At 41.4% G+C, this 115,343-nt stretch carries 116 protein-coding genes and 1 CRISPR repeat array (2 of these 117 only partly in view); of the genes, 78 read left to right on the top strand and 38 right to left on the bottom strand.

What is annotated here, in order from left to right; all coding sequences use genetic code 11:
- The 5 genes from ACW6PM_RS04045 to ACW6PM_RS04025 all read left to right on the top strand — a co-directional run.
- Positions 1-859, top strand: the 3' portion of a protein-coding gene (locus tag ACW6PM_RS04045; RefSeq protein ID WP_456056287.1) for an NAD(P)/FAD-dependent oxidoreductase. 425 nt of this gene lie to the left of the window's left edge; the window shows 859 of its 1,284 coding nt (coding positions 426-1,284); its start codon lies off the left edge, out of view; the stop codon is at positions 857-859.
- A 33-nt stretch (positions 860-892) separates the two neighbouring features.
- Positions 893-1,555: a (d)CMP kinase gene (gene cmk / locus ACW6PM_RS04040; protein ID WP_443598587.1), complete on the top strand. Its 663-nt coding sequence runs from the start codon at positions 893-895 to the stop codon at positions 1,553-1,555.
- Between the two features lie 3 nt (positions 1,556-1,558).
- A complete protein-coding gene (ispH, locus tag ACW6PM_RS04035; RefSeq protein WP_330022547.1) occupies positions 1,559-2,419 on the top strand; it encodes a 4-hydroxy-3-methylbut-2-enyl diphosphate reductase in 861 nt (286 codons plus the stop codon).
- Positions 2,400-3,515 carry a 30S ribosomal protein S1 gene (gene rpsA / locus ACW6PM_RS04030; protein WP_448753935.1) on the top strand — a complete coding sequence of 372 codons (1,116 nt, stop codon included), beginning with the start codon at positions 2,400-2,402 and terminating at the stop codon, positions 3,513-3,515. Before ispH ends, rpsA begins: the two co-directional genes overlap by 20 nt.
- A 77-nt stretch (positions 3,516-3,592) precedes the next feature.
- Entirely contained in the window at positions 3,593-4,369 is a 777-nt protein-coding gene (locus ACW6PM_RS04025) for a CheR family methyltransferase (RefSeq protein WP_443594510.1), read from the top strand.
- Between the two features lie 7 nt (positions 4,370-4,376).
- Here the strand turns inward: ACW6PM_RS04025 and ACW6PM_RS04020 are convergent, their stop codons facing one another.
- The gene (locus ACW6PM_RS04020; RefSeq protein WP_456056286.1) at positions 4,377-5,474 is read right to left on the bottom strand and encodes a ribonuclease H-like domain-containing protein; all 1,098 of its coding nucleotides are present in this window, start codon (positions 5,472-5,474) and stop codon (positions 4,377-4,379) included.
- 166 nt (positions 5,475-5,640) lie between these two features.
- Between ACW6PM_RS04020 and rsxC the strand changes: the two genes are divergently transcribed.
- Genes rsxC through ACW6PM_RS03990 form a run of 6 tightly spaced genes read left to right on the top strand, consistent with a single transcriptional unit; the run spans position 5,641 to position 10,682 of the window.
- A complete protein-coding gene (gene rsxC / locus ACW6PM_RS04015; protein WP_308649895.1) occupies positions 5,641-6,972 on the top strand; it encodes an electron transport complex subunit RsxC in 1,332 nt (443 codons plus the stop codon).
- A gap of 18 nt (positions 6,973-6,990) precedes the next feature.
- The gene (locus ACW6PM_RS04010; RefSeq protein WP_456056285.1) at positions 6,991-7,953 is read left to right on the top strand and encodes an RnfABCDGE type electron transport complex subunit D; all 963 of its coding nucleotides are present in this window, start codon (positions 6,991-6,993) and stop codon (positions 7,951-7,953) included.
- Positions 7,946-8,554 (top strand): RnfABCDGE type electron transport complex subunit G, encoded by a 609-nt coding sequence (locus ACW6PM_RS04005; protein ID WP_456056284.1) that lies wholly within the window; start codon positions 7,946-7,948, stop codon positions 8,552-8,554. The genes ACW6PM_RS04010 and ACW6PM_RS04005 overlap by 8 nt, the downstream gene beginning before the upstream one ends.
- Positions 8,554-9,282 (top strand): electron transport complex subunit RsxE, encoded by a 729-nt coding sequence (gene rsxE, locus ACW6PM_RS04000; RefSeq protein ID WP_012742486.1) that lies wholly within the window; start codon positions 8,554-8,556, stop codon positions 9,280-9,282. The genes ACW6PM_RS04005 and rsxE overlap by 1 nt, the downstream gene beginning before the upstream one ends.
- Positions 9,282-9,872 (top strand): electron transport complex subunit RsxA, encoded by a 591-nt coding sequence (rsxA, locus tag ACW6PM_RS03995; protein ID WP_012742487.1) that lies wholly within the window; start codon positions 9,282-9,284, stop codon positions 9,870-9,872. The genes rsxE and rsxA overlap by 1 nt, the downstream gene beginning before the upstream one ends.
- An 18-nt stretch (positions 9,873-9,890) precedes the next feature.
- Positions 9,891-10,682, top strand: coding sequence for an RnfABCDGE type electron transport complex subunit B (locus tag ACW6PM_RS03990; protein WP_117717940.1), 792 nt, complete (start codon positions 9,891-9,893; stop codon positions 10,680-10,682).
- A gap of 117 nt (positions 10,683-10,799) precedes the next feature.
- On the opposite strand, the gene ACW6PM_RS03985 is transcribed toward ACW6PM_RS03990, so the two are convergent.
- Positions 10,800-11,849: an FAD:protein FMN transferase gene (locus ACW6PM_RS03985; protein WP_456056283.1), complete on the bottom strand. Its 1,050-nt coding sequence runs from the start codon at positions 11,847-11,849 to the stop codon at positions 10,800-10,802.
- Positions 11,850-12,052: 203 nt separating this feature from the next.
- Here ACW6PM_RS03985 and proB point away from each other — a divergent pair, with 203 nt between their 5' ends.
- The 17 genes from proB to ACW6PM_RS03900 all read left to right on the top strand — a co-directional run bounded on the left by proB (position 12,053) and on the right by ACW6PM_RS03900 (position 27,017).
- Positions 12,053-12,967 carry a glutamate 5-kinase gene (gene proB, locus ACW6PM_RS03980; protein ID WP_308656352.1) on the top strand — a complete coding sequence of 305 codons (915 nt, stop codon included), beginning with the start codon at positions 12,053-12,055 and terminating at the stop codon, positions 12,965-12,967.
- Between the two features lie 31 nt (positions 12,968-12,998).
- On the top strand, positions 12,999-13,223 hold the full coding sequence (locus tag ACW6PM_RS03975; RefSeq protein ID WP_308668625.1) for a DUF896 domain-containing protein: 225 nt from the start codon (positions 12,999-13,001) through the stop codon (positions 13,221-13,223).
- Positions 13,198-13,773 (top strand): 5-formyltetrahydrofolate cyclo-ligase, encoded by a 576-nt coding sequence (locus ACW6PM_RS03970; RefSeq protein WP_456056282.1) that lies wholly within the window; start codon positions 13,198-13,200, stop codon positions 13,771-13,773. Before ACW6PM_RS03975 ends, ACW6PM_RS03970 begins: the two co-directional genes overlap by 26 nt.
- Positions 13,766-15,022, top strand: coding sequence for a glutamate-5-semialdehyde dehydrogenase (locus tag ACW6PM_RS03965; protein ID WP_308668623.1), 1,257 nt, complete (start codon positions 13,766-13,768; stop codon positions 15,020-15,022). The genes ACW6PM_RS03970 and ACW6PM_RS03965 overlap by 8 nt, the downstream gene beginning before the upstream one ends.
- A 47-nt stretch (positions 15,023-15,069) precedes the next feature.
- Positions 15,070-16,509, top strand: a complete 1,440-nt coding sequence (miaB, locus tag ACW6PM_RS03960; protein ID WP_330022536.1) for a tRNA (N6-isopentenyl adenosine(37)-C2)-methylthiotransferase MiaB — start codon at positions 15,070-15,072, stop codon at positions 16,507-16,509.
- Entirely contained in the window at positions 16,502-16,900 is a 399-nt protein-coding gene (locus tag ACW6PM_RS03955) for a NusG domain II-containing protein (RefSeq protein ID WP_456056281.1), read from the top strand. The genes miaB and ACW6PM_RS03955 overlap by 8 nt, the downstream gene beginning before the upstream one ends.
- Positions 16,901-16,933: 33 nt before the next feature.
- Positions 16,934-17,431, top strand: coding sequence for a Gx transporter family protein (locus ACW6PM_RS03950; protein WP_456056280.1), 498 nt, complete (start codon positions 16,934-16,936; stop codon positions 17,429-17,431).
- Between the two features lie 69 nt (positions 17,432-17,500).
- A complete protein-coding gene (gene ruvA, locus ACW6PM_RS03945; RefSeq protein WP_448753945.1) occupies positions 17,501-18,109 on the top strand; it encodes a Holliday junction branch migration protein RuvA in 609 nt (202 codons plus the stop codon).
- Positions 18,110-18,153: 44 nt separating this feature from the next.
- A complete protein-coding gene (gene ruvB / locus ACW6PM_RS03940; RefSeq protein WP_308656360.1) occupies positions 18,154-19,146 on the top strand; it encodes a Holliday junction branch migration DNA helicase RuvB in 993 nt (330 codons plus the stop codon).
- Positions 19,147-19,262: 116 nt separating this feature from the next.
- Positions 19,263-19,736 carry a cell division protein ZapA gene (locus tag ACW6PM_RS03935; RefSeq protein WP_012742500.1) on the top strand — a complete coding sequence of 158 codons (474 nt, stop codon included), beginning with the start codon at positions 19,263-19,265 and terminating at the stop codon, positions 19,734-19,736.
- An 87-nt stretch (positions 19,737-19,823) separates the two neighbouring features.
- Positions 19,824-21,950, top strand: coding sequence for a DUF3656 domain-containing U32 family peptidase (locus ACW6PM_RS03930; RefSeq protein WP_456056279.1), 2,127 nt, complete (start codon positions 19,824-19,826; stop codon positions 21,948-21,950).
- A 1-nt stretch (position 21,951) separates the two neighbouring features.
- Positions 21,952-23,358, top strand: coding sequence for an FtsW/RodA/SpoVE family cell cycle protein (locus ACW6PM_RS03925; RefSeq protein ID WP_456056278.1), 1,407 nt, complete (start codon positions 21,952-21,954; stop codon positions 23,356-23,358).
- Positions 23,273-24,751 carry a peptidoglycan D,D-transpeptidase FtsI family protein gene (locus ACW6PM_RS03920; protein ID WP_456056277.1) on the top strand — a complete coding sequence of 493 codons (1,479 nt, stop codon included), beginning with the start codon at positions 23,273-23,275 and terminating at the stop codon, positions 24,749-24,751. The genes ACW6PM_RS03925 and ACW6PM_RS03920 overlap by 86 nt, the downstream gene beginning before the upstream one ends.
- A gap of 114 nt (positions 24,752-24,865) precedes the next feature.
- Positions 24,866-25,318: an NUDIX hydrolase gene (locus ACW6PM_RS03915; protein ID WP_015516318.1), complete on the top strand. Its 453-nt coding sequence runs from the start codon at positions 24,866-24,868 to the stop codon at positions 25,316-25,318.
- Between the two features lie 45 nt (positions 25,319-25,363).
- On the top strand, positions 25,364-25,684 hold the full coding sequence (locus tag ACW6PM_RS03910; protein ID WP_022293203.1) for a hypothetical protein: 321 nt from the start codon (positions 25,364-25,366) through the stop codon (positions 25,682-25,684).
- A gap of 4 nt (positions 25,685-25,688) precedes the next feature.
- Complete coding sequence (locus ACW6PM_RS03905) at positions 25,689-26,609, top strand: hypothetical protein (protein ID WP_456056276.1); 921 nt, start codon at positions 25,689-25,691, stop codon at positions 26,607-26,609.
- Positions 26,610-26,621: 12 nt separating this feature from the next.
- The gene (locus ACW6PM_RS03900) at positions 26,622-27,017 is read left to right on the top strand and encodes a GerW family sporulation protein (RefSeq protein ID WP_012742508.1); all 396 of its coding nucleotides are present in this window, start codon (positions 26,622-26,624) and stop codon (positions 27,015-27,017) included.
- A gap of 79 nt (positions 27,018-27,096) precedes the next feature.
- Here the strand turns inward: ACW6PM_RS03900 and rpmB are convergent, their stop codons facing one another.
- Positions 27,097-27,282, bottom strand: coding sequence for a 50S ribosomal protein L28 (gene rpmB / locus ACW6PM_RS03895; RefSeq protein ID WP_015516322.1), 186 nt, complete (start codon positions 27,280-27,282; stop codon positions 27,097-27,099).
- 174 nt (positions 27,283-27,456) lie between these two features.
- On the opposite strand from rpmB, the gene ACW6PM_RS03890 reads away from it, so the two are divergent.
- From ACW6PM_RS03890 to recG, 3 genes are read left to right on the top strand one after another with little or no spacing between them, the layout of a single operon-like run.
- Positions 27,457-27,816 (top strand): Asp23/Gls24 family envelope stress response protein, encoded by a 360-nt coding sequence (locus tag ACW6PM_RS03890; RefSeq protein ID WP_015516323.1) that lies wholly within the window; start codon positions 27,457-27,459, stop codon positions 27,814-27,816.
- Between the two features lie 15 nt (positions 27,817-27,831).
- Positions 27,832-29,529, top strand: a complete 1,698-nt coding sequence (locus ACW6PM_RS03885) for a DAK2 domain-containing protein (protein WP_456056275.1) — start codon at positions 27,832-27,834, stop codon at positions 29,527-29,529.
- A gap of 44 nt (positions 29,530-29,573) precedes the next feature.
- The gene (recG, locus tag ACW6PM_RS03880) at positions 29,574-31,640 is read left to right on the top strand and encodes an ATP-dependent DNA helicase RecG (RefSeq protein WP_456056274.1); all 2,067 of its coding nucleotides are present in this window, start codon (positions 29,574-29,576) and stop codon (positions 31,638-31,640) included.
- Positions 31,641-31,732: 92 nt separating this feature from the next.
- Here recG and ACW6PM_RS03875 read toward each other — a convergent pair whose 3' ends face one another.
- The gene (locus tag ACW6PM_RS03875) at positions 31,733-33,475 is read right to left on the bottom strand and encodes an Rqc2 family fibronectin-binding protein (protein ID WP_456056273.1); all 1,743 of its coding nucleotides are present in this window, start codon (positions 33,473-33,475) and stop codon (positions 31,733-31,735) included.
- A gap of 173 nt (positions 33,476-33,648) precedes the next feature.
- On the opposite strand from ACW6PM_RS03875, the gene ACW6PM_RS03870 reads away from it, so the two are divergent.
- From ACW6PM_RS03870 to ACW6PM_RS03835, 8 genes are all read left to right on the top strand, one after another.
- Positions 33,649-34,527 carry a YicC/YloC family endoribonuclease gene (locus ACW6PM_RS03870; RefSeq protein ID WP_456056272.1) on the top strand — a complete coding sequence of 293 codons (879 nt, stop codon included), beginning with the start codon at positions 33,649-33,651 and terminating at the stop codon, positions 34,525-34,527.
- Between the two features lie 15 nt (positions 34,528-34,542).
- Complete coding sequence (gene gmk / locus ACW6PM_RS03865; protein ID WP_308649878.1) at positions 34,543-35,202, top strand: guanylate kinase; 660 nt, start codon at positions 34,543-34,545, stop codon at positions 35,200-35,202.
- 1 nt (position 35,203) lies between these two features.
- Entirely contained in the window at positions 35,204-35,464 is a 261-nt protein-coding gene (rpoZ, locus tag ACW6PM_RS03860) for a DNA-directed RNA polymerase subunit omega (RefSeq protein ID WP_015516327.1), read from the top strand.
- A gap of 66 nt (positions 35,465-35,530) precedes the next feature.
- On the top strand, positions 35,531-36,856 hold the full coding sequence (gene rimO / locus ACW6PM_RS03855) for a 30S ribosomal protein S12 methylthiotransferase RimO (protein WP_456056271.1): 1,326 nt from the start codon (positions 35,531-35,533) through the stop codon (positions 36,854-36,856).
- Positions 36,853-37,401, top strand: coding sequence for a CDP-diacylglycerol--glycerol-3-phosphate 3-phosphatidyltransferase (gene pgsA / locus ACW6PM_RS03850; protein ID WP_118191034.1), 549 nt, complete (start codon positions 36,853-36,855; stop codon positions 37,399-37,401). Before rimO ends, pgsA begins: the two co-directional genes overlap by 4 nt.
- 20 nt (positions 37,402-37,421) lie before the next feature.
- Complete coding sequence (gene rsmD / locus ACW6PM_RS03845; RefSeq protein WP_308668606.1) at positions 37,422-37,973, top strand: 16S rRNA (guanine(966)-N(2))-methyltransferase RsmD; 552 nt, start codon at positions 37,422-37,424, stop codon at positions 37,971-37,973.
- Positions 37,974-37,983: 10 nt separating this feature from the next.
- Complete coding sequence (gene coaD, locus ACW6PM_RS03840) at positions 37,984-38,469, top strand: pantetheine-phosphate adenylyltransferase (RefSeq protein WP_308499106.1); 486 nt, start codon at positions 37,984-37,986, stop codon at positions 38,467-38,469.
- A 12-nt stretch (positions 38,470-38,481) separates the two neighbouring features.
- On the top strand, positions 38,482-39,144 hold the full coding sequence (locus ACW6PM_RS03835) for an ATPase (RefSeq protein ID WP_456056270.1): 663 nt from the start codon (positions 38,482-38,484) through the stop codon (positions 39,142-39,144).
- Here the strand turns inward: ACW6PM_RS03835 and ACW6PM_RS03830 are convergent.
- Complete coding sequence (locus tag ACW6PM_RS03830; RefSeq protein ID WP_456056269.1) at positions 39,124-39,927, bottom strand: hypothetical protein; 804 nt, start codon at positions 39,925-39,927, stop codon at positions 39,124-39,126. The two genes, ACW6PM_RS03835 and ACW6PM_RS03830, sit on opposite strands and share 21 nt — an antisense overlap.
- Before the next feature lie 141 nt (positions 39,928-40,068).
- Between ACW6PM_RS03830 and ACW6PM_RS03825 the strand changes: the two genes are divergently transcribed.
- The 20 genes from ACW6PM_RS03825 (at position 40,069) to rsfS (ending at position 57,656) form a co-directional block, all read left to right on the top strand.
- A complete protein-coding gene (locus ACW6PM_RS03825; protein ID WP_456056268.1) occupies positions 40,069-40,791 on the top strand; it encodes a pseudouridine synthase in 723 nt (240 codons plus the stop codon).
- A gap of 21 nt (positions 40,792-40,812) precedes the next feature.
- On the top strand, positions 40,813-42,798 hold the full coding sequence (locus ACW6PM_RS03820) for a YgiQ family radical SAM protein (protein WP_456056267.1): 1,986 nt from the start codon (positions 40,813-40,815) through the stop codon (positions 42,796-42,798).
- Between the two features lie 31 nt (positions 42,799-42,829).
- Complete coding sequence (locus ACW6PM_RS03815) at positions 42,830-43,804, top strand: pseudouridine synthase (protein WP_456056266.1); 975 nt, start codon at positions 42,830-42,832, stop codon at positions 43,802-43,804.
- Positions 43,805-43,863: 59 nt separating this feature from the next.
- The gene (locus ACW6PM_RS03810) at positions 43,864-44,397 is read left to right on the top strand and encodes a Holliday junction resolvase RecU (protein WP_015516333.1); all 534 of its coding nucleotides are present in this window, start codon (positions 43,864-43,866) and stop codon (positions 44,395-44,397) included.
- A 72-nt stretch (positions 44,398-44,469) separates the two neighbouring features.
- Positions 44,470-45,660 carry an ATP phosphoribosyltransferase regulatory subunit gene (gene hisZ / locus ACW6PM_RS03805; RefSeq protein ID WP_456056265.1) on the top strand — a complete coding sequence of 397 codons (1,191 nt, stop codon included), beginning with the start codon at positions 44,470-44,472 and terminating at the stop codon, positions 45,658-45,660.
- Positions 45,661-45,663: 3 nt separating this feature from the next.
- Positions 45,664-46,311 (top strand): ATP phosphoribosyltransferase, encoded by a 648-nt coding sequence (gene hisG / locus ACW6PM_RS03800; protein ID WP_012742528.1) that lies wholly within the window; start codon positions 45,664-45,666, stop codon positions 46,309-46,311.
- Between the two features lie 42 nt (positions 46,312-46,353).
- Entirely contained in the window at positions 46,354-47,643 is a 1,290-nt protein-coding gene (gene hisD, locus ACW6PM_RS03795) for a histidinol dehydrogenase (protein WP_456056264.1), read from the top strand.
- Between the two features lie 22 nt (positions 47,644-47,665).
- The gene (gene hisB, locus ACW6PM_RS03790; protein ID WP_456056263.1) at positions 47,666-48,256 is read left to right on the top strand and encodes an imidazoleglycerol-phosphate dehydratase HisB; all 591 of its coding nucleotides are present in this window, start codon (positions 47,666-47,668) and stop codon (positions 48,254-48,256) included.
- A gap of 1 nt (position 48,257) precedes the next feature.
- Complete coding sequence (hisIE, locus tag ACW6PM_RS03785) at positions 48,258-49,541, top strand: bifunctional phosphoribosyl-AMP cyclohydrolase/phosphoribosyl-ATP diphosphatase HisIE (RefSeq protein ID WP_308649867.1); 1,284 nt, start codon at positions 48,258-48,260, stop codon at positions 49,539-49,541.
- A 34-nt stretch (positions 49,542-49,575) separates the two neighbouring features.
- Positions 49,576-51,438 carry a TIGR03960 family B12-binding radical SAM protein gene (locus tag ACW6PM_RS03780; protein ID WP_456056262.1) on the top strand — a complete coding sequence of 621 codons (1,863 nt, stop codon included), beginning with the start codon at positions 49,576-49,578 and terminating at the stop codon, positions 51,436-51,438.
- The gene (locus tag ACW6PM_RS03775; protein ID WP_456056261.1) at positions 51,428-52,147 is read left to right on the top strand and encodes a TIGR03936 family radical SAM-associated protein; all 720 of its coding nucleotides are present in this window, start codon (positions 51,428-51,430) and stop codon (positions 52,145-52,147) included. The genes ACW6PM_RS03780 and ACW6PM_RS03775 overlap by 11 nt, the downstream gene beginning before the upstream one ends.
- The gene (locus ACW6PM_RS03770; RefSeq protein ID WP_456056260.1) at positions 52,147-53,355 is read left to right on the top strand and encodes a ribonuclease E/G; all 1,209 of its coding nucleotides are present in this window, start codon (positions 52,147-52,149) and stop codon (positions 53,353-53,355) included. Before ACW6PM_RS03775 ends, ACW6PM_RS03770 begins: the two co-directional genes overlap by 1 nt.
- A 103-nt stretch (positions 53,356-53,458) precedes the next feature.
- On the top strand, positions 53,459-53,767 hold the full coding sequence (gene rplU / locus ACW6PM_RS03765; RefSeq protein WP_012742535.1) for a 50S ribosomal protein L21: 309 nt from the start codon (positions 53,459-53,461) through the stop codon (positions 53,765-53,767).
- Complete coding sequence (locus ACW6PM_RS03760; RefSeq protein WP_055061619.1) at positions 53,767-54,096, top strand: ribosomal-processing cysteine protease Prp; 330 nt, start codon at positions 53,767-53,769, stop codon at positions 54,094-54,096. Before rplU ends, ACW6PM_RS03760 begins: the two co-directional genes overlap by 1 nt.
- Before the next feature lie 3 nt (positions 54,097-54,099).
- The gene (gene rpmA, locus ACW6PM_RS03755; RefSeq protein WP_012742537.1) at positions 54,100-54,387 is read left to right on the top strand and encodes a 50S ribosomal protein L27; all 288 of its coding nucleotides are present in this window, start codon (positions 54,100-54,102) and stop codon (positions 54,385-54,387) included.
- 102 nt (positions 54,388-54,489) lie between these two features.
- A complete protein-coding gene (gene obgE, locus ACW6PM_RS03750) occupies positions 54,490-55,773 on the top strand; it encodes a GTPase ObgE (RefSeq protein WP_015569230.1) in 1,284 nt (427 codons plus the stop codon).
- A gap of 15 nt (positions 55,774-55,788) precedes the next feature.
- A complete protein-coding gene (yhbY, locus tag ACW6PM_RS03745; RefSeq protein WP_012742539.1) occupies positions 55,789-56,085 on the top strand; it encodes a ribosome assembly RNA-binding protein YhbY in 297 nt (98 codons plus the stop codon).
- 3 nt (positions 56,086-56,088) lie between these two features.
- On the top strand, positions 56,089-56,715 hold the full coding sequence (gene nadD, locus ACW6PM_RS03740; protein WP_308668595.1) for a nicotinate-nucleotide adenylyltransferase: 627 nt from the start codon (positions 56,089-56,091) through the stop codon (positions 56,713-56,715).
- Positions 56,716-56,721: 6 nt separating this feature from the next.
- Entirely contained in the window at positions 56,722-57,303 is a 582-nt protein-coding gene (gene yqeK, locus ACW6PM_RS03735) for a bis(5'-nucleosyl)-tetraphosphatase (symmetrical) YqeK (RefSeq protein WP_308649861.1), read from the top strand.
- 5 nt (positions 57,304-57,308) lie between these two features.
- Entirely contained in the window at positions 57,309-57,656 is a 348-nt protein-coding gene (rsfS, locus tag ACW6PM_RS03730; protein WP_012742542.1) for a ribosome silencing factor, read from the top strand.
- A gap of 76 nt (positions 57,657-57,732) precedes the next feature.
- On the opposite strand, the gene lexA is transcribed toward rsfS, so the two are convergent.
- Positions 57,733-58,347 carry a transcriptional repressor LexA gene (gene lexA / locus ACW6PM_RS03725; protein ID WP_154268516.1) on the bottom strand — a complete coding sequence of 205 codons (615 nt, stop codon included), beginning with the start codon at positions 58,345-58,347 and terminating at the stop codon, positions 57,733-57,735.
- A gap of 251 nt (positions 58,348-58,598) precedes the next feature.
- Between lexA and ACW6PM_RS03720 the strand changes: the two genes are divergently transcribed.
- The 4 genes from ACW6PM_RS03720 to ACW6PM_RS03705 all read left to right on the top strand — a co-directional run bounded on the left by ACW6PM_RS03720 (position 58,599) and on the right by ACW6PM_RS03705 (position 61,647).
- Complete coding sequence (locus tag ACW6PM_RS03720) at positions 58,599-58,922, top strand: LysM peptidoglycan-binding domain-containing protein (RefSeq protein ID WP_308649860.1); 324 nt, start codon at positions 58,599-58,601, stop codon at positions 58,920-58,922.
- Between the two features lie 108 nt (positions 58,923-59,030).
- Positions 59,031-59,747, top strand: coding sequence for a lysophospholipid acyltransferase family protein (locus tag ACW6PM_RS03715; RefSeq protein ID WP_448753967.1), 717 nt, complete (start codon positions 59,031-59,033; stop codon positions 59,745-59,747).
- A gap of 30 nt (positions 59,748-59,777) precedes the next feature.
- Positions 59,778-60,827 (top strand): tyrosine-type recombinase/integrase, encoded by a 1,050-nt coding sequence (locus tag ACW6PM_RS03710; protein WP_308649858.1) that lies wholly within the window; start codon positions 59,778-59,780, stop codon positions 60,825-60,827.
- A gap of 4 nt (positions 60,828-60,831) precedes the next feature.
- Entirely contained in the window at positions 60,832-61,647 is an 816-nt protein-coding gene (locus ACW6PM_RS03705; protein WP_448753968.1) for a TrmH family RNA methyltransferase, read from the top strand.
- Here ACW6PM_RS03705 and ACW6PM_RS03700 read toward each other — a convergent pair.
- Positions 61,640-61,852: a hypothetical protein gene (locus ACW6PM_RS03700; protein ID WP_308649856.1), complete on the bottom strand. Its 213-nt coding sequence runs from the start codon at positions 61,850-61,852 to the stop codon at positions 61,640-61,642. The two genes, ACW6PM_RS03705 and ACW6PM_RS03700, sit on opposite strands and share 8 nt — an antisense overlap.
- Positions 61,853-62,125: 273 nt before the next feature.
- On the opposite strand from ACW6PM_RS03700, the gene ACW6PM_RS03695 reads away from it, so the two are divergent.
- A complete protein-coding gene (locus ACW6PM_RS03695; RefSeq protein WP_308649855.1) occupies positions 62,126-62,584 on the top strand; it encodes a ferritin-like domain-containing protein in 459 nt (152 codons plus the stop codon).
- Positions 62,585-62,678: 94 nt separating this feature from the next.
- Here the strand turns inward: ACW6PM_RS03695 and ACW6PM_RS03690 are convergent, their stop codons facing one another.
- Positions 62,679-63,359, bottom strand: coding sequence for a TIGR00266 family protein (locus ACW6PM_RS03690; RefSeq protein WP_308649854.1), 681 nt, complete (start codon positions 63,357-63,359; stop codon positions 62,679-62,681).
- A 381-nt stretch (positions 63,360-63,740) separates the two neighbouring features.
- On the opposite strand from ACW6PM_RS03690, the gene dtd reads away from it, so the two are divergent.
- Together dtd and ACW6PM_RS03680 are read left to right on the top strand one after the other, a co-directional pair.
- A complete protein-coding gene (gene dtd / locus ACW6PM_RS03685) occupies positions 63,741-64,187 on the top strand; it encodes a D-aminoacyl-tRNA deacylase (RefSeq protein ID WP_308668591.1) in 447 nt (148 codons plus the stop codon).
- A gap of 26 nt (positions 64,188-64,213) precedes the next feature.
- A complete protein-coding gene (locus tag ACW6PM_RS03680; protein WP_456056259.1) occupies positions 64,214-65,872 on the top strand; it encodes a GGDEF domain-containing protein in 1,659 nt (552 codons plus the stop codon).
- Here the strand turns inward: ACW6PM_RS03680 and ACW6PM_RS03675 are convergent.
- Positions 65,850-66,593 (bottom strand): tRNA lysidine(34) synthetase, encoded by a 744-nt coding sequence (locus ACW6PM_RS03675; RefSeq protein WP_456056258.1) that lies wholly within the window; start codon positions 66,591-66,593, stop codon positions 65,850-65,852. The genes ACW6PM_RS03680 and ACW6PM_RS03675 overlap by 23 nt on opposite strands.
- 274 nt (positions 66,594-66,867) lie before the next feature.
- On the opposite strand from ACW6PM_RS03675, the gene cas9 reads away from it, so the two are divergent.
- The 10 genes from cas9 to ACW6PM_RS03625 all read left to right on the top strand — a co-directional run bounded on the left by cas9 (position 66,868) and on the right by ACW6PM_RS03625 (position 82,140).
- Positions 66,868-70,182, top strand: coding sequence for a type II CRISPR RNA-guided endonuclease Cas9 (gene cas9, locus ACW6PM_RS03670; RefSeq protein ID WP_456056257.1), 3,315 nt, complete (start codon positions 66,868-66,870; stop codon positions 70,180-70,182).
- A 153-nt stretch (positions 70,183-70,335) separates the two neighbouring features.
- Positions 70,336-71,250, top strand: a complete 915-nt coding sequence (gene cas1 / locus ACW6PM_RS03665) for a type II CRISPR-associated endonuclease Cas1 (RefSeq protein ID WP_456056256.1) — start codon at positions 70,336-70,338, stop codon at positions 71,248-71,250.
- Positions 71,237-71,563, top strand: coding sequence for a CRISPR-associated endonuclease Cas2 (gene cas2, locus ACW6PM_RS03660; protein WP_456056255.1), 327 nt, complete (start codon positions 71,237-71,239; stop codon positions 71,561-71,563). The genes cas1 and cas2 overlap by 14 nt, the downstream gene beginning before the upstream one ends.
- The gene (gene csn2-St, locus ACW6PM_RS03655; RefSeq protein WP_456056254.1) at positions 71,560-72,543 is read left to right on the top strand and encodes a CRISPR-associated protein Csn2-St; all 984 of its coding nucleotides are present in this window, start codon (positions 71,560-71,562) and stop codon (positions 72,541-72,543) included. The genes cas2 and csn2-St overlap by 4 nt, the downstream gene beginning before the upstream one ends.
- Before the next feature lie 81 nt (positions 72,544-72,624).
- Positions 72,625-77,066: a CRISPR direct-repeat array (repeat unit 36 nt; unit sequence ATTTTAGTAACTGAAAAATTTACGTGACTGTAAAAG).
- A gap of 222 nt (positions 77,067-77,288) precedes the next feature.
- Positions 77,289-77,498, top strand: a complete 210-nt coding sequence (locus tag ACW6PM_RS03650) for a YdbC family protein (RefSeq protein WP_456056253.1) — start codon at positions 77,289-77,291, stop codon at positions 77,496-77,498.
- A gap of 129 nt (positions 77,499-77,627) precedes the next feature.
- Positions 77,628-78,263 (top strand): GDSL-type esterase/lipase family protein, encoded by a 636-nt coding sequence (locus ACW6PM_RS03645; protein WP_456056252.1) that lies wholly within the window; start codon positions 77,628-77,630, stop codon positions 78,261-78,263.
- A gap of 190 nt (positions 78,264-78,453) precedes the next feature.
- Entirely contained in the window at positions 78,454-78,972 is a 519-nt protein-coding gene (locus tag ACW6PM_RS03640) for a nitroreductase (RefSeq protein WP_117714170.1), read from the top strand.
- A gap of 13 nt (positions 78,973-78,985) precedes the next feature.
- Complete coding sequence (gene crcB / locus ACW6PM_RS03635; RefSeq protein ID WP_456056251.1) at positions 78,986-79,351, top strand: fluoride efflux transporter CrcB; 366 nt, start codon at positions 78,986-78,988, stop codon at positions 79,349-79,351.
- A 78-nt stretch (positions 79,352-79,429) separates the two neighbouring features.
- Positions 79,430-80,479 (top strand): helix-turn-helix transcriptional regulator, encoded by a 1,050-nt coding sequence (locus ACW6PM_RS03630; RefSeq protein WP_456056250.1) that lies wholly within the window; start codon positions 79,430-79,432, stop codon positions 80,477-80,479.
- 107 nt (positions 80,480-80,586) lie between these two features.
- Complete coding sequence (locus ACW6PM_RS03625; RefSeq protein WP_456056249.1) at positions 80,587-82,140, top strand: ABC-F family ATP-binding cassette domain-containing protein; 1,554 nt, start codon at positions 80,587-80,589, stop codon at positions 82,138-82,140.
- On the opposite strand, the gene ACW6PM_RS03620 is transcribed toward ACW6PM_RS03625, so the two are convergent.
- Positions 82,135-83,151, bottom strand: coding sequence for an alpha-hydroxy-acid oxidizing protein (locus ACW6PM_RS03620; protein ID WP_456056248.1), 1,017 nt, complete (start codon positions 83,149-83,151; stop codon positions 82,135-82,137). The two genes, ACW6PM_RS03625 and ACW6PM_RS03620, sit on opposite strands and share 6 nt — an antisense overlap.
- Before the next feature lie 174 nt (positions 83,152-83,325).
- On the opposite strand from ACW6PM_RS03620, the gene ACW6PM_RS03615 reads away from it, so the two are divergent.
- Together ACW6PM_RS03615 and ACW6PM_RS03610 are read left to right on the top strand one after the other, a co-directional pair.
- Positions 83,326-83,718 carry a MerR family transcriptional regulator gene (locus ACW6PM_RS03615; RefSeq protein WP_330021324.1) on the top strand — a complete coding sequence of 131 codons (393 nt, stop codon included), beginning with the start codon at positions 83,326-83,328 and terminating at the stop codon, positions 83,716-83,718.
- A 1-nt stretch (position 83,719) separates the two neighbouring features.
- Positions 83,720-85,477 (top strand): 1-deoxy-D-xylulose-5-phosphate synthase, encoded by a 1,758-nt coding sequence (locus tag ACW6PM_RS03610; protein ID WP_456056247.1) that lies wholly within the window; start codon positions 83,720-83,722, stop codon positions 85,475-85,477.
- Between the two features lie 167 nt (positions 85,478-85,644).
- On the opposite strand, the gene ACW6PM_RS03605 is transcribed toward ACW6PM_RS03610, so the two are convergent.
- From ACW6PM_RS03605 to ACW6PM_RS03470, 28 genes are all read right to left on the bottom strand, one after another.
- On the bottom strand, positions 85,645-86,280 hold the full coding sequence (locus tag ACW6PM_RS03605) for a cytidylate kinase-like family protein (RefSeq protein ID WP_448753986.1): 636 nt from the start codon (positions 86,278-86,280) through the stop codon (positions 85,645-85,647).
- Positions 86,281-86,336: 56 nt separating this feature from the next.
- The gene (locus ACW6PM_RS03600) at positions 86,337-87,275 is read right to left on the bottom strand and encodes an RluA family pseudouridine synthase (protein WP_308649830.1); all 939 of its coding nucleotides are present in this window, start codon (positions 87,273-87,275) and stop codon (positions 86,337-86,339) included.
- Between the two features lie 17 nt (positions 87,276-87,292).
- The gene (locus ACW6PM_RS03595; RefSeq protein ID WP_456056246.1) at positions 87,293-87,889 is read right to left on the bottom strand and encodes a signal peptidase II; all 597 of its coding nucleotides are present in this window, start codon (positions 87,887-87,889) and stop codon (positions 87,293-87,295) included.
- 19 nt (positions 87,890-87,908) lie between these two features.
- Positions 87,909-88,451: a cell division protein SepF gene (locus ACW6PM_RS03590; RefSeq protein WP_456056245.1), complete on the bottom strand. Its 543-nt coding sequence runs from the start codon at positions 88,449-88,451 to the stop codon at positions 87,909-87,911.
- A 50-nt stretch (positions 88,452-88,501) separates the two neighbouring features.
- The gene (locus ACW6PM_RS03585) at positions 88,502-89,200 is read right to left on the bottom strand and encodes a YggS family pyridoxal phosphate-dependent enzyme (protein ID WP_456056244.1); all 699 of its coding nucleotides are present in this window, start codon (positions 89,198-89,200) and stop codon (positions 88,502-88,504) included.
- Positions 89,201-89,248: 48 nt separating this feature from the next.
- Positions 89,249-90,637 (bottom strand): HlyD family efflux transporter periplasmic adaptor subunit, encoded by a 1,389-nt coding sequence (locus ACW6PM_RS03580; protein ID WP_456056243.1) that lies wholly within the window; start codon positions 90,635-90,637, stop codon positions 89,249-89,251.
- Positions 90,638-90,690: 53 nt separating this feature from the next.
- Entirely contained in the window at positions 90,691-91,113 is a 423-nt protein-coding gene (locus ACW6PM_RS03575; RefSeq protein ID WP_308649825.1) for a twitching motility protein PilT, read from the bottom strand.
- 95 nt (positions 91,114-91,208) lie between these two features.
- Positions 91,209-92,180: a D-alanyl-D-alanine carboxypeptidase family protein gene (locus ACW6PM_RS03570; RefSeq protein WP_448753992.1), complete on the bottom strand. Its 972-nt coding sequence runs from the start codon at positions 92,178-92,180 to the stop codon at positions 91,209-91,211.
- On the bottom strand, positions 92,164-92,559 hold the full coding sequence (locus ACW6PM_RS03565; protein ID WP_012742580.1) for a methylglyoxal synthase: 396 nt from the start codon (positions 92,557-92,559) through the stop codon (positions 92,164-92,166). The genes ACW6PM_RS03570 and ACW6PM_RS03565 overlap by 17 nt, the downstream gene beginning before the upstream one ends.
- An 11-nt stretch (positions 92,560-92,570) precedes the next feature.
- The gene (locus ACW6PM_RS03560; protein WP_448753993.1) at positions 92,571-93,683 is read right to left on the bottom strand and encodes an FtsW/RodA/SpoVE family cell cycle protein; all 1,113 of its coding nucleotides are present in this window, start codon (positions 93,681-93,683) and stop codon (positions 92,571-92,573) included.
- A 52-nt stretch (positions 93,684-93,735) separates the two neighbouring features.
- On the bottom strand, positions 93,736-93,948 hold the full coding sequence (locus ACW6PM_RS03555) for a cell division topological specificity factor MinE (protein WP_118256972.1): 213 nt from the start codon (positions 93,946-93,948) through the stop codon (positions 93,736-93,738).
- Positions 93,945-94,691: a septum site-determining protein MinD gene (minD, locus tag ACW6PM_RS03550; protein ID WP_448753994.1), complete on the bottom strand. Its 747-nt coding sequence runs from the start codon at positions 94,689-94,691 to the stop codon at positions 93,945-93,947. The genes ACW6PM_RS03555 and minD overlap by 4 nt, the downstream gene beginning before the upstream one ends.
- A 13-nt stretch (positions 94,692-94,704) precedes the next feature.
- The gene (locus ACW6PM_RS03545; RefSeq protein ID WP_456056242.1) at positions 94,705-97,527 is read right to left on the bottom strand and encodes a penicillin-binding transpeptidase domain-containing protein; all 2,823 of its coding nucleotides are present in this window, start codon (positions 97,525-97,527) and stop codon (positions 94,705-94,707) included.
- On the bottom strand, positions 97,517-98,038 hold the full coding sequence (gene mreD, locus ACW6PM_RS03540) for a rod shape-determining protein MreD (protein WP_456056241.1): 522 nt from the start codon (positions 98,036-98,038) through the stop codon (positions 97,517-97,519). The genes ACW6PM_RS03545 and mreD overlap by 11 nt, the downstream gene beginning before the upstream one ends.
- An 8-nt stretch (positions 98,039-98,046) precedes the next feature.
- Entirely contained in the window at positions 98,047-98,997 is a 951-nt protein-coding gene (gene mreC, locus ACW6PM_RS03535; RefSeq protein ID WP_308649818.1) for a rod shape-determining protein MreC, read from the bottom strand.
- A gap of 14 nt (positions 98,998-99,011) precedes the next feature.
- Positions 99,012-100,016, bottom strand: a complete 1,005-nt coding sequence (locus ACW6PM_RS03530; RefSeq protein ID WP_456056240.1) for a rod shape-determining protein — start codon at positions 100,014-100,016, stop codon at positions 99,012-99,014.
- A gap of 23 nt (positions 100,017-100,039) precedes the next feature.
- Positions 100,040-100,729, bottom strand: a complete 690-nt coding sequence (gene radC, locus ACW6PM_RS03525) for a RadC family protein (protein WP_456056239.1) — start codon at positions 100,727-100,729, stop codon at positions 100,040-100,042.
- A gap of 70 nt (positions 100,730-100,799) precedes the next feature.
- Positions 100,800-102,098: a methionine gamma-lyase family protein gene (locus ACW6PM_RS03520; RefSeq protein WP_308649815.1), complete on the bottom strand. Its 1,299-nt coding sequence runs from the start codon at positions 102,096-102,098 to the stop codon at positions 100,800-100,802.
- A complete protein-coding gene (gene miaA / locus ACW6PM_RS03515) occupies positions 102,092-103,045 on the bottom strand; it encodes a tRNA (adenosine(37)-N6)-dimethylallyltransferase MiaA (RefSeq protein ID WP_456056238.1) in 954 nt (317 codons plus the stop codon). The genes ACW6PM_RS03520 and miaA overlap by 7 nt, the downstream gene beginning before the upstream one ends.
- A 30-nt stretch (positions 103,046-103,075) precedes the next feature.
- Entirely contained in the window at positions 103,076-105,040 is a 1,965-nt protein-coding gene (mutL, locus tag ACW6PM_RS03510; protein WP_456056237.1) for a DNA mismatch repair endonuclease MutL, read from the bottom strand.
- Positions 105,041-105,051: 11 nt separating this feature from the next.
- Entirely contained in the window at positions 105,052-107,676 is a 2,625-nt protein-coding gene (mutS, locus tag ACW6PM_RS03505; protein WP_456056305.1) for a DNA mismatch repair protein MutS, read from the bottom strand.
- 67 nt (positions 107,677-107,743) lie between these two features.
- Positions 107,744-109,360, bottom strand: a complete 1,617-nt coding sequence (locus ACW6PM_RS03500; protein WP_456056236.1) for an NAD(P)/FAD-dependent oxidoreductase — start codon at positions 109,358-109,360, stop codon at positions 107,744-107,746.
- Positions 109,361-110,635 carry an aminoacetone oxidase family FAD-binding enzyme gene (locus ACW6PM_RS03495; RefSeq protein WP_456056235.1) on the bottom strand — a complete coding sequence of 425 codons (1,275 nt, stop codon included), beginning with the start codon at positions 110,633-110,635 and terminating at the stop codon, positions 109,361-109,363.
- A gap of 30 nt (positions 110,636-110,665) precedes the next feature.
- Positions 110,666-111,040: a hypothetical protein gene (locus tag ACW6PM_RS03490; RefSeq protein WP_308668551.1), complete on the bottom strand. Its 375-nt coding sequence runs from the start codon at positions 111,038-111,040 to the stop codon at positions 110,666-110,668.
- 49 nt (positions 111,041-111,089) lie between these two features.
- Complete coding sequence (locus ACW6PM_RS03485; protein ID WP_456056234.1) at positions 111,090-112,754, bottom strand: putative polysaccharide biosynthesis protein; 1,665 nt, start codon at positions 112,752-112,754, stop codon at positions 111,090-111,092.
- A gap of 39 nt (positions 112,755-112,793) precedes the next feature.
- On the bottom strand, positions 112,794-113,291 hold the full coding sequence (ybeY, locus tag ACW6PM_RS03480; RefSeq protein WP_308668549.1) for an rRNA maturation RNase YbeY: 498 nt from the start codon (positions 113,289-113,291) through the stop codon (positions 112,794-112,796).
- On the bottom strand, positions 113,288-114,448 hold the full coding sequence (locus ACW6PM_RS03475) for a hypothetical protein (protein ID WP_456056233.1): 1,161 nt from the start codon (positions 114,446-114,448) through the stop codon (positions 113,288-113,290). The genes ybeY and ACW6PM_RS03475 overlap by 4 nt, the downstream gene beginning before the upstream one ends.
- Positions 114,445-115,343 carry the 3' portion of a PhoH family protein gene (locus ACW6PM_RS03470; RefSeq protein ID WP_456056232.1) on the bottom strand. The gene runs 97 nt beyond the window's last position, so 899 of the gene's 996 nt are visible here — the last part of the coding sequence; its start codon lies beyond the right edge, outside the window; its stop codon occupies positions 114,445-114,447. Before ACW6PM_RS03470 ends, ACW6PM_RS03475 begins: the two co-directional genes overlap by 4 nt.

Raw genomic sequence — 115,343 nt, 5'->3', positions numbered from 1 at the left:
TGATACAAAGGCAGTTGAAGAAGCTGCTGATAAAAAAACTGAATTAAAAATAACAGGTGTCATATTGAAGGACGGTACCAAAATGGACGCTGATGCAGTCATTGTTGCCACAGGAGGGCTTTCATATCCTTCTACGGGCTCTACGGGAGACGGCTACAAAATGGCAGAAAGCGCAGGTCATACTGTGACAGAGTGCACACCATCGCTCGTGCCTTTTAATGTAAAGGAAGAGTGGGTAAAGAGCCTTCAGGGGCTTTCACTTAAAAATACGGCTATTTCCATATATAGCGGCAAAAAGAAGCTGTATGAGGATTTCGGAGAGATGCTTTTTACGCATTTCGGGGTCAGCGGCCCTATGATTTTGTCTGCGAGTGCATCAATTAAGCAAAGCCTTATAAAGCAGCCTCTTGATATGTATATCGATTTGAAGCCGGCTCTCACACAGGAGGCTTTGGACAAGAGGCTGCTCAGGGAGTTTGAGGAGGCAAAAAACAAGCAGTTTAAGAATTCGATAAACAAGCTTTTGCCTGCAAAAATGATTCCGGTGATAATTGAGCTTTCAGGCATTGACCCGGATAAGAAGGTCAATGAGATATCAAAAGAGGAAAGAAACAGGCTTCTTATGCTCTTTAAGAAGCTGCCTGTCACTCTTAATGGGCCAAGAGGCTATAATGAAGCAATCATCACAAAGGGCGGCGTAAAGGTGAAGGAGATCAACCCATCCACTATGGAGTCGAAGCTTGTGAATGGCCTCTACTTTGCCGGTGAGGTGCTGGATCTGGATGCATACACGGGAGGCTTCAATCTGCAGATAGCATGGTCCACAGGATATCTGGCAGGAACCAGTGCAGCGGTTTGATGATAATGAACAATAATATATTAAGGAGAAATTATGAGATACAATATAGCAATTGACGGACCGGCAGGAGCCGGAAAAAGCACTATAGCAAAAAGGCTTGCGAAGGAGCTTGGCGCAATTTATGTGGATACAGGCGCCATGTACCGCGCCATGGCATACTATTTTATCCAAAAGGGTGTGGACAAGGAGGATGTTGACACTATCACGAGGCTGTGTAAGGATGTAGAGGTTTCTATCAGCTATGAAAACGGCGAACAGCAGGTCATCCTAAATGGTGAGAATATCACAGGCTTTATAAGACAGGAGGCAGTCGGCAATATGGCATCGGCTACCAGCGTCTATCCGGTGGTAAGAGAAAAGCTTGTTGAGCTTCAAAGACAGCTCGCTGCCAGAGAAAATGTGGTGATGGATGGAAGAGATATAGGAACTGTTGTGCTTCCTGATGCAAATGTCAAGATATTCTTAACAGCAAGCTCTAAGGTACGTGCGAAGAGGCGCTTTGATGAGCTTACCGCAAAGGGTGAGAGCTGCGATATTGATGCAATCGAGAAGGATATCATAGAGAGAGACCACAGAGATATGACAAGAGAAACATCACCTTTAAAGCAGGCGGACGATGCCGTGCTGCTTGACTCATCTGATATGACAATAGATGAGGTAGTAGATAAAATGAAGCAGCTTGTGAAAGAGGCATAGCGTATGGGTGAGCTTACTATCGCAAAGAGTGCAGGCTTTTGCTTCGGAGTGACAAGAGCCGTAAATATGGTCTATGAAGCAATCGAAAAGGAAAATGTGCCTATATACACCTACGGCCCGATTATTCACAATGATGAGGTCGTAAAGGATATGGAAAAAAATGGCGTAACCGTCATAAACGATCTCGATGAGCTTTCGTCACACGAAAAGGGTGTGATGATTATCCGTTCGCACGGTATAAGCAAGGCAGAGTATGACAGGATAAAAAACTGTGGCTTTGAGGTGCTTAACGCAACCTGTCCTTTCGTATCAAAAATTCACAGATATGTGGAGGATTACAGCTCAAAGGGCTATGATATTATAATTGTCGGCAGTCCAAAGCACCCTGAGGTGTGCGGGATAAAGGGCTGGGCAGACGAAAAATGCCATGTAACCATCATAAATTCGCCTGAGGATGCCGAAAATTACACGAAAAATAGTACAAAAAAACTATGCATAGTGTCACAAACGACATTTAACTACAATAAATTTCAAGATATAGTTGAAATTATTGCAAAAAAAGGTTATGATATAACTGTTTTAAATACAATCTGTAATGCTACAGAGGTCAGACAGACCGAAGCAAGGAAGGTGGCGCAGTGCTCAGATGTCATGATTGTCATAGGCGACAGGCACAGCTCCAATACACAGAAGCTATTTGAAATATGTAAAAACGAATGCAAAAATACTTACTATATACAGACAAGTGACGAAATGGATTATACACAAATCAGGTCCAACAATAACGTAGGTATTACAGCAGGGGCTTCAACCCCAAATAATATCATTGAGGAGGTTTCAAAGAATGTCAGAAATGAGCTTTGAACAAATGCTGGAAGAATCTTTTAAAACTATAAGAAATGGAGAAGTGGTAGAAGGTACCGTTATTGATGTTAAACCTGACGAGATTTTCTTAAATATTGGATACAAATCAGACGGAATTATTACTAGAAACGAGTACACAAACGAGCCAAACGTAGACCTTACTACAGTTGTAAAGGTTGGCGACAAGATGGAAGCCAAGGTAGTTAAGCTTAACGATGGCGAGGGTCAGGTTATCCTTTCTTACAAGCGCCTTCAGGCAGAGAAGGGCAGCAAGCGTCTTGAGGAGGCTTTTGAGAATCAGGAAGTATTAAAGGCAAAGGTTACACAGGTATTAGCCGGTGGTGTATGTGTCAGTGTTGATGAGACAAGAGTATTCATCCCTGCAAGCCTTGTATCAGATACTTATGAGAAGGATCTTAACAAGTTCAAGGATCAGGAGATCGAGTTTATCATCACAGAGTTCGATCCAAGAAAGAGACGTATTATCGGAAACAGAAAGGTATTACTCGTTGAGCAGAAGGCTAAGCAGCAGGAAGAGCTTCTTGCAAACCTTCACGTAGGCGATGTAATCGAAGGAATAGTTAAGAACGTTACAGATTTCGGTGCATTCATCGATCTTGGCGGAGTAGACGGATTACTTCATATCTCAGAGATGTCTTGGGGCAGAGTAGAGAACCCTAAGAAGGTATTCACAGTCGGACAGGCTGTAAGAGTATTCGTTAAGAACATCAATGGTTCTAAGATTGCTCTTTCAATGAAGTTTGATGACGAGAATCCATGGAATGGTGCAACAGAAAAATTTGCTCCTGGCAATATCGTAAAGGGTAAAGTAGCCAGAATGACAGATTTCGGTGCATTCATCGAGCTTGCACCTGGTGTTGATGCTCTTCTTCATGTTTCACAGATTTCAAAGGATCATGTTGAGAAGCCATCAGATGTACTCAAGATTGGTCAGGAGGTTGAGGCTAAGGTTGTTGAGTTCAATGAGGACGATAAGAAAATCAGCTTAAGCATGAAGGCTCTCCTTGATTCAGAGGATGATGGAGCAGATGTTGCAGATGTAAATATCGACGAGGTTGCTTCTGATAACGAGTAGTTTTTGATTTTAAAGCTGTCATATATAATATATGGCAGCTTTTATTTGTATCAGGTGGCACATATTGGAGGATTATGATGTTTGATCATTATGAATGGTTTAAAAAGGAAGTGTACAGGCTGACACAGATAGATCTCAATTATTATAAAGAGAAGCAGATGCGCAGACGTATTGATACACTTGCGAGAAAAAACGGGGCTGATTCTTATGAGACATACATTGATATGATTTCTACAGATAAAGCGAAGTTTAAACAGTTTATCAATTTTATCACTATCAATGTATCTGAGTTCTACAGGAATCCTGATCAGTGGGCTTTTTTGGACAGAGAGGTTATTCCTGAGATATTAAAGAACAATACAGGGACGATTAAGATATGGAGCGCGGCATGCTCTACCGGTGACGAGCCGTATTCACTCGCCATGGCTTTTTCAAAGCATGTTCCGCTGTCTCGTATAAAGATACTGGCTACAGATATTGATGATCTGGTGATTGCGAGTGCAAAGGCAGGGCTTTACAGTGCAAAGTCTGTAGAGAATGTGCCGGCTGACCTGAAAAAGAAGTACTTCACCCAGGTGGAGGGCTCATACAAGATATCTGATGATATCAAGCGTTGTGTGACCTTTAAGGAGCATAATCTGCTGAAGGATTCATATCCAAAGGATTATGACCTTATCCTGTGCAGGAATGTGGTGATTTATTTTACCGATGATGCTAAGGATATGATATACAAGAATTTCTTCAATACTTTAAAATCCAAGGGCATACTGTTTATAGGCAGTACTGAGCAGATAACTACATATCGTGAGCTTGGCTTTGAGAGATTAAGCAGCTTCTATTTCAGAAAGCCTTGATATTTTATCAGAGATTAAACAGATGGTCTGTTATGTGTTTTACATATGACAGTGCCATCTGTTTTGAGTTTATGAAATCGTCAGTCAGCAGGAAATAGCTGCACTTATCCTTTATCTCGAATCGAAATTCAGGCTTCATGAAGTCAGAGTACTGTCTGATGAAGGTGCCTGTTTTGCGCACATAGCAGTTGTATGCCTTGCATTTTTCGCGGTATTCGTGGTCAACATATGCTGCGACACTCTTGTGTATGGCCATGTCCTCCTTTGGCAGATAGTAGTAGTTTTTGTAATCACTGTAAAAGTGGCGCATTTCACCCTCGAATATCGCTACACGCACATAGCTTTTTGCAGTGCCGATAGTCAGATAGATGTCATTGTCATGGAAGCTTACAGATTTTGGAACGGAAAATTTATTTTCAAATGATATAATAAGCTCGTTCATCCGGCTGCCGTCGTAAGCTGTATATGGGTTTACGGATACACCGGTGATTTCTGTTATGTCCTGTATGCATTCCTTATACGAAAGTATGCTAAGGAGCTTTGTCATGCCAAGGACATCCTCGTAGTTGTGTGTCAGAAGCAGGGATAGCCTTTCATCGTCCTTTTGGGCCAGATATTCATAATAAACGTTTATGAGCTCACCTCCGGAATATTTATCCTCCCTCTCTATGCCGAGAAATGCTTCGATGCTTTTCTGTTTGTAGTTCTCGAGGCACAAAAGAGGCTTTATCGGTGAAAGCTCCTTAAAGATATCGAGTATCTGCGTATTACAGAAGGGGTCATCCAGCTTATATTTCTTGTATTTATTCTTTAAAAACGGGATATCAAAGCCGACACCGTTGAACGATATGATGGTGCTGCAGTTGGACAAGGTCTGCGCAAAGGCCTCGATTACAGCAGCTTCGTCATCAGGCGATTCTGCAAAATACTGGTCTATTACTATGCGGTTTTTGATGCGTCTTGCACAGCCTATCATGTATACAATCGCTTTCACCGGTGAAAAGCCTGTTGTCTCAATATCAAAGAACATAGTGTTTTCTTTAAATATGCTGTCTGAAAAATTATCGCTTTTTATGTAAATTTCTTCGTTATGAAATATTTTCATTTTTCAATTCCCACCCTGAAAATTATTTGTATAAACATTATAACATAAAGTATTAAAAAAAGTACATAATATACTATTTAACTAAAAATCATAAGTGGTATAATAGCATTAGTAATGTGCAATAGCATTGCCACGTTATTAATCTAAAAGAAAGAGGGGCACAAAAATGGGTCATAAAACGTTTATTGGCGGTGTTCATCCGTATGATGGCAAAGAGCTGTCTAAGGATTCACCAATTAAAGAAGTTTTGCCCAAAGGCGACATGGTATATCCGGTTTCGCAGCATATCGGCGCACCGGCTAAGCCTGTTGTTGCCGTAGGTGACACTGTGTTGAAGGGACAGATGATAGCAGAGGCCGGTGGCTTTGTTTCATCACCTATCTATTCATCGGTGTCAGGAAAAGTTAAGGCTATTGAGAAGCGACGTGTGGCAGTCGGCGATATGGTTGACAGTATTGTTATCGAAAATGATGGCATGTTTACTGAGACAACATATAATATCGTCGAGGATGTCACAGCACTTTCAAAGGAAGAAATCATCGAGAAGGTTAAGAATGCAGGAGTTGTCGGCATGGGCGGTGCCGGTTTCCCTACACATGTAAAGCTTTCTCCAAAGGAGCCGGACAAGATTGAGTATATTATCGCAAACTGCGCGGAGTGTGAGCCTTACCTCACATCTGACTATAGACGTATGCTTGAGAATCCTGAGGAATTAATCGGCGGCATGAAGATCATACTTCAGCTTTTTGACAATGCAAAGGGTATCCTTGGCATAGAGGATAATAAGCCTGACTGTATCGAAAAGCTTACAGAGCTCACAAAGGATGAGCCACGTATTGAGGTTTGTCCTCTCATGACAAAGTACCCACAGGGTGGTGAGAGACAGCTCATTTATGCTACAACAGGCAGAGCAATAAATTCTAAGATGCTCCCTGCTGATGCAGGCTGTATAGTTGACAATGTAGAGACAATCATTGCTGTCTACAATGCCGTAAAGAATGGACAGCCGGTCCTTAAGCGTATTTCAACAGTTACAGGAGATGCGGTGAAGAATCCTTCAAATATTTTATACAGCATCGGTACCTCATATCAGGAGCTGGTTGATGCTGCGGGAGGCTTTAAGAGTCAGCCGGAGAAGATCATATCAGGCGGTCCTATGATGGGCTTTGCCATGTTTAGTCTTGATATCCCTACTACAAAGACCTCTTCATCAATACTTTGCTTTACACATGATGAGGTGGCAGCATTTGAGCCACAGGCCTGCATCAACTGCGGCCGCTGTGTGGAGGCATGTCCTGAGCAGCTCATTCCAAGCCGTCTTGCGAAGTTTGGCACACGCGGTCAGATGGATGAGTTTGAGAAGTGGCACGGACTTGAGTGTATTGAGTGCGGAAGCTGTTCATTTGCATGTCCGTCAAGGAGACAGGTGGCACAGCCTATCAAGACAATGAAGAAGCTTGTTCTCGCTGAAAAGAGAAAACAGGCCAGCAAAAAATAAAGAAAGAGGTGGATTAAAGTGAGTGATTTATATCATGTTTCATCATCACCACATGTACGTGCCAAGGATTCCACTAACAGAATAATGCTTTATGTCATTATAGCATTACTTCCGGCAAGTCTTTTTGGTATATACAATTTTGGTTTCAGAGCACTTTTTATCATTCTGCTTACCATCGCATCGTGTGTGGCATCAGAATGGGTGTTTGACTACATAATTAAGAAAAAGAGCACAATTACAGACCTTAGTGCGGTAGTCACAGGACTGCTTTTAGCACTTAACCTTCCGGTTTCACTTCCATGGTGGGAGGCTGTACTCGGTGGAGTATTCGCAATCATCATTGTTAAGTGTATGTTCGGAGGACTCGGACAGAACTTTATGAACCCGGCACTTGGCGGAAGATGCTTCCTTCTCATCGCATTTGCGGCTGACATGACCAATTTCAATGTCACAAAAAACGGTGTGGATGTATATTCGGGAGCAACACCGCTTGCACTCATCAAAAATGAAGGGCTTTCAAGTGTCAATGTAAGGGATATGCTTATAGGAAATACTGCAGGAACAATCGGTGAGACATCGGTTATAGCTATTTTGCTTGGTGCCATCATAATGATTTTACTTGGAGTCATTGATTTAAAGATTCCTGCATCCTACATTATTACATTTGCCGTATTCATGTTCCTTTTCGGAGCACAGCATTTTGATATCAACTATGTTGTTGCAGAGCTCTGCGGTGGCGGACTGATGCTCGGTGCATTTTTCATGGCGACCGATTATGTCACAAGCCCGATTACTCCGATGGGCAAGATAATATTCGGTATCTGCTGTGGTATATTGACAGGAGTATTCCGTTGCTTCGGTGCCAATGCAGAGGGCGTTTCCTTTGCAATCATTTTAAGCAACTGCCTTGTTCCTATTATTGAGAAGGTTTCTATCCCAAGAGCCTTTGGTATGGTAAAGGAGGCAAAGAAGAATGAATAAACGTATTGTACATGACGCTTTGATTTTAACTGCCTTTACTCTGGTGCTTGGTTTTATTCTTGCCCTGGTTCAGGGAATCACGGCAGAGCCTATCGACAAGGCTAATAAAGCAGCAGCGCAGAAAGCATATCAGGCAGTATTTGCGGACGCAAAATCATTTGAGAAATATGATTATGACGCCGAGGAAGCTGATAAGCTTGTATCTGATGCAGGATATAAGGATACAATCGATGATATTGAGACTGCCCTTGATGCAAACAAGGAGACATTAGGCTATGTCATCACAGTCACAGCCAAGGACGGAAGCCAGGGAAGCATCACATTCTCTGTAGGTATCAAGAATGATGGTACCGTAAACGGCTACTCAATCACAAGCATCAGCGAGACTCCGGGACTTGGAATGAAGGCCGAGGAGGCTGATTTCTACAAGCAGTTTGAGAACAAGAAAGTAGACAAGTTCGACGTTGTAAAGACCACACCTTCAAAGGATGAGGAGATTGAGGCCATCACAGGCTCAACCATCACATCAAAGGCTATGGCCAACGGCTGCAACGCAGCTATTACTTACTTCCAGAATAAATTACAGGGAGGTGCCAACTAATGAACAAATATGTAGAGCGTTTATATAATGGTATCATTAAGGAAAATCCTACCTTTGTACTTATGCTTGGTATGTGTCCTACACTGGCTGTTACATCCAGTGCGGTAAACGGACTTGGAATGGGACTTTCCACCACGGTGGTACTTATATGTTCAAACCTTTTGATTTCACTTTTCAGAAAAGTGATTCCTAACGGAGTGCGTATGCCGGCGTATATCGTCATAGTTGCATCTCTTGTTACAGTAGTACAGTTTTTGATGCAGGCTTATCTGCCTAGCCTTTCAGCAGCACTTGGTGTATACATCCCGCTTATCGTGGTTAACTGTATCATCCTTGGTCGTGCCGAGAGCTATGCTTCAAAGAATCCGCCTGTAGAGTCTATCTTTGATGGAATGGGAATGGGACTTGGATTTACCATGGGTCTTACAATCATCGGACTTATCCGTGAAATCTTAGGTGCAGGAACATTCTTCAACATCAAGATTTTCGGTGACTGGTTCACACCAATCACAATCTTTATCATGGCACCGGGAGCCTTCCTTGTACTTGGCTTCCTCGTTGCAGGTATGAATATCATCCGTAAAAAGATGGAAGCAAAGGGTACACCTCTTGCAGAGCCGGCAGGCTGCCTTTCAGGAGATTGTGCACATTGTGGAGCATCATGTCCATCAGCAAAAGCAGCACAGGCCGCTGTTGCTCCTAATACTACAGAAGGAGGGGATAAATAATGGGTACATTAGGTCATTTACTGCTCATTGCAGTAGCATACGCAATAGTTAACAACGTAGTACTTAGCCAGTTCCTTGGTATCTGTCCTTTCCTCGGCGTATCAAAGAACACAAAAACTGCTGCAGGAATGGGTGGTGCGGTAATTTTCGTTATCACAATCGCCACATTCGTTACACAGCTTATTTACAATTTTATACTGTATCCGCTTAATCTGTCATATTTACAGACTATCGTGTTCATTCTTGTAATTGCAGCACTTGTTCAGTTTGTAGAGATGTTCTTAAAGAAACAGATGCCTCCTCTTTACAAGGCACTCGGTGTGTATCTGCCACTTATCACAACAAACTGTGCCGTACTCGGTGTAGCACTTAACAGTGTAACAAAGGGCTACAATATCCTAGAGAGTGTAGTTTACGGCTTTGCCACAGCCTTTGGTTTCTTTATCGCCATCGTGCTCATGGCAGGTGTACGTGAGAAGATTGAGTATAATGATATTCCAAAGCCTTTCCAGGGAACAGCCATCGTGCTTCTTACAGCGTGTCTTATGGCTATTGCCTTTATGGGATTCTCAGGAATGGTTTCTGTATAGGATTGGAGGAAAAGTGATATGAATGTTACTGCGATTATTATTGCAGCTTTAGTTGTTGGAGCTGTCGGTATAATTCTTGGATTTTTCCTCGGTATTTCAGGAGAAAAATTCAAAGTAGAGGTTGACCCGAGAGAGGAAGCAATACTTGAGGTACTTCCGGGCAACAACTGTGGTGGCTGTGGATATGCCGGATGCTCCGGACTTGCTGCTGCCATTGCAAAGGGAGAGGCACCGGTAGGACAGTGTCCTGTAGGTGGAGACCCTGTTGCAGCAAAGGTCAGTGAGATTATGGGTGTAAAGGTCGAGGCCGGAGTGAAAAAGGTTGCATTTGTAAAGTGCGCCGGCACCTGTGACAAAGCAAATACAGACTACGATTATACAGGAGTAGAGGACTGTGTTGCCATGTCATTTGTACCGGGCGGCGGACCTAAGTCATGTAATTATGGCTGTCTCGGCTTTGGAAGCTGTGTGAAGGCATGTCCTTTTGATTCAATCCATGTGGTTGATGGAGTGGCATGTGTCAATCCGCTCACCTGTAAGGCCTGCGGTAAGTGTGTAGAGGCATGTCCTAAGCACCTTATCGAGCTTATCCCTTATGACACAAAGCACGTTGTAAAGTGCAGCTCTAAGGACAAGGGCAAGGATGTCATGAAGGCATGCTCAGTGGGCTGTATCGGCTGTCATCTGTGCGAGAAGAACTGTCCGTCAGATGCTGTCCATGTAGTAGACAATGTAGCCTATATTGATCAGGAGAAATGTACAGGCTGTGGAATCTGCGCAGAGAAATGTCCAAAGAAGATTATTCTGTAATGCATAAAAGCTGTCACATATCATTATGATGTGTGGCAGCTTTTTAATTAATGTTAAAAGTTACTTAGTTAATAGTAAATTATAAGGTTGGAATCATATTGGATAAGTTTTAGGCAGCTAATTTGTGCTTACGTCATATTCATCAGAGGTTGTGACGATACTATAATCATCTGTCACGAATATTGCTTCAACACCGGAAAGGGAATTTATAAGCTCCTTTGCCTTATCGATGCCAAGAGCAAAGCATGTGGTGCTTAAGGCATCCCCATCGCAGGAGGAGTCGCTTATGATGGTGACAGAGTACAGATTGTTTTTGACAGGATAGCCGGTTGTGGTGTCCAGTATATGGTGATATAGCTTACCGTCTACTCTGTAGTAGCGCTCGTAGATGCCGGAGGTGACGACGGATTTGTCCTTGATTTTGACAGTGCATATCGGCTCGCCGCTCTCGTCGAAGGGCTTCTGGATGCCGACTGTATAATCACTTCTGTCCGATTTTTCCCCGATTGTGAGGACGTTACCGCCCAGGTTTATGATGCCCGAGGTGATTTTTTTTGACTGTAAATAAGCCTTCATTTTATCGGCGATAAAGCCCTTTGCGATTCCGCCAAGGTCAAGCTTTGCTTCGGAATCGGTGAGCATCACAGAGTTTCCGTTAATTTGTATATTGCGGTAATTTACATGTGACAGCTCGCCTTGTATCTGCGTATCCGACGGAACGACAGATGCATCCACCTCGTTGTCTTTAGAGTCTGTATTTTCAGCTATTTCTGAAAAATTCCACAAATCAGAGAGCTTTCCTATAGTGATGTCAAACCTGCCGTCACTTGTGTCACCGTACTCAATGCCCTTTTTGATAAGCTCAAGCGTATCATCGCTTACTGTGACATATTCTTTGCCAGCAGCGGCATTTATCCTGCTAACCTCTGAGTCACTAACCGTGTTTGACAGCATATCCTCATATTTCTTTGCCATATCAAAGCAGCCGTCTATGTATTTTTCATCAGTGGTGCCATAAAGCGTAATCTGTATTATAGTGTCAAAGTAGAAGCCCTGTTTGGAAACCTTCTGCTGATCATTGGGCTTTGATTCACAAGCCGACAGGCTGCCTGTTATTGCAGCAAGCACCAAAAGGACAGGGATAAGGTGTTTTAATTTATTTTTCATAGCGCATCCTTTATAAATTTCCTGGTTGTAAATTATTTATAGTAAAAGCTTAAATAGTAAAAGCATAAATATAACTTTGCGTCAGGGCTTTATGAAATATAAAGCCGAAAGCAACAGAAATATAATAACACAAAATAAAAAAATGAGACAGTAGTAAAAATGATTTTGTATTTTGCATGAATATATGGTAAAGTAGTAAATGTATGCGTAATATGATTATGTATGCATTTAGACTTACAATAGGAAAGATGATAGAAATGAGTTTTTTAGACAATTATAAAAGAGTAGTAATAAAGATAGGCTCTTCGACGCTGACACATGCGGAGACAGGAAGCCTCAATTTTTCAAAGATGGAGCGTCTGGTGCGCTCGATATGTGATTACAGAAACAGCGGAATGGATGTGTGCCTCGTAAGCTCCGGTGCCATAGCGGTTGGCCGTGATGTGATAGGCATAAAGGAGCGCCCGAGTGATATTTCGATAAAGCAGGCGTGCGCCGCAGTTGGACAGGGAAGGCTTATGATGACATATCAGAAGCTTTTTTCCGAGTACAATCAGAATTCCGGACAGGTGCTCATGACAAAGAACACCATAGTCAATCCTGTTTCCAGACGCAATGTTATGAATACGTTTGAGGAGCTTTTTGATCTGAATGTGGTGCCGATTGTCAATGAAAATGACACGGTAAGTACATACGAGATGCAGTTTGGTGACAATGATACACTGTCTGCCATTGTTACATCAATCACGAAGGCAGATCTGCTCATATTGCTTTCCGATATAGACGGACTGTATTCCGATGATCCTCATGACAATCCGGATGCAAAGCTTATCAGAGAGGTTGATACGCTTGACAGGAAAATACTTGGCATGGCAAAGTCATCAACCGGCAGCGATGTCGGAACAGGCGGCATGGCGACAAAGCTTACAGCGGCAAAGATTGCCACATATTCCGGCGCAGATATGATTATCGCAAACGGCGGCAACATGGGAATCTTATATGACATTATGAATGACAGATATACAGGAACACTTTTCCACAGGGCAAAGGATGCAGAATTTGTGCTTGCGGATTATATACAAAGAGAGATGGCGCCTACATCTACAGGCGGCCAGTAATCAGCTATAAATTTGAAATCAGGAGAGTGCTATGACACAGGAGAAAATACAAAGAATCAATGAGCTTTACAGGAAGTCACAGGCAGAGGGGCTTTCAGAGGCAGAGAAAAAGGAGCAGGATCTTTTGCGCAAGGAGTATATAGCCAGTGTGAAGAAGAATTTAAGAAACCAGCTCAACAATATCGATATGGTAAATGATGATGGTTCGGTTGAGAACCTCGGCGAGAAATATGGAAACAAAAAAAGAAATTCGTAGCAGGCTAAAAAAGCAAAGAAGCCTTCTGGGTGCTGATGAGTGCCGCAGTATGAGCCATGAAATTTATAAAAGGCTCATAGCTTTGGAGCTTGATAGAGACTATGACAACATACTTTTGTATTCGGCTATCAGAAATGAAGTGAATACAGATGAGTATTTTACCTATTTAATCAACAAAGCAAAAAGAATATATTATCCGAGGGTTTGTGGCGATGAAATGTCCTTTTACAGGGTAAGAAGCCTTGATGAGCTTAATTGTGGCTCATTTAATATTAATGAGCCTGATATGACGCATGAGTATACGCAAGCGGATGGCAGGGCGCTTATGATAGTGCCGGGGCTTGGTTTTTCTTATACCGGTTACAGAATCGGTTATGGAAAGGGCTTTTATGACAGATATTTATCGTCTTTTACAAAAAGAGACACTGTTATGGCAGTTGGAGTGGGCTACGATTTCCAGTTACTTGGTAACGTGACGTTTGAAGATGAATATGACGTACCCTTAGATGGGGTAATAACAGATAAGAGAGAGGTGTTTATTGATGACTGATTTAGAAAAAATTTGTGCGGATGCATATGAGGCCAGAGTAAAGATAGGAACTCTTGATACTGATATCAAGAATAAGGTGTTAAACGATGCGGCGGACAATCTGCTTAAGGCAGAGGCAGAAATCCTTGAGGCAAACAAAAGGGATGTGGCAACAGCAGAGGAAAATATGAAGGCAAAGAGCATGATTGACAGGCTCTCGCTCGATCATGACAGGCTCCTTGGCATGGCTGACGGACTCAGACAGATAGCAAAGCTTGCAGACCCAATAGGGGAAGTGATGTCTATGGCAAAGCGTCCTAATGGTCTTATTATCGGAAAAAGAAGAGTTGCAATCGGTGTTGTGGGCATCATCTTTGAGGCGCGCCCAAATGTCACATCAGATGCCTTTGGTCTGTGCTTTAAGACAGGTAACTGTGTCATATTAAAGGGTGGAAGTGATGCGATAAATACCAATATCGCAATAGTAAAGGCTTTAAAAAAGGCTTTGACGGACAATTTGGTTTCTGATGCTGCACTTGCACTTATTGAGTCAACAGACAGAGAAACCACGAATGCATTTATGAAGATGGATCAGTATGTGGATGTGCTCATACCAAGAGGCGGGGCGGGACTCATCCAGAATGTTGTCAAAAATGCAACAATTCCTGTCATCCAGACCGGTACAGGCAACTGCCATGTATATGTAGACAAGGATGCTGACTTTGATATGGCTGTCAATATTATAAACAATGCCAAGACACAGAGAATCAGTGTCTGCAATGCATGCGAGTCGATTGTGGTACACAGTGCCATAGCAGAGGAGTTTCTGCCAAAGCTGTACGATAAGCTGAGAGAGCATCATGTACAGCTTCGCTGTGATGAAAGAGCACAGGCAATTCTTGCTGGAAGAGACGATGTGACAGAGGCTTCTTCCGATGACTGGGGCATGGAGTATCTTGATTACATCATGTCTGTAAAGATTGTTGACAGTATTGATGAGGCAATCGAGCATATAAACAGATACAATACATCACATTCAGAGGCAATCGTCACAAATGATTATGACAACGCACAGAAGTTTTTAAATGAGATAGATGCTGCCTGCGTTTATGTAAATGCCTCAACCAGATTTTCCGATGGAAATGAATTCGGCTTTGGAGCTGAGATTGGAATCAGCACACAGAAGCTTCACGCAAGGGGACCTATGGGGCTTGAAGCACTGACAAGCTATAAGTATATCATTTACGGCAGTGGTCAGATAAGGGAATAGTCAGCTAAAGTATAATAGATTTAATTTGAGAGGAAATATAATATAACATGAGCTATGATATAGATATAACAAAGACACCACCGGGTCATGAGCCGGAGAGACAGTATTACTACATGGCAAAGGCAAAGGATTTTGTCGAAAAGAAATCTAAAGAAATCGGCCGTCCAATGACTTATTTCGTAAAGACCTTCGGGTGTCAGATGAACGCCCGCGACTCAGAAAAGCTTGTCGGAATACTCGAGCAGATCGGCTATGTGGAAGGAACTGATGAGCATTCGGATTTCATTGTATACAACACCTGTACCGTACGTGAGAATGCCAACAACAAGGTGTACGGCAGACTGGGCTATCTGCAAAACTACAAGAAAAAGAATCCTCTGATGAAGATTGCTCTCTGCGGCTGCATGATGCAGGAGCCTGAGGTTGTTGAAAATATTAAAAAGCACTATAAGTTTGTAGATATCGTATTCGGAACCCACAATATATTCAAGTTTGCAGAGATTTTATGCAACAATATCGAGTCAGGCTCACAGGTGATTGACATATGGAAGGATACCAACCAGATTGTCGAGGATCTGCCGGTGAAGAGAAAGTTTTCTTTCAAATCAGGTGTCAATATCATGTTTGGCTGCAACAATTTCTGCAGCTATTGTATCGTGCCATATGTAAGAGGCCGGGAGAGAAGCAGGGAGCCTAAGGATATCATAAGAGAGATAGAAAAGCTTGTCTCAGACGGAGTGTGTGAGATAATGCTTCTTGGACAGAATGTCAACTCATATGGTAAAACACTTGACAATCCTATAACCTTTGCGGAGCTTCTTCGCGAGGTTAATAAGATTGAAGGGCTTAAGAGAATACGTTTTATGACATCTCATCCAAAGGATTTGTCGGATGACCTGATTATGGCAATAAAGGAGTGCGACAAGGTGTGCAAGCATATGCATCTGCCGCTTCAGTCAGGAAGCTCAAGGGTGCTTAAGGAGATGAACAGGCACTATGACAAGGAGAAGTATCTCGACGAGGTAAAGAGACTTCGTGAGCAGATTCCTGATATTGCAATCACAACTGACATCATTGTGGGCTTCCCGGGTGAGACTGAGGAAGATTTCCTTGAGACAATGGATGTTGTCAAGCAGGTCAGATACGACAGTGCTTTTACATTTATTTATTCAAAGAGAACAGGCACACGTGCTGCCACTATGGAGAATCAGGTGCCTGATGATGTGGTCAAGGACAGGTTTGACAGACTCTTAAAGGAGGTTCAGACAATCTCATCAGAAAAGGCAAAATGCTATGAGGGCAAAGTGGTGCCGGTGCTTGCTGAGGAGATGGATGACCAGAAGGAGGGCTATGTGACCGGTCGTATGGACAACAATTCGATAGTACATTTTCCGGGTACAAAGGATATGATTGGAAATATCTACAATGTGAAGCTCGATGAGTGCAGAGGCTTTTACTATATGGGAGAGATAGAAGAGGATGCGTAAGCGTTTTGGCAGAAATGATATAATCCTGATATCGGTTATTGTAATTATCTCTGTCGCCCTGCTTCTTGTATGGAAGCTTGTATATTTAAATGGGCAGGATACGAACGGCGATGCATGCGTCAAGGTAACTGTTGATGGAAAGGTCTATGGCACATATCCGCTTTCAAAGGATGATACAATTGAGATAAAAAACGTTGATGGTGATGTCACAAACACCCTTGTCATAAAGGATGGTGTGGCTGATGTGACTGCTGCCGACTGTCCGGATCATCTGTGTGTAAAGCAGAAGGCGATATCAAATGAGGGCGAGTCGATTATCTGTCTGCCGAACAAGGTTGTTGTGACGGTAAAAAGCGACACGAAATCCGATATAGATTCCATATCAAAGTGATATCCGGATATTTTATAGAAAGAAATGAGATAAATGAAAACCAGAAAAATTGCATACCTTGGTATGCTTATGGCACTGGCACTGGTGCTAAGCTATGTTGAGTCGCTTATACCGTTTGCGGTAGGCATACCGGGAGTAAAGCTTGGTCTTACAAATATAGTGACCGTAATCATGCTTTATATAGCATCGCCCACAGAGACCTTGTTGCTATGTGTATTCCGGGCGGTGCTTTCGGGCTTTATGTTTGGAAATGCGTTCAGTATCATATATTCACTGGCAGGCTGTATACTGAGCTTCATTGTGATGTATCTGCTAAAAAAATTAGATAAATTCAGTTCTGTCTCAATAAGTCTGGTCGGTGGAGTGTGCCACAATATAGGACAGATAATAGTTGCGGCTATAGTTTTGTCAACCTACAGCGTGGTGTATTATATTCCGGTGCTTCTTGTGGCGGGATGCATCACGGGACTTGTGATCGGAATAGTAGCATCACAGGTGCTTTTGAGGATTTCTGACAGCTTTCATGTGTAGTTTTAATGGGCTGTAATAGTTACGATATTTAATAAATAAAGGAGCTGCTGTTTGTAGCAGAAGGATTCAATGTACGCATATATAAAAGGTGAGCTTGCAGAAAAAAATATAGACAGCATTGTGGTGGAGGCAGCTGGTGTAGGCTATCTCGTATACATACCTACACAGTATTTTGACATGCTGCCTGACGAGGGAGAGGATGTAAAAATATACACCTATCTGTGTGTCAGGGAGGATGCCATGATACTTTATGGCTTTTTGAGTAAGGATGATCTTGAGATTTTTAAGCTATTAATTACAGTCAGCGGAATCGGACCGAAGGGAGGTCTTGCGATTCTGTCAACTCTGTCAGCCGATGATTTGCGTTTTGCTATTTTATCGGGAGACTCAAAGGCTATATCAAAGGCGCCGGGAATAGGTGCAAAGACAGCTCAGAGAGTAATCCTTGATTTAAAGGATAAGCTGTCGCTTGAGGATGCATTTGAAAAGAAGCTTGAGAATCAGGCTTCAGGTGTCGCTGCATCCATGAACAGCACTGTAAAAAATGATGCAGTAATGGCACTTAATGCGCTTGGATACTCATCTACGGAGAGCCTTAAGGCAGTGTCCAAGGTTGATATCACAGAGGATATGGATGTAGAGGACGTATTAAAGCTTGCGCTCAAAAATATGGGCTGATTGATAAAAGCTGTAGGGCTTAAAACAGAAACGGGGAACAAAACGTGAAAAGAGTAATTTCCACACAATTGCAGGAAGAGGACATAAAGATAGAAAAATCCCTGCGTCCTATGTATTTTGATGACTATATCGGTCAGCAGAAGATAAAGGACAATTTAAAAATATATATAGAAGCTGCAAAATCAAGGGGCGAGGCGCTCGATCATGTGCTGTTTTACGGACCTCCGGGGCTTGGAAAGACAACACTTGCGGGAATCATTGCAAATGAGATGGGCACAAAGATAAAGGTGACCTCAGGCCCTGCAATAGGTAAGCCGGGAGAGATGGCAGCCATACTCAACGGACTTTCTGAGGGAGACATACTGTTTGTCGATGAGATCCACAGACTAAACCGTCAGGTGGAGGAGGTGCTCTATCCTGCCATGGAGGACTATGCCATAGATATCATGATAGGTAAGGGCGAGTCTGCAAAGTCAATCAGATTCAACCTGCCAAAATTCACACTCGTAGGAGCAACAACGAGGGCAGGCATGCTGTCGGCACCTCTTAGAGACAGATTTGGTGTGGTAAATCACATGGAATTTTACACTGTCGATGAGTTAAAGCAGATTATCATCAATTCAGCAAGGGTGCTTGGAGTTGAGATAGATGACAAGGGAGCCTACGAGATGGCAAGACGCTCAAGAGGCACGCCAAGACTTGCAAACAGACTATTAAAGCGTGTCAGGGATTTTGCACAGGTCAAATATGACGGCAAAATCACCTATGATGTGGCAAGCTTTGCACTGGATCTTTTGGAGGTGGACAAGTACGGACTGGATTTGAATGACAGAAATATACTTCTCACTATCATTGACAAGTTTGCGGGAGGTCCGGTAGGACTTGATACGCTTGCGGCGGCAATAGGTGAGGATGCCGGAACCATTGAGGATGTTTACGAGCCGTATCTGGTGAAGAATGGTTTCATTAACCGCACGCCAAAGGGACGTGTGGCGACAGACCTTGCCTTTGAGCATTTTGAGAGAAAAAGGGCTTAAAGTTGCAATTTATATCTATAAGGCATATAATAATTAAGTATTTTATATTGAAATTGATAGTAACGTTAATATTAATATTGCTGGTTTGAATAAATGTGAAAACGGAGGATGATTAAATGTCTGCAAAAACAAATGCCGAGGTGGTAATAGACGGAAAGGTTTACACACTGTCAGGATATGAGAATGAGGAATATTTACAGAAGGTTGCGGCATACATCAACAACAAGATTGCAGAGTTTGATGATATGGATGAGTATAAGCATCTTCCGGGCAATATGAAGAGCACACTTATCGAGCTCAATATTGCAGATGATTATTTCAAGGCAAAGGCACTTGTCGAAAAGCTCGAGGGTGATATTGAGAATAAGGATAAGGAAATATACGATTTAAAACATGATTTAATTTCCAATCAGGTGAAGACCGAGAATGCCGAGGCGAGCATGAAGGAGCTTGAGGCACAAAACAAGGAGCTTTTACTCAACAAGGCGAGACTTGAGGCAACTCTTGAGGAGTCACTTCTTGATGGAAAAAAGCCTGTTAAAAAATCTGCACATGCTTCTAAAGGGGCAAATGACAGTAGCGATAAATAGCAATAAAAGGGAACAGTTATCGTACACTGTTCCCTATTTTATTGCGGGTTTATATGATATCAAATAATCATCTATATGAGGAAATATATGAGAAATAAAGATTTTGAACTGCTTGCACCGGCAGGAAGCCTTGAGATATTTAAGGGTGTGATAGAAAGCGGCGCCGATGCTGTGTATGTGGGCGGAAGCATGTTTGGAGCCAGGGCATATGCCAATAACTTCACAGAGGAGGAGCTTTTAGAGGCAATTGATTTTGCACATTTACGGGGAGTAAAGGTGTATCTGACCGTCAATACGCTTATTAAAAATAGTGAGTTTTCAAAGCTCTACGACTACCTGCTTCCATACTACAAAAGAGGTCTTGACGCAGTGATAGTGCAGGACCTTGGCGTGGTGAAGGCTATCCATGAGTATTTTCCGTCAATGGAGATACATACGAGTACACAGATGACGGTGACGGGAGCAGACGGAGTGCGATTTCTTTCACAGTTTGGAGTGACGCGCGTGGTCATGGCGAGGGAGGTTTCTCTAGCCGAGATGAAGCGCATACATGAGGAAACAGGCATGGAGCTTGAAGCCTTTGTTCACGGAGCACTGTGCTATTCATATTCAGGACAGTGCCTTTTCAGCAGTATTTTAGGCGGTAGAAGCGGTAACAGAGGCCGCTGTGCACAGCCCTGCAGACTGCCGTATACAGTGGAGGGCAAAAAGGATGAATACATTTTAAGCCTTAAGGATATGTGTGGTATAAAGTCACTTGACAAGCTGCATGAGGCGGGTGTTTATTCGCTAAAGATTGAGGGCCGCATGAAGCAGCTTGAGTATGCATGCGGAGTGGTAAAATACTACAGAAGCTATATTGACAGCATGAAGCCTGTTACCGATGCAGATTATGACAGAATAAAGGCGCTTGGAAACCGCTGTGGCTTTACAGACAGGTATTATTTTGACCATAATGGCTCTGATATGGTGACTTATGTGAAGCCGAATTTTGTTTCAAAGGCAGCAGAGCCTTTGCCGGAAAAAAGAAAGCTTTCGATAGAGGGAGCGCTTGTTTTAAGAGAGGGCGAGCCGGGAAGTCTCACTGTAAAAAGAGGTGATGTGGCATACCAAGCCTCAATAGAACCTGTCAGCGCCGCACTTAAGGCACCGCTTGATAAAAAGGCGGCAATCGACAGGATACGCAAAACCGGTGATACAGAGTTTGAGTTCTCACATATTGATGCTCAAATCGGAGAAAACGTATTTGTGCCAAACGGAGCACTAAATAAGCTGCGACGTGATGCAATTTTGGGGTTAAGTGATAAACTGTTGGAAAAGTATTACAGGGATGACGCGCGATATGCCGATATGTCAAGTCTGTGTGAGCTTCCTGAACATGTCGTAAAAAGCGACGCAGCACATGGAGATGAAGCTGTAAATGTAAAGGATTACACCACCATATGCTCGTGTATGACACGCAAGCAGCTTGAAACACTCATGAGCTATGACTGCTTTGATGTATTTTATCTGGATTTTGACATGTACGACAGGAAGACTCTGATACAGCAGTTTGCAGATGATGTGCTAAGCCTTACAAAGCAAAATAAAAAAGTGTATCTAATGCTTCCTACGATATTCAGGGCGGATTCATCCGATTATTTTGTCTCTATCGCAAAAGAGCTTGATAAGGTTAGTTTCGAGGGCTTTGTGGTGAAAAACTACGAGGAGCTTTATCTGGCAGAAAATCTGTTTACAGGTAAAAAGATTATTATAGACCACAATATGTATACCTTTAATGATGCCGCAAAGAGTGTGTTTTTTGAGCACGGGGTAAGTGGCGATACAGTGCCGCTTGAGCTCAATTCAAGGGAGATTATGCACAGAAACAATATAGGCTCGCAGATGATAGTCTACGGATATTATCCGCTTATGACCACCGCTAACTGTGTGCACAAAAATACAAAGGGCTGTGACAAAAAGCAAGAGCTTATATACTTAAAGGATAGGTACAATAAATCCTTTGCGGTTTGTAACAACTGCAGGGAGTGCTATAATACAATATATAATTCGCTGCCAACCATGCTCACAAAGAACATAGGTAAGCTTAAGGACGCCGGTATCAGGAGCTTTAGATACAGCTTTACAATCGAGACTCCAAAGCAGATTAAGGCGGTTATGGAGGATAAGGCAGCTGAATATACAAACGGACATTACAAAAGAGGAGTAGAATAACATGGTACATCTGATAGTACAGCTTTCTAAGTATATTATGATAATACTTTTTCTCATATATACTTTTTTATGCTTTCATTTATTCAAGTATCCTGACAAGCCGAAAAAGCAGAGGCATATATATAATCTGCAGAGATTTTATATGTTTCTGATTCATTTGGATGGTTTTTTGGTGCTCTTTGTCACGACAATGGATACAAAGATAATAGGCTTTTATATAGCACAGCTTGTGCTTTTTGAATCAATTTATTTGATTTATCATAAGTTTTATAAGAATGCCTCAGAGCTTGTGCTCAACAACATGGTGATGATGCTTTGCATAAGCATGATTATTTTAACGAGAATTTCGTTCGACAAGGCATTAAGACAGTTCGTCTTTGTGCTTGCCGGAGCGATATTTGCGTTTTTTATACCGCTTATCATGCAAAAGGGCACGATGTTTAGAAAACTGACATGGACATATGCTGGTGTGGGAATAGTCGGACTCTTGTCAGTGCTTGTGGTAGGTGTGGCGAGCAGGGGTGCAAAGCTTTCTTTGACCTTTGGTCCTGTTTCGATTCAGCCGTCTGAGTTTGTGAAGATACTTTTTGTATTTTTTATAGCATCCATGCTGTATAAATCAACAGATTTAAAGCAGCTTGCCATAACAAGCGGCGTATCGGCAGTGTTTGTATTGATTCTTGTTGCATCAAACGATCTCGGTGGAGCGCTTTTATATTTCTTTACATACCTGGTCATGATTTATGTTGCGACAAAAAAGCTTTATATTTTTGCCGGAGGACTTGCGTTTGTGGGGCTTGGAATGTACGGCGGCTATCATCTGTTTTCTCATGTGAAGAACAGAATTGTTGCATGGCTTGATCCACTTTCTGTCATAGACAAGGCCGGCTATCAGGTGTGCCAGTCGCTCTTTGCCATAGGTACAGGCGGTCTGTTTGGCTTTGGACTGGGACAGGGACTGCCGAATAAGATACCTATTGTGTCAAAGGACTTTATCATAGCGGCTATCTCAGAGGAGATGGGCGGTATATTTGCCATCTGCCTCATCATGGTTTGTGTGAGCTGCTTTCTTATGATATTTAATCTTTCCATGCAGATGAAGGATACGTTTTACAAGTATGTAGCGCTGGGACTTGGCAGCGTGTATGCGCTGCAGGTGCTTTTAACTGTCGGCGGCTCTACCAAGTTTATACCGATGACCGGTGTGACGTTACCGCTTGTGAGCTACGGCGGCAGCTCGCTTCTATCTACGATGATTATTTTTGGAATGATACAGGGTATGTATATTATGCAGGCAGCCCCTGAAAAAAGGAGAAATATAGATGACAAGAGACGAAAGAGTCACGAAACAAAAAACAGACAAAAGCAGACAGCAGGCGGCAAAAACAGCACGAAGACACAGAAATAGAGAGTATGCGGTTGTTACATATTTTTTCCTTATAGTTTTTGTTGGATTGATAGGTTATTTCTTATATTTCCAGTTTGTAAAAAGCGACGAATTCATCAACAGCCCTTACAATTCGCTGCAGGATCTTTTCTCCAAGAACGTGGTGAGAGGCGAGATACAGACTAAGGATGGGCATGTCATTGCACAGACAAAGGTAGCTTCAGATGCGTCTGAGACCAGGGAATACCCTGACGGCAGAATGTTTGCGCATGTGGCAGGCTTTGCCGTAAACGGTAAGGCAGGGCTTGAAAAGCAGGAAAATTTCTCATTGCTTCGCTCGCATGAGTTTTTTCTTGACCAGATAGTAAATGATATAAGCGGCAAGAAAAATACCGGTGACAATGTCATAACCACACTGGATTATGAGGCACAGGCAGCAGCCTATAAGGCGCTTGGAGATTACGATGGTGCTGTTATTGCAATTGAGCCGAAAACAGGAAAGATTGCAGTTATGGTGTCAAAGCCTGATTATGACCCAAATACTATAGCAAGTGACTGGGAGAGTGTAAACGGTGAGGGCAGCACAGCTCTTTACAACAGGGCAACACAGGGACAGTATGCCCCGGGCTCGGTGTTTAAGATTTTTACAGCACTTGAGTATTATAACGAAAATCCGTCCACATACAACGACTACAGCTTTGACTGTGACGGCAGTATCACTGAGGATGGCTTTACAATTCACTGCGCCGGAAATAAATCACACGGACAGGAGGACTTAACAAAGTCGTTTGCAAAGTCATGCAACTCGTCCTTTTCCAATATAGGTCTTTTGGTGGACAACAATAAGCTTAATACCTTGTGTGACGATATGCTTTTCAACAAGGATCTGCCTATAGCCTTTGATTCAAAAAAGAGTAAGTTTGCGCTTGATAACAATGCTACATCAGCACTGACCATGCAGACTGCGATAGGTCAGGGAAATACGCTTGTTTCACCGCTTCACATGTGCATGATCGCCGGTGCAATCTGCAATGACGGCAATCTGATGAGACCATATCTGGTAGACCATACGGAAAATGCAAGCGGTGCGCTTGTGGAGCAGAATAAACCGGCTTCGTACAAGCAGCTTATGTCAAAGGATCAGGCGGCATTTCTTCAGAATCTTATGGCGGCAGTTGTATCCGATGGAACAGGCACAAAGCTAAGCAACCAAAGCTATGAGGCCTTTGGAAAGACCGGAACTGCCCAGGTCTCAGACTCTACAGACCAGACCAATGCCTGGTTTGTGGGCTATGGAAAAAAGGACGGCTACAATGATCTGGCAATCGCAGTGGTTGTGGAGGATTCGGGTGCCGGAAGCACATATGCGGTGCCGGTAGCAAAAAAGGTATTTGATAAATATTTCAATGAATAGGCTTGTTGCACTTTTTTCAGAAGTAGGTTATACTTAAGTGTAATGACAAGCGTTATCGTTCAAATTTTAGTGAAAATGACAGATAGCGTTTAAACCACACTTGGAGGAATGGCAATGATAGAAGCAACGAGCTGTGGCGGTGTGGTAATCTTTCGTGGCAAAATATTACTCTTATACAAGAACTACAGGAACCGGTACGAGGGGTGGGTACTGCCCAAGGGGACAGTGGAGTCTGACGAAGAGTACAAGGACACTGCAATCCGTGAAGTGAAAGAGGAGACCGGTGCCAGTGCAACGATAATCCAATACGTGGGTAAAAGCCACTATTCTTTTACCGTGCCGCATGATACAGTGGAAAAGGATGTACACTGGTATCTTATGATGGGCGAAAGTTATTATAGTAAACCGCAAAGAGAAGAGTATTTCATGGATTCAGGGTTTTACAAGTATCATGAGGCGTATCATCTGCTTAAGTTTGCAAATGAGAAGCAGATACTTGAGAAGGCTTACAATGAGTATCTGGATTTAAAGAAAAGCAACTTATGGGGGACACACAAGTATTATTAGTATTATTAAAAAGCAGTTTAAAAAACTGCTTTTTGAGGTTTTAGAATGAAATGGTATGAGGATTTATTTGTAGGAGAGTCTGTTACCGGAAAGATAAAAAAAATCAAGTGGAAGATAGAGCATAATGCCGGCATGCTTCACACATACATCATCACGTTTCCGTCTAATGAGGAAAACCTTTTGGATATTATTCCGACAAGAGAATTACTGCAAAAGGGATATCCGAAGAAGAATCTGCACATAATCGCAGTAGCGGGCAATTATGATGAGGCACTTTTGCTGGCCTGCGATATCGTTAAGGAGACGTACGAAAATACAGGTAAAACTGATGTAAAGAGCTATTTAAAGAGCAGACGGAGGAATTAGATACATGATATTTACGATTTTAAAGGTCATAGGCATCATACTCCTTGTAGTGCTTGCTCTTATACTTGCAGTGGTGCTTTGCGTACTGTTTGTGCCGGTTAAGTACAGGGCTGTCGGGAGCTTTGACAATACAGACATAAGAGTAAAGGCACATGTGTCATGGCTTCTTCATTTGTTTGCGCTGCATATAGAGTATGCACGGGAGACTGACGGATATATAAGGCTTGCTTTTGTGAAGAAGAAGCTGTTTGAGGATTCTGACTCTGATTATGAAGATTATGACTCTGATTATGAAGATTATGAATCTGATTATGAAAATGATGAATATGATGAAAAGCCCGCTGAGGCTGATTCAGGGGCTGATAATTATGAAGCCCTGGAAGATGACACTATGGATGCTGCAGCTAAAAATAAAGCAGAAGATAAAGTAAGTGAAAACACCGGAGATGAGCCTAAAATATCGGCAGATGAGTCAGAACATATCACAGATGGAAAAACATATAAAAAGCGAAGCGAAAAATCACACAAAAAGCAATTTAAAGATAAGTCAGATAAAATAAAAAACGGTATAGAAAAGCTTAAAAGAGAATGCGGCGATGAGAGAAACAAAGAAGCTTTTTCACATCTTAAAAAAGAGCTTTTTATCATTCTTAAAAGAATATGTCCAAGGAGGCTTAGGCTTACAATGGTTTATTCAACCGGCTCGCCTGATACAACCGGCATTTCATTGGGTGTTTTAGCATGCTTTCCTGTCGGCTATACAAACAGATGGCGGATCACACCTGATTTCGAGAGTGAAAAGCCGTATGCAAAGGGCAGCTTTGACATAAAGGGACATGTGATAGTAATAAGTATTTTAGCGGCAACACTTAGAATTTTATTTGATAAAAACTGCCGCAGATTATATAATAGGATAAGCAGATAGGAGGAAGATATTATGGCAGATAATAGTTTCAACAACACAGTGGAGTCACTTTTCAAGGGGATGGACAGCTTTATCACTACAAAGACAGTAGTCGGTGATGCGATTCATATAGGGGATACAATCATACTTCCGCTTGTGGATGTGTCGTTTGGAGTGGCAGCAGGAGCATTTTCGGCAGAAAAGAAAAATAACGGAGCCGGCGGTATGGGCGGAAAGATTCAGCCTAGCGCAGTGCTCGTTATCCAGAATGGACAGACAAAGCTTGTCAATGTAAAGAATCAGGACGGCATGACAAAGATACTTGATATGGTGCCGGATATTGTAAGCCGTTTTTCAAAAGGAAAAAATGATGACCTTAATCTCGACGATATAAAGGCAGACGAGGAAGAGGACGATAAGCAGGATTAATTTCATATATGTATGAGAGCAAATAAAAAGGACATCCAAACGGATGTCCTTTAAAATTCAAAAGATTCAAAAATAAAGACTAAGCTCTCTCAACTTTGCCAGATCTTAAACATGAAGTACATACATATAACTTCTGTGGAACTCCATTGACCTTGCAAGAAACCTTCTTAATGTTTGACTTCCAAACATGATTTGATCTTCTATGAGAATGGCTGACATTATTTCCATAATGAACACCTTTTTCACAAATTGCACATTTTGCCATGATATTGCACCTCCTTGCATTTCACTAAGCTTACCATACTCTTAAGCTCACAACAAATGTATTCTATCAGATTAAAATAAAGAATGCAAGGATAAAATATAAAAATATTTGCTTTTTGTGAAAAAAAAGGTATAATAACATTAGCTACGTCACAATATGATGGAGGTATATATTATGAAGGGACAGATGGATACCCAATATGGACAAATTTTAATTGATACAGATGTTATTGCAACCTATGCAGGCTCTGTAGCTGTAGAGTGCTTTGGAATAGTAGGCATGGCAGCGGTCAACATGAAGGATGGTCTTGTAAAGCTTTTAAAGAGAGATTACCTGAACCATGGAATAAATGTAAAGGTAGATGAGAACAACGAAATTACCATTGATTTTCATGTAATAGTAGCGTATGGTATTTCAATCGGCACTGTTTCGGACAATCTTATCGAGACGGTCAAGTACAAGGTTGAGTCATTTACAGGAATGAAAATTGCAAAAATCAATATTTACGTTGAGGGCGTAAGGGTAATTGATTAAGGAGGACTACAAAAAGTGGAGATCACAAGCATTAATTCAAAGCTCCTTGCAAGGATGTTTCTTGCGGGAGCCAAGAATCTTGATTCAAAAAAGGACTGGATAAATGAGCTGAATGTATTCCCGGTACCGGATGGTGATACCGGAACAAATATGACAATGACAATCATGTCTGCGGCCAAGGAGGTCAGCTCGCTTACAGATCCTACCATGGCAGAGCTTGCAAAGGCTATTTCATCAGGCTCTTTAAGAGGTGCCAGAGGAAACTCGGGTGTTATCTTATCACAGCTTTTCAGAGGCTTTTGCAAGGTTATAAAGGAATACGATGAGATAGATGTCACTATTCTTTGCGAGGCATGCCAGAAGGCAGTTGAGACAGCTTACAAGGCAGTTATGAAGCCAAAGGAGGGAACTATCCTCACAGTGGCAAAGGGCGCAGCAGAAAAGGCTCTTGAGCTGTCAGACGATACAGAGGATGTTGTCACATTTGTCGAAGAGGTTATTAAGCAGGCTGAGTATGTGCTTGACCAGACACCGGAGATGCTTCCTGTATTAAAGCAGGCAGGCGTTGTGGATTCGGGCGGACAGGGACTTGTTCAGGTATTAAAGGGAGCATATGATGCCCTTATCGGCAAGGAGATTGACTATACAATAGAGGGCGCACCTGCAGGAGCAGCACCTGCAAAGATTTCAGCAGAGACTGAGGCAGAGATTAAGTTTGGTTACTGCACAGAGTTTATTATTGTGCTCAATGCGCCAATGTCAGACAATGAGGAGCACGCATACAAGGCATTCCTCGAGTCAATCGGTGACTCTATAGTCGTTGTAGCTGACGATGAGATCGTAAAGACTCACGTACATACAAACGACCCTGGACTTGCACTGCAGAAGGCACTTACCTTCGGTTCACTCAGCAAGATAAAGATTGACAATATGCGTGAGGAGCATCAGGAAAAGCTTATAAAGGATTCACAGAAGCTTGCAGCACAGCAGAAGGCTGAGGAAGAGGCTTATGAAGCTGCTCAGGCTGAAGAAAAGACAAATAACATGCCTGCAAAGGAAATGGGCTTTGTATCTGTTTCAATCGGAGAGGGTATGAATGAGGTGTTTAGAGGCCTTGGAGTGGACTATCTCATAGAGGGTGGTCAGACCATGAACCCTAGCACGGAGGATATGCTCAATGCTATCGAGCATGTAAATGCAAAGACAGTATTTATCCTGCCAAACAATAAGAACATCATCATGGCTGCAAACCAGGCAGTAGACCTTGTTGAGGATAAGCAGATTATTGTTATCCCTACAAAGACCATACCACAGGGTATCACAGCTCTTGTAAATTATATCCCTGACCACAGTGCCGAGGAGAATAAAGAGCAGATGATGGCTGAGATAGAAAATGTCAAGACTGGACAGGTGACATATGCAGTCCGTGATACTGAGATTGACGGAAAGACTATCAAGCAGAACGACTTCATGGGAATCGGAGACAAGAGCATCCTTTCTGTTGGAACAGATTTAAGGGCTACCACACTTGAGATGGTAGATGCCATGGTGGATGAGGATTCTGCAATTGTCAGCATCTATTTCGGAAGTGATTCCGATGAGGACTCAGCTAATGAGCTTGCAACAGCAATCGAAGAGAAATATCCTGATGTAGAGGTTGAGGTCAACGATGGCGGACAGCCGATCTACTATTATGTTATTTCTGTAGAGTAAAGCCTTTTTATTTAAAGATAAATGACATTTATTTAGGAGCAAATATGGATATAGCTTCACCGATTACCGCAGTTAAGGGTATCGGGGAAAAAACACAAAAAGCATTTGCTAAAATGGGAGTATACACCGTTGGTGATATACTCCTTCATTTTCCCCGGGATTATGTAAAGTTTCCGGAAATAACGGATATTGATGAACTGAATAATGTAAACGAAAGCAGCACCTATGCCATCCATGCTGTGATTAAAAAGGCGCCTGTAGTGAAAAATACAGCGAGAATGCAGATTACATTGCAGGATATCGGCTCGCCCGGGCATATGATACAGCTTGTATGGTACCGCATGCCATACCTTAAGGCACAGCTTGTGCAGGGAAGGCATCTTATATTTTATGGACATATTAAGCCAAAGGGCGGCAGATATGTGATGGAGCAGCCTGTGGTGTATGAGGTGCAAAAGTACGAGGCTATACGCGATACGCTCCAGCCTGTGTATTCCGTGACAAGCGGTGTGACAAACAATCTGATGGTGAAGACAATAAAGGATACTCTGTCACATGATACACTGCTGTCAGATTACCTGCCCGCGGATATAAGGCACAGATACGGCTTTTGCGAGTATAACTATGCCATGAAGCAGATACATTTTCCTGATGACTTTGATGCGCTTGTAGAGGCAAGAAGACGGCTTGTTTTTGATGAGTTTTTTCTCTTTATTATGGGCATGCGGTATCAGAATAAAAAGCAGCAGAAGGACAAAAATGAGTTTGAGTTTACGGATGATGGTTTTGTGGACGGACTGATTGAGAGGCTTTCGTATGAGCTGACAGGCGCGCAGAAGAAGACCATAGAAGAGATAAAGCAGGATATGCAAAGTCCTTATGTGATGCAGAGGCTTATTCAGGGCGATGTGGGCTCTGGAAAGACGATTGTTGCTTTTCTTCTTATGGCATGGGCGTCAAAATGTGGCTATCAGTCTGCCATAATGGCTCCGACGGAGGTGCTTGCAAACCAGCATTATGAGACGTTTTGCTCACTTGTCAGTCAGTTTGGGCTTGACAGTCCTGTTGTGCTTTTGACAGGCTCTATGACGGCAAAGCAGAAAAGAGAAGCGTATGCACGCCTTGAAAACGAGAAAAATGCGCTTATTATAGGCACTCATGCACTCATACAGGAGAAAGCGGATTTTTCCAATCTGTCGCTTGTTATCACAGATGAGCAGCACAGATTTGGTGTGAAGCAGAGAGAGAGCTTTTCCGATAAGGGGAAGAAGCCGCATATTCTTGTGATGAGTGCCACTCCGATACCACGTACGCTTGCTATAATCATATACGGTGATATGGATATCTCTGTCATAAATGAGGTGCCTGCAAAGAGGCTTCCCATCAAGAACTGTGTGGTTGGCACTGCATTCAGGCCAAAGGCCTACAGCTTTATTGCTAAGCAGGTGAGAGCCGGCCATCAGGCGTATGTTATATGTCCACTTGTGGAGGAAACTGAAAACTCGGAAGGGGAAAATGTCACAGATTATGCAAATGTGCTTAAAGCGGCACTGCCAAAGGATATCACGGTAGATGTGCTTAACGGCAGGATGAAGAGCAAGGCGAAGGATGAGGTGATGCAGCGCTTTGCAAATAACGAGTCGCAGGTGCTGGTGTCCACAACTGTTGTGGAGGTTGGCGTGAATGTGCCCAATGCAACCGTCATGATGATAGAAAACGCGGACAGGTTTGGACTGGCGCAGCTTCATCAGCTAAGAGGCCGTGTGGGCAGGGGAGATGCACAGTCGTATTGTATTTTCATCAATTCGTCAAATTCAAAGAAATCCAAAAAGCGTCTTGAGATACTGAATAAATCAAATGATGGCTTTTATATTGCAAGCGAGGACTTAAAGCTCAGAGGTCCCGGGGATTTCTTTGGAATCAGGCAGAGTGGAGACCTTGCGTTTGCTCTTGCGGATGTGTATCAGGACAGCGATGTGCTAAAGGAAGCATCTGAGATGGTAGATGAAGTGCTTGAAGCAGACCCTGCGCTTTGTACACCGGAAAACAGAATACTTAAAAAGAAAATGGATGAGTTTGCAAAAGAACAATTGAAGCGGATGAATCTATGATAAGCTTAAATGGAAAAAATAAAAGCTGATATAGCATGCAGGATTATGCATGCGTATATCAGCTTTTTATTCTAAGCGGATTTGCGATAAGCCTACTCAATCTGCCTGATATCGGATATATCCGGATGAATCGTGAGAGAGTAGTTTGTGTAATACACGACAAAGCCGGCTGCGGCCCCGTTTGGCTTTTTGACATTTTTCTTTTGCAGGTAGTCAATTTCGACCTTGTCGGCATTTTTGCCCTTTGAGTAGTAGCCTGCGAGCTTGCCGGCCTCCTCGAAGGTTCTATCGGGCAGCTCTTTATTTTCGGCCTTAACGATGACATGTGAGCCCGGCATGCCCTTGGCATGGAACCACCAGTCGTTTCCTGTTGCAAGCTTGAAGGTGAGCTCGTCATTCTGGTAGTTGTTTTTGCCAACGTACATATCAAAACCGTCGGATGAGACATAGTGGAAGGGTTTGCTCTTTACCTTCTGTTTCTTTGCACTCTTTCCCTTTTTGATAAAACCGTATTCTATCAGCTCATCCTTTATCTGGACGAGATCGTCAGCGTTTAAAGCTATGTCCAGCGAATTCTGGATGGACTCCAAGTGGTCTATCTGCCCCTTTGTCTCAACAATAAGCTCGTTTAATGCTTCGGCGGTACGCTTCATCTTTCCGTATTTGTCAAAGTATTTCTGTGCGTTTTCGGCAGGTGTTTTTGTGTTGTCGATAGGGATTTTGATGATTTTGTTGTCATCATAATAGTTTGCAGCCTCAAGAAATTTATCATCCGGCGTAAGTCCGTAGCCGAATGCGTTGATAAGCTCACCGTATACCTTATACTTTTCACGTTTTTCGGAGTCCTTAAGCTGCTTCATCTGCAGGGAGTATTTTTTCTGGTTTCGCTCCAAGAGTGTATTTACGTGTTTTCTCAGGTCGGCTGACTTCTGGCGTATACGGGTGTAGGTGTTTCTTTCCGAGTAGTAAAGCTCTAAAACCTCTGATATAGAGTCATATTTTGTGACCGATAAATCGCCATACTGGGTCAGCTCTATTGAAGCAAATTCCTTTGGCTCGTTGCCGTCGCGCACGATATTAGGAGTAAAACGATTATTTTTTATGTCATCCATCATCCAGGTGAAGTTACTTCCCAGGTGTAAAAGCTCATCGTGTGAGTAGGCTGCTACAGGGGAGTCTGCGTCAAGGCCTGCCCTGTGAGCCAGCTCATTTGCCACAAGGGGGCTGATGCCGGAAAAGGATGAGTAGATAGCCTTTGAAATACTAAGCGGCTTTGCAGATATAATATCCACAAACTGCTTCGAATCTACAGTCAGAGGATTATATTTATCCTCCTGTGTAGCGGGAATGGTGTAGGCTCTGCCCGGAAGCACCTCACGCACCGAGCTTACGGATGCGGGAATACGCTTGGCACTGTCTATTATCGTACCATCGGAATCGGTAAAGATGATGTTTGAATATTTGCCCATCAGCTCTATAATAAGCACCTTGTGGCATAAATCTCCCATCTCGTTTAAGTGTTCGATTTCAAAGTTTATGATACGCTCCATGCCAGGCTGGTAAATTTTTGTGATACGTCCGTTTGCTATATGCTTTCTTAAAACCATGCAAAAGGTTGGGGCGGTGAGAGGGCTTACCTTATTTGTGGGTGTCAGGTAGATGAATGGAAGCGAAGCGCTTGCAGACATCGAAAGCCTGAACGAACCGTTTGAGCCCTTCAGGGTAAGAAGCAGCTCATCAGCCTCAGGTTCTGCAATTTTACTGATTTTTGAGTTTAGTATCGTGCTGTTTAGCTCAGCAACTATATTTGAAATGACTATTCCGTCTAAAGCCATGATGGTCCTCCTTATTTCCGGTAAATATTCTAAATCTTCAAAAACAAAAACTATCAAAAGCTATTGTACATATGAATATTTATAATCATGAATATTTATATTATAATATATTTGACGAAAATCTCAAGGAGTTATATAATAAACTCATCTATGCATATGCGAAAGGAAAAATTATGATTAAAAGTATGACCGGCTTTGGCAGATACGAGTACGCAGATGCAAGCCGTAAGATTACAGTCGAGGTAAAATCTGTAAATCACAGATATCTGGATGTAAATATCAAGATGCCTAAAAAGCTCAATTTCTTTGAGAGTGCGATAAGGACACTGCTCAAGGAGTACATAGAGCGTGGCAAGGTCGATATTTATATCACATATGAGGATTTTACGGAGAATAATTTCTCTTTGCAGTACAATAAGATACTTGCGGGAGAATATCTGAAGTATCTGAATCAGATGTCAGAGGAATTCGGACTGGAGAATGATATAAGGGTAAGCACACTGTCAAGATATCCGGAGGTATTTGTGATGGAGGAGCAGCCTGTAGACGAGGATGAGCTGTGGAGCAGTCTTGAGAAGGCTCTTCGCGGTGCGTTTGAGCCATTTGTCGAAAGCCGTGTGCGCGAGGGAGAAAATCTTAAAAAAGACCTTTGCGAAAAGCTCGATAATATGGTATCATATGTTGATTTCATTGAGGAGCGTTCGCCACAGATAATTGCAGAATACCGTGCGCGTCTTGAGGAAAAGCTGAGAGAACTTCTTGCAGACAATCAGCTGGATGACTCAAGAATAGCCCAGGAGGTCACTATATTTGCAGACAAGATCTGTGTGGATGAGGAGACGGTCAGGCTCAAGAGCCATATCCTTTCAGTGAAGGAATCGCTTAATGCCGGTGGCAGCGTGGGAAGAAAGCTCGATTTCCTGGCACAGGAGATGAACCGTGAGGCGAACACCATCCTTTCAAAGTCCAATGATCTTAAGATCTCTGACACAGGCATCAGCCTTAAGACTGATATAGAAAAGGTCAGGGAGCAGATTCAAAATATTGAGTAAGTTTAGGAGATTGTGATGAGTAACACAGGAAAATTAGTTGTTTTTTCAGGCTTTTCGGGTTCCGGAAAGGGTACTATCATGAAGGAGCTTATGGCAAAGCACGGTGAGGATTATGCACTGAGCGTATCAGCCACGACCAGAGGTCCAAGGCCGGGTGAGGAGCATGGCAGAGAGTATTTCTTTATCTCAGAGGAAGAATTTGAACAGATGATAAAGGCAGACGGACTGCTTGAGTATGCCAGGTATGTAGATCATTATTACGGCACACCAAAGTCATATGTCAATGAGCAGCTTAATGCCGGAAAGAATGTGATACTAGAGATAGAAATCCAGGGAGCTTTAAAGATAAAGGAGCAGTTTCCTGATACGGTGCTTATGTTTGTGTCAGCACCGAGTGCGGATGAGCTTAAGGACAGGCTCGTCGGAAGAGGCACCGAGACAAAAGAGGTCTGTGCACAGAGGCTTTCAAGAGCATATGAGGAGTCTTTGGGTATAGAAAAATATGATTATTTAGTGGTAAATGATAAGCTTGACGATTGTGTGGAACTCGTGAATGATATAATCCACAGCTCAGATGACACGAAAAAGAATCAGGATTATCTTGTATCATCAAATATAGATTTTATAAATAAAATGAGAAAAGAGCTTTTAAGCTTTTCGAAAGGAGATAAATAATATGATACATCCATCGTATGTAGAGTTAATGAAGGTAGTAAACAACAATGTAGAGATAGGTGAGGAGCCGGTAGTAAACAGCCGTTATTCTATCGTTATCGCAGCAGCAAAGCGTGCACGTCAGATTATTGACGGTGCAGAACCGCTTATCGCACGCCCTAAGTGCAATAAGCCATTATCTATTGCTGTAGAGGAGCTGTACACAGGCGCTGTCAGAATTGTCTCAGATGATGAGGATTTAAACGAGGGCGAAGAGGCTTAATCTAAAAGGGGAAAGGCTGTTTTGTCTTTCCCTTTTAATTGTAAATACTTACATTTGAGAGGTACTATGAAATTATTATTTATTTCGCTTGGATGCGATAAAAACCTTGTGGATTCAGAGTATATGATAGGCATGCTTGCAAATGACGGCATTGAGATGACCGATGATGAGACGCAGGCTGATATCATTATCGTAAACAGCTGCTGCTTCATAGGCGATGCAAAGGAGGAGAGTATCAATACCATCCTCGAGATGGCTCAGTACAAGGAGACCGGCAAATGCAAATCGCTTATTGTGACAGGCTGTCTGGCACAAAGATACAAGGATGAGATTTTTAAGGAAATCCCTGAGGTTGATGCCATACTTGGCACCAATTCGTATGATACTATAGTTGAAGCTGTCCATGAGACACTTGAAAAACACAGATACAGCAATCTGCACACCCTAGAGGGGCTTCCGAGCATAAAGACAAAGCGTATTGTCACCACAGGAGGGCATTTCGCTTACCTTAAGATAGCAGAGGGATGCAATAAAAACTGTACCTACTGTGTGATCCCTTCTGTCAGAGGCCGCTACAGAAGTGTGCCTATGGAGGATTTGATCGAGCAGGCAAAGAGCCTTGTGGAGCAGGGGGCAAAGGAGCTTATACTTGTTGCCCAGGAGACCACACTTTACGGAGTGGATTTATATGGTGAGAAGTCTCTCCATAAGCTGTTGGATGAGCTCAACAAGATAAGCGGGCTGTTCTGGATAAGGATTATGTACTGCTATCCTGAGGAGATATATGATGAGCTTATAGAGTCCATGATAAAGGATGAGAAGGTATGCCATTACCTTGATATGCCAATCCAGCACTGCAATGACGATATTTTAAGACGCATGGGCAGAAAAACAACAAAGGCTGAGCTTACACAACGTATCAGAATGCTGCGTGAGAGGATACCTGATATCACATTAAGGACCACACTTATATGCGGCTTCCCGGGTGAGACGCAGGATAATCACGAGGAGCTTATGCAGTTTGTAAATGATATGGAGTTTGACCGTCTGGGAGCCTTTACGTATTCCCCAGAGGAGGGAACAAAGGCAGCTGCAATGCCTGATCAGATAGATGAGGATACAAAGTCCGACTGGCAGGCTGATGTCATGGAGCTTGAGGAAGAGGTCATTTTTGATAAAAATGAGACACTAAAGGGTAAAGAATTATATGTTTTCATAGAGGGCAAGGTGGCTGATGAGAATGCTTATATCGGCCGTACATACAGAGATGCACCGAATGTTGACGGATATATATTCATCAACACTGATGAGACACTCATGACCGGCGATATATGCAGGGTTGTGGTAACAGGTGCGTATGAATATGATTTGATAGGAGAACTTGTAAAATGAATTTACCAAACAAACTTACAATCTTAAGAGTGATACTTATTCCGTTTTTTGTATTTTTCCTTATTTCACCGTTTTTTGACGGATACGGAAATTATATAGCACTTGCGATATTTATCATTGCAAGTCTTACCGATATGGCTGACGGAAAAATTGCAAGAAAATACAATCTGGTCACAAATTTCGGCAAGTTTATGGATCCTCTTGCGGACAAGCTGCTTGTATGCTCTGCAATGATATGTCTTGTTGATTTAAAGCTCATCCCGGTATGGGTTGTACTTATTATCATTGCAAGAGAGTTTATCATAAGCGGTTTCAGACTCGTTGCATCAGACAATGGAATTGTCATTGCGGCAAGCTACTGGGGCAAGTTTAAGACAACCTTCCAGATGCTTATGGTTATTGTTATTATTTTTAATATCAATCTACAGCTTGGCTGGTTAAATATCCTTGGAACGCTCCTTATATATGTGGCACTTGTGCTCACAGTTGTTTCGCTTATTGACTATATTGCAAAGAATAAGGACGTCTTAAAGGACCAGAAATAGACTATAGCAGGGAGAAAACTATGAGAATAATAGCAGGAACGGCGAGAAGCCTCCCTCTAAAGACTATCGAGGGAAAAGATACAAGACCGACTACTGACAAGACGAAGGAGACTCTTTTTAATGTCATGCAGTTTGATGTTCCCGGAGCATATTTTTTAGATCTGTTTGCGGGAAGCGGGCAGATAGGACTTGAAGCGTTAAGCCGCGGTGCAGCCTATGCTGTATTTGTGGAGAATTCAAGAAAAGCAGCTTCATGCATCGAGGACAATATCCATTTTACAAAGTTTGATAAGGTCTCAAGGCTTATGATGACGGACGCTGTTACGGCAGTACGTACTCTTGAGGGCAAATACAAATTCGATATCATCTTTATGGATCCGCCGTACAATAAGGAGCTTGAAAAGGAAGTGCTTATTGCACTATCTGACAGCGATATCCTTAAGGAGGATACACTTATCGTAGTTGAGGCTTCAAACGATACTGATTTTGATTATCTCACAGAGCTTGGCTATGAGATAGTCAAAGAAAAAATATACAAAACAAACAAGCATGTTTTTATAAAGCGTGCATAGGAGATACAATATGAAGGTAGGAATTTATCCGGGAAGCTTTGATCCGGTGACATTTGGACACCTCGATATAATAGAGCGTTCAGCCAAAATAGTGGACGAGCTGGTTGTTGGAGTGCTCAACAATAGTGCAAAAAACTCGTTGTTTTCTTTGGAAGAACGTGTTAGTATGATAAAGGAAATGACAGCACACATACCAAACGTGAGGGTAGGGTGCTTCGAAGGACTTTTAGTTGACTACATGAAGGAAATCAATGCAACAATCATAATAAGAGGATTGCGTGCAGTGACAGATTTTGAGTATGAGCTGCAGATTGCGCAGGCTAACGGAGTGCAGAATCCGGAAATAGAGACGGTTTTTCTCACCTCGAGCCTCAATTATTCATATTTAAGCTCTACAATTGTCAAGGAATTTGCATCATACGGAGGAGATATATCAAAGTTCGTACCTGAACAGTTCATTGATAGAATTTATGCTAAATACAATATTACCAGGTAAGGAGACAGTATTATGAGCAGTAAAATGGAACAGATTATTGAAGAAATTGAAGACTATATTGATGGCTGCAAGCCGTCACCTATTTCAAGAAACAAGATCCTTGTCAATCGTGAACAGTTAGAGGAGCTGCTTTCTGAGCTTCGTACAAAGACCCCTGAGGAGGTCAAGAGATACCAGAAAATTATCAGCAATAAAGAGGCTATTCTTGCAGATGCACAGGCAAAGGCAGACCAGATAATTGCGCAGGCACAGATTCAGACAAATGAGCTTGTCAGCGAGCATCAGATTATGCAGCAGGCATATGCACAGGCAAATGAGGTAGTGCAGATTGCAACAAAGCAGGCACAGGAGATACTTGACAGTGCCACAAATGAAGCAAACAATCTCAGAATGAGCGCCATGGCATATACAGACAGCCAGCTCAAGAGTATTGAGGATATCTTAACAGGCTCTATTGAGACCTCAAAGGCCAGATATGACAGCCTTATCAATTCACTGCAGCAGTTTGAGGATGTTGTTGCAGCAAACAGAGCAGAGCTTTTCCCACCGGAGGAGGAAATCGATGAAGCTGCCGGAGCAGAGCTGTCTGACAGTGAGGCTGCTTCGGATACAGATGCATCTGATGACGATATAGAGATTACAAATATTTCAGATTCAGATGAGGATGCAAAATAGGATAATACATAACAGGCATGAGAGTATGCTCATGGCTGCCTTAAGCAGTATGTATCTGTAAAGCCTAAAGCCTGTATCCCGGAATATTGATTTGGTCTGGACAATGCATGATACACCGCCGAATGACAGAAGTGCAATGCACAGCACTATTGAAAGTGTGCGTGGGATGCATAGACCGCAGACTATACTGATACCGTTTGTGGCTTCAAAAAAGGCGCTTATTATGTCTGCAGACAGTGGTGTGCTACAGTCAGCCTTTTGGGCAATGGTCTGTGGGATACGTGAGACTATAGAGAACAATACAATATATCCACAGAGTTTTATAAGGGTTTCAAACCCTTTCATTATTCCGGCATCAACGATTTGCATGTTAAGCTTAAATCCTTGAGCCGGGATTTTTTGTGTTAAGCTGTTGTTTTTGTCAATCGAAAGCAAAGCTATCATTCCTACTGCGGATGGCAGATAAAGTGACACAAGATAAATGCTGTAGCAGCTGTGTATGTTAAGCTGCCCGGACAGTGCATAGGTGATGATAAAGGGCAGACTGAAATGGTTTGCCAGTGCACTCAGTATTTCCCTGTGATTTTTATCTATGTATCCTCTGGAGCAAAAATCTGCTGTGAGCTTTGCACCTATCGGGAATCCAAATATTATGCCTATCATGTATGTAATAAGCATGATATGCTTTTTTGGAATGCTCTGCAGCACATTTGTTGAGATAATCAGGTTAGATAAAATCGTAAATATAAAAAGAAGCGGAAATATCTGGTTGAACCATAGCATTATGCCTGATTTGGCGTATGCACTTACCTGTGCGGGAAACAATATGTAATAAATGCAAAATAGCAATATAAAAGCGATAAACAGTGATTTTTTTAGTTTGGTTTTACTCATGTGACAGTATATGTGAAGAGGAATATCAATATGATTCGATTAGATAAATTTTTATCAGAAATGGGGCTTGGAACACGCTCCGAGGTAAAGAAACTTATAAAGACCGGGCAGATAGCAATAAATGGCACGGTAGCCGTAAAGCCAGAGACAAAGATAGATACTGATGCCGACGAGGTGTCGGTTAACGGCAGAATAGTTAAGTATCAAAAGTATGAGTATTATCTGTTCAATAAGCCCTCAGGCTGTGTCTCTGCGACAAAGGACAATGTGCATAAGACGGTCATGGACTATATCACAGATGCTGTGCATGATGATCTGTTTCCTGTCGGAAGACTTGATATAGATACGGAGGGACTTTTACTTATCACAAATGATGGAGCGCTTTCGCATGAGCTCTTAAGCCCTTCAAAGCATGTGGCAAAAACTTACTTTGCACGTATTGATGGTGAAGTGACACAGGATGATATCATAAGCTTTAAGGAGGGCGTCGATATAGGCGAGGAAAAGCTTACAAAGCCTGCGGAGCTTGTCATTAAAAAAAGCGGCAGTGTATCTGAGATTGAGCTTACGATAACAGAGGGAAAATTCCATCAGGTCAAGCGGATGTTTGAGGCGCTTGGCAAGAGGGTAATCTATTTAAAGAGAATATCCATGGGACCGCTTAAGCTGCCTGATGACCTTAAGTCAGGTGATTACAGAGCTTTGACACAGGCTGAAACGGATGTACTTATGCAGATAAATTCCGGAAAATAAATTTTAATTATGAGGTATGATATGAATAATGGTTTTTTACCGATTTCAAAACAGGATATGGTAGATCAGGGCATTGAGCAGCTTGATTTTGTGTATGTATGCGGCGATGCATATGTGGATCATCCGTCCTTTGGACATGCAATAATTGCAAGACTGCTGCAGGCGCACGGCTATACGGTCGGCATCATTTCACAGCCCGACTGGAAGGATGATGAGTCTATATCCATACTTGGGGTGCCGCGCCTTGGCTTTTTAGTCTCAGCAGGCAATATGGACTCCATGGTAAACCATTATTCGGTTTCAAAGAAAAGAAGAGCTAAGGATTCCTTTACACCGGGCGGAGTGATGGGTAAGAGACCTGATTATGCGACTGTTGTGTACTGTAACCTGATACGCCATACTTATAAAAAAATCCCTATCATAATAGGTGGCATCGAAGCGAGCCTTAGGCGCATGGCACATTATGACTACTGGTCAAATAAAGTCAAGCGCTCAATTCTTCTGGATTCCGGTGCGGATCTCATCTCATATGGTATGGGCGAAAGAAGCATCATTGAGATTGCGGATGCGCTTGCCAGCGGCATGGATGTAAAGGATATTACATTTATAGATGGCACAGTGTTTAAGACTAAGGACAGGGATATCATATATGATGCTATTGAGCTTCCTGATTACGATGTCATAAAAGAGGACAAGAGAGAGTTTGCGAGAAGCTTTTACATACAGTATTGCAATACCGATCCTTTCTGTGCGAAGAGGCTTGTAGAGCCATATGACAACTCTACGCTTGTGGTGCAGAATCCACCGCAAAAGCCATTGTCGCAGGAGGAGATGGATGAGGTATATGCACTGCCGTATATGAGGACATATCATCCGAGCTACGAGGAGGCAGGCGGAGTGCCTGCGATAAGCGAGGTGAAGTTTTCTCTCATCAGCAACAGAGGCTGCTTTGGAGGCTGCAACTTTTGTGCACTGACCTTCCATCAGGGCAGGATAATCCAGACAAGAAGCCATGAGTCGATTATTGACGAGGCAAAACTTATCACGCAGGATAAGGATTTTAAGGGTTATATCCATGATGTTGGAGGACCTACAGCCAATTTCAGACAGCCGGCATGTAAAAAACAGCTTACAAGGGGAGCATGTCCTACAAAGCAGTGCCTGTTTCCTAAGCCGTGTGCCAACCTGATTGTTGACCACAGCGACTATATACAGCTGCTTAGAGAGCTTCGTGCATTGCCAAAGGTTAAAAAGGTGTTTATCCGCTCAGGTATCAGATTTGACTATCTGATGTATGACAAGGACAAGACCTTTTTGCGTGAGTTGTGCGAGTATCATGTCAGCGGACAGCTCAAGGTAGCTCCGGAGCACATCTCCAATGCTGTTTTGAGCAGGCTTGGAAAGCCGAGTGTAGAGGTTTACAACAGCTTTGTGAAGGCATACAAGGATATGAACAAAAAGATAGGCAAGGAGCAGTATCTCGTGCCGTATCTCATGTCATCACACCCGGGTTCAACGCTTAAGGAAGCCATAGAGCTTGCCGAGTATCTGCGCGATCTGGGATATATGCCGGAGCAGGTGCAGGATTTCTATCCGACACCGTCTACCATCTCTACATGCATGTACTACACAGGGCTTGACCCGGCAACACTTAAGCCGGTGTATGTTACAACTAATCCGCATGAGAAGGCTATGCAGAGAGCACTGATCCAGTACCGCAATCCAAAGAACTATGATCTCGTGCACGAGGCACTTGTTAAGGCCGGCAGAGAGGATTTAATCGGATTTGACAAAAAGTGCCTGATAAAGCCTAGGAAAATGCATACTGGTGGAGGCTGGGAGCAAAACCGTTCAAAGCCTTGTAAAAATTCAAAAAGCAGCTATGGCGGCGGTAAGAATGCAGGCATAAAGAAAACCACGAAAAATGTAACGGAGCGCGGAAGTAACACCGCAGGCGCAGCGCACAAAAAGAAAACAATCAGAAATGTCCACAAGAAGAAAAGATAGATATAAAAGATAGATATATAAGATAAAGGCTATGAAAGAATTTAAAGCAGGTAAAAACGAGGCAGGCCAGAGGCTTGACAAATACCTTAAAAAGATACTTCCAAACGCATCTATGGGATTTATTTACAAGATGCTCAGGAAGAAGAATATAAAACTGAATGATAAGAAAGCGTCAGGCACAGAAATTGTGTCAGTTGACGATAAAATCAAGATTTTTCTGTCAGATGATACATTTGCTAAGTTTTCCGTCAATGAGGACAGTCTGATGAAGGATTTTAAGGCACTTGGAGCGCTTAAACCTGACGGACTTAGCGTGGTGTATGAGGATGATGATATACTGGCGGCGAACAAGCCTGTCAATATGCTGTCACAGAAGTCCAAGGAGACTGATATTTCTGCGAACGAAAGGCTTATCGGATACCTGATAAAAGAGGGAAAGCTTGATTTTGATACCTATAAGAGCTTTAAGCCATCGGTGTGCAACCGTCTGGACAGAAATACCTCGGGGCTTATTCTGATGGGTAAATCGCTTCACGGGCTGCAGTATCTGTCACAGGTGCTTAAGGACAGAACCGCAGAGAAGTATTATATGGCACTTGTAGCAGGCAGGGTGGATGAGCCTATGACCATAGAGGGCTTTCTGACAAAGGATGAGGCTGTAAATAAGGTGCAGATAACCAAGGAGCCCATAAGTGCTGAATCACTGCAGGTAAAGACTGCCTACAGGCCTCTTAAGACAATTGAGATGAGTGCCGGGGGTCATAAAGCAACGCTTCTTGAGGTGCATCTGATTACGGGAAGAAGTCATCAGATCAGGGCACATCTTTCATCTATTGGTCATCCGATCATAGGTGATATGAAGTATGGTGATAAAAGGATCAATGCTTTTTACAAAGAAAACTATCATGTGACCAGCCAGCTTTTGCATGCGCACCATGTGATTTTGCCTGATGGCAGATATATAGAGGCAGCTTTGCCTGACATATGGAGCAGGGTGGGGATTTAATCCCGGCATTGTTTACGTTATGTCGCACAGCTTACAGTATTAAGGAAGATAGAAACGATATGGCAACCTGGAACTCAAGAGGCTTAAGAGGCTCGACCTTAGAGGATATGATAAACAAGACAAATGAAAAATACAGGGAGAACGGCCTGGCGCTCATACAAAAGATTCCAACTCCGATTACACCGATAAAGATGGAGCCGGAAACAAGGCACATTACACTGGCTTATTTCGAGCAGAAGAGTACGGTTGACTATATTGGAGCTGTACAGGGAATCCCGGTATGCTTTGATGCAAAGGAATGTAATACCGACACGTTTCCCCTTGCCAATATACATGAGCATCAGGTAGAGTTTATGAGATGCTTTGAAAAACAGGATGGTGTTGCTTTTATCCTCATTTCGTACACACACAGGAACGAATACTATTATCTCACATTTAAAAAGCTGACAGAATTCTGGGACAGAGCTGCAGAGGGCGGCAGAAAGAGCTTCCGCTACGAGGAGCTTGAGCCGGCATTTTTCCTCCCGGAGGTGCCGGGAATACTTGTGCCGTATCTGAACGCACTACAGCTTGATTTAAATTGCAGGGCTTGACAGTATCACTATCGTATGGTAGCATATTACCACGATAACACTTTACTACATGAAAGCGAGATTTTACACATTATGGAAAATCAATTATTACACACTCCTGACGGAGTAAGAGACATATATAACGGAGAATGCAAAAAAAAGCTGTATTTGCAGGATAAGCTGCACCGTACACTTTTAAAATACGGATATCATGATATCATGACACCTACCTTTGAGTTTTTTAATATTTTTGGAAACGATGTGGGAACAATTCCTTCAAAGGATTTATACAAGTTTTTTGACAAGGAGGGCAATACACTTGTCCTTCGTCCTGATTTTACTCCTTCTATTGCAAGAAGTGCGGCTAAGTACTATATAGAGGACGATATGCCGGTCAAGCTGTGTTATCTGGGCAATACCTTTATCAATTCATCGGATTATCAGGGCAGGCTCAAGGAGAGCACACAGTGCGGTGCAGAGCTGATTGGCGACGGCTCTATCTCTGCCGATGCCGAGATACTTTCGATGACAGTTGAGTCAATGCTTGAGAGCGGACTTAAGAATTTCCAGATTTCAGTCGGACATTCGCAGTTCTTTTATGGTCTCACAAAGGCAGCAGGTCTGTCTGAGGAGCAGGAGGAAAATCTAAGAGAGCTCATAGCAAATAAAAATTTCTTCGGTGTGGAGGAGTTTGTGGACAGTCTTTCCATGAACGACAAGCTACGGAAGCTGTTTGTGCTTTTGGACAATTTCGACTTACAGGATGAGCAGCTTATGGAGGCTTTAAAGCTTGCAGAGGGCTATGATGAGATATTATCATCCATTGATACACTGCTTAAGCTGCGAGAATATTTAAAGGCATACGGCATCGAGAAATATATTTCGTATGAGCTTGGACTTATCAGCGACTACACATATTACACAGGTATTATTTTCCAGGGCTACACATACGGTACAGGAGAGCCTATCGTTAAGGGTGGCCGTTATGACAAGTTGCTTTCACACTTTGGAAAGGACGCTGCGGCAATCGGCTTTGCAATTGTTGTGGATCAGCTCATGGCAGCCTTAAGCCGTCAGGATATTGATGTGCCGGTTATTGAGAATTCCTCACTTATAGTATTTGAGGAGGCTGCATATCATGCGGCAATCAAGCGCTCTGTGGAGCTTAGAAGAGACGGAATAAATACACAGATGGTGCTTAAGGACAAAAATAAAACGAAAGAGGACTATGCTTCATATGCGGTAGACAACCGTATAAACAGAGTAGAGTTTATAGAGGAATAAAAGATGAGTGATGACAGATATTTAACCTTTGCCCTGGGAAAGGGCAGACTTGCAAAGAAAACCCTGCAGCTTTTTGAACAGATAGGCATCACCTGTGAGGAGATGAAGGATCCGGATACCAGAAAGCTGATTTTCGTAAACGAGGAGCTTAAGCTTAGATTTTTCCTGGCAAAGGGACCTGATGTGCCTACATACGTTGAGTATGGTGCTGCCGATATCGGTGTGGTAGGAAAGGATACCATCCTCGAGGAGGGCAGAAATATTTACGAGGTGCTTGATTTAGGCTTTGGAAAATGCCGTATGTGCATATGCGGACCGGAGAGCGCAAGGGAGCTTTTACAGCATCATGAGCAGATAAGGGTTGCCACCAAGTATCCTCATATCGCAAAGGATTATTTCTACAATAAAAAGCATCAGACGGTAGAGATTATAAAGCTGAACGGCTCAATAGAGCTTGCTCCGATTGTTGGACTTTCAGAGGTGATTTGTGATATAGTAGAGACCGGAACTACGCTTAAGGAGAACGGACTTACCGTGCTTGAGGAGGTCTGTCCGCTGTCTGCGAGGGTTGTGGTAAACCAGGTCAGCATGAAGATGGACAATGAGCGTATTACAAAGCTCATAAGCGATTTGAAGACTGTTATCAAATAGCGTATAATTTATATGAATACATGATTTTAGACGGAGGCTGTAATGAGAACTTTAAAACTTACAAAGGATTCACAGAAGAACATATTGGAGAGCCTGCTTAAGAGAAGCCCTAACAACTATACAGAGTATGAGAGCACGGTAAATGAGATTATAAACAACGTAAAGGAAAACCGTGACAAGGCTGTTTTTGAATACACAAAGAAATTTGACAAGGCAGATGTAAATGCATCAAATATACGTGTCACAGAGGAAGAAATAAAGGAAGCCTATGAGCTTGTTGATGAGAAGCTTCTTGCCGTTATAAAAAAGGCTCTTGTAAATATCAGAAAATATCATGAGAAGCAGCTGCAGAATTCATGGTTTACAACAGAGGACGGCATCATTTTAGGACAGAAGGTAACACCTATAGCAAAGGCTGGAGTGTATGTGCCGGGCGGCAAGGCTGTCTATCCTTCATCAGTGCTGATGAACGTGCTTCCTGCAAAGGTAGCAGGTGTTGAGAAGATTGTTATGTGTACACCATGCGGAGCTGACGGCAAGGTATATCCTTCCACTCTTGTAGCCGCAAACGAGGCCGGAGTAGATGAAATCTACAAGGTGGGCGGTGCACAGGCTATCGCTGCAATGGCATTTGGTACAGAGAGTGTGCCAAAGGTAGACAAGATTGTAGGACCGGGAAATATTTTCGTTGCTCTTGCAAAAAAGGCTGTGTTTGGATATGTCAGCATTGATTCAATCGCTGGTCCAAGCGAGATTCTGGTGCTTGCGGATGAGACTGCAAACCCACGCTACGTGGCAGCGGATTTACTTTCACAGGCTGAGCATGATGAGATGGCATCAGCTATCTTAATCACAACAAGTGAAAAGCTTGCAAAGAAAGTATCTGAGGAAGTTGATAAGTTTGTTGAGGTCCTCTCAAGAAAAGAAATCATCGAGAAATCGCTTGAAAACTACGGATATATACTTGTTGCAGAGGATATGGATGAGGCAATTGATGCAGTAAACGATATCGCATCAGAGCATATGGAGATTGTCACAAGAGATCCTTTCTCAGTCATGACAAGAATCAAAAATGCGGGAGCAATCTTTATCGGAGAGTACTCATCAGAGCCTTTAGGAGACTACTTTGCAGGACCAAACCATGTTCTGCCTACAAACGGAACAGCAAAATTCTTCTCAGCCTTGTCTGTAGATGACTTTATCAAAAAGTCAAGCATCATCTCATATTCAAGAGAGGCGCTTGAGAGGATACATACTGATATTGAGCAGTTTGCAGAGTGCGAGAAGCTTACAGCACATGCAAATTCAATCAAGGTAAGATTTGAGGATTAGTCTTAGAATAAAGGAGTAAGAAATGGCAGATCGATGCGCTAAGCTTAGCAGAAAAACAAAAGAGACTGATATTTCGGTCGGTTTAAATATAGACGGAACCGGAAAATCAAATATAGACACAGGCATAGGCTTCTTTAACCATATGCTGGAGGGCTTTTCAAAGCATGGTTTTTTTGACCTCGATATGACATGCGACGGTGACTTAAATGTGGACTGTCATCATACTATAGAGGACTGCGGCATAGTGCTTGGCAATGCCATAGCACAGGCTGTTGGAGACAAAAGGGGCATAAAGAGATTTGGAAGCTTTATTTTACCGATGGATGAGGTGCTGGTGCTTTGCGCCATTGACTTATCAGGCAGACCGTATCTGCAGTTTGACGGTGAGTTTACCTGCGAGAGAGTCGGAGATATGGATACAGAGATGGTAAAGGAGTTTTTCTACGCCGTTTCTTACTCTGCTGCGATGAACCTGCATATAAAGGTTTTGACACCGGGAAATAATCATCATATGATAGAAGCTATGTTTAAGGCATTTGCCAAGGCGCTTGACGATGCCTGCACCTATGATAGCAGAATAAAGGACGTGATGTCCACGAAAGGAAGTTTGTAATTTGACTGGTTTTAAGAACATCGTTGCTACACTGTATTTAAAGAACGGCCAGGCCGTGAAATCAGCATCTGATATGACAGTGATGGGTGACGTCTACAATCTGTGTCAGCTTTACAATGACAGTGGCATAGACAAGATTATTATTTTTGATCTTTCAACTGATGATGATGAGCATGAGAAAAACATACATACGATAGAAAATATCAACAGAAATATCGACATAAAGGTGTGCGCCGGAGGCAATATCAACCGTATAGAGGACGTGAAAAAGCTGCTGTATGCAGGCTGTCTGCAGGTAATCTTTAATGCCACAAAGGATTCTAGCCTGGAGCTTGCAAATGTGGCAAGCGAGAAGTTTGGCAAGGATAAAATCCTTTTGTCAATCAGCAATGTAGACTATATTTTCAAGCATCAGGAGGAGATAGAGGATACCTTTCATGAGCTTTTGGTCTTGAATATAGATATAATAGATGCCCTTGAAAATCTCACATCCACACCGTATGTGGTCTATATGCCGCAGTTTGACATGGATAAAATAATTGATGTCATGAAGCGTGAAACACTAAGAGGCATTGCAGGAGAGTTTATCAATGACCCTCAAAATGATATCATGGCGTTAAAGACAAAGCTTTCTGACGGAGGAATACTTGTTGACAATTTTACTCCAGACTTAAAGTGGTCTGATTTAAAGCTCAATTCTGACGGCATGGTGCCTGTCATAGTGCAGGATTACCGCAATGAGCAGGTGCTCATGCTTGCCTATATGAATGAGGAGGCCTTCAATGTCACGATAAACAGCGGGCGCATGACCTACTGGAGCAGAAGTCGTAATGAGCTTTGGACCAAGGGACTTACATCGGGACATTTACAGTACGTAAAGTCTTTGACAGCGGACTGTGATTATGATACTATCCTTGCGAAGGTTTCGCAGGTGGGAGCTGCATGTCATACAGGTAACAGAACCTGCTTTTTCAATAATATCGTGAAAAAGGAGTATGTGGAGAAGAATCCGCTTACAGTGCTTGAATCAGTCTATGCGGTGATAGTTGACCGTATGAAGAATCCAAAGGAGGACTCATACACCAATGCCGTCATGGAAAAGGGCATAGATGAGATATTAAAAAAGCTCGGACACGAGTGCACAGAGATTATTCTGGCAGCCAAAAATCCGGACAGTGATGATTTGAAGTTTGAGATATCGGACTTTATGTACCATTGCATGATTCTTATGGCTCAGAAAAATATTACATGGGCAGAAATCGCAGGGGAGCTGGCACAGCGATAGCCTTAAAACACAATAATTATTTAGAGGAAATTATATGAGAAAACTAGCTTTAAGTGATGAGATACTTATGAAGGTAGACAAACCGGCTAGATATATCGGGAATGAGTTCAACTCAGTAATGAAAGACACATCGCAGGTAAATATACGTTTTGCGATGTGTTTTCCTGATGTTTATGAGATTGGTATGTCACATCTGGGAATCCAGATATTATATGATATGTTCAACCGCATGGATGACGTGTGGTGCGAGAGAGTTTATTCTCCGTGGCCTGATCTGCATGAAATCATGAAGCAGGAGAATATACCGCTTTTCGGACTTGAGTCACAGGAGCCTATAAAGGATTTTGACTTTGTAGCCATGACGCTGCAGTACGAGATGTGCTACACAAATATATTACAGATACTTGACCTCGCACAGATACCGCTTCGTTCAAGGGACAGAGCGGAAGGCTGCCCTATTGTGATTGCAGGAGGTCCTTGTACCTACAATCCGGAGCCGATTGCAGATTTCTTTGATATATTTTATATCGGAGAGGGCGAGACACAGTACGGCAATCTCTTTGAGCTTTATAAGAAGGCAAAGGCTGATGGTCTTTCAAGGGAAGAGTTTTTACATGAGGCTGCAAAGATTGAGGGTCTTTATGTACCTGCTTTGTATGATGTAGAGTACAATGCGGATGGAACAATCCGCTGTATGAAGCCTAAGTATGATGATATTCCTGTAAAGATTAAAAAACAGGTGCAGGTAGATTTGACTAACTCAACTTACCCGGAAGCACCGGTTGTGCCTTTTATCAAGGCTACGCAGGACAGAATGGTGCTTGAAATACAGCGTGGATGTATAAGAGGCTGTCGTTTCTGTCAGGCCGGTATGATTTATCGTCCAAACCGTGAGAAAAAGGTTGAGCACCTAAAGGAGGTTGCAGCAGCACTCATCAAAAATACGGGACACGAGGAGATTTCTTTAAGCTCCTTAAGCTCATCCGACTACAAGGAGCTTGACGAGCTCATCACATTTTTGCTTGATATCTGCAAGGAAAAGAAGATAAATATTTCCCTGCCTTCACTCAGAATTGATGCGTTTTCGCTCGACATCATGCAGAAGGTTCAGGATGTCAAAAAGAGCAGTCTGACATTTGCACCTGAGGCCGGCACACAGCGCCTTAGAAACGTCATAAATAAGGGACTGACAATTGATGATATCATGAATGGTTCAAAACAGGCCTTTGAGGGCGGCTGGAACAAGGTGAAGTTTTATTTCATGCTCGGTCTGCCTACTGAGACAGAGGAAGATATGAGGGGCATTCCTGAGCTTGCAAACGATGTAGCGGCATTGTACTATGATACCGTTCCAAAGGAAAAGAGAGCCGGAAAATGTCAGATAACTATAAGCACATCATTTTTCGTGCCAAAGCCGTTTACACCATTTCAGTGGGCGAGGATGTATGAGCCTTCTGAGTATCTCGGTAGGGCAAAGATAGTTAACGACCATGTAAAGGAGCAGCTCAACAGAAAGAGCATCAGATACAACTGGCATGAGGCATACGTCACTGTGATTGAGGGTATACTGGCAAGAGGCGACAGAAGGCTTTGTGATGCTATAGTAAGGGTATACGAAAAGGGCGGATATTATGATGCCTGGACAGAGTATTTTGACTATGACAGATGGATTGATTCGATAAAAGAATGCGGACTTGATCCGGATTTCTACACTATGAGAGAGAGGCCTATTGACGAGGTATTCCCATGGGATTTTATCGATATAGGTGTGACAAAGCAGTTTATGATAAGAGAGTGGGAGACAGCCCACAAGGAGACAGTCACTCCTAACTGCCGCATGAGGTGCTCTGCCTGCGGTGCAAAGAGCTATGGAGGAGGTGTCTGCTATGAAAATTAGAGTGAAGTTCAGAAAATGGGGCTGCATGAAGTTTATAGGACATCTCGATATGATGAGATACTTCCAGAAGGCGGTCAGAAGAGCAGATATTGATATCCGCTATTCAGAGGGGTATTCTGCTCACCAGATTATGTCGTTTGCGGCACCTCTTGGAGTGGGCATCACAAGCGATGGTGAGTACTTTGACATAGATGTAAATACGACAGAGTCTACAGAAAAAAGCATAGCGGCGTTAAATGCCCAGATGGTGGACGGAGTCGAGGTGACAGGCTATGTGCTTTTACCGGATGATGCAAAGAAAGCAATGTCGCTTGTTGCGGCTGCAGACTATGTACTTAGCTTCAAGGAGGGCTACGAGAGCCCGTATACCATAGATGAGTGGAAGGAAGCGATAGATAAGCACTTTTTTGATGAGCCATCCTTTGTTGTGATGAAAAAGACTAAAAAGAGTGAGAGAGAGGTGGATATAAAGCCTCTTGTATATAAGCTTACAGTCATGGAAAAAGACAAAAAGCCTGAGTTTTTCATGCAGGTATCAACAGGAAGCATTGACAATATAAAGCCAGAGTTTGTGCTCGAAGCCATATACGAAAAGTGTGGACTTGATTATGATCCGCTTGCCATACAAATCCACAGGCAGGAAGTGTATGCAAGAAAAGACGATGGAACACTCGTTTGTCTGCTTGACATGGGAGAAGAAATCTCATAATGAACAGAATTATTCTTACTAAGACAGTAAAAAATAATAAGACCTACACAGTGTATGCAATGATGGATGAAAAAGGAAATTATAAGGATTTCCAGCTTCTTCCCGAGAAGGATACGATAATAAACAATATATATGCGGCAAGGGTAAATAAGATACTGCCGGGCATAAATGCGGCATTTGTGACCATTGCGCAGAATAAGAGCTGTTATCTGTCACTAAATGATGCAAAAAATCCTGTATACACAAACAAAAAATCAAAAAAATCAGGCTTGTGTGAGGGCGATGAGATACTTGTGCAGGTCATAAAGGATGCGCTAAAGACAAAGGACCCGGTGGTCACTACAAAGCTTTCGATATTCGGAAGCAATGTGATTCTCACCAATTTTGATACACAGATAGGTGTTTCATCAAAGCTGGATAAGGAAAGGGCAGCTCTTTTACGAGCAGCTGTGCTTTCAAAGTGTGCAGACCATGAAAATGAGGGCTATGGCATCATAGTCAGAACCAATGCCAAAAATGTGGATGATAAGGCGGTTTCGCTTGATGCGTATTCTGTAGCACAAAAATACAATCAGATAATAAAAAAGGCACCTCATCAGGCGCTTTATTCATGCGTATATCAGGGAATGAGCGACTATCTGCTTTTGATGAAGACGATTGATTTTGCCACGGTGGAGTGGATAAAGACGGACTGTGATGATATATATGACAGTCTCCTTGCAGAGTACGGCATATATGACCATGCTCCTGAAAAGATAATGCGATATGACGATTCTGCTATCAGCCTGTCAACGCTCTATGGCATCAGAGGCCTGATTGATAATCTGACCTCGCGCAGGGTATGGCTTGACTGTGGTGGCAACATCATAATAGAACAGCTTGAGACACTTACCTTTATAGATGTAAACAGCGCAAAGAATATATCGTCAGGGAGCAACAGCATATTAAAGACCAATATGGAGGCTGCAAAGGAGATAGCAAGGCAGCTTAGGCTCAGAAATATCTCCGGCATGATAATTATTGATTTCATCAATATGAAGTCTGAGGCGTCAAGGGATACGCTTATTGAAGCGCTCAAACAGTATATAAAGGACGATAATACAGTCTGTACCTTTGTGGATATCACAAAGCTTGGACTGGTGGAGCTGACCAGAAAGAAAGTCCACAAATCTCTTAAACAAATTTTAGAAAAAACACTTGACGAATAGATGGCTCTATGCTAATATACTGGAGTATGCCGCACAGTGAGGTATAAGTTTGCGACTTTCGCAGCACCGTAACTGGCGAGTAATGATAAATAGGAGGTGCCATATGTACGCAATTATAGCAACAGGTGGTAAGCAGTACAAAGTATCTGAAGGCGATATCATTACCATTGAAAAGCTTGGCGTTGAAGCTGGTGAGAAGGTTACTTTTGATCAGGTTTTAGTTGTAGGCGGAGATGATCTCAAGGTTGGAGATCCAACAGTTGCAGGTGCAACAGTTGAGGCTTCTGTAGTTAAAGAAGGCAGAGCTAAAAAGGTTATCGTTTACAAGTACAAGAGAAAAACCGGATATCACAAAAAGAACGGTCACAGACAGGCTTTCACACAGGTTAAGATTGAAAAAATTAACGGATAATGATAGCTATAACCGTTTATCAGAATTCAAAAGGACATAAGATGGGCTTTAAGTCAAAGGGACATGCAGGTTTTGCGGATTCCGGATATGATATAATCTGTGCCGGGGTTTCAGCGCTGGTGATTAATTTCATCAATTCCGCTGAGGAGCTGTGTCATGCTAAGTACAGTCTTGATACAGATGAAGAGACAGGCATGATTGACTACAGACTTGATAAGCCGGCGACAGGTGATGTTGCACTGCTTATGGATTCCATGATTCTGGGACTAAAAGGAATACAAAGAGACTATGGGAATGAGTACATCATTCTAGACTTCAAGGAGGTGTAAGACATGTTGAATATGAACCTTCAGTTTTTTGCTCATAAAAAGGGAGTTGGTTCTACAAAGAACGGACGTGACTCTGAGTCTAAGAGATTAGGCGCTAAGAGAGCAGACGGACAATTCGTAAAAGCTGGTAATATTCTTTACAGACAGCGTGGTACAAAGATTCACCCTGGTACAAACGTTGGTATCGGTGGAGATGATACATTATATGCTAAGGTTGATGGCGTATTAAGATTTGAGAGAGTTGGAAGAGATAAGAAACAGGCTTCCGTATATCCAGTAGTGAACGAATAAGATTTAAACCCCGACTTTTATTAGCCGGGGTTTTTATGTTGTAAATTTGTTATAAAGTATACTGAGTGTTTCGTGCAGACATTCAGCATGAGGTGGAAAATTATGTTTGCAGATCGTGCAAAAATTATCATAAAATCAGGAAAAGGCGGAGATGGTCATGTATCGTTCCGTCGTGAAAAATACGTGCCGAACGGTGGCCCGGACGGCGGAGACGGAGGAAAGGGCGGAGACGTTATATTCCTCGTGGATAAGGGAATCAACACCCTGACAGATTATCGTCACAGAAGAAAGTTTGCAGCCGAGCCGGGACAGGAGGGTGGCAAAAAGAACTGTCACGGAAAGAACGGAGAGGACCTTATACTTAAGGTGCCGGAGGGTACACTCATAAAGGACGCAGCAAGCGGAAAGGTCATAGCTGATATGTCCGGTGACAATACAAGGCAGGTGATTCTGCGCGGAGGAAAAGGCGGTCAGGGCAACCAGCACTATGCCACATCGACCATGCAGGCGCCTAAATATGCTCAGCCGGGACAGGATGCAATAGAAATCGAGGTACAGCTTGAGCTTAAGGTAATAGCGGATGTAGGGCTTGTTGGCTTTCCAAACGTGGGAAAATCAACACTTCTGTCACGAGTTACCAATGCACAGCCAAAGATTGCCAACTATCATTTCACCACATTACAGCCAAATCTTGGTGTGGTTGATATGGATGAGGGCTTTGGTTTCGTAATCGCTGATATCCCGGGACTTATCGAGGGTGCATCAGAGGGCATAGGACTTGGTCATGAGTTTTTGCGTCATATAGAGCGTACCAAGGTCATGATACACATGGTTGATGCGGCAGGGACTGAAGGACGTGACCCGGTTGCTGACATCAAGGCGATAAACAAGGAGCTTGAAGCATACAATCCACAGCTTCTCAAAAAGCCACAGGTCATTGCAGCCAACAAAATAGATGCCATAGCAGGAGACGAGAATGAGGTGATTTCAGCCTTAAGAGCCGAATTTGAGCCACAGGGCATAAAGGTATTTCCGATATCCGCAGTAAGCGGTAAGGGTCTTAAGGAGCTTTTGTACGAGGTGAAGAACCTGCTTGCAAATTGCCCTAAAGAGGTTACTGTATATGAGCCGGAGATTGATCCTGCACTTTCATTCTTTAAGGATGAGCCGTATGCGGTTGAGGTGGCAGCCGATGGTGCATATGAGATATCAGGTCCAAAGATTGAGAAAATGCTTGGATACACAAATATGGACTCGGAGAAGGGCTTTGCCTTCTTCCAGAGATTTTTGCGTGAGCAGGGTATCATCAAGGAGCTTGAAAATATGGGCATCGAGGATGGAGATACTGTCCGCATGTATGATTTCGAGTTTGATTATTACAAGTAAGGAGAAAGAGTATATATGAATTTATCAAGTAAACAGCGTGCATATTTAAGCAGCCTTGCAAGCACAATTAACCCTATTTTCAATATCGGAAAAGCATCGCTTACTCCGGAAATCATCGAGGCTCTTGATGCAGCACTTGAAAAGAGGGAACTGATCAAGGTCGCAGTTCTTAAAAACTGTATAGATGATCCAAGAGAGATTGCAAGTGTAATCGGTGAGAGAACACACTCGGCAGTGGTTAAGGTAATAGGCAAAAAAATGATTTTTTACCGTCCGGCAAAGAAAAATCCAAAGATTAAGCTTCCGGAATAAGCCATGAAAACAGGGATTTTTGGTGGGGCATTCGACCCGATACACAAAGGTCATATATACATGGCACAAAAGGCAATGGAGGAGTATTCTCTTGACAGGCTTTTTCTTGTCCCGTCAGGTCACTCGCCTAACAAGACCGAGAATGCAATGACTGCCTTTAGCCACCGATACAATATGTGTAAGCTGGCAGCAAGAGCAGTGCCAGGTATTGAGGTGTCTGATATTGAGATAAAGGATGAGTCCACCAGCTATACGTATGTGACACTCCAAAAGCTAAAGGCACTTTATCCGCAGGATGAACTGTATTTTATCATGGGTGGAGATTCGTTAGACTATTTTGAAACATGGATGAGACCTGATGTCATAGCCAAAACAGCAATTATTCTTGTTATGGTGAGAGAAAATTTTCCAAAGCTGCAGATGGAGGAAAAGATTGCTCATATCAAAAATCTGTTTCCTGCTGATATAAGACTTTTGAGCTGTGACGGGATGGATGTGTCTTCTACGCAGGTAAGGGGGCTTTTAAAAGCAGAGTCAAAGGCTCTAGAGCACAGGAGCCTTGAAAGCACAGAAAAGCTTCTGGATGCTGCAGTTATGTCATATATACAGGCTAATAATTTATACAGGTGATAGAGTATGGAAGTAAAAGAAATAAAGAAAAAGCTAAAGAAAAGCCTTGATAAACAAAGGTATCAGCACACACTCGGAGTGATGTATACAGCCGGCTGTCTTGCCATGGCAAACGGTTATTCAATAGAAAAGGCAATGCTTGCAGGTCTGCTTCATGACTGTGCCAAGTGTCTTTCAACCGACAAGAAAATCGGACTCTGTGTAAAGAAAAATATAGACATAACAGAGGTAGAGATGTCAAACCCGGGGCTGTTACACGCAAAGGCAGGCATGGTGCTTGCGGAGGAAGAGTATGGCATTAAGGATGCGCAGATACTGCATGCCATAAGAGTGCATACTACAGGAGAGGCAGACATGGGGCTGCTTGATAAAATACTCTTTGTGGCGGATTATATTGAGCCAAACAGATGTGAAGCACCGAGGCTTGAAGAGATAAGAAAGCTTGCTTTTAGTGATCTCGACAGGACTGTTGCAGAGATACTGTATGATACAATCAATTTCCTTAATACGAAGAGTGGGGCAATAGATCCGACTACCCAGATTACTTACAATTATTATGCTAAATATAGAGACAACAGGGAGGAATAACTGCTATGCAGACAATTGATTTAGTTAAAAAGATAGTGGAAGCACTTGAAGACAAAAAGGCAGAGGATATCACAGTTCTCGACATAGGAGAGGTTTCTTCTATAGCAGACTACTTTATCATTGCAAACGGAAACAATGCAAATCAGCTCACAGCCATGGAGGATGCCGTGGATGAGGCTATGTATACAAACGGAGTGCATCAAAAGCAGGTAGAGGGAACAGGCAACTCTACATGGATTCTCATGGACTATCAGGATATTATCGTGCATCTGTTCTCTAAAGAAGACAGACAGTTCTATGATCTCGACAGAATATGGAGAGATGGAAAAGTGGTGGATGTACATTCACTGTAGCATTTATTTAAAATATCGCACCTATATGCTGTGCTTTTTAGCTAAGCATATGTGTGCGATATTTTTGTGATATTTATTAGAAGAAACGGAATACTCCAAACACCTTGCCGAGTATTTCACAGTCTGGAACAATGATTGGATCCATTGTGTCGTTCTCAGGCTGGAGGCGAATGTGACCGTCCTCTTTATAGAAGGTCTTTACGGTAGCGGAATCATCTATAAGTGCTACGACCATGTCTCCGTTTGAAGCATTGCTTTGCTGCTCAACGAGGATATTATCACCGTCGAAGATACCGGCATTAATCATGCTCTCGCCCTTAACCTTCAGCATGAAGGACTGCTTATTTGGCATATACTCTGCAGGTACAGGAAAGTAAGTTTCGATATTTTCCACTGCGAGTATCGGCTCGCCTGCGGCTACACGGCCGACCAGTGGTACGTTAACCATCTCGCGGCGCTGTAAACCAAAGCTGTCATCTATAATCTCTATAGCCCTGTTTTTGGCAGGATCCCTTCTTATGTAGCCCTTTCGCTCAAGTGTCTCAAGATGAGCATGGACGCTTGATGTGGACTTTAAATGTACACCCTCGCAGATATCGCGCACTGATGGCGGATAGCCTCTGTTTAAAATCTCACTCTTGATAAATTCAAGTATCTCTTTCTGCTTGTCTGAAATCTTTTCTAATGCCATAGGTAAATCCTCCGTCTGAATATTTAAATAATATAACGATATGAGGGTTAAAAGATATTTTGCTCCTCATTTATGATTATAAAATAAATTAAAAATTGTATCTTAAAAAAAGTATATCATAAAACAAAAATAAAAGCAAACATATATTCCGAAATTTTGTTCGTTTTTCTCTTGACAAACGATTGTTCGGGATGTATTATGTAATCACGATAATAACAAACACATGTTCGGAAAATACAAGAGGTGGTTTTATGAGAGGAAATACTTTATTAGGAAAAAGAAAAATGTTTGGATGGACTGTTATTGCATTTATAGCAGCTGTCATTATATTATGTGGCACTATTCATATATTTGCCAGTTCTACTGACAGCAGGCCATATAACAAGTATTATACCAGCGTCAGGGTTGAGGATGGTGACACTGTCTGGAGCATTGCTGACAGATATATTACCGACAGCCAGGTAAGCAAAAGGGATTATGTAGATGAGGTCTGCAGGCTCAATAGCCTTACCGATGGCAATGTGCGTAGTGGCGATTATATAGTTGTTGCATATTATTCTCAGGACATAAAGTGATGCAATCTTGCTAAAATTTCCTGTTTCTTATATAATATAGGTCAGATGCAGCGAATCAGACTATATCGTTATTGTATTCGCTTTCGTTGAACAGGAGATTAGATATTTATGTTAAAGCTATTTTTTGTTATATTTGCAAATTTTCACAGAGCGCCGTATATTGTTCCTAAAATGAGATACATGGCTGATCATCCGCAGAAATATACAGAAACTGAGCGATATGATATGATGCGTCACTGTATTGATTTGATGAACAAATCAGGAAAGATTACAACAGAGGCATATGGTCTTGAGAATCTTCCTGAAACAGGTGGCTATATCATGTATCCCAACCATCAGGGAAAGTATGATTTACTTGGAATTATTACTACACATGACAGAGTACTTTCGTTTGTAATGGATAAGCAGAAGTCTCATACAATGCTTGTCAGGGAATTTGTGGATCTGGTTCAGGCAAAGCGTTTAGAGAAAGACAATCCAAGGCAGGGGCTTACTATAATCAATGAGGTAGCTAAGGATGTGAAAAACGGCAAGAGATATGTTCTATTTCCGGAGGGTGGCTATAAGTTCAATAATAAGAATAAAGTGCAGGATTTTAAAGCAGGGAGCTTTAAGATTGCATTGAAATCTCATGTACCTATTATTCCAATAGCTCTCATAGATTCATATAAGGTGTTCAACAGTTTTCATTTTGGTCCTGTTACAACTCAGGTTCACTATTTAAAGCCTATTGAGTATGAAGAGTACAAGGGTATGAAGACGAAGGATATAGCAGCACTGGTTAAGGAACGTATAGAGGAGAAAATCAAAGAAGTGCTTGGCTAGAGCTGACTTTGATTATTATATAGTATTATTATGAAAGACAACGCTTATTACGAAGATGTTAATATAAAAAATGAATTAAAGCTTAGAGATATGATACAGAAGCTCCCAAAGTTCTGTATGGATTTTTTTATCGGAATAGATGCGGATAAATCCTCAAGAACCAAGATAGCGTATGCATATGATTTGCAGACCTTTTTTGAGTACATGAAGAGTGCAAACCCATCGCTTAAGAAATATGATATAAGGGACTATCCTATATCTCTGTTGGATCAGATCAGCCCTTCGGATATTGAGGAATATCTGTTTTATCTCAAATATTACGAGAAGGATGGCGTCGCACATACCAATGATGAGAGGGGAATCAAGAGAAAGCTTGCATCCCTGCGCACCTTCTATAATTTTTATTTCAGGAAAGAGTTTATAGATACCAATCCTGCAAGCAAGGTAACCCTTCCAAAAATACATGAGAAGAATATCATTCGTCTTGATACTGATGAGGTCGCACAGCTTCTTGATGAGGTTGAGTCAGGAGACAGTCTGTCAAAGAATCAGCAGCGCTTCCATGAGAAAACCAAGGTTCGTGACCTGGCACTTATGACATTGCTTCTTGGAACCGGTATCCGTGTATCAGAGTGCGTGGGACTCGATATGGATGATGTGGATTTTAAGAACAACGGAATCAAGGTGCACCGAAAGGGTGGTGCCGATGTGATTGTTTATTTTGGTGATGAGGTACGTGATGCACTTCTTTCGTACTGGGAGGAGAGAAGCATTATTACACCCGCAGAGGGGCATACTAATGCGCTCTTTCTTTCTTTACAGAGGAAGCGTATATCAGTGCGTTCGGTTGAGAATCTGGTAAAAAAGTATTCGAGGCTTGTGACTACTGTTAAGAATATTACTCCTCATAAGCTTCGTAGTACGTATGGCACCACACTTTATCAGGAAACAGGTGATATCTATCTTGTGGCAGATGTTCTGGGGCACAAGGATGTAAATACCACACGTAAGCATTATGCTGCCCAGGAGGACAGCAGGCGTCGTGCGGCGGCCAGGGTAGTACATCTGAGGGAGGATTGATTATATGTCTGACAATATAATCACAATTACAGATTTTATGGATCCTAATCTGGATGTGTATGCCAGATTGACTGAAAACCAGCTTTTGAACAGGGCCAATCCAAAAGAGGGAATGTTCATTGCTGAAAGTCCAAAGGTGATAGAGAGGGCGCTTGATGCGGGATGTGAACCGGTTTCTCTTCTGATGGAGACAAAGCATGTCAATGGCGAGGCAAGAGGCATTATTGAAAGATGTCATGATATACCGGTATATACTGCAGAGTTTGATCTGCTTACAAAGCTGACAGGCTTTGCTTTGACCAGAGGCACACTCTGTGCTATGTACAGGCCGAAGCCAAAGTCTGTAGAAGAGGTGTGTAGGGGTGCCAGAAGAGTTGCTGTACTTGAGGATGTGGTAAATCCAACCAATGTCGGAGCTATATTCAGGTCAGCGGCAGCACTGCATATGGATGCAGTGCTGCTCACTCCTGCCTGCAGCAATCCCTTGTACAGGCGTGCAATCAGAGTGAGTATGGGAACTGTATTTCAGGTGCCATGGGCTTATTTTTCCAAGTGCAATGAAGGTTATATTGGTGAGCTTCACAGACTGGGCTTTAAAACTTGCGCTATGGCTCTGACTGATGATTCTGTGAGTATAGACGATCCTATGCTTCACTCAGAGGAAAGACTTGCAATAGTGCTCGGCACTGAGGGAGATGGTCTTCATGAGCAGACGATAGCCTCCTGCGACTACACTGTAAAAATACCTATGTCACATGGAGTGGATTCGTTAAATGTGGCTGCTGCAAGTGCAGTGGCATTTTGGGAGCTGGCTAAATAGGCTGATGGGAGTGTTTTATATGGTAAATCTTGACAGTTTCGTCAGCGCTGTTTCTGACTTCAGTTCCTTCGCATACACACCCAAGTGGTAAATCGGCATAGCTTGTGCCATCGCAGAAGGCACTTTGACGGCTGCAGTCGGTTTTATCATCTGATATGCCGCTGATGTTGAGTGGATTTGCATTATATATCCTTGTATTATTCATGATTAGTCCTCCTAATTGATGCTGGGGTTATTTGTTCTTCGTCTTATTTGATGTTTGTTTTAATTGATTTTAAATTCATTTGTTATTTATAATTATTCTTAATAGTTAATGTGACTTTTTGTTTTTTTTCTGAGTATGAAGTTAGGATGTGCTATGAAAAGTTATTTTATGTATCTTAAGTCTAATTTCAGGCAGACCCATTAAAAAATATTGCAATCATAAATATAATTTACACCTTTGTACATAATAATGCTGACAGGAGGTGTCTATTAAATGATTTTAACAGAAAAAGAAACAACCGCTATTGAGGACTTAAAAACACAGGAACAGGCATGCATCGAGAAGTATACCAAATACAGCAATCAGGCAAAGGATCCGGTGCTTAAGGAGCTTTTTGAAGAAATTGCAAGGGATGAGCAAAAGCATTTTGACTCTTTGGATCAGGTGATTAAGGGAAAGGTTCCGTCAGTTGACTGCAATGATTCAAAGGGGAAGGATTATAACCCTGCTGCAACATATGATTCACTTGGCAATTCTGAGGACAAGAAAGCTGACTGTTATCTGGCTACAGACTGTATAGGAACAGAGAAGCTAGTATCGGGCGAGTACAATTCTGATGTATTTGTATTTGGAAATTCTGATATCAGAAAGCTGTTGGCAGATATACAGATAGAAGAGCAGAATCATGCAGAGATGCTATGGAAATACAAGACTGCAAATGGTATGGCATAGATAAAATATAAAACCATAAAACTTAGTACAAAGTGTAAAACAGGACTGCCCGAATATAGGCAGTCCTGTTATTTACATAGCACAGGGCATAGGTTTAGTTGCCTGTTGGAATGAAAGGTCTGATGGCACCTGCAAGCTGTGAAACCGGCATACTCTGAAGCCATACACGGCCGGGGCCGGTGACAACGGTGTTGAACAAGCCCTCGCCGCCGAATACCGCATTTTTGATACCCGGAACAGTCTGAATCTCAAGCTGGCAGCTTCCTGTCATGGCTGCTAAATAGCCGGTATCAATCACCAGCTGCTGACCCGGTGCAAGCTCGTATTCCTTTATGTAGCCGTCAAACTCTAAAAATACCAATCCGTTTCCGGACAGACGCTGCATGATAAAGCCCTCACCGCCGAAGAAACCGGCTCCTATTCTTTTCTGGAAAAATACGGACAGCTCGACTCCGGAGGTTGAAGCAAGAAATGCTGATTTCTGAGCGATTATTTCCTGTCCCGGTGCAATCTGGAATGGTCTGATACATCCCGGAAAGCATGATGCAAATGCAATCATTCCCGGACCGCCCATAGATGTGTATCGGTTTTGGAACATGCTCTCACCGGAAAATGCTCGGCCGAACATTTTGCCGATGCCTCCATTTGATGTGGTCTCCATCTTCATGTTTGGGGTCATCCACGACATGGCACCTTTTTCGGTAATCATAGTCTCGTTTGCCTCAAGGCTGCAGATTACAACCGGTAAAGGCTCTCCCTCAATATTGTAGTTCATAAATATCCTCCTTTAGTTTAGAAAAATTAGTTTGTAGCAATTTCAATATTTATAATTCTAACACAGTAATACGTTACTTGACAATATAATTCATAAATGTATAAGAATGTTTATGAATGAATGCGAATTGCCTAATGAAATATACTTTAAAGATTGCAGCTGTTCATATGAACTTGGCAGAAACAATGTGGGAAAAGTCACAGACAGACTTGTTTATTTTATAAAAATGGTTTAGAATGATATGGCTATTGTTGGATAAAAATGGTACTAAAACTATATGCCATATAAGTAATAATCTGATTAATCATAAATGAGGGGCAAAATGCCTTTTGACCCTCATATCATAATTTGTAAATAACATAATAAGGAGACTATATAATAATGAGATTTGTAATACAGCGTGTAAACCACGCAAAATGCACTATAGATGGAAATATAACTGGCAGCATAGAAAAGGGGCTGTGCGTTTTGATAGGAGTGGCAGAGACTGATACTAAAGAAATTGCTGATAAAATGATTAAAAAGCTTGTAAATATGAGGATTTTTGCCGATGAGAATGACAAGACAAACCTTTCGATAAATGATGTAGACGGAAGGCTCCTTCTCATATCGCAGTTTACGCTTTATGCAAACTGTAAGAAGGGCAATCGACCATCATTTGTGGAAGCAGGAAGTCCTGACATGGCAAATGAGCTTTACGAGTACTGTATCAGCGAGTGTGAGAAGGCAGTTCCCGGAGTACAAAGAGGGGTGTTTGGAGCCGATATGAAGATAGAGCTTGAGAATGACGGACCTTTTACGATTGTACTGGATTCTGACAAGCTGTAAAAGCTATAAGTATGAAAGGAATTTTTATGGATAAATCATTAAAAAAAGGATTTGTAACAAACAAATTTCCTGTGATAATATATTTCGTATTGATTTTTGCCACATTAATGGTTGTAATCAGTGCACTGGCTCCGGTGAATAACCACGAGAAAAAAGCATACAGTACATATTCTGATTTTTCAGCCGGATGGCTAAATAGTGAGGAATCTGAGGCTTCACTGGACCATTTATCAGGCACTACAGTAATCCATCGCACTATAACGGCAGCTGATTGTAACAAAACATTGTTTTTCTTTGCAAAGACATCAAACATCAAAGTGCTTATAGATGGAGTATGCCGATACCGGAATAAGTATTTCAGTTCACAGCTTTTTGGAAAGACACCGGGAGCACTTTTTGTAAATGTGCTTATTCCTGAGGGAACTGACGGAAAGCTTCTTACTATTGAAATCGAAAATCCATATAAGGATGACGACAGTGCAAAGCTCGATGAAATGTACATAGGCGATATCTCTGATATCATGCAGTTTCAACAACAAAAAAGATTCAATCCCTTTTGCATCAGCTTTATTATTATGGCACTGGGGGTTGTGATGCTTTTGCTATTTATTCCTCTTACAAGGCAAAAGATAGTAGGGATTGAGTTTTTGAATCTTGGTGCTACAGCATTTGTAGCAGGAGTGTATCTGACTACAGACGGACGATATCTGCAGCTGGTTTTTGGAGATGCCCATATATATCATATGATAGCAGAAGCTACTATGAGGCTTGCTATTCCACCGTTTTTACTATTTTTAAGTCAGATGTATGACAGCTATAGTAAACGTATAAGTGCGATACTATGCGTAATTGGCGAGATAGTATTTGCAGGCAGTTTTGTTTTGGAAATAACCGGAATCATGGATTATCATGAGACACTTTTTCCGGCACATGTTGTATTTGCGATTTCTATGCTCTTTATTCTTGTTTCAACGATAAAGGGCATTGTACAGGCACCAAAAGAGAATATATATCACAATATAGGCTGTATTGTTCTAAGTTTTATGGCTTTGACGGATATCATTGTTCTATGGCGAGGTACGGGACGTGAAACAAGCTATTTTATCAGACTTGGTATATTGATATTCTTTTTCATGGAAATAGTACAGATTATGAAAAAGTTTCTCGCCTCTTATCAGCGCAATATCAAAAATGAGCTGCTTAGCAGGCTTGCTTATCATGACGGATTAACTGATTTGCTAAACCGCACCTCCTATATGGAAAAGGTCAAGGAGCTTGAAGCCGACGAAACCGCATACATGCTGTTTGCGATTTATGATGTAAACAATCTGAAAAAGGTAAATGATACGCTGGGACACCAGAAGGGTGATGAGATGATAAAACGCGTTGCAGATGTAATGAGTGCTTCTCTCGGAAAATACGGACAGTGCTACCGAATCGGTGGTGATGAATTCGTGTTTATCTCGACAAAACCGGATATCGAGGATGTGTTTATTAACGCAAGTAAAACAATGCTGGAGAATCTCGGATGTATCACTGATGGAAATGATATAGTGCCAATCACAGCTGCCATGGGATATGCTGTGCAAAACGAAAACAGCACAAAGGATGTTAATGAGATAATCCGTGAGGCTGATTCCCGGATGTATGAGAAAAAGCGCACTATGAAGCATCGGAAGGCTTAGTGCATTTCACCCAATCATCAATATTGCCGTTTTGAATAGCAGAAAACAGCCTCTTCTTGACACCCGGATTTTCCAGATTGAGCTGTCTGACGAGCTGCTTTACATATTCGCGCCGCGTGTGGCCGTCGTAAGGGCATGGATTCTTGCACACCGGCAGATTGTATTTATTTTTAAAGCCCTTCACATCGGACTCGCCGACATACATAAGCGGACGGATGATGGCAAGCCCACTGCCGTCCAGCTGTGTAACAGGCGCGAAAGAATAAAACTGTCCCTCATATAGCAGGGAAAGAAACATAGTCTCTATAATATCATCCATATGGTGTGCGTATGCGATTTTGTTGCAGCCGACAGACAGCGCAAAATCATTCAAAGCTCCCTTTCTAAGCTTTGCGCACCATGAGCAGGGACTAGCCTGATTCTTAGATTTCTCAAGAGATATTCTTCCAATATCAGTTTTCACAACATAAAACTCCACAGAGAGCTTATCGCACAGCGCCTTCACCGGCGTTAAATCAAAATCCTCATATCCCAGGTCAACCGCAATCGCTACAAGCTCAAAGGGCACTGGATAAAAGCTTCTGATGCCGGAAAGAGCATAGAGCAGCGTGAGAGAATCCTTTCCGCCTGAGACACCGATGGCGATTTTGTCATTTTCAGTTATCATATTGTAGTCGTCAAGAGCCTGACGGACCTTGCTGTATAATTTTTGTAATTTCATGGTAGGTATTATACTATAAATCTGTGAAAAAAACAAAGTTTCGAACAAAAATTCGTGTTGCGAGGGCAGACTTTGGGACTCGTAATGTGTTAAGCTAGAGCCAACACAAGAAAGTAAGAAATAATCAAAAGTCATAAAATTAAGATTATAATGATACAAATTCCAAAAAGTGTGATATTATAGGAATAAGGTATCAGATTTTGCTTTATTATTATGTTAAATGTTACATATTATTTTTTATTGCGTGAATTACACAGAAAAGGAGAAATTGTTTATGAAGTACATCTTGGCATTAGACATTGGAATCGCATCAGTTGGATGGGCAGTATTGGATAAGGAAAGCGAAACTGTTATAGAAGCAGGATCAAATATTTTTCCTGAAGCATCTGCTGCGGACAATCAGCTCAGACGTGATATGCGTGGGTCGAAAAGAAATAACAGGCGTCTTAAAACCAGAATCAATGACTTTATTAAATTATGGGAGAAAAATAATTTGTCAATTCCACAGTTTAAGTCAACTGAAATCGTGGGATTGAAGGTGCGTGCAATTACAGAAGAGATTACATTAGATGAACTGTATCTGATTCTGTATAGTTATTTAAAGCATAGAGGCATTTCTTATTTGGAGGATGCATTAGATGATACAGTTTCTGGCAGTAGTGCTTATGCTAATGGTTTAAAGCTGAATGCCAAAGAACTCGAAACTCATTATCCGTGTGAAATACAGCAGGAACGTTTAAATACTATCGGAAAATACAGAGGACAATCACAAATCATTAATGAAAATGGCGAAGTTCTTGACCTTAGTAATGTATTTACTATAGAGGCATACAGGAAGGAAATTCAAAAAGTTTTTGAAATCCAAAAGAAGTATCATCCTGAGCTTACGGACGAATTCTGTGATGGATATATGCTTATATTTAACAGGAAGAGAAAGTATTATGAAGGTCCTGGAAATGAAAAGTCAAGGACAGATTATGGCAGATTTACAACAAAATTAGATGCCAATGGAAATTATATTACAGAAGATAATATTTTTGAAAAATTAATTGGTAAGTGCAGTGTCTATCCGGAAGAGCTTCGTGCGGCTGCCGCATCATATACAGCTCAGGAATACAATTTGTTAAATGATTTAAATAATCTGACTATTAATGGACGTAAGTTGGAGGAAAAAGAAAAGCATGAAATTGTTGATCGTGTAAAAAACAGCAATACCATTAATATGCGTAAGATTATTTCTGATTGTATGGGAGAAAACATAGATGATTTCGCTGGCGCAAGGATAGATAAATCTGGCAAAGAGATATTTCATAAATTCGAGGTATATAATAAAATGCGTAAAGCTCTGCTTGAAATTGGTATTGATATTTCGGATTATTCAAGAGAAGAGCTTGACGAAATTGGTTATATAATGACGATAAATACAGATAAAGAAGCTATGATGGAGGCTTTTCAGAAGTCATGGATTGATTTGCCGGAAGAAGTTAAACAGTGTTTCATCAATATGAGAAAAACTAATGGTGCATTATTTAATAAATGGCAATCATTTTCATTAAAGATAATGAATGAGCTTATTCCTGAGATGTATGCACAGCCAAAGGAGCAGATGACACTTTTAACGGAAATGGGAGTTACAAAAGGTACGAAGGAAGAATTTGCAGGATTAAAATATATTCCGGTTGATGTGGTTAGTGAAGATATATTTAATCCGGTTGTACGCAGATCAGTTCGTATATCGTTTAAAATCCTTAATGCAGTGTTAAAGAAATACAAGGCTTTAGACACAATAGTTATTGAGATGCCGAGAGATAGAAATTCAGAGGAGCAGAAGAAAAGAATCAATGACAACCAGAAATTAAATGAAAAAGAAATGGAATTCATTGAGAAAAAGCTTGCTGTTACATATGGTATTAAGCTTTCACCATCCGATTTTTCATCTCAGAAACAGCTTTCTCTAAAATTAAAGCTTTGGAATGAACAGGATGGAATATGTCTGTATTCAGGCAAGACAATTGATCCAAATGATATAATCAATAATCCTCAATTATTTGAGATTGACCATATAATTCCGAGATCAATATCATTTGACGATGCCAGAAGTAATAAGGTTTTAGTTTATCGTTCTGAAAATCAGAAGAAAGGTAATCAGACACCATATTATTATCTTACTCATTCACATGGCGAATGGAGCTTTGAGCAATATAAGGCAACAGTCATGAATTTATCAAAGAAAAAGGAATATGCAATTTCAAGAAAGAAAATTCAAAATTTACTATATAGTGATGATATAACAAAAATGGATGTACTTAAAGGCTTCATAAATCGAAATATCAATGATACGAGCTATGCATCCAGACTTGTCTTAAATACAATTCAAAACTTTTTTATGGCTAATGAAGCAGATACAAAAGTTAAAGTAATTAAGGGAAGCTATACTCATCAAATGAGATGTAATTTGAAGCTTGACAAAAATCGTGATGAAAGCTATTCACATCATGCTGTTGATGCGATGCTTATTGGTTATTCAGAGCTTGGATATGAGGCTTATCATAAATTACAGGGTGAATTTATTGATTTTGAAACCGGTGAAATTCTTAGAAAGGACATGTGGGATGAAAACATGTCAGACGAGGTTTATGCAGATTATCTATATGGTAAAAAATGGGCAAATATCAGGAATGAGGTTGTAAAAGCAGAGAAGAATGTAAAATACTGGCACTATGTTATGCGCAAATCAAACCGCGGTCTTTGCAATCAGACTATTCGCGGTACCAGAGAGTATGATGGTAAGCAATACAAGATAAATAAGCTTGATATAAGGACAAAAGAAGGAATAAACGTTTTTGCCAAGCTTGCATTCAGTAAAAAGGATAGTGACAGAGAACGTCTGTTAGTGTATCTGAATGATAGAAGAACATTTGATGATCTTTGTAAGATATATGAGGACTACAGTGATGCTGCAAATCCATTTGTGCAGTATGAGAAGGAGACCGGAGATATTGTCAGAAAATATTCGAAAAAGCACAATGGACCTAAAATTGATAAGCTTAAATATAAGGACGGAGAAGTCGGCACCTGTATAGATATATCTCATAAATACGGATTTGAAAAAGGTAGCAAAAAGGTAATATTAGAGAGTCTTGTCCCTTATAGGATGGATGTCTACTATAAAGAAGAAAATCAGTCGTACTATCTTGTAGGAGTGAAGCAGTCAGACATTAAGTTTGAAAAAGGCAGGAATGTAATTGATGAAGAAGCATATGCAAGAATATTAGTTAATGAAAAGATGATACAGCCGGGACAATCGAGATCTGATTTAGAAAATCTTGGATTTAAATTCAAGCTGTCTTTTTATAAAAATGATATCATAGAGTATGAGAAGGATGGTAAGATTTATACAGAGCGACTGGTTTCTCGGACTAAGCCAAAGCAAAGAAACTATATAGAGACTAAACCAATTGATAAGGCTAAATTTGAAAAGCAAAATTTAGTTGGACTTGGAAAAACAAAATTTATTAAAAAATACAGATATGATATTTTAGGAAATAAATATTCCTGTTCAGAAGAAAAATTTACAAGTTTTTGTTAATATTTATTGACATAACGTGCTCTTGGTGATAAAGTATGAATGTAGAGAAAATTTTATAGTCACGTAAATTTTTCAGATCTACTAAAACAAGGCTTTATGCCGAAATCAGGAGCACCGACGGGTGCTCCTTTTTTTGTGTGTTGGAGGATTAAAATGGCATTTAGAGTAATACTTATCGAAAATGAAGTGACTATAAAGGTTAAGCTAAACAACCTGATTATTACAAAATGTGGGGAGGATATATGGATTCCGCTTGATGATATATCAATGATAGTTCTGGATAACCTTGCCTCAAATTTATCTACCAGATTGATGTGTCAGTTAGCTGAGCAGGGGATAGGATTGATGCTTTGCAATCAGCAGCATCTTCCGACTGGATTTTATAGCGCATATGATAATCACAGCAGAGCGTCAAAGGTGATAGGATTTCAGATTGATAAAGAACAGGATTATTATGGAAAGCTATGGCAGCAAATTGTTAAAATAAAAATCGAAAATCAGGCAAAAGCATATCAGATTATGACCAGGGATTCTGATGGAACAGAGAAAATAATAGAATTTTCAAAGAATATTTTAATTGGTGACAAATCTAATAGAGAAGCACATGCGGCTAAGGTATATTTTAACCTTTTAATGGGAACCTCTTTTTCAAGAGGAAACGAAGATATTCTGTTAAATAGCGGATTGGATTACGGATATGCTGTCATTAGAGGATATATTGCCAGAGCGTGTGTGGGCTATGGGCTTAATACACAGATCGGAATTCATCATAAAAGTGAATACAATAGATTTAATCTTGTAGATGATCTTATGGAGCCGCTAAGACCTATTGTCGATATTGTTGCCTATAATTCTATGAAAAACGATAAGTATTTTACACCGGAGCATAGGAGAAAACTGGTAAGTATACTGAATATGAAGATTATGTATCGTGATAAAAAGATGTACATGTGTAATATGATTGAAAATTATATTGAGCAATATGCATCGCTTATTATGAATCGTACAGATAATATTGTATTTCCGGATGTATATAATTTGATTGGAGAGGAGTATGGACAAATATAATATAATGAGAATGTTTTGTATGTTTGATTTGCCTGTTGAAACAGAAGAACAAAGAAGAAATTATAGAATATTCAGAAAAGAACTTATTCAGGAAGGGTTTGTTATGATTCAGTATTCTATATATGTCAGAGTCTGTCCCAGCAGGGAATTTGCCAACAGAATAGAAAATAGAATTAAAAAAAGTCTGCCACTGGAAGGAAATGTGCGTCTTCTTTGTGTTACAGAGAAGCAATATGATGATATGAAACTTCTGGTTGGCTGCAGACAAACTTCTGAAACAGCAATAGGTACAGAAAGGCTGATTATTATATGAATGTGGAAATTACAGAGTTTGAAAAAAGATTTTGTTTTGAATTATGTCCTGTTACGCAATTGTGTGGTCAAAATGTTCGTAAGAAAAATTATATTTTTGAATCGTTAAGAAGATACTTTGGAACATTTAAATATTCTGAATCAAAAAACAAGTGGAGAGATAATGTATTTATAGACAATAATCAGGTTGGCAGAAAGTTCTTTAGTGTTATTTCAATCAGTAATAAAACAGATATTATTCAAATGATTAAAATGACAAAGCAGAGTCTTTTGATGGAATATGTCAAAAATATTATACAGGATTTTGAATGGCAGCTGCATCTGCGCAATTTGAGTGAAGAAATAGAAATAATGTTTCAGATTATTAATAATCAAGTAAATAGAGTCGGTGATATAGAATTATCGTATGCTATGTCTGATGTTTGGGATATGGTCCAGAAATCTGAAGTGTCATGTATTGATGATACTGAATTATCTGATAAATCCAATGCTGAGCTTATATTAATATTATTGAATATTGTAGATAATGTTTTGAAAAACAATCCTAAAAAGACATTAATTCTTTTTGAAAATTTAGATCATTTAGTAAGCTTAAAAGAATATATTGAAACTATTCATGCGGCAGAAACAATATCAAAAAAATATGATTTGTATTTTATATTCTCATCCAGCTTGGATAAGTATGTTTGTTGTGATATAGATTTTCTTGAGGGTATATCTGTTTTTGGTGATGTGCATTTTCAAATGCCTGAATATAACAGATTATATCTATTCCTAAAAGAAAATTATCCTTATGAAAAAGAATTTTCAAATGAACATGTTCAAGAAATTATATGCAATATAATACAAAATATTGGACAATCAAATTTTTTGAATACTGTAGAAGAAGATGTAGTATGCAAGTTAATTAACCAAACTTTGCTGCTGAATGATAAAATACCAGATGAAAAAATGCCTGAAATGGCTTTTTTAAAGGCATAATATGTGCTAAAATAAATGTTGTAGAAATTAGAATATTAGGTTAATTTGAACAAGAGACGTCTTGTGATGATTAGATTTGATATTTTAGTAACTGAAAAATTTACGTGACTGTAAAAGACCACGGGGCAACACAAACTGGGATAGAAGATTTTAGTAACTGAAAAATTTACGTGACTGTAAAAGAAACTTGTAAATAAATATTGCAAGGATTTATTTTAGTAACTGAAAAATTTACGTGACTGTAAAAGTAGTAGACAAATAGTATTTGTACAAGAATATTTTAGTAACTGAAAAATTTACGTGACTGTAAAAGATATTAGATGCAAAAACCTATAATGATACAATTTTAGTAACTGAAAAATTTACGTGACTGTAAAAGACATCCGAGGTCAACAAAAAGGTGAACGAATTTTAGTAACTGAAAAATTTACGTGACTGTAAAAGCGCTCTATATGACTTTGAATTGGAGGCACTATTTTAGTAACTGAAAAATTTACGTGACTGTAAAAGTTAAAAAATGGAACAATAAATCAAGAAGAATTTTAGTAACTGAAAAATTTACGTGACTGTAAAAGTGGAGTATCTACTAAAGAAGCTCAAGCTATATTTTAGTAACTGAAAAATTTACGTGACTGTAAAAGGGGTATGGAAAATTTCTATGGAAACCAGTGGATTTTAGTAACTGAAAAATTTACGTGACTGTAAAAGAGTAGAAGCAGGAATTAAAATGGGAACTATATTTTAGTAACTGAAAAATTTACGTGACTGTAAAAGCCTGCTCAGCTGAGCTGGCGGAAGAACTGATTTTAGTAACTGAAAAATTTACGTGACTGTAAAAGATTGAGCAGGCTACCGTTCGAGTAGTCGTAATTTTAGTAACTGAAAAATTTACGTGACTGTAAAAGCGTCAAATTCAGAAAGCCCTACAAATTCGAATTTTAGTAACTGAAAAATTTACGTGACTGTAAAAGTATTTGCTACGGCCTGCGGATTTCTCGGAGATTTTAGTAACTGAAAAATTTACGTGACTGTAAAAGTCTTGATGTGTTCTTCAACCCTTCGCTTCGATTTTAGTAACTGAAAAATTTACGTGACTGTAAAAGTATTAGCAATACAAATTACACTGTCTATGAATTTTAGTAACTGAAAAATTTACGTGACTGTAAAAGAGTGTCACGGCGTCGTGTGTCTGCTGGTACATTTTAGTAACTGAAAAATTTACGTGACTGTAAAAGGAGCTCAGAGAGAGAGTACCTGTGGTATTATTTTAGTAACTGAAAAATTTACGTGACTGTAAAAGGAATGACAGCTGCTGCATTTCTGAATTGCTATTTTAGTAACTGAAAAATTTACGTGACTGTAAAAGAAGATGGAATACTAAAAAAACATCAACTAAATTTTAGTAACTGAAAAATTTACGTGACTGTAAAAGCTTCTCGTAGATTATTGGTTAAATCAATTATTTTAGTAAATGAAAAATTTACGTGACTGTAAAAGAATTTACCCTGAATGCCGAAATTAGACACTATTTTAGTAACTGAAAAATTTACGTGACTGTAAAAGTATTCCGGATGTAGCCGGGCAGGATTATGCATTTTAGTAACTGAAAAATTTACGTGACTGTAAAAGTTTTGTTTCTTCCGGTTGTCTTTTGGCTTTATTTTAGTAACTGAAAAATTTACGTGACTGTAAAAGCCAGCGTTAAGAATATGGCCGCCAGCATTAATTTTAGTAACTGAAAAATTTACGTGACTGTAAAAGTCTTGAGTCTACAAAATGTATTGGTCTTGATTTTAGTAACTGAAAAATTTACGTGACTGTAAAAGACAGCGATTTATTGAATAAACCGACTATAACATTTTAGTAACTGAAAAATTTACGTGACTGTAAAAGATAAATCAGCTAATGTTGATGTGCTGTTCTATTTTAGTAACTGAAAAATTTACGTGACTGTAAAAGTCATTCGACACATCTGATGCAGATGAATGGATTTTAGTAACTGAAAAATTTACGTGACTGTAAAAGCAGCAAAAGCGTGTGACGGTATAGCAGCCGATTTTAGTAACTGAAAAATTTACGTGACTGTAAAAGGATCCGGTCTGTAGTAGCCATCTCCAACATATTTTAGTAACTGAAAAATTTACGTGACTGTAAAAGATATTTCCGTTAATGTCCTGGAATGCATAGATTTTAGTAACTGAAAAATTTACGTGACTGTAAAAGTTAGTAGCTCTGTCAAGCTCATCCAATAAGATTTTAGTAACTGAAAAATTTACGTGACTGTAAAAGAGACCAGCTATGAAAAGCTCAGGCTTTTTTATTTTAGTAACTGAAAAATTTACGTGACTGTAAAAGTATGGTGCAGGAAATTGCAAAAAATCATGGATTTTAGTAACTGAAAAATTTACGTGACTGTAAAAGTTACCTTACAGAACAAAGAGAGCGGCTTAATTTTAGTAACTGAAAAATTTACGTGACTGTAAAAGGGACATCTGTACCCTTATATGCGATGCAAAATTTTAGTAACTGAAAAATTTACGTGACTGTAAAAGTTCAAGCTCTATAGGCTCATGCAGGTTTTTATTTTAGTAACTGAAAAATTTACGTGACTGTAAAAGTAACCTTGTTTTCTTTCCTATCCTCACGGATTTTAGTAACTGAAAAATTTACGTGACTGTAAAAGACTGTCAGTCTTTTTTTGATGCAAATAAATATTTTAGTAACTGAAAAATTTACGTGACTGTAAAAGCAGATTGATTTGATAACCTGTTCGGTGATAATTTTAGTAACTGAAAAATTTACGTGACTGTAAAAGATAAAAGAAGAAATAACATTCGACTTGATAATTTTAGTAACTGAAAAATTTACGTGACTGTAAAAGTATCACCACTAGAGCCATGAGACGGCATCTATTTTAGTAACTGAAAAATTTACGTGACTGTAAAAGGGTACATGTTCAACATTGACTATGGGCGGTATTTTAGTAACTGAAAAATTTACGTGACTGTAAAAGATGGTCTTTACACCAATCAGGAAACTCTCGATTTTAGTAACTGAAAAATTTACGTGACTGTAAAAGTGTGCCACGCGCCATCTTTATGCTGTTCGGATTTTAGTAACTGAAAAATTTACGTGACTGTAAAAGAAATCTCATTATTAATCATGTATGCCACCTATTTTAGTAACTGAAAAATTTACGTGACTGTAAAAGAATTAGCTTGACTATTAATATTTTTCGTGATTTTAGTAACTGAAAAATTTACGTGACTGTAAAAGATAGAAGAATAACTCTTAACCACCAAACTAATTTTAGTAACTGAAAAATTTACGTGACTGTAAAAGACTATTTCATTAACTTTTTCAACCGCCTAATTTTAGTAACTGAAAAATTTACGTGACTGTAAAAGCCCGGATAATCGCTCTTTCCTCGCCTTCCAATTTTAGTAACTGAAAAATTTACGTGACTGTAAAAGGTAAAATCAAAATCAAAAAAGGTTGGTGTTATTTTAGTAACTGAAAAATTTACGTGACTGTAAAAGTCGCACTTCGGGCTTGACAGTAGGGGGCGATTTTAGTAACTGAAAAATTTACGTGACTGTAAAAGTATGGTATTTTATCCAATATCACCGGTACATTTTAGTAACTGAAAAATTTACGTGACTGTAAAAGCAAATCAATCTGGTCTATGTCGTTCGGTAAATTTTAGTAACTGAAAAATTTACGTGACTGTAAAAGCGCTAAAGTAGGCGACAGCACTAAGCAGCATTTTAGTAACTGAAAAATTTACGTGACTGTAAAAGTTAACGTATGATAGTGCCAAAACCGATAGATTTTAGTAACTGAAAAATTTACGTGACTGTAAAAGATGGTGGGGTGTTGTCTGCACTTCAACCATATTTTAGTAACTGAAAAATTTACGTGACTGTAAAAGCTTTTCGTTACCATGCCGTTGCCGCCGAGTATTTTAGTAACTGAAAAATTTACGTGACTGTAAAAGTTTTTGATGCGGTGGGAATGACACCTGCTGATTTTAGTAACTGAAAAATTTACGTGACTGTAAAAGCTTGAAAAGATAGAAACTCTGGTAAATGAATTTTAGTAACTGAAAAATTTACGTGACTGTAAAAGCATACAATCGGTTTACCGTCGCACCGTGCGATTTTAGTAACTGAAAAATTTACGTGACTGTAAAAGTGTTTTCCAACCAAATAGCGGTGGAAACCTATTTTAGTAACTGAAAAATTTACGTGACTGTAAAAGAATTACGAACTTGACAGCATGAACCCGGCAATTTTAGTAACTGAAAAATTTACGTGACTGTAAAAGTGGTTCTCAAAGTTAAGGAGGATTAAGGCATTTTAGTAACTGAAAAATTTACGTGACTGTAAAACGGCTTACGACTTGGTTTCACATCTAACTCAATTTTAGTAACTGAATAATTTACGTGACTGTAAAACAGCATACACACAAAAGTAACCACTCTCCGAATTTTAGTAACTGAATAATTTACGTGACGATATATATAAAACCAAGACAATAAACAATATTATTTCAGTGTTTTGTTTTATCAAAAATTAAACTAGACGAATCTGATTCATTAAAGTAATATATAAGAATGCGAAGCAGTATATTTTTTATTATTATACAATATAAAAGATTTTCCACTCGCTGAGTGGAAAAATCATCTAACAACTAATGATTAACAAATATAATATTATCAATTCTAACAGAAAGGATTTATAGAAATGGCAGATTTTAAATATGAAATAGTAGAACACATCGGCATCCTCTCAGAAAGTGCCAAAGGATGGACAAAGGAACTTAACAAGATTTCATGGAATGGTGGAGAACCAAAGTACGATATCAGGGACTGGGCACCGGAGCATGAGAAGATGGGTAAGGGTGTTACGTTGTCTGAGGATGAGATGGCAAAGCTTAAGGAGTTGTTATTATAAAGTATTTTAAGAGTGGAGAATTGCTGTGCAAATTTATGTATAATGTAATTATTGGAGATAAGAAACATGAAAAATTATCTGATTTACCAAATCTTATAAGATAATAGAAACAGAAAAGAGAAAAACACGATGGATGAAATTCAACAAATGAAAATCAAAAATTTCAAATACTTAAATCAAATTGCATCAAAAGGAGCTACACTGTTCACCGGATCATCTCTGATGGAAATGTTTCCGGTCTGTGAGATTGCAAGAAGCGAAAATTACGATCAGATAATATACAATCGTGGTGTTGGCGGATTAAATACAGATGAATTTTTGGAAAATATCAATGCATTGCTTTTAGATCTTGAGCCATCGAAAATATTCATAAATATTGGAACCAATGATATCACAGAGGATAAATATGGTAAACAATGGATGTCTCACCTTATGGATAATTTCAGCAAGATAATTGAAATTACAAAAAACAATTTACCTGCTGCACAGATATATATTATGGCTTTTTATCCGGCAAATTTACATCTGCCGTGGCAGACAGAGGAATCAATTCAATGGATGAGGCTTCGTACACCTGAGAATCTTGCGCGTTGTAATAAGCAATTGCAGATGATTGCAGATGAATATGGATGTATGTATATTGACTGTAATTCAAGTCTTGTAGATGAGCATGGTGAACAGAAGACAGAGTATGCCATTGATGGAGTTCATATGTATGCAAACGGATACTTAAAAGTGTTTGATGAGATAAAAAATCTGATTTGATAATTATACGATATAGATGTTTAATAATAACATATGCAGTATTTATGCATATTTGTAAATTATGCTTAATTACTGCATAATACTTAAAACGTGGGAACAAATATGTATTATGCAAGTGTATATCTACTTAAATTAATCAAAAGGCTGCATAGAGATTATAAATTTTTTGAATTAATGGGAGAATAAAATCATGAGCAAAGTATTAGAAGAAATGAAAACCAGAAGAAGCATTCGTAAATTCAAACCGGACATGGTGCCGCAGGACATCCTTGACCGGATAATCGAGGCCGGAACCTTTGCGGCAAACGGCAGAGGTGCACAGAATACCATCATTATTCAGGTGACAAACAAGGAAATAAGGGATGAAATTGCTAAGAGAAATGCTGACATAATGGGAAGTAATACTGATCCATTTTACGGTGCGCCGGTTATTCTTATCGTTCTTGGAAAGAAGGATTGGCCGACACATGTTTATGATGGCAGTCTTGTGATGGGAAACCTGATGCTTGCAGCACATGATCTTGGTATTGGAAGCTGCTGGATTCACCGCGCGAAGGAAGAGTTTGAGTCTGACTGGGGCAAGGAGCTTCTTAAATCACTCGGCATTGAGGACGAGTATGAGGGAATCGGACATTGTGCTCTTGGATATGTTGATGGAGATTATCCTGACGTGATTCCGAGAAAAGAGAATCGCGTGTTTTACATATAAGGAGATAACCACCATGAATTTTTTATTTGTAGCACTGGGCGGCGCCGTAGGTGCAATGGCCCGATATGCCATCAGCCTTATACCCTTAAAAACTGAGTTCCCTTTTTTGACTTTAATTACCAATGTACTCGGTGCAATTCTGATTGGCTTTATTGTCGGAATCACAAGTGGCAGGGATGGAGTATCCAAAAATATGGTTTTGTTTTGGAAGACCGGTGTATGCGGCGGCTTTACCACGTTTTCTACATTTTCGCTGGAATCCTATAATCTGTTTGAACACAATCACTGCCTGCTCGGATGCGGATATGTGGTGTTGAGCTGTTTAGGATGTATACTTGGTGTAATGTGTGGTGAAAAACTTGCTGCAATAATCAAGTGATGAGTATCTGGTGGTTTTGCGAACGTGAGTGGTGTGATTCTGAATAGACAATACAAATCGATGGGGAGATAAGTGTATATGAGTGAAACGGAAAACAATGAGCTGATTGACGAGAATCAATCTAAGGGAGCACGGAGCAAGCAAAAGCTTAAGCTTTTGTATCTGGCGAAAATTCTTTTGAATAATACGGATGCAAACCATGATATTACGCTTGATGAGATTTTAAATAAGCTGCATGCGTACGATGTCACAGCCGCGAGAAAAAGTCTGTATGATGATATAGCCCAGTTGAATGATTTTGGAATCAAAACCAAAAAGACGCAGTATGGCAGGACAGTTCATTATCAGGTGGTTGGCAGGGCATTTGAGCTTGCAGAGCTTAAGCTTTTGGTGGATTCAGTCGCGGCAGCCAAGTTCATCACTGAGGAGAAATCAAATGAGCTTATTAAGAAGCTGGAGAGCCTTACAAGCAGACAGGAGGCTGCCACTCTGCAGCGTCAGGTATATGTTGCAGGAAGAGTGAAAACCATGAATAGCGACATCATGAAAAATGTCGATGCCATACACAATGCAATTGCAAATAATTCAAGCCTTTCGTTTCAATATTGCCGGTGGAATACGAAAAAAGAGCTTGAGGTGAAGCATGACGGCGCCAGATATCATGTCAGTCCATGGGGACTGCTGTGGAATGATGGTAATTATTATCTGATTGGATATGACCATGATACACAGGTAAAGGATATTCATCATTACCGTGTAGACAAGATGAAGAATATCCTGATTGAAAATAAAGTCCGTGAGGGAAGGGAGAAGCTCAAAAAACTTGATATTGCTTCTTATGGCAAATCAAAGTTTGGTATGTACAACGGAGAAGAGATAAAGGCTGAGATACTGTGCAAAAACAGCGCTATAGGTGTGCTGATTGACAGGTTTGGAACAGATGTGACAATCTTAAAAAAGGATGAAGCTCATTCGCGCGTTTTTGTAAAGGTAGCTGATAACAAGCTTTTTATTCATTGGATTATGGCAATGGGGGATAATTTTAAGATAATAGGACCTGAGAATCTGGTGAAAGAGGTTCATGAGGAGCTTGAAAGACTGACAAAACAATATGAGCTTGCAGACTAAATTTTGAAGAAAGTGCCATATTGGGGAAATACAATCTTGAAGAAATGACCTTTTTATCAGATTTGCTTTTAATTAAGCATGTACTGATGTGGGTCAAGGAGGTATACATGAGTATTTTAAACGTAGAGCACCTAAGCCATGGCTTTGGCGACCGTGCTATTTTTGAGGATGTTTCCTTCAGACTGTTGAAGGGCGAGCACATAGGGCTTGTCGGTGCAAATGGTGAGGGAAAATCGACTTTTATGAATATTATTACAGGCAGACTGATGCCTGATGAGGGCAAAATAGAGTGGGCCAAGAAGGTGCGTGTGGGTTATCTTGACCAGCACACAGCGCTTGAAAAGGGTATGACTATCGGCTCCGTGCTTTCCTCTGCATTTGATTTCCTTTATGATATGGAAAATGAGATGAACGACATATATGCGCGTCTTGGCGATGTGGACGAGGATGAGATGAATAAGCTGATGGAGGAAGCCGGCACGATTCAGGACATGCTTACCATGCATGATTTCTATATGATCGATGCAAAGGTTGAGGAGGTTGCAAGGGCTCTTGGCCTTTTAGACCTGGGACTGGATAAGGATGTGACCGATTTAAGCGGGGGTCAGAGAACTAAGGTGCTTATGGGAAAGCTCCTCCTGGAAAAGCCTGATATTTTGCTTTTGGATGAGCCTACCAATTATCTGGATGTGGAGCATATTGAGTGGCTTAAGCGATATCTGAACGATTATGAGAATGCGTTTATTCTCATTTCTCACGACATACCGTTTCTAAACAGCGTGGTAAATCTTATCTATCACATGGACAACAAGAAGCTCGACAGATATGTCGGGGATTATGACAAGTTTATGGAAGTCTATGAGATGAAGAGAGCCCAGCTTGAGGCTGCGTACAATAAACAGCAGCAGGAGATTAAAGAGCTGAAGGATTTTGTGGCGAGAAATAAGGCGCGTGTTGCTACAAGAAATATGGCGATGTCACGTCAGAAGAAGCTTGACAAGATGGATGTTATTGAGCTGGCTGCAGAAAAGCCAAAGCCGGAGTTCAATTTCAAGACTGCGCGTACTCCGGGGCGTTATATTTTCCAGACAAATGGCTTGGTTATCGGCTATGATGATCCGCTTTCATCCTCTCTCGACCTGGAGATGGAGAGAGGACAAAAGATTGTTCTTACCGGCGCAAACGGCATCGGAAAGACGACACTGCTTAAGAGTATTCTTGGGCTTATAAAGCCGCTTTCAGGAAGTGTTACACTTGGAGATTATCTGGAAATAGGGTACTTTGAGCAGGAGATGGATCAGTCGGTTACAACCACATGCATTGAGGAAATATGGAATGAGTTTCCTGCATTTTCGCAGTACGAGGTGCGAAGCGCGCTTGCCAAGTGTGGTCTGACGACAAAGCATATTGAAAGCCAGGTGCGTGTATTGAGTGGTGGTGAGCAGGCAAAGGTACGTCTGTGCAAGCTGATAAACAGAGAGACAAATATTCTGCTTTTGGATGAGCCTACCAACCATCTGGATGTGGATGCTAAGGATGAGTTAAAACGTGCCTTAAAGGAATATAAGGGCAGCATACTGATGGTATGCCATGAGCCGGATTTCTATGATGGGCTTGCAACGGATGTGTGGGATTGTTCTAAGTGGACGACAAGATTATAAAACACAGTCCCTTGTAATTTCATCAAGCGAAGATACACCACACATTTTCATAGTGTCTTCAAGCTCTGTGCCGATCTTGTCTATATATGCACGCACACCATCGGCTTCTCCGCCGTATACAGCCGTTACAAACGGTCTTGCGATAACAACTCCGTCTGCACCCAGTGCAAGTGCTTTAAAGACGTCTGTGCCGCTTCTGATGCCACCATCTACGAGTACCTTCATACCAGAGCCTTCAAGAGCCTTTACGATGCTTTCAAGCACCTCAGCAGTGGCAGGACACTGGTCAAGCACACGTCCACCGTGGTTTGATACAATAATAGCGCTTGCGCCTGCCTCTTTTGCCTTAAGCGCACCCTTTACGGTCATAATTCCCTTTACTATAAATGGGGTTCCGGCCATCTGTATGATATCGCGAAGCTCTGAGACTGTTTTGCTTCCTGCTGGCGGATCGAGATTTTTGAGGAAGGGAAGACCGGCTGCATCGATATCCATAGCTACTGCGAATGCGCCTGATTCATGTACCAGCTCCATTTTCTCACGTATGGTCTCAATGTTCCATGGCTTTACGGTAGGTATTCCGGCACCATCTGCATTTTTGATAGCCTTGGTTGCTGCAACCATGACGTTTGGGTCAGTTCCATCGCCGGTGAAAGCTGCAATACCGTTCTTTGCACAGGCTGACACGAGAATATCGTTGTATGCTACATCATCCAGACAGTCTCCGTAATGAAGCTGTACTGCACCGACAGGGCCTGCAAATATTGGATATTTGAAAGTGCGGCCAAAGAGCGAGAGAGAGGTGTCTACAGGCTTATTTTCGGCAATAGTATCCATGTTTACACGGATTTCCTTCCATTTGTCGTAGTTGCGTATGGCTGTGTCACCGATACCCTTTGAGCCGGGACCGGGCATCTGGTTTTTGCATGCGCGGCCGTTGCATTCAGGACAAGCCTTGCAATATTTACCCAGACGTGGTCTGGCATTTTCGATACATTCTGTATAGTTCATATTTTTCCTCCGAGTGTGAAATCTTTTTTAAATTTTATCAATGAGATTATAGCACAATAATATTTTTATGTATACAAAACAGATGAAACAACAAAATATATGAAAAACTCTTGACTTGGAGTGGACTCCAAGTGATATAGTTTCATTGTAGCAATCAAAAAGGAGGCGATGTGAGTGACTATCAAGGAAGTGAGTGAGCGGTTTGGTGTGTCTACTGATACACTCAGGTATTATGAGCGCATAGGCCTGATTCCACCGGTTGCAAGGACTTCAGGCGGTATACGCGATTATACCGAATCAGATATCAGCTGGGTGGAGCACACTATATGCATGCGCAATGCCGGAGTTCCGATTGAGGCGCTTATAGAATATATCAGGCTTTTTCAGATGGGAGATGCCACATTTGAAGCAAGGTGTCAGCTTCTCAAGGAGCAATACGAGCAGCTTGATGAGCAGAAAAAACAGATTGAAAACACGATGGAACGCTTACAGTATAAAATTTCTAAATACGAGAATGCGATAAAGACAGGTGAATTGACCTGGGGCAAAAAGGAGGACACAAAATAATATGTATCTTGAGAAAATTAACGGACCAGAAGATGTAAAGAAAATTAAGATAGATGAACTGCCGGTGCTGGCGCAGGAGATAAGAGATGCACTTTTAGTAAGAGCAAGTAAGCATGGCGGACATTTTGGACCGAATTTTGGAATGGTTGAAGCGACAATCGCTTTACATTATGTATTTGAATCACCTAAGGACAAAATTGTTTATGATGTATCGCACCAGAGTTATCCTCATAAGATGCTTACGGGGCGTAAGGAAGCGTATTTGTCTGAACAGCACTATGATGATGTGTCAGGCTATACAAATCCAAACGAGAGCGAGCATGATTTCTTTACAGTCGGACACACATCAACGTCTGTCAGTCTGGCTGCAGGTCTTGCAAAGGCAAGGGACTTAAATGGTGAAAACGGCAATGTGATTGCGGTCATCGGAGACGGCTCATTAAGCGGAGGAGAAGCACTTGAGGGACTTGATTTTGCTGCTGAGCTTCAAAGCAATTTTATTATTATTGTAAATGACAACGATATGTCGATTGCTGAAAATCATGGAGGTCTCTATCAGAATCTTGCTCTGCTTCGAAAGACTGACGGTCAGGCAGAATGCAATCTGTTTAAGGCTATGGGACTTGACTATGTGTATGTTGACAGGGGCAACGATGTGGCAGCTCTTATCGAGGCATTTAAAGAGGTTAAGGACAGCACTAAACCGGTTGTAGTGCATATAAACACACTTAAGGGCAAGGGCTATGCCCCTGCAGAAAAATGCAAGGAGCAGTGGCATTACAGCGGTCCGTTCGATATAGAAACAGGAAAGCCGCTATTTGACAATGTGGAAGAGGATTATTCTTCTGTGACCTGTGAATATCTGCTTGAAAAGATGAAAAATGATTCTTCTGTTGTTGCAATTACTTCCGGTACGCCGACTGTTATGGGCTTTACAGAGGATAAGAGAAAAGAGGCTGGCAGTCAGTTTGTCGATGTAGGTATTGCAGAGGAGACTGCAGTGGCACTGGCATCCGGTATCGCAGTAAATGGTGGTAAACCATTTTATGGTGTATACAGTTCGTTTGTACAGAGAACCTTTGACCAGGTATCACAGGATGTCTGCATTAATAACAGTCCGATTACAATGGTAATATATCAGGGCTCCGTATATGGAATGAATGATGTTACACACTTAGGCTTTCAGGATATTCCGATGCTTTCAAATATTCCAAACCTGGTATATCTGGCACCGGCAACAAAGGAAGAGTATCTGGCTATGCTTGATTGGAGCATGGAGCAGACATCTTATCCGGTTGCGATAAAGCTGCCTGGTGGACCAATGATTTCAGATGGCTCAAGGGTGACAAAGGATTTTGGCATACTCAACAGATATGAGGTGGCTCAGACAGGAGAAAAGATTGCTATTATCGGTCTGGGAACCTTCTTTGAACTGGCAAAGGAGGCTGCGAAGCTTCTTAAAGAAGAAGCCGGAATTAACGCAACTGTAATCAATCCGTATTATATCACCGGATTGGATGAGGCGCTTTTGACTAAGCTTAAGCAAGATCATGATACTGTTATTACTTTAGAGGATGGTATTTTAGATGGCGGCTTTGGCGAAAAAATCGCACGATTCTATGGTGCAAGCAATATGAAGGTGCTGAATTATGGATTGAAAAAAGAATTTCTTGACAGGTATGATGTGGATGCTGTACTGAAGAATAATCATCTGACTGCAGAGCAGATTGTGGAGGATGTATTACCATTTATTCGCTAAACACAAGTTTAACGAATAAATGACAGCGTAAAGAGTACCAAAATACCACATAGATAACATTTCTCCAGCTGCTTTTACATAATACATGTAATTTAGATATACAACACACATATAAAATAAGCCACCGAACCCGCTATTTACATCAGCTCCGGTGGCTTTAAATCCGTTTATTTATTATGATTTCTCATGCATTCTCTGTATTTAAGTATCAGCTCGATTGAATCCTCAACCGATATCTGGCTTGTGTTCAGGCACAGATCATAGCTTCTTGCGTCTCCCCATTTTTTACTGGTATAGTAATTGTAATAGCTTGAGCGCTCTTTATCTTTTTTCTTGATTATATCCTTTGCCTTGTTCTCCGAAACATTGAGTCTTTCACTGATTCTTTTAATCCTGTCGTCCATGTTGGAACGTACGAAGATGTTGAGGCAATGTGGCTCATCTGCTAAAGCATAGTCGGCGCAGCGGCCCACGATAACGCATGATTCATTTGCCGCAATCTTTTTGATAGCATCGAACTGTGCTAAAAATACCTTATGATTCAGAGGCATATCAAGAAACGGTGCTGTAGAATAAGAGCCACCGGTGTATGTGTCCATGACAAGCGAATATAAAAAGCTGTTTGTAGGCTTTTCGTCGTGCGACTCAAATATTTCCTCGCAAAGTCCTGATTCCTTAGCTGCCTGCTGTAAAAGCTCTTTGTCATAAAATTTAATTCCAAGTCTTTCGGCTAAATCGCGTCCGACCTGTTTTCCGAGGCTTCCAAATTCTCTTCCTATTGTGTAAATTTCGTTTGATCCCATAATTCAGACCCCCTTATATAAATTATAAAAAATATATCACTATGTGACAATTTAATTTAGTTGTTATTTATATTATACAACACTTCAAGCAAATTGGCAAAGTATTTTGGTAAAGGTGCATCAAATTCCATATATTCACCGGTTTTTGGATGAACAAACCCTATGGTTTTCGCGTGCAGACACTGTCCTTGCAGGCCCTTGAATCTGTTTTTGGTAGGTGAATAGCTGGAATACAGCATATCTCCAAGCAACGGGTGATTAATGCTTGCCATGTGCACGCGTATCTGGTGTGTTCTGCCGGTTTCAAGCTTAAACTGCATATATGTGTAGTCGCCAAAGCGTTCAAGCACCTTATAATGCGTGACCGCAGGCTTTCCGTTTTTCTCATTGATGGCCATTTTCTTGCGGTCATTGGGATTTCTGCCTATGGCACCCTCTATGGTGCCCTCGTCATCCTTTACATTGCCGCAGACAATGCCTACGTATATACGGTTGCAGCTATGGTCCTTAATCTGTTCTGATATTTTTATATGGCTTTCATCGTTCTTGCAGACAATAAGAGAGCCTGTAGTATCCATATCTATGCGATGAACTATACCGGGCCGTATTTCGCCGTTTATACCACTTAAAGAGTCCTTGCAGTGGTACATTATGGCATTTACAAGTGTATCGCTGTAATGCCCGGCTGAGGGGTGTACAACCATGCCCTTTGGCTTATTGACTACCAGTACGTCATCGTCCTCATAAAGTATGTCAAGAGGTATGTCCTGTGGCAGGATAGGTGTCTGTACTGCATCGGGGATTGTGACATCTACTATATCATCAGCCTTCAGCCTGTAATTTGCCTTCTGGGGCTTATCATTGACCAGTATTTGGTTTTCTTTTAGTATCCGTTGAAAAAAGGAGCGAGAAATATCCGGATAAATGCTGCTTAAGTATTTATCCAGTCGTTCTCCCTCCTGTTCACTCTGGACTTCAAATGTATCTCTATTCATAGTGAAGCCTTCTCTTTTTATTTATTTTCTTGCTTTTTGTCAGGAAAGATTACGGAAAAATCCTCCTCTTTGTAGTAAAACAGCCCGAGTATGATAAACATAAATGCCGCTACAGTGACGTATATATCAGCCACATTGAATATCGGAAAATTAATCAGGCTAAAATAAAAGAAATCAACCACATAATTATTTACAATACGGTCTATCAGATTGCCAAGTGCGCCGGCAACAAACAGTATTACAACAACATTCAGCAGCCCAAAACGCTTTGTGGCAGGTATTTTGCGATACCATACACACAGAAGTATAACGACTGCAATTGTGATTACTGAGAAAAAAATCATCTTGGCACGTAAAAATGCCATTGGATTCTCAGACCAATATGTAAAATGAAAGATATTCTGTATGATTGAAAGCAGATCAACACCAAATGCAGCACTCTGGTTTTCAAGATATCTGAGCTCGAAAACTCCCGGAATGAGAACAAATACACCGGTGGATGATTGCTTTAGGTTAACAACAGCCAGATACTTGGTAAGCTGGTCAATTGCTACAAGAATCACTGCAATGATGCCTGCTGTACACAGCTGTTTTTTTGTTTTATTTTTCTTCATAGCTGATTTGATACTCCGCTTAATAAGATGAACCCGGGAGATCAAATGAATCCATGAGACTCTGGATATCGCCTGAGATATCTACTCCGTGTGGTGTGGCAATAAAGATAAAGTTGGATATCTTCTGCAGATTACCGTGCAGTGCATATGCTGAGCCTGATGTGAAATCTATGATGCGCTGTGCCACATCGACATTTAGCCCCTCCATGTTGATGACGACTGTACGTCCGTTAAGTAATGTGTCTGTTATTTCTATTTCGTCTTCAATTGAACTTGGTTTTATTACGCAAACTTCCATGTCTGATGATACCTGCTTTCTGGATGATTTTGATATTGGTGTAATCTTGGATGTAGTCTTAACAGGCTTCTCCTTTGGGATTGTATCACGCTTTGTGCTTTTTATAGCCGGTTCCTCTTCAACTGCTTCTTTCTTTCTGCGGAAAGGATTTCTTGGAAGATCTTCTTCTTCCTCGTCATCGAGGTAATAATCCTCGTTATCGAACTCCTCATCATCCTCAGAATTTAAACTCATTTTGTCAAGAATCTTATCTATGAAACCCATTTTTTATATTCCTTTTCTCTTTTTATTTTATGTATAGCATATGCAAAGCATCAATTAGCCTTGCTGTAGTCACGCTCTCCAAATATTCCGGTACCGACACGTACCATTGTTGCGCCCTCTTCTATTGCTACTGTGTAATCTCCTGTCATACCCATGGACAGAACATTCATACTGACATTATCTATGTTTTTATGTGCTATGTCAACTGATAATTGCTTAATATCTCTAAAGTATTGTCTGTTATCCTCTGGATCATCTACAAATGGTGCTATAGTCATAAGTCCTTTGATACGGATGTGATCCAATTTAGCAATTTCTTCAACTAATGAGATAGCCTCATCACGTGATGTGCCAAACTTAGATGCCTCACCTGCTATATTGACCTCTACCAATATGTCGCAGATGCAGTCATGCTTTATGGCCTGCTTTTGTATCTCTTTTGCCAGATGAAGTGAATCTACAGAGTGAATGAGTGATGTTTTGCCGACTATATACTTTACCTTGTTGGTCTGGAGATGCCCGATCATGTTCCAGCGGATGTCCTTTGGCATAACCTCCATCTTTTCACACATTTCCTGTACCTTATTTTCGCCGAACTCACGGATGCCCTCATCGTATATCTCACTTAGCATCTCAACAGGCTTTGTTTTGCTGACAGCAATTAGTGTGACATCACTATAGCTTCTGTGTGCTCTGTCACATGCTGCCTTTATATTTTGCTGAACCTGATGTAAGTTGTCTTTTAACATAAAATCTGTCCCTTCCGTATATTTTATCAATATTATTTATTACCAATATTATTTTGTGATGGTCTGATTTTCCTTTACGGATTTTCCATCCAAGGCTATATGGTCATAAAGTGAAATGCCAAATGGTGTTTTGGCTTCTACAATTGTGTAGTCATCGTTTGATGCAAGCTCCTTTATCTGCTTAAACACAGCGTATCCCTTGTTGATATTGTAGACCCCTGTGAGCTTGTCCTTATCGGTTCCAACCCTGTAGGTTGATGAGGAATCGGGTTTTACAATTATATCGCCGTCCTTCAGATATTCATCATCTACAAAATAAAAGTCATCATTCTGGCTGAATATGGTTGGATTTACTATATTTACTGAGCCGCTGCTTTTATCCTTTATCATGAGCGAGGAAGCATCGGAATCACCGCTTGCAGTAAAGTATTCCTTTGGAATAGTGAAAAATTCCTTTTTGGTAATAGCTGAATTAGGTATTTTAAGCCCGGTGTCTGAGCCGAGCACGAGCTCTATATTGGTAAAACGCTCATTTATGTAGCGGATGAGCGAATTTTTCATGTTCAGCTTCAGAAAAAAAGCATCGTCCTTCTTTAAAATGCTAAATGCTACAGTGGTAGTAAAGTCATCATCGCAGAACCTGATTTTGACGACTGACTTTTCATTCAGGCTCTTGGCAACATTGTCGGGAACATTTATAAGAATATTCCAGTTCTCGCTTGTAATCAGCTTATACACAGGATCCAGCTGATTGATGGTGCTGTTGTCTGTTAAATCAGTCTCTTCATAATTGGTATTGTTGTACTGATCAAGAGTGAAGCTGTCCGTTGTGACATCCTCGTAGCCGTCTATTCCGTAATAGACTATACCGGGAGCTGCCGGCCTATATGTATAGAAGGTGTTGTTAGCCTCAGCAGTGCTGATTGTATCTGCCAAACTTGTCAGGGCATTCTGGCTGAGCACCTGTGTCAGCTGTGCAGACAGGTCGTTTTTAAAGGTATAAACCTTTGAAAAGAATCGTCTGTCGTAGCCGGATGAAAAACTGTTTATGTCAGTGATAATCTGCCCGGCATCCTCGTCGGTAATGGCAGAGGCATCATTTTGAGCACCTGTAATCTGTGTTGCAATGGAGCCGTCTGTATCTACCGAGTAGACTACATCACTTGTTGCAACCTTTGAGCCGTTTGACACAAAGAAGTTGAGGCTTCCTGATTCCTCAGCATACACTACACTCTCCTCGCGGATTATCATGCCCTTATATATGTTGTTGGTTGCTATAGTACCCTGTTGTACCTCATATTCCGATACCGGCTTTGAAGTGATATATGTAAATATGTGAAAAATTACATAGATTATTATTACAAAAAAAACAATAAAACCGATATTCAGATTGAAGCCGTTGTTATATTTCAGTACTTTTTTATTTTTTCGGGACACAATTTTACTCCTTAAAAAAGGGATGTGAAATACACATCCCCATAATTAATCATTTATAAAGAAATGATAACCTTTGCTTTAGCACATTCAGGCAGTCTGTCAATATTCCTTGAAACACTTAAGATGAACTTCACCTTAAACTTCTCACTGATTATATCAAGCTTTTCGATTGCCTTGGTGATATCCCCCTCATCATCAAGCGATGCAATTGTAAGGAAGCTGTCTAAATACATCTCCTCCAGATCATGATCCTGCGAAATGATTCCGCATATAAATCCTAAAAACTCATCACAATTGTCAATAGGATAGTCCATAACATTGATTAATCTAACCTGATTATTAAGCTCATACATGTGCTTCTGGCTCTTATCAAGAAAAACTATGGAACCTTCTTTTCCCTTAACTGATGAATTTACCTTGTCTAACAGCTCTTTTGTCTTGCCCTTGCCCTTGTCTCCACAAATAATTTCTATCATGGCTCATTCCTCCTATGGATAAATATTGTGATAATTAATAAAAAATAATTGTATTTTTATATTATTATAGTATAAATAACCATAAAACTCAATATTTAATTAGCAAATCCACTAAGTATTTCATTCATGAAGCTATAAAGGTCCTTTTTACCATCTGCCTTGTAAACTATGCTTATGATACGCTCATTTTTAGCATTCTGGCTTAGCAGTACGAGACAATACCCGGCCTCTCCTGTGGTGCCTGTCTTTCCACCTGTCACTGTTACATTTTCAGGTGCTGTATAGGCGCCTGTCAGATAGCCGCAGGTATTCTTAAAGGTCTTTGAAACAGCAGTGCCCTGGGCATTTGTATATGCCGCGTCATGGGTCTGTGAACTGATGATCGCAACAAAGCTCTCTAAGGATATGGCATTTGAAAAAATGAGGTACATGTCATATATGGTGGTGTAATGATTTTCATCAGGCAGACCACTTGGGTTTACAAAATTGCTGTTTGTGGCGCCGAAGCTCTTTGCAGTGCTGTTCATCAGCTTTGCAAACTCTTCTACAGAACCGCTGCAGTACTCTGCCAGTGCTATTGCGGCATCATTGCCACTCTCAAGCAAAAGTCCATACAATAAGTCCTGTACTGTGATGACGTCACCCTCCTTTAAGCCGCATACAGATGATGAATGACCCGGGTTTGCCGCGTCATGGCTTACAGTGACGGTTGCATTTAAATCACAGTTTTTAAGAATTATGTATGCAGTTAAAATCTTTGTAGTGCTTGCAGGGTAGAGCTTTTCAAACAGATTCTGGCTGTACAGCACCTGATGAGTGTCTATATTGAAGGCTCCGGCTCCCTCTGCGGTCTTTGCAAACTGCATATTGTCCTGACCAAAATTGACATCGTTTGTGACGCATAAATTGGAAGCAAAATAATTACTTCCGTTGTATCCGTTGATATAATCGGTGGAATACGTATCATATGCATTTTCAATCTTTGTGCCACATCCGGTCATAAAAACCGCTGCTATGCATGTCAGACATAGCAGTCGCTTGATTTTTTGTTTACTTGTACATCTCACGCCAGTCAAGATCTCCTCTGTCCAATGATAAAATGAGCAGCTCTGCTGTAGCCAGATTGGTGGCAAGTGGTATATTGTGCTCATCACAAATACGGAAAATGCTGTTTACCTCAGGCTCGTGTGGCTTAGGCTTTAATGGATCACGCAGAAAGATGACAAGGTCTATGTCATTGTGCTCTATCTGTGCTCCAAGCTGCTGGATGCCTCCTAAGTGTCCTGCAAGATATTTGTGTACTGAAAGGTTTGCAACCTCCTCTATCAGACGTCCGGTGGTGCCTGTCGCGTACAAATTATTCTTGCTTAAGATACCTCTGTATGCTATGCAGAAGTTCTGCATCAGTTTTTTCTTTGAATCATGTGCAACTAATCCTATGTTCATTGCTAACCTCCCTATGAATATTTCTTCGGCTGTAATCCTACATTCAGGACAATTCCCATTCCAATGTACAGTGAAACAAGCGACGTAAGTCCATAACTGACAAATGGAAGAGTCATACCGGTATTGGGCATAAGACCTGTGGCTACGCACAAATTGATAAAGGCCTGAAAGCCTATAAGTGCACCCATGCCACAGCATATGAGCTTTCCGCTTGTGTCCTTTGCCTTCCTTGCTATAAGTATACACTCAATTACGATAAGAAGCAAAAGAATTATTATACTGATTGTACCGATAAAGCCAAGCTCCTCTCCTGCAACGGCAAATATAAAATCTGTCTGAGGCTCTATGATGTAATTTGTGTTCTTCATAGAGGTGACTACCGAGTTGTTAAGTCCCTTGCCAAACAACTGCCCTGAGCCTATCGCCCAGATAGAGTTTCTCTGCTGTGCTGCCGTATCAGCGTAATTTGTCGGGTCAAGCCACGACATGATACGCGTGGCAGGATAAAAGCCCTTTTTGATAAGTGCCTCTGCATGTGTATATATGTAGCTAAGCACTATCAGAACTATCGGTACGGAAACTCCGAGTACCGGCATTATTATTTTATAACTTAATCCGCTAATAAACAAGAGGGCAGCGAAAATTAATGCAGTAAGAATTGTTGTTGAGTTGTCAGGCTGTTTATAAATGAGGAATAATGGTATTCCAACAAATATAACTGACAGTACTAACGTCTTTACCGTGTTTATGGTTTCCTCATACTTGGCAAAGAAATAGGCAAAGAACAAAATTATTATAATTTTGGCAATCTCAGAAGGCTGGAATCTGATACCTGCAATCTCAAACCAGCGCTGTGCACCCTTTGCATCATCACCTGCAAATAGAACAAGTAACAGCAGCACAACCATGCCGGCATAATATATCCACACGAATTTGAGCAGAAATGAGTAATCTATCAGGGAAAGCACTATCATGATAATCAGTCCCATTATAAAGCCTATTATCTGCTTGCTTTGTACGGAGTGCTTGGCACTGCCTATCAGCAGAATGCCTATAATCGACAAAGCTATTATGTATATTACTAATTGAAAGTGATAATTCTTTAGTCTGTACTGTTTGAGCATTTTGTTACTTCCTATCTGTTATCTCTGTTATCCTAATTATAATACGTATTTGTTAAAGGTTATTAATTGAATTTTTGTCGCGCATGATAATCCTTACCTCGTAAGCTTCATCATTTATATTCATATGTCTTTGTATCACGCTTTTTATCTCTTTTTTAATCTGTGTCATATTGTCTGAAGCAGATATTGTGCTTCTATCCTCTGCAAGTGCTATTTTAAGCCTTTTCTTCGCGTATTCTCCTGTTTTGGAAAATTTATGCATCATACAGCGGCACCTCTCATATCATCAGAGGAACGGATCAGCTGGCCGGATATACGGGCAAATACAGGAGCAAGCCTGCTTTTGGTTTCGCGGACAGGTATTCCTCTGTTCTGGCAAATGATAACACTTTTGTCATAAGGAATAGTGCCAATAACCCTGGTTGAAAGAAGTGCTGTGATATCATTATCGGATATCATCTGATGCCTTCTTACCATATGCCTGTCATATGCATTAACTATGACTGATATATCATCAAGATGTGCGCTGTCGAGCAGGCTTATGCATCGCCTTGCATCGTGTATGGCAGATACATGCGGTGTAGTAACTACTATCGCACGGTCTGCAGGTGCGGCTGAAAACCAAAAGCCGCTGTCGATGCCCGCAGGGGAATCTATCAGACAATAATCAAAGCTTGATTTAAGCTCCTCTATAAGTATCTTGAAGCGTGCTTCATAGCTGCATAGCGTATCCATGGAAGGTGCTGCAGGAATTACATATAGATTGGGATACTTCTTATTGCGTATGATTGCCTGTCTGATGCGGCATGTGCGGTTTAGGATGTCGAGGATATTGTAATTGACCTTGTCCTCTATTCCCATTACCAGGTCCAGATTGCGAAGCCCCATGTCTGTATCGAGCATGATGACTTTTTTATCTAACTGTGAAAGTTCAACTCCGATGTTGGAAATAACCGTAGTTTTTCCAACACCGCCTTTTCCTGAAGTGAAAACTATTGCTTCACTCACAAAAATAAACCTCCTAGTCTGTTCTGGCACTTGAGCCTGATGAGTTAACACCCTCAGCCTTGACTGCGAGTAAATCGTCAAGTGACTCCAGATTGTAATAATATGAAATTATATTTCTGGATGCAGCTGCAGCATTGTGTGAGCTGTATCCATATGATATACGTGTAGCTATTGTAATTTCAGGATCGCTTGATGGAGCGTATCCTACAAACAGAGCGTGGTTTGGTCTTGTCTCAACCTGCTGTGCGGTTCCTGTCTTACCTGACACCTCAACGCCTGTAAAGCCGCCAAATACATCGTGCAGGTCTTCGACCACCATACGCATTCCCTGATGGATGGCATCCCACTGGCTTTGAGTGAGTGTGCCTGATATATCGGTTGATTTTGAATCATACTGTTTGACTGTTTTGCCATCTGCATCCACAATTTTGTTCATCAGCTTGTAGTCATAAAGCTTTCCGGAAGCAACTGCTGTCACATATCTTGAAAGAGAAATAGTCGTATAGTTGTTATTACTCTGTCCGATAGCTGCCATAACAGGATATTGTGTGGCAATGGATGGTGTCTTTTCTACTATCTCAACACCTGACTTTTGATCAAGTCCATATATAGATGCATATTTTTGTATGTATTTCATACCATTTTCATCGTCATATGAACCGGTGTCCTTGCTTGCAAGCCGAAAGCCTGTTGTATAAAAGAATACGTTACATGAATCCCTTAAAGCCTCCGATACATTGTCCATACCATGTGCACCCGGATAAATCCAGCATTTTGGCTGATTGCTGATTTCTGTAAATATACCTGTACAATTTATCTTTGACGAGGTATCAATAACTCCCTCGGCAAGGCCTGCGGTGCTTGATACCATCTTGAAGGTAGATCCCGGTGCAGTCTGTTCCTGGGTGGCATAATTCCAAAGCGGGTTGGACTTGTCCTCTCTGAGCGACTGGTAGTAATCGGCATCTACAGTGTTTGCCAGCTTGTTGTTGTCATAGCCCGGATAGCTGACTAAAGCCTTTAGCTGTCCTGTCTTTGCATCAGTTATGACACATGAGCCTGTACATGGGTCAAGGGCAAGCTGTGCAGGTGTTATCTCTATATTGTTTATTTTGTCCATAAGAAATGCATATGGACTGATGGAACCATTGGCAATGTTGTTTACAGTTGCATCGTCATAATCGAGTACACCCTGATCAAAAAGCAGAAGACACAGCTGCTGTCCTGTGACTGCTCCGGAATTCACCATATATTTGTAGATGATTTTGGCAAAGTCTTTATTGTCAGTCATGGCATCTCTGATATACGTACAGAGTGCTGTGTAAATCTCACTTGAATCAGCATATTTCTGGTCCACATCAAGCTTGGTGATGTCTATCCACTGCTTTGAAATGCAGTATTTGAGATAATCACGCGGCGAAAGTGTGCCTGCCTTCCATGAGGTGTATGTGGAATCAGAGGTATCTATCTGCTTGCTTAAAAGCAGTCCGTCATCGTTTAGCACAGACATAACACATGTAAAATAATCAAGTGTCTGCTCCGACATGGAAGCAGTGCCTGAGGTACCACCTTCAAGCTCACTGTCGATAGTGGACAGTGCACTCTGCAGCTGGCTGCTGAAGGAATTGTATATAGCCTGCTCAGTAGCTGATGCATCAGATGCATTGAAATGTGTCAGGTCAACTACATTGTTGTTGATCAGTGCAAAGTAGACATCATTTATAGGTATTTCACCGGATTTTATTTTGGAATAAACGATTCCTGCAATCTCCTGCTCCAACAGCTTGTAGGTTGCCTCCTGCAGCCTGATGTCAATGCTCAGGTAGACATCATTGCCGGAAACAGGATTTTCCTGGCTTATTACCTCGTTTATCTTGCCGACATTGTTTACATATACCTGTTTTTCACCGTTTTTGCCTCGCAGATAGCTCTCATAGTACTGCTCTAAGCCGGATTTACCTACCATATCATTTTGTGTATATGAGTCATCATCCTTTGAGAGCTCATTGTACTCGTCTGTAGATATCTTGCCTGTGTATCCTATGAGTGATGAAATATATTCAGGATAGTTGTACTTACGTATCGTATCCTCCTCAATTGATACACCGGTAAGAGTATCTGAATGTTCATTGACATATGCGACTATGGAGTCATTTACATCCTTTGCAATGGTAGTGGTTTTGTATTTAGTGAATCGGTTCTGCTTTATGGCATATCGCATCACTACAATATCATAGGTGGCCTGTGTATCATACTTGCTGCTTATGTCAAAGCATTCGTACTGATTAGAGCTTAGGTAATCAATGACATTCTGGGCGCTGGCATTTGCCTCATCAAAGCCAAGTGACTTATTGTATTCGAGCTTGTCATATTTTTTTCCGAACACATCTGACAGAAATCTCTTTTTGGAGGTTTCAGAGGTGAAAGTGAAGCTGTATGTACCGTCATCGTTTAAAACAATCGGAAAATCATTGTATATGGAGCCACCATTGTCTTTTATTACATTGATAATTTCATTAAGCTCTTTGTTTAAAAGACGGTTGTGCTCCTTTGTGGATGAATAGCTGCCGTTGTCTGAGATGACTACAGAGTATGCAAGCTGATTGTAAGCAAGCAGCTCCCCATTTACATCGTATATATTGCCTCTCGATGCCTCTATGGACAGTGGCTTTTTAATCAGCATTATGAAGTTTTTCTGATAATCCGCACCTTTAATTATCTGAAGGGTAAAGACTCTCTCGGCGAGCAGGGCAAACATGAGAACAATGACTGCCGCCAAAACAAAAAGTCTTGAGCTGAAAAATTTCTTCAGAAAGTCTTTTATATCATAAATCAAATTTCTTTGCTCTCCTTTTCTCGTGTGCTTCCAGCTTCTGGTTTACCTTAAGAAATACCAGATACAAAAGTATACTGATGACCATCGTGTATACAAATTCAGGTACAATAATTGACTTCAGATAGTACAAAAAGCTAAATCTGCCACGCAGTAAAAACATAAAAAAGTATACTACCAGATTGTATAACAAATCGCTGCCTCCTATCAGAAGCATAGGAAGCTTTATATCATCAGGATAGAATCTTTTTTGGAATAATCCATTGATAAAACCGATATACATATATATTAAAGCATACAGTCCTATATATTTTCCGCAAAATATGTCAATAAGCAGTCCGCAAAAGAAGCCTACCCACAGTCCCTCCTTTTTGCCACGCATGAAGCCGAAGGATGACACTGCTATAATCAGCAGGTTCGGTGAGATGTTGGCAAAGGAAAGACTCTTAAACAGCGTGGTCTGCAATACAAAGCATAAAGCTATAATTATAAATAAAACAATTCTACGTCTCATGCTGCTCCTTACTTGTTTTCGGTTGAATTTTCAGTCTGGCTGTCACCGGCATCCTCTGTACCTTCGGTGTCGTCAGCGCTCTTAGTGTCACCGGTCTGCTTAAGCTGTGTGATGACCATGACATTTTCGATATGCTCAAAATCGACAACCGGCGTGATAGTACCTGATTTTGTCAGATTGTTGGAATTATTTTCGATTTTTGTCACATAGCCAATCAGTATACCCTGCTGGTAACGGTCTGACACGTATGAGGTAACTACAGGATCGCCCTCTTTCACCTTGTTGTCGTCATCCTTTAGCTCTGTAAAGGTAATGACTTTGTCCTCGTTCATGGTTTTTATATTGCCGCTGACTGTGAGGTTGTCCTCTGTGGTGGAAACCATGCCGCTGACCTTGCTCGCATCATCTATGATACAGCGTACCTTGGCAAAATTGTCGCCTGCATCGGTAACAATACCTACCAGTCCACTTCCAGCAAGCACATTCATGCCTACGTCCACTCCATCCTTTTTTCCCTTGTCGATGGTAAATGTAGAAAACCAGTTTCCGCTGTCCTTAGCTATGACGCTGGCAGCAACCTTGGGATATGATGGATATTTGGCATCAAGGTCCAGAAGCTGTCTGTAATTGTTAAGCTCATACTGCTCAAGCTTGTTGGTTGTGAGCTGTGTTGTAAGCTCCTCAACCTCTGCCTTAAGCTTTTTGTTCTCTGCCTTGACATTTTTTAATGTGCGTATTTCTGTAACCTTGTCCGAAATGTGGCTTCCAAAGCTGTTTATGCCCTTTTGCATAGGAATGAATACATATCCGGCAGCAGTCTTAAGTGGACCTCCGGATATGTTTAAGGTAAGGCTTAACAGCATGGCCACAAAGCAGACTGCTGTCATAATCAACAGTGTGTATCTGGCAGGCAGCTTTTTATTGTGCTTTCTCTTTCGATTGCGAAAATTCTTACTCATGTTAACCTCGGTTATTATTTTTTGATGCTGAACGGAAGTCTCTTATACTTTGAATCAGAAACTATTTGTACGAGACCGCGTACTGCGCTCTCCTCAGGACATTCTGAGCAGATGACTTTGATTCCGGTAATCTGTTCAAAGAGCTGGTCAAGTCCTGCAAGCTGTGAGCCGCCACCTGTGATATAAATGCCTGAATGGATGATATCCTTTGCAAGCTCAGGCGGAGTTTTCTCAAGAATCATTTTTATTGATGTGCATATAGACTCAAGGTTTGTCTGCATAGCCTCGTAAACAACCTTTGAACCAATCTCCATCTCAATAGGCAGACCACTTACCACATCGCGTCCCACTACGACCATGCTGTCCTCTCTTCCCGGAAGCGCAGAGCCTATAGTTTCCTTCAACAGCTTGGCAGTCTTTTGCCCGATTACAAGATTGAACTCCTTGCGCACGTAGGAGATAATCGACTCGTCAAGTCTGTTGCCACCGAAATGAAGCAGGTCACTAAGCACCAGACCACCGAGTGAAATGACCGATGTCTCTGTTGTGTCAGCACCCATATCTACTATCATGACACCTGTTGGCTCGTTTACATCTATTCCAAGACCTACAGCATCAGCGATAGGCTTCTCGCAGAGCATGACCTTTTTAGGCTTTGATTTGCTCTTGTAGAAGAGCTCGTAGAATGCTCTTTTCTCTACATCTGTGATATCTGTCGGCACAGCAATGATGAACTCGGCATTTTTGATACGTGCCTTTGTCTTGTGCTCCAAAAAGTCAAAAATCATAGTCTGAAGCAGATTATAGTCAGCAATAACTCCCTCTACGACAGGAAATATGACGTTGATTGTCTCCGGAGCCTTTTCATACATGGCATATGCACGGTCTCCATATGCATATATCTGATTTTTGTCTATAACGGCTATTGTATTTTTCTCAAGCATTGTCTTGCCTGTAGCCTTTGAGTATACTTTGAAATTGTTTGTTCCCAGATCAATTCCGTAAACGTTGTTGCTCATAATAATTCTACCTCGTCTTCTGTTTATATAAGTTTATTTTCATAGAAGCTATAATATTCGTTATCTCCGATTATGATATGGTCACAAAGCTCTATGGAAAAAATCCCTGAGCCCTCAATTAATCTGTCTGTGACAGCAATATCATTTCTGCTGGGAGTACAATCTCCACTTGGATGATTGTGCAATAAAACAAGCTTTGATGCATTTTTGTCAAGGGCGGTCCTGATGATGGAGCCTATGTCCACTACAGAGGAGCTTAATGAGCCCTTTGATATGAATTTGTCTCCTAAAAAACTGCTTTTTACATCAAAATAGGCACAAATGACGACTTCATTTGTGAGATGCCTCATCTGCTCCATATAGTAGTCAGCTATTGTGGCAGGATTATTCATTCTGATGCTTTGGACCTTTTTTGTCTTTGCTATGCGAAGCGACAGCTCAGCTATCGCCTTAAGCTGTATAGCCTTTATCTGCCCTATCCCGGGGATGCTAAGAAGCTCCTCATAGGACATATCATATAGATTGAGCAGATTGCCATGCCTGCCGGAGAGTATATCCTGTGCAATATCAATCACAGTCTTGTCTCTTGTGCCGGTCTTTATAATGATGGCAAGTAAATCAGCGTCTGACAGGCCTGATGCTCCAAGCGATAAAAATTTCTCATATGGTCGCTCTGAAGCCGGCAGATTTTTAATTGTTTTGTTATTATGCATTAATCCCTTTCGCTTCTCCCAGGCGATTGACAACGGATTTAAGCAAAGTTTTCAGTTAATTGTAGCACACCTAAACAAGCTTAACAAGATTTCTCTCATAAAGTTTTTGTAAAGACATCAAAATTCCAAGCTTTGCATGGTACCAGGTAAGTCCTCCCTGGAAATAAACCGCATACGGAGGCTTCACAGGGCCGTCAGCAGAAAGCTCTATGGATGAGCCCTGCACAAATGCGCCTGCTGCCATGATGACATCACTGTCATAGCCCGGCATTGCCCACGGCTCAGGTGTCACATAGCTGTCCACCGGTGCTGCTGCCTGAATGCCCTCGCAGAAGGCTATCATGGCATCGCGGTTATTGAACTCTACAGCCTGTATGATATCGTGGCGGCTCTCAGTTCCGTCAGGAACCACCTTAAAACCAAGCTTTTCATATATTTTTGCGGCAAAGATTGCTCCCTTTAATGCTCCGCTTACGACAGTTGGTGCAAGGAAAAAGCCCTGATAAAATGACTGGATGACTCCGAGTGAGGCTCCAACCTCCTTGCCAAGTCCCGGAGATGTGAGGCGGTATGCGGCATTTTCAACGCATTCCTTTTTGCCGACAATATAGCCTCCGATTGGTGCAAGTCCGCCTCCCGGATTTTTAATCAGTGAGCCAACCATCATGTCTGCTCCAACCTGGATAGGCTCTGTCTCCTCTACAAACTCACCGTAGCAGTTATCGACCATACAGATCACATCAGGCTTTATGCTCTTTACAAAGGCGATGAGCTCGCCTATTTTTTTGACCGAAAGCGTAGGTCTTGTAGCATAGCCCTTAGAGCGCTGGATTGTGACAAGCTTTGTTTTTTCGTTGATGGCTTTCTTTATTCCGTCATAGTCAAACTCACCGTCAGGCAGTAAATCAACCTGTGCATATGTGATGCCGTACTCAGCAAGCGAGCCCTTTGAAGGGCGTATGCCTATTACCTCCTCAAGTGTATCGTAAGGCTTTCCGACAGGGCTTAAAAGCTCATCGCCCGGACGCAGGTTTGACATGAGGGCAAGTGCCAGTGCATGTGTGCCACAGGTAATCTGCGGTCTTACAAGCGCATCCTCTGCGCCAAAGCAGTCAGCGTATACTCTCTCAAGTGTATCTCTTCCGAGGTCATTGTAGCCGTAGCCGCTTGATGCCTGGAAGCACTCGGCGCTCACCTTGTTTTTCTGCATGGCGGCTATGACCTTAAGCTGATTATACTCAGCATTTGTGTCTATTTTATCAAAACGCTCCTTAAGCTCCTTTTCTACAGAGGTTCCGAAATCCAAAACCTCCTTTGATATTCCAAGTGTCTCATACTGCCTGTAAATGGCTTCATTGGTATCTAACAAATTATAATCCTCTTTTCTGCTAAAATTTCTTGTATTTTATTTAATATTTTATTATCATCATATGAATATTCGTTTTTTTCTATCCATATGGTGTCTTTTTCTCTCCTAAACCAGGTGAGCTGTCTCTTTGCAAAGCGCCTTGACTCAAGCTTTACCTTGTCCACAGCCTCATCAAGTGAATATTCTCCGTCGAGATATGCAAGGATTTCCTTGTAGCCTATGCCCTTCATGGATACCATATCGCTCGTACAGCCCATCGCCTTTAGCTTTTTCACCTCATCGACAAGTCCGTTTGAAACCATGATATCAACTCTCTTATCTATCCTCTCATAAAGCCTTTCTCTTACATCATCCAGTACAAAATAGGCAAAGCTGTAGGGTGACTGCTTAGCTCTTTCTGTCTCGTTGTGCTTTGAAATCGGTTCATGGCAGGTGTGATAATATTCAATTGCCCTGATGACGCGCTTTACATTATTCTCATGGATGCTCTCATAAGATACAGGGTCGATATCCTTAAGCTTTTCATGCAGTGCATGATTTCCGTGCTCGCCTGCAAAGTCGTACAGGCTCTTTCTGTATGCCCCATCCACATCCTGCTTTGTGAAATCAATGTCATACAAGAGCGCCTGGATATAAAAGCCGGTGCCGCCGACAATTATCGGTATCTTTCCTGCTTCGTATATTTCATTAAGAGCTTTTTTTGCCATATCCTTAAAGATAAATACATTGAACTCGTCTGATGGCTCAAGCTCATCTATCAGATAGTGCTTTATACCGTCCATCTCATCGACTGTAACCTTCGCAGAGCCTATATCCATGTATTTGTATACCTGCATGGAATCCGCGGATATTATAGCACCATTTATTTTTTTTGCAAGCTCAATCGATAGAGCTGTTTTTCCTACTGCTGTCGGTCCGGTCAGGACGATCATCGGTTTTTGTGTCATATTGCACCTCTGTTCAAATGAGTATATTTGTCATACGATACGTTTGAATTTCTTTTCTATCTCATATTTGCTCATAGAGATGATGGTCGGTCTGCCGTGTGGGCAGTTGTATGGATTGTCGAGTGACAAAAGCTCATCTATCAGCTCATTTATCTCAGGAAGAGTAAGCTTGTCGTTGCCCTTTACTGCTGCCTTGCACGACATGGATGCGACCTTTTCCGTGATGATATCAGGTGTCTGTCTGCCTGTCGCGTTGGAAAAATCATCAAGCATCTCTATAAACAGATCCTTCATATCTATGTGGAATAAATTGTCTGGAATCGCACTGATCATGTATTCCTTGCCACCAAAATGCTCCACCTCATAGCCAAACTGCTCTATCTGCGGCCTGTATTTCTCAAGCATCTCACTTTCCCTTGCATCAAGTGTCATGACAATCGGAGGGCTTATGCGCTGTGATGTAAAATCCTTGTTGGCAAGTCTTGCCATCGTTTTTTCATACAGTACCTTTTCATGGGCTGCATGCTGGTCTATGATGTACAACTTGTCCTCAAACTCTATGAGCCAGTAGGTCTTAAAGAGCTGTCCTATGATGGAAAACTGCTTCTTTGAGCTTTCTGTAAGGAAGACCTTGTCGTAATCGCCAAGTGTCTGCTGGGTAGCTGTGACAACCTGTGCAGGCTCATACGCCACGGTGGAAGTTTCAGTCTTTGGTTCCACGGAATTGCCTGTGTTGGCAACAAGCGCAGATGCAGATGGTTTAGATGTCTGCTGCTTTGATGTGTTATCTGTGAGTTGCTCATTAACAGCAGGCGCTTTTGCAGCAGGTTCTATTGCTGAGGAATCTTTCACTGCTGCCGTCACGCTCTGTCCGTACACACTCCTTGATTCCGCAGCCCTCACCTCATTGATACGCCGCTTCTCAAACGGCTCCGGTATAGGCTCCTTATACTCATGCACTATCTTTTTAGGCGCCGGTGTACTGTCTACAGGCACCTCGGGAATCATCTCCTTGTGGGACAGAATTGCATATATTGTGTCACACAATTCAACATATATCTCGTTATTGTTGTCAAAGCGAAGCTCCATCTTGGTCGGATGCACGTTGACATCCAGCTCACTGAAAAATGTAAAGTAAAGCACTGTAAACGGATACTGATGCTGCATCAGAAAGCTCTTGTAGGCCTCCTCGATGGCGCGTGACAATATATTGCTCTTTACATATCTGCCGTTTATGAAATAATTCTCATAATTTCTGTTACCCCTCGTGATAACAGGCTTTCCTATAAAGCCCTCCACCTTAAAGTATTCACATTCATGCTTCACCTCAAGCAGTGATGATGATATTTCGCGTCCGAATATATGGTATATAATATCCTTTTTATTGCCGTTTCCGGATGTGTGAAGTTTTGTCTGGTTATTGTTTATGAACTTAAACGATATATCAGGATGGGAAAGTGCAAGCTTTTCGACCATATCGCTTATGTAGCTGCCCTCTGTCTGTGCTGTCTTTAAAAACTTGCGTCTTGCCGGAACATTATAAAACAAATCCTTTACTATGAAGGTTGTTCCGTCAGGAGCACCGATTTCCTCGTTTGAAAGCTCCTTTGAGCCTTCAATTACATATCTGGTGCCGGTGAGCTCATCGTAGGTCTTTGTGATAAGCTCAACGCGGGCAACGGCCGAGATGCTTGACAGCGCCTCACCTCTGAAGCCGAGAGACTTTACAGTAAGTAAATCCTCTGCCGAGCGTATTTTGCTCGTGCTGTGACGGTAAAATGCAACCGCAACCTGGTCGCTTTCGATTCCGCAGCCGTTGTCAGTGATACGGATAAATGAGATTCCGCCCTCCTTTATCTCCACGGTTATGGCTGTTGAGCCTGCATCTATGGCATTTTCCACCAGCTCCTTTACCACGGAGCACGGGCGCTCAACAACCTCTCCTGCAGCTATTTTATCTATTGTTTCCTGATTTAATATGGCAATATTTGGCATTTTAATCCTTTCTACCAGCGGTTTTTAACCTTGTTCTGGAGCTGATACAGCTTGTTTAACGCATCAAGTGGTGTCATGTTGCCTATGTCTATGTTTCTAAGCTCATCAATTATATCATCATCCTTCACTGTGTCGAAAAGTGAAATCTGTGTCATATCAACCTCGTCAAGGTGCTCCTTTTTATGCTTGTGGCCATTGTCAACGGATATGCTTTTTACAGTATCCGTGATGTCATTTGCAAGAAGCTGTTCAGCGATTTCCTTGGCACGCTCTATGACTGAATCCGGCAGCCCTGCAAGCTTTGCAACCTGTATTCCGTAGCTTCTGTCAGCCCCGCCCTTTACGATTTTTCTTAGGAATACTATGTCATCGCCCTTTTCCTTTACAGCGATGCAGTAGTTGTTTACACTGTCAAGCTTGCCCTCAAGCTCCGTGAGCTCGTGATAATGCGTTGCAAAAAGCGTCTTTGCGCCAAGGAGCTTTGGATTGCTTATGTGCTCGACAACTGCCCAGGCGATGCTAAGTCCGTCAAATGTACTCGTGCCTCGTCCAATCTCATCGAGAATCAGCAGGGATTTGGCGGTTGCATTCCTTAATATATTTGCCACCTCATTCATCTCGACCATAAATGTACTCTGTCCGCTTGCCAGGTCGTCAGATGCTCCGACTCGCGTGAAAATACGGTCTACTATACCGATATTTGCAGTTTGCGCAGGCACAAAGCTTCCAATCTGTGCCATGAGAACGATAAGAGCTGTCTGCCTCATGTAGGTGGATTTACCGGCCATGTTTGGTCCTGTGATGATTGATATGCGGTTTTTGTTCTGATCCAGATATGTATCGTTTTCTATAAACATGTCATTTGTAATCATTTTTTCAACTACAGGATGACGGCCGTTTTTGATGTCGATTATTCCGCTTTCATTAATCCTTGGCTTGCAGTAATTATTTTGGCTTGCAACAAGTGCAAGCGAAGCAAAAACATCAATTATTGCAATAGCTCTGGCTGTTTTCTGGATTCTTGAAACATTGTCTGAAATCTGTTTTCTTACATCACGAAACAGCTCATACTCAAGTGAGGTGAGTCTGTCTTCGGCTCCAAGAATCGTATCCTCAAGCTCTTTAAGCTCAGGTGTGATGTAGCGCTCTGCATTGGTGAGTGTCTGCTTTCTTACGTAATAATCGGGAACCATATCCTTGAAGGAGTTTGTGACCTCAAGATAATATCCAAACACCTTGTTATATTTGATTCTTAAGTTTTTGATGCCTGTCTTTTCACGTTCACTGGCTTCAAGCTCTGCAAGCCATGTCTTGCCCTTGGTTTTTGCGTCACGAAGACGGTCAACCTCCTCGTTGTAGCCTGCCTTTATGATATCTCCGTCTCGCTGTGAGATAGGCGGCTCATCCTCAATGGATGAAAGTAAAAGCTCATATATATCCTTAAGCTCGTCGAACTCTTCGTTAATCTCATCGGTAAGCTCACACGGTATGTCAGAAAGCTGCTGCTTTATTGGCGGAAGCATCCTTAAAGAATCCCTGAAGGCTATAAGATCGCGCGGATTGGCTGACTGGTAGGTGATTCTTGTGATGAGACGCTCAAGGTCATAAATAGGATTAAGGTATTCCCTGATCTCATCTCTTGTGATTTCGTTTGCATTAAGTGCTTCGATAAGTTTCTGGCGCTTTATTATCTCTGCTTTTTCGATAAGAGGCTGCTCGACATAGGTGCGAAGCAGTCTTGCACCCATAGCCGTGCGTGTCTTGTCGAGTACCCACAGCAGTGAACCTCTCTTTTGCTTTTCCCGAAGTGTCTCTACAAGCTCCAAATTTCTTCTTGAGGAGCTGTCTATTATCATATATTTGCCTATAGAGTACGGATGAAGCTCAAGTATGTTGTCAAGCGAGTTCATCTGTGTCTCATAAAGGTACTTTAAAAGGGCTCCCGAAGCTATGACCCCGCTCTCATAATCCTCAAGCCCAAGAGCATTTATTGTCTGTACGTGGAAATGTGAAAGCAGTGTCTCATTTGCAAGGCCATCGGAAAAATACCAGGAGTCGAGTGCTGAAACGGTAATTGACAGTCTGTTTTTCATATCGTCAACATCTATTCCGCTCATGTAGAAGGCTTCATTGCATATGATTTCCGATGGATTAAATCTGCTCACCTCATCTAACAGCTTCCTCTCGGCATCCACCTCTGTAGTAAAAAAATCACCTGTTGTGACATCACAGGTCGCTATGCCGTATTTGTCCTCAGTGTATACAATCGACATGATGTAATTGTTTTTTGCTTCATCTAAAGAAGCCATGTCAGTGTTTGTGCCAGGTGTCACAACACGGATTACCTCGCGCTTTACGATTCCCTTTGCCTGCTTTGGATCCTCCATCTGCTCACAGATAGCTACCTTGTGACCGTTTGATACGAGTCTGTTGATATATGAGTCTGCCGCATGAAACGGTACTCCACACATAGGAGCTCTTTCTTCAAGTCCGCAGTTTTTGCCGGTGAGTGTAAGCTCAAGCTCCTTTGAAACCATTATCGCATCGTCAAAAAACATCTCATAGAAATCTCCCAAGCGATAAAATAAAATACAATCATTATATTGCTCTTTTGTCTGCAGATAATGCTGCATCATTGGTGATACTTCTGCCACGAATATTTCCTCTCTTTACGTGTATAAATATTATTCATGTGTATAAATATTATTTGAAATCCGGCTTATATTTTTTAATAATTGCCTCTGCGACCTTTATGCCGTCGATTGCCGCAGATGTGATGCCTCCTGCATAGCCTGCTCCCTCACCGCAAGGGTATACTCCTGAGATATTGCTCTCAAAAGCCTCATCTCTTTTTATGCGAAGCGGAGAAGAGGTGCGTGTCTCCATACCGGACAAAATTGCATCTTTTCTGTCAAAACCATGTATCAGATGACCAAAATGTTCCATTCCAAGCTTAAACGACTGTTCCATGTCAGCGTTCATGAGTCCGTTCAGCTTTGCAAAGACTTTTCCTCCCTTTGTACAGGAGTCAAAATCACCGTATGCGGCTGTTAATCTGTCATCGCAGAAATCTCCGAAAAGCTGCTGTGGAATTAAACCACCTCCACGCTTATAATTTTCTGTTTCAAGCCTTTCCTGAAATCTCACTCCGGCGAGGGCATCATCTGCTCCGAAATCCTTCGGCGAAACAGATACTATGATGGCACTGTTTGCATTTTTGCTGTTTCTGTCGTGATAGCTCATACCGTTAACCACTGTATGACTTTCGGTTGACGATGAGTTAACCACATATCCTCCCGGACACATGCAGAATGAGTAGACTCCTCTGCCGTTCGGAAAATTGGATGTGACCTTGTATGGACTCGGCGGAAGCATGATTTTCTTTTGAATACCATACTGTGATTCATCTATCATGCGCTGCGGATGCTCCACGCGAAAGCCGACAGCAAAGCTCTTGCACTCCATATCAAAGCCCTTATTGTAAAGCATATCAAATGTATCTCTGGCGCTGTGTCCGAGTGCCAGAACGCATACATCTGTCTTTATCTCTTTATTATTGCTCTCAGAATCCGTGTAAACACTTAATAGCTTGTTTGAAACAATGTCAAGCCTGCTCACACAGGTGTCAAATACAAATGTCACCCCTTTGTTAACCAAAAACTCACGCATGTTGACAATTACTTCTGAAAGCACATCAGTACCGATATGCGGCTTGTTGTCATAAAGTATGGACTCATCTGCTCCAAAGCGCACAAAGGTCTCGAGCACAAGACGATTCCTGCCTGACGGATCCTTTACGGATGTATTCAGCTTGCCGTCTGAAAAGGTTCCGGCACCGCCCTCGCCAAACTGTACATTGCTTTTGGGATTAAGTATGCCGCTCTCCCAGAATTTTTGTACATCTAAAGTTCTTTTCTCTACCTTGCTGCCGCGCTCGATAATTATCGGGCAAAAGCCTGCCTCTGCCAGTATGTATGCACAAAAAAGCCCGGCAGGACCTGCTCCTACAATGACAGGGCGCTTGTCAAGCACCACATTGCCGTGTGCCGGTATCCTGTACTCTTTTTCTTTGTAAATGAGCACAGATGAGCTATTTGCTCTTTTTACTATTGATTCCTCGCTTTGCTTTGTATTATCTATCTCTACAGCAACGGAATATGTATAGAACAGCTCAGGCTTTTTACGCGCGTCAAGTGATTTCTTTAATATGCGGTAGGTAAAGCCTGTCTGAGAATTAAGCTTAAGCATTTTTATTATTTTCTTTTTTAGTGCCTCATCACTGTGCGTGACGGGAAGCTTTATCTGGTTGATTTTAATCATTTACTGCATTTCTCCTGCTATATATCCACTTGTCCATGCCCACTGCAGATTGTAGCCGCCGCATATGCCGTCCACATCAAGCAGCTCTCCGCAAAAGTAAAGCCCCGGATGGATTTTGGACTCCAGTGTACGTATGTCTATTTCCTTTGTATATATGCCGCCTGCACACACCTGAGCAAATTCCACTCCCCTTGGCTTTCTTACCGAAACGGCTGTATGCTTTATTGAGCGTGTAAGACTTTCACAATCATCCTCTGTCAAAAGCCTTCCCTTTTTATCAGGAGAAACGCCTGATTTGTGTATCAGCTCAAGAAGAAGCTTATTGTTTAAAAGTCCGTTAAGCATCTCATTTAGTGAGCGGTTGTCTGTGGTTTTACTGCTTCTGTCCCTTATGTATCCATAAAGCTCATCATCGCTAAAAGTCGGCAAAAAGTCAATTATCACCTCGACCCTTTGACCTTTATTAAGGGCTCTTGATATAAGACTTGAAATCTGAAAAACAGGGATGCCTGAGATGCCGTAGTCAGCTAACTGCAGCTCACCTGTATTTTGCTCTGTCATTTGACCGTCTATCACGGATGCAACAGTGGCATCACACCTGACACCTGTAATCTTTTTGAAATTAAGACCCTCACAGCTAAAGCCGCAAAGTGCGGGCAGAGGCTTTTGGATATGGTGCCCGAGAGCTTCTATCATGCGAAACAGGCTTCCGTCACTTCCAAGCTTCGGGGACGCCGAAAGGCCACATGCTATGATAAGCCTTTTGGACTTAAAGCTGCCCTTGTCTGTTTGGATGCAGTAACCGACCAGGTCATCTGCCTTTTTATTAGCTGCCAGATTAGCAACAGAATTTGTGTCCTTAGCCGTAATCCTTGCAGCCTTGATTTCTGTAATTTTAATGCCTGTCTTTACATCCACGTGAAGCCTCATAAGCTCCATGCGAAAGGCTGCCACAACAGATGCTGCCTGCCTGGAATTCGGATAAATGTAGCCGGCATTGTCATATGCAGGTATTCCAAGCTTTTCAAAATAGCGTATTGTGTCAGCATAATCAAATTGCGACAAACCGTTTTTAATCAGCGCCTTACTGCCGTGAAACCTGTTTACAGACATATCAGTGTTTGTGAAATTACATCTGCCGTTTCCTGTTGCAAGTATTTTCTTTCCTATATCATCCTTGTGCTCTAAAAGTGCCACACTTGCTCCCTTTGATGCAGCAGTTGCTGCCGCCATCATCCCGGATGCACCGGCACCTATTATAATTACATCGTACATATTCTTTCCCCTAACTGATTTATTTTAACATTAACTTGAATAGCTTTCAAGAAAATCGTACAAATCAGTTTCGTTAAAAAAGTAAAGTCCATTTGTAACCTTATTTTTTACTTCATCGGGCAGTTCTTCAAAATACACGCCCGTATCAAAGTATTTTTCGTTTGCAGCACCATTATATACAGACAGCATTCCGGAGTCATTTTTGATGCAATAGCTTGCGTTTTTTGCCTCATTTGAGGTCTGAAGACTTTCCTTTTTATCGTTTGCATCTTTATCCGTGTCCTTGCTTTGTGCAGTTATCGCTGCCTCGTCTGCTGCTCTTTGAGTATTGATTTTTTCTATCGTAAAAAGTGCAAGAAGAATTATAAAAATAGTTAAAAAACAGATACTGATTTTGCTTTTCATATTATCACCTCAAAATCAGTATCTGTAAATTTCTGTTATTTATTCAAATTTATAATAAATGACATTTTTTGGCCACCTTTATGATAAGTGTACCCTTTGGAAAATGTCTAAGCTCATCCTCTGTCAGTCCCTTGAGCAAAAGGAGTGCCACTGCATATGAGACAACCGCAATGATTGCGGCAAGAATAAACGCAATAATCTCGATATGACATACCTTGTAAAGTATAAAGTATACTATATATGAAACGACTCCCATAATAAGCGAGCTGATAGCTGGAATGATAAAGGTCTTTTTAATTTCCTGCTTAAAGCCGCTGTACTTCTTTAAAGCCATGCTGTTCATAAAGCACATGAGCAGTGCGAAAAATGTATTGGCAAGCACAACTGCATGTATATTGAGTCTGAATATGAGCATAAGCAGTATAAGCACTATGACATGCGCTACAATTGATATCGCAGCGTTGATTACAGGAATCTTAAGCCTGTCAATTCCCTGCAGCAGTCCATTTGACAGTGTGGAAAGTGAGTAAAATACTACCGCAACCGCACCGACATACATCATAAGTGATGCCTCTGCATTTGTTGCACGGGTGCTTGAAAAAAGTATATTAAATATCGGCAGTCCAAACACTGCAAGCCCTACTGCACAAGGGAAGGCGACAACCATGATAAAGCGTGTGGAAAGATTAATCTGCCCTCTCACCGCCTCCATGTCATCCCTGTGGTAGGCACCTGTAAGCACCGGTACAAAGGATGCTGCCATGGCTGATGCAATGGATATAGGCACATTAATCAAAAGCTTGTACTTTCCGGTGTATACACCCCACCATACGTCTATATCGTTCTGAGTGTAGCCCTGAAGCAGAGCAACCTGCTTGAATATACCCTGGTCTATGATACCACTGATATTGTAGATAGTGGTACTTAAAAGCACCGGAATAACCGTGATTACAAGGATCTTCATGGTATAGCCAAATGAGCTGACCCTGACATTGCGCTCTTTTTTCATCTGCCTCTTGAACACCGTCATATAGATGGCAAAGATAAATACCACAAACAAAAGAGCTGCTACGGAGCCAAGCACTGTTCCGAGTGTACCACCTGCTGCACCATATGCTGCGGCGTAATGCTCCTTGTCACCAAGCACTGCACCAATCCTGGTACCTGTTCTGTAGAGCACATATGCGGCCCACACACTGACTATGGCGTTCACCACCTGCTCTATGATCTGTGAGACTGCACTCGGCATCATGGTGCCAAGTCCCTGGAAAAAGCCTCTGATAACACCTAGCACAGCAACTATCAAAAGTCCCGGAGCCAGCACTCTTAAGGCAAAAATACTGTACGGAGTATTAAGAAGCGTTGTTGCAAAGAAATTGCCTCCGAAAAACAGTATGAGTGCGACTGTTGTACCACTGATGGTTGCAAAAAGCAGCGCACACTTTAGTATCTGATAGGTTGCAGTCCGCCTCTTTTTTGCCATCTGGGCTGAAACCATCTTTGATACGGCAAGAGGTAAGCTGTATGATGATATAATCAGCATGACATTGTATATTTCAAAAGCTGTGGAATAATAGCCGATTCCGATATCGCCCAATATACGCTGCATCGGTATACGATATATAAGTCCTATTATTCTGCTTATGATGGATGCTACGGCAAGTATAGAGCCCTGTACTAAGGCATTGCTTGCCCCGTTATTTTTTTTAGACATTTATAAATCCTCTGTTTCAATTGATAACCAGCTTAAATATTAGCGTGTTATACCTAAAGCGTCAAGTATTTTTCTCTGGTGTTCTTCCATTACGGCCGCCTCATCAGGTTCCATGTGGTCATAACCGAACAGATGAAGCATACTGTGTGTAATCAGAAAGGCAAACTCTCTTTTTTCGCTGTGTCCGTATTCTAAGGCCTGCTCCTTTACCTTGTCAACGGATATGATTATGTCACCGAGCATGACCTCTCCTGTATCAGGATTGAAATCATCCTCATTCTCATCTGAAAGGAACGAAAAATCCCCGGGTGCTTCATATGAAAGCATCGGAAAAGACAGCACATCTGTAGGCCTGTCTATCTGTCTGTACTCCTTATTGATGGCATGTATACCGTCGTTATCCGTCAGCGTCAGATTAACCTCCGCCTCATACGGAAAGCTCTCGTGCTCAAGTGAAGCATTTACAACAGCTTCCGCAACCTTTTCATAATCAAAATTAAAATTGCATTCTACCTCTTTTTCGATAAAAAAACTCATTTAAGCAGCTCCTCCTTTGTCAGATAGTCTCGTATTTTTAAAAAGTGATTCATGGATAGTCCTGATTCATCATACATTCCTGAGCTTGAAAGCTCATTTAATGTCTGGATAATAAGTATCTCGTGATTCCATTCACTGTCTGCCACATCGTTTTTGATATGGTCTAGCCTTACTATTAAAGCATCAACCATATGGATGAGTGCGGACTCAGGTGTCTGCGGGTGTCTTAGCTTGCCGTAGTACTCGTAGAGTATATTAGTCAGCTTTTCAGGGAAATGCATGGCTAAGGCTTGTTCCACTCCCTCCATGACGCTTTTATGCCTCTGCCACTGTCCTATACGGTAATAAAAGCCTCCTGCTGCACATAGCGCTGTGTCCAGTCCTGCAGCCTTTGCAGCCTTTATGGCAATCGTCGATACGAAATTGCCATGATTGTATTCAGAAAAGTTATGCTCCTTAAGCTGCTTTACAGCAGGAAAATCCTCTTCTATTATCGCTATAAGCCTGTCATTTGTCTCATCGGCGCTTAGAGGCTTAAATACTCTGGCACAAATTATGCTGATAAGCGAAATAATCATGCCGCTTACAGCTCCGGTAATGAGTATGGAAGCAGAAAATTCCTTGGTTGACATATAATAGAATATGCCCGGTGTCACAATACTCATACTGATTGTGATAAGATATATGCATATCTGGAGCTTGTCCTCTCTGAGCATCTTTGCAAGGATTGCACCTGTGATTACAAGAAGCAGCTCACATACGAGCTCAAAGCAGTCACCGGATACAGTGATGGTAAGCAATATGCAAAAATAAGTACCGCCTATAAATGCCAGAAATTCATTGCCAATCAGACATAGCAGTATGGGAAAAATCATCACAGGCCTGCTGTACTGCGGCATAAAACCACTTATGATACACACTATAGAGCATATAATAAATGCAAACGTAAACCTAAGATAATCAGTTCTTGAGTTGTTCGACAGCTGTAGTGTGGTTCGCTCGTACTCAAGCTCGAACAAGAGCAGCATATAAAATATGATATCTAAAAAGCCCATGCATATCCATTCATCAGGATATAAATCACCAAGCAGACACAGCACAAATGAAAGCGCAAGGATTGATATGAAAATTGATATTAGTGATACAACCCTTCTCAATTGCCCTTCCTCTGCTTTCTTGCAGTCTTTGCAGTCTGCTTATTTTCATAATTATCGTAAGCCTGAACGATTTTTTGTACAAGCGGATGACGCACAACATCCTTGCTTGTCAGATTGCAAATGCCTATGTCATCTATATTTTTAAGCACCCTAAGTGCCACATCAAGTCCTGATTTTGCTCCCGGTGCCAGATCCTTTTGAGTCGCATCACCTGTCACGACAACCTTTGAGCCAAAGCCGATTCGTGTAAGAAACATCTTCATTTGCGCCGGAGTTGTGTTCTGTGCCTCATCGAGTATGATAAATGCGTTGTCCAGCGTTCGGCCTCTCATATACGCAAGAGGAGCCACCTCTATAAGCCCCTTTTCCATGTTGCGCTGGAAGCTCTCGGCTCCCATTATCTGATAAAGCGCATCATATAGCGGCCTCAAATACGGGTCAATCTTGCTCTGCAAATCTCCCGGCAGAAAGCCCAGCTTCTCACCGGCTTCAATCGCCGGACGCGTCAGAATAATACGCCCCACCTGCTCATTTTTAAAGGCTGTTATAGCCATTGCCATGGCAAGATAGGTCTTTCCTGTTCCGGCAGGTCCCATACCAAACACTATCATCTTTTTTCTGATGGCATCTACATACTCCTTCTGGCCTATGGTCTTTGGCTTTACAGGCTTGCCGTTTATTGTGTGGCAAATGATATCCTTGTCAATCTCGACAAGCTCACTGCCCTTGTGCTCCTCTAAAAGTGCAAGGGCATAGTTTACATTCTGCTCTGTGATGACATTTCCTCTCTTAGCCAGAGCAATGAGCTGCTCGAACACCTCTTTTGCCCCATAAATATTTCCCTGTGTACCGATAATCTTTAAGGAATCATCTCTTAAAACAAGCGTTACATGCA

Source organism: Agathobacter sp. (genome assembly GCF_977054825.1).
This window is presented reverse-complemented; position numbering and strand designations above follow the sequence as displayed.

Coding starts and splice junctions, on each gene's coding strand:
- ACW6PM_RS03965 (WP_308668623.1), top strand. CDS start 13,766: ATGACTGATTTAGAAAAAATTTGTGCGGATGCATATGAGGCCAGAGTA.
- ACW6PM_RS03610 (WP_456056247.1), top strand. CDS start 83,720: ATGTATCTTGAGAAAATTAACGGACCAGAAGATGTAAAGAAAATTAAG.
- ACW6PM_RS03985 (WP_456056283.1), bottom strand. CDS start 11,849: ATGAAAAATAAATTAAAACACCTTATCCCTGTCCTTTTGGTGCTTGCT.
- ACW6PM_RS03690 (WP_308649854.1), bottom strand. CDS start 63,359: ATGAACTACAATATTGAGGGAGAGCCTTTACCGGTTGTAATCTGCAGC.
- nadD (WP_308668595.1), top strand. CDS start 56,089: ATGAAAACAGGGATTTTTGGTGGGGCATTCGACCCGATACACAAAGGT.
- ACW6PM_RS03590 (WP_456056245.1), bottom strand. CDS start 88,451: ATGGGTTTCATAGATAAGATTCTTGACAAAATGAGTTTAAATTCTGAG.
- ACW6PM_RS03560 (WP_448753993.1), bottom strand. CDS start 93,683: ATGCTCAAACAGTACAGACTAAAGAATTATCACTTTCAATTAGTAATA.
- ACW6PM_RS04025 (WP_443594510.1), top strand. CDS start 3,593: ATGTTTGATCATTATGAATGGTTTAAAAAGGAAGTGTACAGGCTGACA.
- ACW6PM_RS03680 (WP_456056259.1), top strand. CDS start 64,214: ATGGATAAATCATTAAAAAAAGGATTTGTAACAAACAAATTTCCTGTG.
- radC (WP_456056239.1), bottom strand. CDS start 100,729: ATGCATAATAACAAAACAATTAAAAATCTGCCGGCTTCAGAGCGACCA.
- ACW6PM_RS03605 (WP_448753986.1), bottom strand. CDS start 86,280: ATGGGATCAAACGAAATTTACACAATAGGAAGAGAATTTGGAAGCCTC.
- ACW6PM_RS03890 (WP_015516323.1), top strand. CDS start 27,457: ATGAAGGGACAGATGGATACCCAATATGGACAAATTTTAATTGATACA.
- ACW6PM_RS03955 (WP_456056281.1), top strand. CDS start 16,502: ATGCGTAAGCGTTTTGGCAGAAATGATATAATCCTGATATCGGTTATT.
- obgE (WP_015569230.1), top strand. CDS start 54,490: ATGTTTGCAGATCGTGCAAAAATTATCATAAAATCAGGAAAAGGCGGA.
- ACW6PM_RS03935 (WP_012742500.1), top strand. CDS start 19,263: ATGTCTGCAAAAACAAATGCCGAGGTGGTAATAGACGGAAAGGTTTAC.
- ACW6PM_RS03675 (WP_456056258.1), bottom strand. CDS start 66,593: ATGAAATTACAAAAATTATACAGCAAGGTCCGTCAGGCTCTTGACGAC.
- ACW6PM_RS03575 (WP_308649825.1), bottom strand. CDS start 91,113: ATGATAGAAATTATTTGTGGAGACAAGGGCAAGGGCAAGACAAAAGAG.
- ACW6PM_RS03970 (WP_456056282.1), top strand. CDS start 13,198: ATGGAAACAAAAAAAGAAATTCGTAGCAGGCTAAAAAAGCAAAGAAGC.
- hisD (WP_456056264.1), top strand. CDS start 46,354: ATGAGAACTTTAAAACTTACAAAGGATTCACAGAAGAACATATTGGAG.
- ACW6PM_RS03710 (WP_308649858.1), top strand. CDS start 59,778: ATGAAAGACAACGCTTATTACGAAGATGTTAATATAAAAAATGAATTA.
- ACW6PM_RS03835 (WP_456056270.1), top strand. CDS start 38,482: ATGAGCAGTAAAATGGAACAGATTATTGAAGAAATTGAAGACTATATT.
- yqeK (WP_308649861.1), top strand. CDS start 56,722: ATGGAAGTAAAAGAAATAAAGAAAAAGCTAAAGAAAAGCCTTGATAAA.
- rpmA (WP_012742537.1), top strand. CDS start 54,100: ATGTTGAATATGAACCTTCAGTTTTTTGCTCATAAAAAGGGAGTTGGT.
- hisB (WP_456056263.1), top strand. CDS start 47,666: ATGGCAGATCGATGCGCTAAGCTTAGCAGAAAAACAAAAGAGACTGAT.
- ACW6PM_RS03900 (WP_012742508.1), top strand. CDS start 26,622: ATGGCAGATAATAGTTTCAACAACACAGTGGAGTCACTTTTCAAGGGG.
- rsxA (WP_012742487.1), top strand. CDS start 9,282: ATGGGTACATTAGGTCATTTACTGCTCATTGCAGTAGCATACGCAATA.
- ACW6PM_RS03920 (WP_456056277.1), top strand. CDS start 23,273: ATGACAAGAGACGAAAGAGTCACGAAACAAAAAACAGACAAAAGCAGA.
- ACW6PM_RS03645 (WP_456056252.1), top strand. CDS start 77,628: ATGGATGAAATTCAACAAATGAAAATCAAAAATTTCAAATACTTAAAT.
- ACW6PM_RS03810 (WP_015516333.1), top strand. CDS start 43,864: ATGGCAACCTGGAACTCAAGAGGCTTAAGAGGCTCGACCTTAGAGGAT.
- ybeY (WP_308668549.1), bottom strand. CDS start 113,291: ATGAGTTTTTTTATCGAAAAAGAGGTAGAATGCAATTTTAATTTTGAT.
- ACW6PM_RS03700 (WP_308649856.1), bottom strand. CDS start 61,852: ATGAATAATACAAGGATATATAATGCAAATCCACTCAACATCAGCGGC.
- proB (WP_308656352.1), top strand. CDS start 12,053: ATGCGTAATATGATTATGTATGCATTTAGACTTACAATAGGAAAGATG.
- rsxC (WP_308649895.1), top strand. CDS start 5,641: ATGGGTCATAAAACGTTTATTGGCGGTGTTCATCCGTATGATGGCAAA.
- rplU (WP_012742535.1), top strand. CDS start 53,459: ATGTACGCAATTATAGCAACAGGTGGTAAGCAGTACAAAGTATCTGAA.
- ACW6PM_RS03820 (WP_456056267.1), top strand. CDS start 40,813: ATGAATAATGGTTTTTTACCGATTTCAAAACAGGATATGGTAGATCAG.
- recG (WP_456056274.1), top strand. CDS start 29,574: ATGGATATAGCTTCACCGATTACCGCAGTTAAGGGTATCGGGGAAAAA.
- ACW6PM_RS03705 (WP_448753968.1), top strand. CDS start 60,832: ATGTCTGACAATATAATCACAATTACAGATTTTATGGATCCTAATCTG.
- ACW6PM_RS03625 (WP_456056249.1), top strand. CDS start 80,587: ATGAGTATTTTAAACGTAGAGCACCTAAGCCATGGCTTTGGCGACCGT.
- ACW6PM_RS03555 (WP_118256972.1), bottom strand. CDS start 93,948: ATGATGCATAAATTTTCCAAAACAGGAGAATACGCGAAGAAAAGGCTT.
- ruvA (WP_448753945.1), top strand. CDS start 17,501: ATGTACGCATATATAAAAGGTGAGCTTGCAGAAAAAAATATAGACAGC.
- cas2 (WP_456056255.1), top strand. CDS start 71,237: ATGGACAAATATAATATAATGAGAATGTTTTGTATGTTTGATTTGCCT.
- ACW6PM_RS03640 (WP_117714170.1), top strand. CDS start 78,454: ATGAGCAAAGTATTAGAAGAAATGAAAACCAGAAGAAGCATTCGTAAA.
- ACW6PM_RS03825 (WP_456056268.1), top strand. CDS start 40,069: ATGATTCGATTAGATAAATTTTTATCAGAAATGGGGCTTGGAACACGC.
- ACW6PM_RS03870 (WP_456056272.1), top strand. CDS start 33,649: ATGATTAAAAGTATGACCGGCTTTGGCAGATACGAGTACGCAGATGCA.
- ACW6PM_RS03830 (WP_456056269.1), bottom strand. CDS start 39,927: ATGCTATGGTTCAACCAGATATTTCCGCTTCTTTTTATATTTACGATT.
- ACW6PM_RS04020 (WP_456056286.1), bottom strand. CDS start 5,474: ATGAAAATATTTCATAACGAAGAAATTTACATAAAAAGCGATAATTTT.
- csn2-St (WP_456056254.1), top strand. CDS start 71,560: ATGAATGTGGAAATTACAGAGTTTGAAAAAAGATTTTGTTTTGAATTA.
- ACW6PM_RS03875 (WP_456056273.1), bottom strand. CDS start 33,475: ATGGCTTTAGACGGAATAGTCATTTCAAATATAGTTGCTGAGCTAAAC.
- cas9 (WP_456056257.1), top strand. CDS start 66,868: ATGAAGTACATCTTGGCATTAGACATTGGAATCGCATCAGTTGGATGG.
- ACW6PM_RS03630 (WP_456056250.1), top strand. CDS start 79,430: ATGAGTGAAACGGAAAACAATGAGCTGATTGACGAGAATCAATCTAAG.
- ACW6PM_RS03695 (WP_308649855.1), top strand. CDS start 62,126: ATGATTTTAACAGAAAAAGAAACAACCGCTATTGAGGACTTAAAAACA.
- cas1 (WP_456056256.1), top strand. CDS start 70,336: ATGGCATTTAGAGTAATACTTATCGAAAATGAAGTGACTATAAAGGTT.
- ACW6PM_RS03915 (WP_015516318.1), top strand. CDS start 24,866: ATGATAGAAGCAACGAGCTGTGGCGGTGTGGTAATCTTTCGTGGCAAA.
- ACW6PM_RS03925 (WP_456056278.1), top strand. CDS start 21,952: ATGGTACATCTGATAGTACAGCTTTCTAAGTATATTATGATAATACTT.
- rpmB (WP_015516322.1), bottom strand. CDS start 27,282: ATGGCAAAATGTGCAATTTGTGAAAAAGGTGTTCATTATGGAAATAAT.
- rpsA (WP_448753935.1), top strand. CDS start 2,400: ATGTCAGAAATGAGCTTTGAACAAATGCTGGAAGAATCTTTTAAAACT.
- ACW6PM_RS03815 (WP_456056266.1), top strand. CDS start 42,830: ATGAAAGAATTTAAAGCAGGTAAAAACGAGGCAGGCCAGAGGCTTGAC.
- ACW6PM_RS03620 (WP_456056248.1), bottom strand. CDS start 83,151: ATGAACTATACAGAATGTATCGAAAATGCCAGACCACGTCTGGGTAAA.
- ACW6PM_RS03715 (WP_448753967.1), top strand. CDS start 59,031: ATGTTAAAGCTATTTTTTGTTATATTTGCAAATTTTCACAGAGCGCCG.
- gmk (WP_308649878.1), top strand. CDS start 34,543: ATGAGTAACACAGGAAAATTAGTTGTTTTTTCAGGCTTTTCGGGTTCC.
- mutS (WP_456056305.1), bottom strand. CDS start 107,676: ATGATGCAGCATTATCTGCAGACAAAAGAGCAATATAATGATTGTATT.
- ACW6PM_RS03770 (WP_456056260.1), top strand. CDS start 52,147: ATGAACAGAATTATTCTTACTAAGACAGTAAAAAATAATAAGACCTAC.
- hisG (WP_012742528.1), top strand. CDS start 45,664: ATGAGTGATGACAGATATTTAACCTTTGCCCTGGGAAAGGGCAGACTT.
- ACW6PM_RS03500 (WP_456056236.1), bottom strand. CDS start 109,360: ATGATTAAAATCAACCAGATAAAGCTTCCCGTCACGCACAGTGATGAG.
- ACW6PM_RS03490 (WP_308668551.1), bottom strand. CDS start 111,040: ATGAAAAGCAAAATCAGTATCTGTTTTTTAACTATTTTTATAATTCTT.
- ACW6PM_RS03485 (WP_456056234.1), bottom strand. CDS start 112,754: ATGTCTAAAAAAAATAACGGGGCAAGCAATGCCTTAGTACAGGGCTCT.
- mreD (WP_456056241.1), bottom strand. CDS start 98,038: ATGAGACGTAGAATTGTTTTATTTATAATTATAGCTTTATGCTTTGTA.
- ACW6PM_RS03530 (WP_456056240.1), bottom strand. CDS start 100,016: ATGAGCAACAACGTTTACGGAATTGATCTGGGAACAAACAATTTCAAA.
- miaA (WP_456056238.1), bottom strand. CDS start 103,045: ATGACACAAAAACCGATGATCGTCCTGACCGGACCGACAGCAGTAGGA.
- ACW6PM_RS03780 (WP_456056262.1), top strand. CDS start 49,576: ATGAGAAAACTAGCTTTAAGTGATGAGATACTTATGAAGGTAGACAAA.
- rsfS (WP_012742542.1), top strand. CDS start 57,309: ATGCAGACAATTGATTTAGTTAAAAAGATAGTGGAAGCACTTGAAGAC.
- ACW6PM_RS03495 (WP_456056235.1), bottom strand. CDS start 110,635: ATGTACGATGTAATTATAATAGGTGCCGGTGCATCCGGGATGATGGCG.
- yhbY (WP_012742539.1), top strand. CDS start 55,789: ATGAATTTATCAAGTAAACAGCGTGCATATTTAAGCAGCCTTGCAAGC.
- ACW6PM_RS03975 (WP_308668625.1), top strand. CDS start 12,999: ATGACACAGGAGAAAATACAAAGAATCAATGAGCTTTACAGGAAGTCA.
- rpoZ (WP_015516327.1), top strand. CDS start 35,204: ATGATACATCCATCGTATGTAGAGTTAATGAAGGTAGTAAACAACAAT.
- cmk (WP_443598587.1), top strand. CDS start 893: ATGAGATACAATATAGCAATTGACGGACCGGCAGGAGCCGGAAAAAGC.
- ispH (WP_330022547.1), top strand. CDS start 1,559: ATGGGTGAGCTTACTATCGCAAAGAGTGCAGGCTTTTGCTTCGGAGTG.
- ACW6PM_RS03720 (WP_308649860.1), top strand. CDS start 58,599: ATGAGAGGAAATACTTTATTAGGAAAAAGAAAAATGTTTGGATGGACT.
- dtd (WP_308668591.1), top strand. CDS start 63,741: ATGAGATTTGTAATACAGCGTGTAAACCACGCAAAATGCACTATAGAT.
- mutL (WP_456056237.1), bottom strand. CDS start 105,040: ATGCCAAATATTGCCATATTAAATCAGGAAACAATAGATAAAATAGCT.
- ACW6PM_RS03585 (WP_456056244.1), bottom strand. CDS start 89,200: ATGTTAAAAGACAACTTACATCAGGTTCAGCAAAATATAAAGGCAGCA.
- ACW6PM_RS03650 (WP_456056253.1), top strand. CDS start 77,289: ATGGCAGATTTTAAATATGAAATAGTAGAACACATCGGCATCCTCTCA.
- ACW6PM_RS03930 (WP_456056279.1), top strand. CDS start 19,824: ATGAGAAATAAAGATTTTGAACTGCTTGCACCGGCAGGAAGCCTTGAG.
- ACW6PM_RS04005 (WP_456056284.1), top strand. CDS start 7,946: ATGAATAAACGTATTGTACATGACGCTTTGATTTTAACTGCCTTTACT.
- ACW6PM_RS03950 (WP_456056280.1), top strand. CDS start 16,934: ATGAAAACCAGAAAAATTGCATACCTTGGTATGCTTATGGCACTGGCA.
- mreC (WP_308649818.1), bottom strand. CDS start 98,997: ATGAGTAAGAATTTTCGCAATCGAAAGAGAAAGCACAATAAAAAGCTG.
- rsmD (WP_308668606.1), top strand. CDS start 37,422: ATGAGAATAATAGCAGGAACGGCGAGAAGCCTCCCTCTAAAGACTATC.
- coaD (WP_308499106.1), top strand. CDS start 37,984: ATGAAGGTAGGAATTTATCCGGGAAGCTTTGATCCGGTGACATTTGGA.
- ACW6PM_RS03565 (WP_012742580.1), bottom strand. CDS start 92,559: ATGAACATAGGATTAGTTGCACATGATTCAAAGAAAAAACTGATGCAG.
- ACW6PM_RS03910 (WP_022293203.1), top strand. CDS start 25,364: ATGAAATGGTATGAGGATTTATTTGTAGGAGAGTCTGTTACCGGAAAG.
- ACW6PM_RS03990 (WP_117717940.1), top strand. CDS start 9,891: ATGAATGTTACTGCGATTATTATTGCAGCTTTAGTTGTTGGAGCTGTC.
- ACW6PM_RS03905 (WP_456056276.1), top strand. CDS start 25,689: ATGATATTTACGATTTTAAAGGTCATAGGCATCATACTCCTTGTAGTG.
- ACW6PM_RS03775 (WP_456056261.1), top strand. CDS start 51,428: ATGAAAATTAGAGTGAAGTTCAGAAAATGGGGCTGCATGAAGTTTATA.
- ACW6PM_RS03595 (WP_456056246.1), bottom strand. CDS start 87,889: ATGAAGAAAAATAAAACAAAAAAACAGCTGTGTACAGCAGGCATCATT.
- pgsA (WP_118191034.1), top strand. CDS start 36,853: ATGAATTTACCAAACAAACTTACAATCTTAAGAGTGATACTTATTCCG.
- miaB (WP_330022536.1), top strand. CDS start 15,070: ATGAGCTATGATATAGATATAACAAAGACACCACCGGGTCATGAGCCG.
- crcB (WP_456056251.1), top strand. CDS start 78,986: ATGAATTTTTTATTTGTAGCACTGGGCGGCGCCGTAGGTGCAATGGCC.
- hisZ (WP_456056265.1), top strand. CDS start 44,470: ATGGAAAATCAATTATTACACACTCCTGACGGAGTAAGAGACATATAT.
- rimO (WP_456056271.1), top strand. CDS start 35,531: ATGAAATTATTATTTATTTCGCTTGGATGCGATAAAAACCTTGTGGAT.
- ACW6PM_RS03600 (WP_308649830.1), bottom strand. CDS start 87,275: ATGAATAGAGATACATTTGAAGTCCAGAGTGAACAGGAGGGAGAACGA.
- ACW6PM_RS03760 (WP_055061619.1), top strand. CDS start 53,767: ATGATAGCTATAACCGTTTATCAGAATTCAAAAGGACATAAGATGGGC.
- rsxE (WP_012742486.1), top strand. CDS start 8,554: ATGAACAAATATGTAGAGCGTTTATATAATGGTATCATTAAGGAAAAT.
- lexA (WP_154268516.1), bottom strand. CDS start 58,347: ATGGCATTAGAAAAGATTTCAGACAAGCAGAAAGAGATACTTGAATTT.